The 103,162-nt window shown below is 59.1% G+C and carries 101 protein-coding genes and 2 pseudogenes; 42 read left to right on the forward strand and 61 right to left on the reverse strand.

From position 1 onward, the window contains the following. Positions 1-142 precede the first annotated feature (142 nt). The 3 genes from tag to ACIQU2_RS20620 all read left to right on the forward strand — a co-directional run bounded on the left by tag (position 143) and on the right by ACIQU2_RS20620 (position 1,975). Positions 143-700 carry a DNA-3-methyladenine glycosylase I gene (gene tag / locus ACIQU2_RS20610; protein WP_347805236.1) on the forward strand — a complete coding sequence of 186 codons (558 nt, stop codon included), beginning with the start codon at positions 143-145 and terminating at the stop codon, positions 698-700. Positions 701-740: 40 nt separating this feature from the next. Then, complete coding sequence (locus ACIQU2_RS20615) at positions 741-1,628, forward strand: lysophospholipid acyltransferase (protein ID WP_347805237.1); 888 nt, start codon at positions 741-743, stop codon at positions 1,626-1,628. A gap of 107 nt (positions 1,629-1,735) precedes the next feature. Next, positions 1,736-1,975, forward strand: a complete 240-nt coding sequence (locus ACIQU2_RS20620) for a PilZ domain-containing protein (protein ID WP_347805238.1) — start codon at positions 1,736-1,738, stop codon at positions 1,973-1,975. Here the strand turns inward: ACIQU2_RS20620 and ACIQU2_RS20625 are convergent, their stop codons facing one another. The 5 genes from ACIQU2_RS20625 to def form a co-directional block, all read right to left on the reverse strand. Next, positions 1,976-2,290, reverse strand: coding sequence for a tetratricopeptide repeat protein (locus tag ACIQU2_RS20625; protein ID WP_056738491.1), 315 nt, complete (start codon positions 2,288-2,290; stop codon positions 1,976-1,978). It abuts the gene before it with no gap. 174 nt (positions 2,291-2,464) lie between these two features. Further along, positions 2,465-3,838 carry a Trk system potassium transporter TrkA gene (gene trkA, locus ACIQU2_RS20630; RefSeq protein WP_347805239.1) on the reverse strand — a complete coding sequence of 458 codons (1,374 nt, stop codon included), beginning with the start codon at positions 3,836-3,838 and terminating at the stop codon, positions 2,465-2,467. Positions 3,839-3,860: 22 nt separating this feature from the next. Continuing rightward, a complete protein-coding gene (gene rsmB, locus ACIQU2_RS20635) occupies positions 3,861-5,171 on the reverse strand; it encodes a 16S rRNA (cytosine(967)-C(5))-methyltransferase RsmB (protein ID WP_347805240.1) in 1,311 nt (436 codons plus the stop codon). Beyond that, complete coding sequence (fmt, locus tag ACIQU2_RS20640) at positions 5,168-6,127, reverse strand: methionyl-tRNA formyltransferase (RefSeq protein WP_403143652.1); 960 nt, start codon at positions 6,125-6,127, stop codon at positions 5,168-5,170. Before fmt ends, rsmB begins: the two co-directional genes overlap by 4 nt. A gap of 57 nt (positions 6,128-6,184) precedes the next feature. Continuing rightward, positions 6,185-6,691: a peptide deformylase gene (gene def / locus ACIQU2_RS20645; protein WP_027926190.1), complete on the reverse strand. Its 507-nt coding sequence runs from the start codon at positions 6,689-6,691 to the stop codon at positions 6,185-6,187. A 172-nt stretch (positions 6,692-6,863) separates the two neighbouring features. Between def and ACIQU2_RS20650 the strand changes: the two genes are divergently transcribed. The 3 genes from ACIQU2_RS20650 to ACIQU2_RS20660 all read left to right on the forward strand — a co-directional run bounded on the left by ACIQU2_RS20650 (position 6,864) and on the right by ACIQU2_RS20660 (position 9,682). Further along, positions 6,864-7,889 (forward strand): LysM peptidoglycan-binding domain-containing protein, encoded by a 1,026-nt coding sequence (locus ACIQU2_RS20650; RefSeq protein ID WP_403143654.1) that lies wholly within the window; start codon positions 6,864-6,866, stop codon positions 7,887-7,889. A gap of 79 nt (positions 7,890-7,968) precedes the next feature. Beyond that, positions 7,969-9,069, forward strand: coding sequence for a DNA-processing protein DprA (dprA, locus tag ACIQU2_RS20655; protein ID WP_403143656.1), 1,101 nt, complete (start codon positions 7,969-7,971; stop codon positions 9,067-9,069). A 55-nt stretch (positions 9,070-9,124) separates the two neighbouring features. Beyond that, positions 9,125-9,682 (forward strand): L-threonylcarbamoyladenylate synthase, encoded by a 558-nt coding sequence (locus ACIQU2_RS20660; RefSeq protein WP_056738480.1) that lies wholly within the window; start codon positions 9,125-9,127, stop codon positions 9,680-9,682. 98 nt (positions 9,683-9,780) lie between these two features. On the opposite strand, the gene ACIQU2_RS20665 is transcribed toward ACIQU2_RS20660, so the two are convergent. Further along, positions 9,781-10,758: an NADPH:quinone reductase gene (locus ACIQU2_RS20665; RefSeq protein WP_347806158.1), complete on the reverse strand. Its 978-nt coding sequence runs from the start codon at positions 10,756-10,758 to the stop codon at positions 9,781-9,783. A 178-nt stretch (positions 10,759-10,936) separates the two neighbouring features. Here ACIQU2_RS20665 and hemF point away from each other — a divergent pair, with 178 nt between their 5' ends. Then, positions 10,937-11,851, forward strand: a complete 915-nt coding sequence (gene hemF / locus ACIQU2_RS20670) for an oxygen-dependent coproporphyrinogen oxidase (RefSeq protein WP_149628589.1) — start codon at positions 10,937-10,939, stop codon at positions 11,849-11,851. Positions 11,852-11,864: 13 nt separating this feature from the next. Further along, positions 11,865-12,686, forward strand: a complete 822-nt coding sequence (aroE, locus tag ACIQU2_RS20675; protein WP_403143660.1) for a shikimate dehydrogenase — start codon at positions 11,865-11,867, stop codon at positions 12,684-12,686. A gap of 81 nt (positions 12,687-12,767) precedes the next feature. Here the strand turns inward: aroE and ACIQU2_RS20680 are convergent, their stop codons facing one another. The 3 genes from ACIQU2_RS20680 to betC all read right to left on the reverse strand — a co-directional run bounded on the left by ACIQU2_RS20680 (position 12,768) and on the right by betC (position 16,929). After that, a complete protein-coding gene (locus ACIQU2_RS20680; protein WP_403143662.1) occupies positions 12,768-14,336 on the reverse strand; it encodes a SulP family inorganic anion transporter in 1,569 nt (522 codons plus the stop codon). 141 nt (positions 14,337-14,477) lie between these two features. Continuing rightward, positions 14,478-15,398, reverse strand: a complete 921-nt coding sequence (choX, locus tag ACIQU2_RS20685; RefSeq protein WP_403143664.1) for a choline ABC transporter substrate-binding protein — start codon at positions 15,396-15,398, stop codon at positions 14,478-14,480. A gap of 16 nt (positions 15,399-15,414) precedes the next feature. Beyond that, positions 15,415-16,929, reverse strand: a complete 1,515-nt coding sequence (gene betC / locus ACIQU2_RS20690) for a choline-sulfatase (protein ID WP_403143666.1) — start codon at positions 16,927-16,929, stop codon at positions 15,415-15,417. Between the two features lie 114 nt (positions 16,930-17,043). Between betC and ACIQU2_RS20695 the strand changes: the two genes are divergently transcribed. After that, positions 17,044-17,994, forward strand: coding sequence for a choline sulfate utilization transcriptional regulator (locus ACIQU2_RS20695; protein ID WP_095126794.1), 951 nt, complete (start codon positions 17,044-17,046; stop codon positions 17,992-17,994). A 78-nt stretch (positions 17,995-18,072) separates the two neighbouring features. Here ACIQU2_RS20695 and ACIQU2_RS20700 read toward each other — a convergent pair whose 3' ends face one another. Then, positions 18,073-18,738, reverse strand: a complete 666-nt coding sequence (locus ACIQU2_RS20700) for an NAD(P)-dependent oxidoreductase (protein ID WP_403143669.1) — start codon at positions 18,736-18,738, stop codon at positions 18,073-18,075. Between the two features lie 82 nt (positions 18,739-18,820). On the opposite strand from ACIQU2_RS20700, the gene ACIQU2_RS20705 reads away from it, so the two are divergent. Next, on the forward strand, positions 18,821-19,147 hold the full coding sequence (locus ACIQU2_RS20705; RefSeq protein WP_347803934.1) for a DOPA 4,5-dioxygenase family protein: 327 nt from the start codon (positions 18,821-18,823) through the stop codon (positions 19,145-19,147). A 5-nt stretch (positions 19,148-19,152) separates the two neighbouring features. Here ACIQU2_RS20705 and ACIQU2_RS20710 read toward each other — a convergent pair whose 3' ends face one another. Then, positions 19,153-19,554, reverse strand: coding sequence for a GFA family protein (locus ACIQU2_RS20710; protein WP_403143671.1), 402 nt, complete (start codon positions 19,552-19,554; stop codon positions 19,153-19,155). Positions 19,555-19,873: 319 nt separating this feature from the next. Between ACIQU2_RS20710 and ACIQU2_RS20715 the strand changes: the two genes are divergently transcribed. The 7 genes and pseudogenes from ACIQU2_RS20715 (at position 19,874) to ACIQU2_RS20745 (ending at position 27,702) form a co-directional block, all read left to right on the forward strand. Beyond that, on the forward strand, positions 19,874-21,181 hold the full coding sequence (locus ACIQU2_RS20715; RefSeq protein WP_403143672.1) for a CitMHS family transporter: 1,308 nt from the start codon (positions 19,874-19,876) through the stop codon (positions 21,179-21,181). Positions 21,182-21,266: 85 nt separating this feature from the next. Further along, positions 21,267-22,034, forward strand: a complete 768-nt coding sequence (locus tag ACIQU2_RS20720) for a TerC family protein (protein WP_403143674.1) — start codon at positions 21,267-21,269, stop codon at positions 22,032-22,034. A 213-nt stretch (positions 22,035-22,247) separates the two neighbouring features. Beyond that, positions 22,248-23,906, forward strand: coding sequence for a Na/Pi cotransporter family protein (locus ACIQU2_RS20725; protein ID WP_403143676.1), 1,659 nt, complete (start codon positions 22,248-22,250; stop codon positions 23,904-23,906). 56 nt (positions 23,907-23,962) lie between these two features. Next, positions 23,963-25,351 carry a M16 family metallopeptidase gene (locus ACIQU2_RS20730; RefSeq protein ID WP_403143678.1) on the forward strand — a complete coding sequence of 463 codons (1,389 nt, stop codon included), beginning with the start codon at positions 23,963-23,965 and terminating at the stop codon, positions 25,349-25,351. Positions 25,352-25,572: 221 nt separating this feature from the next. Beyond that, on the forward strand, positions 25,573-26,604 hold the full coding sequence (locus ACIQU2_RS20735) for a DUF5924 family protein (protein ID WP_347803940.1): 1,032 nt from the start codon (positions 25,573-25,575) through the stop codon (positions 26,602-26,604). A gap of 53 nt (positions 26,605-26,657) precedes the next feature. Then, positions 26,658-27,194: pseudogene (locus tag ACIQU2_RS20740) on the forward strand (ABC transporter permease); the annotation flags it as partial. A gap of 1 nt (position 27,195) precedes the next feature. Next, the gene (locus ACIQU2_RS20745) at positions 27,196-27,702 is read left to right on the forward strand and encodes an ABC-type transport auxiliary lipoprotein family protein (protein ID WP_403143755.1); all 507 of its coding nucleotides are present in this window, start codon (positions 27,196-27,198) and stop codon (positions 27,700-27,702) included. A gap of 137 nt (positions 27,703-27,839) precedes the next feature. On the opposite strand, the gene ACIQU2_RS20750 is transcribed toward ACIQU2_RS20745, so the two are convergent. The 5 genes from ACIQU2_RS20750 to ACIQU2_RS20770 all read right to left on the reverse strand — a co-directional run bounded on the left by ACIQU2_RS20750 (position 27,840) and on the right by ACIQU2_RS20770 (position 32,307). Next, complete coding sequence (locus tag ACIQU2_RS20750; RefSeq protein WP_347803943.1) at positions 27,840-29,069, reverse strand: nucleoside recognition domain-containing protein; 1,230 nt, start codon at positions 29,067-29,069, stop codon at positions 27,840-27,842. 200 nt (positions 29,070-29,269) lie between these two features. After that, positions 29,270-30,601, reverse strand: coding sequence for a glutamate/aspartate:proton symporter GltP (gene gltP / locus ACIQU2_RS20755; protein WP_403143680.1), 1,332 nt, complete (start codon positions 30,599-30,601; stop codon positions 29,270-29,272). Positions 30,602-31,307: 706 nt separating this feature from the next. Further along, entirely contained in the window at positions 31,308-31,772 is a 465-nt protein-coding gene (locus tag ACIQU2_RS20760; protein WP_403143682.1) for an inhibitor of vertebrate lysozyme family protein, read from the reverse strand. A 2-nt stretch (positions 31,773-31,774) separates the two neighbouring features. Then, positions 31,775-31,939, reverse strand: a complete 165-nt coding sequence (locus tag ACIQU2_RS20765) for a DUF1328 domain-containing protein (protein WP_003177151.1) — start codon at positions 31,937-31,939, stop codon at positions 31,775-31,777. An 80-nt stretch (positions 31,940-32,019) separates the two neighbouring features. After that, on the reverse strand, positions 32,020-32,307 hold the full coding sequence (locus tag ACIQU2_RS20770) for a hypothetical protein (RefSeq protein ID WP_403143684.1): 288 nt from the start codon (positions 32,305-32,307) through the stop codon (positions 32,020-32,022). Between the two features lie 434 nt (positions 32,308-32,741). On the opposite strand from ACIQU2_RS20770, the gene algB reads away from it, so the two are divergent. Together algB and ACIQU2_RS20780 are read left to right on the forward strand one after the other, a co-directional pair. Then, the gene (algB, locus tag ACIQU2_RS20775; RefSeq protein WP_046044888.1) at positions 32,742-34,088 is read left to right on the forward strand and encodes a sigma-54-dependent response regulator transcription factor AlgB; all 1,347 of its coding nucleotides are present in this window, start codon (positions 32,742-32,744) and stop codon (positions 34,086-34,088) included. A gap of 10 nt (positions 34,089-34,098) precedes the next feature. Beyond that, complete coding sequence (locus tag ACIQU2_RS20780) at positions 34,099-35,889, forward strand: ATP-binding protein (RefSeq protein WP_403143686.1); 1,791 nt, start codon at positions 34,099-34,101, stop codon at positions 35,887-35,889. 12 nt (positions 35,890-35,901) lie between these two features. Here ACIQU2_RS20780 and ACIQU2_RS20785 read toward each other — a convergent pair whose 3' ends face one another. The 7 genes from ACIQU2_RS20785 to ACIQU2_RS20815 form a co-directional block, all read right to left on the reverse strand. Beyond that, positions 35,902-37,515 carry an EAL domain-containing protein gene (locus ACIQU2_RS20785; RefSeq protein ID WP_403143688.1) on the reverse strand — a complete coding sequence of 538 codons (1,614 nt, stop codon included), beginning with the start codon at positions 37,513-37,515 and terminating at the stop codon, positions 35,902-35,904. 76 nt (positions 37,516-37,591) lie between these two features. Next, entirely contained in the window at positions 37,592-38,371 is a 780-nt protein-coding gene (locus tag ACIQU2_RS20790) for an N-acetylmuramoyl-L-alanine amidase (protein WP_403143690.1), read from the reverse strand. A 103-nt stretch (positions 38,372-38,474) separates the two neighbouring features. Then, positions 38,475-40,442: a GGDEF domain-containing protein gene (locus tag ACIQU2_RS20795; protein ID WP_403143692.1), complete on the reverse strand. Its 1,968-nt coding sequence runs from the start codon at positions 40,440-40,442 to the stop codon at positions 38,475-38,477. Then, positions 40,439-41,317, reverse strand: coding sequence for an endonuclease/exonuclease/phosphatase family protein (locus tag ACIQU2_RS20800; RefSeq protein WP_347803951.1), 879 nt, complete (start codon positions 41,315-41,317; stop codon positions 40,439-40,441). Before ACIQU2_RS20800 ends, ACIQU2_RS20795 begins: the two co-directional genes overlap by 4 nt. Positions 41,318-41,331: 14 nt before the next feature. Continuing rightward, a complete protein-coding gene (locus ACIQU2_RS20805) occupies positions 41,332-41,973 on the reverse strand; it encodes a thiol:disulfide interchange protein DsbA/DsbL (protein ID WP_403143695.1) in 642 nt (213 codons plus the stop codon). Positions 41,974-42,173: 200 nt separating this feature from the next. Continuing rightward, a complete protein-coding gene (locus ACIQU2_RS20810; protein ID WP_283182376.1) occupies positions 42,174-42,785 on the reverse strand; it encodes a cytochrome c4 in 612 nt (203 codons plus the stop codon). A gap of 46 nt (positions 42,786-42,831) precedes the next feature. Then, entirely contained in the window at positions 42,832-43,122 is a 291-nt protein-coding gene (locus ACIQU2_RS20815; RefSeq protein WP_008156007.1) for a cytochrome c5 family protein, read from the reverse strand. Between the two features lie 191 nt (positions 43,123-43,313). Between ACIQU2_RS20815 and yihA the strand changes: the two genes are divergently transcribed. Continuing rightward, positions 43,314-43,955 (forward strand): ribosome biogenesis GTP-binding protein YihA/YsxC, encoded by a 642-nt coding sequence (yihA, locus tag ACIQU2_RS20820; protein ID WP_046044882.1) that lies wholly within the window; start codon positions 43,314-43,316, stop codon positions 43,953-43,955. Positions 43,956-44,256: 301 nt separating this feature from the next. Here yihA and polA read toward each other — a convergent pair whose 3' ends face one another. Further along, positions 44,257-47,028 (reverse strand): DNA polymerase I, encoded by a 2,772-nt coding sequence (gene polA / locus ACIQU2_RS20825; RefSeq protein WP_403143698.1) that lies wholly within the window; start codon positions 47,026-47,028, stop codon positions 44,257-44,259. Between the two features lie 74 nt (positions 47,029-47,102). On the opposite strand from polA, the gene ACIQU2_RS20830 reads away from it, so the two are divergent. Together ACIQU2_RS20830 and ACIQU2_RS20835 are read left to right on the forward strand one after the other, a co-directional pair. Next, positions 47,103-47,393, forward strand: coding sequence for a DUF2782 domain-containing protein (locus ACIQU2_RS20830; RefSeq protein WP_347803954.1), 291 nt, complete (start codon positions 47,103-47,105; stop codon positions 47,391-47,393). A gap of 58 nt (positions 47,394-47,451) precedes the next feature. Further along, positions 47,452-48,402, forward strand: a complete 951-nt coding sequence (locus ACIQU2_RS20835) for a homoserine kinase (protein ID WP_403143700.1) — start codon at positions 47,452-47,454, stop codon at positions 48,400-48,402. A 108-nt stretch (positions 48,403-48,510) separates the two neighbouring features. On the opposite strand, the gene ACIQU2_RS20840 is transcribed toward ACIQU2_RS20835, so the two are convergent. Next, entirely contained in the window at positions 48,511-49,431 is a 921-nt protein-coding gene (locus ACIQU2_RS20840) for a zinc ABC transporter substrate-binding protein (protein WP_403143701.1), read from the reverse strand. Positions 49,432-49,497: 66 nt separating this feature from the next. On the opposite strand from ACIQU2_RS20840, the gene zur reads away from it, so the two are divergent. Genes zur through ACIQU2_RS20860 form a run of 4 tightly spaced genes read left to right on the forward strand, consistent with a single transcriptional unit; the run spans position 49,498 to position 52,300 of the window. Next, positions 49,498-49,980: a zinc uptake transcriptional repressor Zur gene (gene zur, locus ACIQU2_RS20845; RefSeq protein ID WP_074872304.1), complete on the forward strand. Its 483-nt coding sequence runs from the start codon at positions 49,498-49,500 to the stop codon at positions 49,978-49,980. Continuing rightward, the gene (znuC, locus tag ACIQU2_RS20850) at positions 49,980-50,765 is read left to right on the forward strand and encodes a zinc ABC transporter ATP-binding protein ZnuC (protein ID WP_347803957.1); all 786 of its coding nucleotides are present in this window, start codon (positions 49,980-49,982) and stop codon (positions 50,763-50,765) included. The genes zur and znuC overlap by 1 nt, the downstream gene beginning before the upstream one ends. Then, on the forward strand, positions 50,758-51,546 hold the full coding sequence (gene znuB / locus ACIQU2_RS20855; RefSeq protein ID WP_347803958.1) for a zinc ABC transporter permease subunit ZnuB: 789 nt from the start codon (positions 50,758-50,760) through the stop codon (positions 51,544-51,546). Before znuC ends, znuB begins: the two co-directional genes overlap by 8 nt. 37 nt (positions 51,547-51,583) lie before the next feature. Further along, positions 51,584-52,300 carry a PA5502 family lipoprotein gene (locus ACIQU2_RS20860; RefSeq protein WP_347803959.1) on the forward strand — a complete coding sequence of 239 codons (717 nt, stop codon included), beginning with the start codon at positions 51,584-51,586 and terminating at the stop codon, positions 52,298-52,300. Positions 52,301-52,421: 121 nt separating this feature from the next. Here ACIQU2_RS20860 and katE read toward each other — a convergent pair whose 3' ends face one another. Next, a complete protein-coding gene (gene katE, locus ACIQU2_RS20865; protein ID WP_403143704.1) occupies positions 52,422-54,560 on the reverse strand; it encodes a catalase HPII in 2,139 nt (712 codons plus the stop codon). Positions 54,561-54,823: 263 nt separating this feature from the next. Between katE and ACIQU2_RS20870 the strand changes: the two genes are divergently transcribed. The 3 genes from ACIQU2_RS20870 to ACIQU2_RS20880 all read left to right on the forward strand — a co-directional run bounded on the left by ACIQU2_RS20870 (position 54,824) and on the right by ACIQU2_RS20880 (position 57,357). Next, a complete protein-coding gene (locus ACIQU2_RS20870; RefSeq protein ID WP_347803961.1) occupies positions 54,824-55,831 on the forward strand; it encodes a methionine ABC transporter ATP-binding protein in 1,008 nt (335 codons plus the stop codon). Next, entirely contained in the window at positions 55,831-56,505 is a 675-nt protein-coding gene (locus tag ACIQU2_RS20875) for a methionine ABC transporter permease (RefSeq protein ID WP_095126765.1), read from the forward strand. The genes ACIQU2_RS20870 and ACIQU2_RS20875 overlap by 1 nt, the downstream gene beginning before the upstream one ends. A 78-nt stretch (positions 56,506-56,583) precedes the next feature. Further along, positions 56,584-57,357 (forward strand): MetQ/NlpA family ABC transporter substrate-binding protein, encoded by a 774-nt coding sequence (locus ACIQU2_RS20880; protein ID WP_347803962.1) that lies wholly within the window; start codon positions 56,584-56,586, stop codon positions 57,355-57,357. 173 nt (positions 57,358-57,530) lie between these two features. Here ACIQU2_RS20880 and ACIQU2_RS20885 read toward each other — a convergent pair whose 3' ends face one another. The 5 genes from ACIQU2_RS20885 to ACIQU2_RS20905 are packed head-to-tail and all read right to left on the reverse strand — an operon-like array spanning position 57,531 to position 61,439. Continuing rightward, positions 57,531-58,166, reverse strand: coding sequence for an SCO family protein (locus ACIQU2_RS20885; protein WP_403143707.1), 636 nt, complete (start codon positions 58,164-58,166; stop codon positions 57,531-57,533). Further along, on the reverse strand, positions 58,163-59,062 hold the full coding sequence (gene cyoE, locus ACIQU2_RS20890; RefSeq protein WP_403143709.1) for a heme o synthase: 900 nt from the start codon (positions 59,060-59,062) through the stop codon (positions 58,163-58,165). Before cyoE ends, ACIQU2_RS20885 begins: the two co-directional genes overlap by 4 nt. Further along, on the reverse strand, positions 59,050-60,129 hold the full coding sequence (locus ACIQU2_RS20895; protein ID WP_403143711.1) for a heme A synthase: 1,080 nt from the start codon (positions 60,127-60,129) through the stop codon (positions 59,050-59,052). Before ACIQU2_RS20895 ends, cyoE begins: the two co-directional genes overlap by 13 nt. A 10-nt stretch (positions 60,130-60,139) precedes the next feature. Beyond that, positions 60,140-60,733, reverse strand: a complete 594-nt coding sequence (locus ACIQU2_RS20900; RefSeq protein ID WP_403143713.1) for a hypothetical protein — start codon at positions 60,731-60,733, stop codon at positions 60,140-60,142. Next, the gene (locus tag ACIQU2_RS20905; RefSeq protein ID WP_403143714.1) at positions 60,699-61,439 is read right to left on the reverse strand and encodes an SURF1 family protein; all 741 of its coding nucleotides are present in this window, start codon (positions 61,437-61,439) and stop codon (positions 60,699-60,701) included. The genes ACIQU2_RS20900 and ACIQU2_RS20905 overlap by 35 nt, the downstream gene beginning before the upstream one ends. 70 nt (positions 61,440-61,509) lie before the next feature. On the opposite strand from ACIQU2_RS20905, the gene ACIQU2_RS20910 reads away from it, so the two are divergent. Then, positions 61,510-61,713, forward strand: coding sequence for a twin transmembrane helix small protein (locus ACIQU2_RS20910; RefSeq protein ID WP_008152470.1), 204 nt, complete (start codon positions 61,510-61,512; stop codon positions 61,711-61,713). Positions 61,714-61,716: 3 nt separating this feature from the next. On the opposite strand, the gene ACIQU2_RS20915 is transcribed toward ACIQU2_RS20910, so the two are convergent. The 4 genes from ACIQU2_RS20915 to coxB all read right to left on the reverse strand — a co-directional run bounded on the left by ACIQU2_RS20915 (position 61,717) and on the right by coxB (position 66,121). Next, positions 61,717-62,604, reverse strand: a complete 888-nt coding sequence (locus ACIQU2_RS20915; protein ID WP_403143716.1) for a cytochrome c oxidase subunit 3 — start codon at positions 62,602-62,604, stop codon at positions 61,717-61,719. 33 nt (positions 62,605-62,637) lie between these two features. Next, the gene (locus ACIQU2_RS20920) at positions 62,638-63,195 is read right to left on the reverse strand and encodes a cytochrome c oxidase assembly protein (RefSeq protein ID WP_403143718.1); all 558 of its coding nucleotides are present in this window, start codon (positions 63,193-63,195) and stop codon (positions 62,638-62,640) included. 117 nt (positions 63,196-63,312) lie between these two features. After that, positions 63,313-64,911: a cytochrome c oxidase subunit I gene (ctaD, locus tag ACIQU2_RS20925; RefSeq protein ID WP_347804249.1), complete on the reverse strand. Its 1,599-nt coding sequence runs from the start codon at positions 64,909-64,911 to the stop codon at positions 63,313-63,315. Positions 64,912-64,993: 82 nt separating this feature from the next. Then, positions 64,994-66,121 carry a cytochrome c oxidase subunit II gene (coxB, locus tag ACIQU2_RS20930; RefSeq protein WP_403143721.1) on the reverse strand — a complete coding sequence of 376 codons (1,128 nt, stop codon included), beginning with the start codon at positions 66,119-66,121 and terminating at the stop codon, positions 64,994-64,996. A 369-nt stretch (positions 66,122-66,490) separates the two neighbouring features. Between coxB and ACIQU2_RS20935 the strand changes: the two genes are divergently transcribed. Next, a complete protein-coding gene (locus ACIQU2_RS20935; protein ID WP_347804247.1) occupies positions 66,491-67,141 on the forward strand; it encodes a hypothetical protein in 651 nt (216 codons plus the stop codon). A 45-nt stretch (positions 67,142-67,186) separates the two neighbouring features. On the opposite strand, the gene ACIQU2_RS20940 is transcribed toward ACIQU2_RS20935, so the two are convergent. The 6 genes from ACIQU2_RS20940 to ACIQU2_RS20965 all read right to left on the reverse strand — a co-directional run bounded on the left by ACIQU2_RS20940 (position 67,187) and on the right by ACIQU2_RS20965 (position 74,755). Then, positions 67,187-68,716 carry a SulP family inorganic anion transporter gene (locus tag ACIQU2_RS20940; protein ID WP_403143723.1) on the reverse strand — a complete coding sequence of 510 codons (1,530 nt, stop codon included), beginning with the start codon at positions 68,714-68,716 and terminating at the stop codon, positions 67,187-67,189. Between the two features lie 90 nt (positions 68,717-68,806). After that, entirely contained in the window at positions 68,807-69,538 is a 732-nt protein-coding gene (locus ACIQU2_RS20945) for a carbonic anhydrase (RefSeq protein ID WP_347804245.1), read from the reverse strand. A gap of 243 nt (positions 69,539-69,781) precedes the next feature. Next, on the reverse strand, positions 69,782-70,840 hold the full coding sequence (locus ACIQU2_RS20950) for a PA0069 family radical SAM protein (protein ID WP_008152485.1): 1,059 nt from the start codon (positions 70,838-70,840) through the stop codon (positions 69,782-69,784). Positions 70,841-70,910: 70 nt separating this feature from the next. Then, positions 70,911-72,215, reverse strand: coding sequence for a c-type cytochrome (locus ACIQU2_RS20955; protein WP_403143726.1), 1,305 nt, complete (start codon positions 72,213-72,215; stop codon positions 70,911-70,913). Between the two features lie 12 nt (positions 72,216-72,227). Then, the gene (locus ACIQU2_RS20960; protein ID WP_403143728.1) at positions 72,228-74,012 is read right to left on the reverse strand and encodes a GMC family oxidoreductase; all 1,785 of its coding nucleotides are present in this window, start codon (positions 74,010-74,012) and stop codon (positions 72,228-72,230) included. A 2-nt stretch (positions 74,013-74,014) separates the two neighbouring features. Then, complete coding sequence (locus ACIQU2_RS20965) at positions 74,015-74,755, reverse strand: gluconate 2-dehydrogenase subunit 3 family protein (protein WP_403143729.1); 741 nt, start codon at positions 74,753-74,755, stop codon at positions 74,015-74,017. 299 nt (positions 74,756-75,054) lie between these two features. Between ACIQU2_RS20965 and ACIQU2_RS20970 the strand changes: the two genes are divergently transcribed. After that, complete coding sequence (locus tag ACIQU2_RS20970) at positions 75,055-75,699, forward strand: tyrosine-protein phosphatase (RefSeq protein ID WP_403143731.1); 645 nt, start codon at positions 75,055-75,057, stop codon at positions 75,697-75,699. A gap of 9 nt (positions 75,700-75,708) precedes the next feature. On the opposite strand, the gene ACIQU2_RS20975 is transcribed toward ACIQU2_RS20970, so the two are convergent. From ACIQU2_RS20975 to prlC, 3 genes are all read right to left on the reverse strand, one after another. Next, the gene (locus ACIQU2_RS20975; protein WP_403143733.1) at positions 75,709-77,751 is read right to left on the reverse strand and encodes a M3 family metallopeptidase; all 2,043 of its coding nucleotides are present in this window, start codon (positions 77,749-77,751) and stop codon (positions 75,709-75,711) included. A gap of 111 nt (positions 77,752-77,862) precedes the next feature. Then, on the reverse strand, positions 77,863-78,150 hold the full coding sequence (locus ACIQU2_RS20980) for a YheV family putative zinc ribbon protein (protein WP_008152496.1): 288 nt from the start codon (positions 78,148-78,150) through the stop codon (positions 77,863-77,865). Next, a complete protein-coding gene (gene prlC, locus ACIQU2_RS20985; protein ID WP_403143735.1) occupies positions 78,147-80,198 on the reverse strand; it encodes an oligopeptidase A in 2,052 nt (683 codons plus the stop codon). The genes ACIQU2_RS20980 and prlC overlap by 4 nt, the downstream gene beginning before the upstream one ends. Positions 80,199-80,287: 89 nt before the next feature. Between prlC and ACIQU2_RS20990 the strand changes: the two genes are divergently transcribed. Both ACIQU2_RS20990 and ACIQU2_RS20995 read left to right on the forward strand, forming a co-directional pair. Beyond that, positions 80,288-80,833 (forward strand): gamma carbonic anhydrase family protein, encoded by a 546-nt coding sequence (locus tag ACIQU2_RS20990; RefSeq protein WP_347804238.1) that lies wholly within the window; start codon positions 80,288-80,290, stop codon positions 80,831-80,833. A gap of 44 nt (positions 80,834-80,877) precedes the next feature. After that, a pseudogene (locus ACIQU2_RS20995) lies at positions 80,878-81,527 on the forward strand (HAD family hydrolase). Between the two features lie 106 nt (positions 81,528-81,633). Here the strand turns inward: ACIQU2_RS20995 and ACIQU2_RS21000 are convergent. Further along, complete coding sequence (locus tag ACIQU2_RS21000) at positions 81,634-82,710, reverse strand: aminopeptidase (protein ID WP_403143737.1); 1,077 nt, start codon at positions 82,708-82,710, stop codon at positions 81,634-81,636. A gap of 59 nt (positions 82,711-82,769) precedes the next feature. Here ACIQU2_RS21000 and ACIQU2_RS21005 point away from each other — a divergent pair, with 59 nt between their 5' ends. Further along, complete coding sequence (locus ACIQU2_RS21005; protein WP_403143739.1) at positions 82,770-83,192, forward strand: hypothetical protein; 423 nt, start codon at positions 82,770-82,772, stop codon at positions 83,190-83,192. 40 nt (positions 83,193-83,232) lie between these two features. Continuing rightward, complete coding sequence (locus ACIQU2_RS21010; protein WP_403143741.1) at positions 83,233-83,655, forward strand: hypothetical protein; 423 nt, start codon at positions 83,233-83,235, stop codon at positions 83,653-83,655. 6 nt (positions 83,656-83,661) lie between these two features. On the opposite strand, the gene ACIQU2_RS21015 is transcribed toward ACIQU2_RS21010, so the two are convergent. Further along, entirely contained in the window at positions 83,662-83,895 is a 234-nt protein-coding gene (locus ACIQU2_RS21015; protein WP_403143742.1) for a DUF1161 domain-containing protein, read from the reverse strand. A gap of 187 nt (positions 83,896-84,082) precedes the next feature. Continuing rightward, positions 84,083-84,514 (reverse strand): OsmC family protein, encoded by a 432-nt coding sequence (locus ACIQU2_RS21020; RefSeq protein ID WP_008152515.1) that lies wholly within the window; start codon positions 84,512-84,514, stop codon positions 84,083-84,085. Between the two features lie 241 nt (positions 84,515-84,755). Here ACIQU2_RS21020 and ACIQU2_RS21025 point away from each other — a divergent pair, with 241 nt between their 5' ends. Further along, positions 84,756-85,757 (forward strand): LLM class flavin-dependent oxidoreductase, encoded by a 1,002-nt coding sequence (locus ACIQU2_RS21025; RefSeq protein ID WP_095126740.1) that lies wholly within the window; start codon positions 84,756-84,758, stop codon positions 85,755-85,757. A 64-nt stretch (positions 85,758-85,821) separates the two neighbouring features. Here the strand turns inward: ACIQU2_RS21025 and ACIQU2_RS21030 are convergent, their stop codons facing one another. Next, positions 85,822-86,046, reverse strand: a complete 225-nt coding sequence (locus ACIQU2_RS21030; protein ID WP_347804233.1) for a DUF1161 domain-containing protein — start codon at positions 86,044-86,046, stop codon at positions 85,822-85,824. Between the two features lie 122 nt (positions 86,047-86,168). Beyond that, entirely contained in the window at positions 86,169-86,384 is a 216-nt protein-coding gene (locus ACIQU2_RS21035) for a dodecin (protein WP_008027736.1), read from the reverse strand. 155 nt (positions 86,385-86,539) lie between these two features. Between ACIQU2_RS21035 and ACIQU2_RS21040 the strand changes: the two genes are divergently transcribed. After that, entirely contained in the window at positions 86,540-86,866 is a 327-nt protein-coding gene (locus ACIQU2_RS21040) for a YqjD family protein (RefSeq protein WP_008152522.1), read from the forward strand. Here the strand turns inward: ACIQU2_RS21040 and ACIQU2_RS21045 are convergent. Beyond that, positions 86,863-87,756: a LysR family transcriptional regulator gene (locus ACIQU2_RS21045; RefSeq protein ID WP_403143745.1), complete on the reverse strand. Its 894-nt coding sequence runs from the start codon at positions 87,754-87,756 to the stop codon at positions 86,863-86,865. The two genes, ACIQU2_RS21040 and ACIQU2_RS21045, sit on opposite strands and share 4 nt — an antisense overlap. Positions 87,757-87,882: 126 nt before the next feature. Between ACIQU2_RS21045 and trpB the strand changes: the two genes are divergently transcribed. Then, the gene (trpB, locus tag ACIQU2_RS21050; protein WP_134421205.1) at positions 87,883-89,118 is read left to right on the forward strand and encodes a tryptophan synthase subunit beta; all 1,236 of its coding nucleotides are present in this window, start codon (positions 87,883-87,885) and stop codon (positions 89,116-89,118) included. Continuing rightward, positions 89,118-89,930, forward strand: coding sequence for a tryptophan synthase subunit alpha (trpA, locus tag ACIQU2_RS21055; RefSeq protein ID WP_008152530.1), 813 nt, complete (start codon positions 89,118-89,120; stop codon positions 89,928-89,930). The genes trpB and trpA overlap by 1 nt, the downstream gene beginning before the upstream one ends. 302 nt (positions 89,931-90,232) lie before the next feature. On the opposite strand, the gene ACIQU2_RS21060 is transcribed toward trpA, so the two are convergent. The 11 genes from ACIQU2_RS21060 to ACIQU2_RS21110 form a co-directional block, all read right to left on the reverse strand. Continuing rightward, complete coding sequence (locus ACIQU2_RS21060) at positions 90,233-92,194, reverse strand: DUF4105 domain-containing protein (RefSeq protein ID WP_403143747.1); 1,962 nt, start codon at positions 92,192-92,194, stop codon at positions 90,233-90,235. Further along, on the reverse strand, positions 92,191-92,511 hold the full coding sequence (locus ACIQU2_RS21065; protein ID WP_347804230.1) for a DUF2388 domain-containing protein: 321 nt from the start codon (positions 92,509-92,511) through the stop codon (positions 92,191-92,193). The genes ACIQU2_RS21060 and ACIQU2_RS21065 overlap by 4 nt, the downstream gene beginning before the upstream one ends. A gap of 27 nt (positions 92,512-92,538) precedes the next feature. Continuing rightward, complete coding sequence (locus tag ACIQU2_RS21070) at positions 92,539-92,856, reverse strand: DUF2388 domain-containing protein (RefSeq protein WP_347804229.1); 318 nt, start codon at positions 92,854-92,856, stop codon at positions 92,539-92,541. 107 nt (positions 92,857-92,963) lie between these two features. Continuing rightward, positions 92,964-93,281, reverse strand: coding sequence for a DUF2388 domain-containing protein (locus ACIQU2_RS21075; RefSeq protein ID WP_008044656.1), 318 nt, complete (start codon positions 93,279-93,281; stop codon positions 92,964-92,966). A gap of 144 nt (positions 93,282-93,425) precedes the next feature. After that, positions 93,426-93,635, reverse strand: coding sequence for a DUF1127 domain-containing protein (locus ACIQU2_RS21080; RefSeq protein ID WP_403143749.1), 210 nt, complete (start codon positions 93,633-93,635; stop codon positions 93,426-93,428). 258 nt (positions 93,636-93,893) lie between these two features. After that, complete coding sequence (locus tag ACIQU2_RS21085) at positions 93,894-94,109, reverse strand: DUF1127 domain-containing protein (protein ID WP_008154465.1); 216 nt, start codon at positions 94,107-94,109, stop codon at positions 93,894-93,896. Positions 94,110-94,428: 319 nt separating this feature from the next. Then, positions 94,429-95,922: an acetyl-CoA hydrolase/transferase family protein gene (locus ACIQU2_RS21090; protein ID WP_347804227.1), complete on the reverse strand. Its 1,494-nt coding sequence runs from the start codon at positions 95,920-95,922 to the stop codon at positions 94,429-94,431. Positions 95,923-96,102: 180 nt separating this feature from the next. After that, positions 96,103-97,539, reverse strand: coding sequence for an NAD(P)(+) transhydrogenase (Re/Si-specific) subunit beta (locus tag ACIQU2_RS21095; protein ID WP_403143751.1), 1,437 nt, complete (start codon positions 97,537-97,539; stop codon positions 96,103-96,105). Then, positions 97,539-97,862, reverse strand: a complete 324-nt coding sequence (locus ACIQU2_RS21100) for an NAD(P) transhydrogenase subunit alpha (RefSeq protein ID WP_003187010.1) — start codon at positions 97,860-97,862, stop codon at positions 97,539-97,541. The genes ACIQU2_RS21095 and ACIQU2_RS21100 overlap by 1 nt, the downstream gene beginning before the upstream one ends. Positions 97,863-97,877: 15 nt before the next feature. After that, the gene (locus tag ACIQU2_RS21105; protein WP_403143752.1) at positions 97,878-98,999 is read right to left on the reverse strand and encodes a Re/Si-specific NAD(P)(+) transhydrogenase subunit alpha; all 1,122 of its coding nucleotides are present in this window, start codon (positions 98,997-98,999) and stop codon (positions 97,878-97,880) included. Positions 99,000-99,434: 435 nt separating this feature from the next. Continuing rightward, positions 99,435-100,334: a LysR family transcriptional regulator gene (locus ACIQU2_RS21110; protein WP_347804225.1), complete on the reverse strand. Its 900-nt coding sequence runs from the start codon at positions 100,332-100,334 to the stop codon at positions 99,435-99,437. A gap of 157 nt (positions 100,335-100,491) precedes the next feature. Here ACIQU2_RS21110 and ACIQU2_RS21115 point away from each other — a divergent pair, with 157 nt between their 5' ends. Together ACIQU2_RS21115 and ACIQU2_RS21120 are read left to right on the forward strand one after the other, a co-directional pair. Beyond that, on the forward strand, positions 100,492-101,673 hold the full coding sequence (locus ACIQU2_RS21115) for an acyl-CoA dehydrogenase (RefSeq protein ID WP_123369330.1): 1,182 nt from the start codon (positions 100,492-100,494) through the stop codon (positions 101,671-101,673). Between the two features lie 13 nt (positions 101,674-101,686). Next, a complete protein-coding gene (locus ACIQU2_RS21120; RefSeq protein WP_123369329.1) occupies positions 101,687-102,907 on the forward strand; it encodes a CaiB/BaiF CoA-transferase family protein in 1,221 nt (406 codons plus the stop codon). Positions 102,908-103,162 lie beyond the last annotated feature (255 nt).

The following is a 103,162-nucleotide window of genomic DNA, read 5'->3' on the forward strand; positions in this document are numbered from 1 at the left end:
AGTGCGGGAGGGCGAGGATCAAGTCTTGGAAGGTACGCACGGCTGGCGTAGGCTGGCTCACGAAATTCACCTGTTTCTTGGGCTGCGATTTAAAGAGCGGGAGTATACCCGATTCGGTCCTGCGCACGCCCCCTGGAGCCTTATGCCACGCTGCTTTTGGTGTTCCGAAGATCCGCTGTACATGGCTTATCACGATCAGGAGTGGGGCACGCCGCTACACGATGCGCAGGGATTGTTCGAGTTGCTTTTGCTCGAAGGGTTCCAGGCCGGCCTTTCCTGGATCACCGTGCTGCGTAAACGTGAACGTTATCGCGAGGTGCTGTTCGGCTTTGACGTACAGCGCGTGGCGCAAATGAGCGACGCGGAAATCGATGAATTAATGCTCGATCCGGGCATCATTCGCAATCGCCTCAAACTCAATGCGGCCCGGCGCAATGCCCAGGCCTGGCTGGCGCTGGAGGATCCGGTGGAATTTCTCTGGTCCTTCGTCGACGGCATGCCTGTGATCAACCATTTCAAGGACCGCAGCGAAGTGCCGGCCGTGACGCCGACCGCCGTGGAGATGAGCAAAGGCCTGAAAAAGGCTGGTTTTACCTTCGTCGGCCCAACCATTTGCTACGCGCTGATGCAGGCCTCGGGCATGGTCATGGACCACACTCAGGATTGCGATCGCTACGCGGCGCTGGCGAATGGCGGTTAGAATAGCCGCCTCGCGCACAGCACAAGATCAGGAGTGACCTGTGGATAAGTTGAAAGGCGCCTTGCTGGTAGGCGCTCTGCGGCTGTTTGCCCTGCTCCCGTGGCGGGCAGTGCAGGCAGTGGGCTCGGCCATCGGCTGGGTGATGTGGAAAACCCCCAACCGTTCCCGCGATGTCGTGCGGATCAACCTCGCCAAGTGCTTCCCTGACATGGACGCGGCTGAACGGGAGCGACTGGTAGGCCAGAGCCTTAAAGACATCGGCAAGTCCCTGACCGAAAGTGCCTGCGCCTGGATCTGGCCGGCCCAGCGCTCCATCGACCTGGTGCGTGAAGTCGAAGGTCTCGACGTATTAAAGGACGCCCTCGCCTCCGGCAAAGGTGTCGTCGGCATCACCAGTCACCTGGGCAACTGGGAAGTGTTGAACCACTTCTATTGCAACCAGTGCAAACCGATCATCTTTTATCGTCCGCCAAAGCTGAAGGCTGTGGATGATTTGCTGCGCAAGCAACGGGTGCAATTGGGCAATCGGGTTGCCGCCTCCACCAAGGAAGGCATCCTCAGTGTTATCAAGGAAGTGCGCAAAGGTGGTGCAGTGGGCATTCCCGCTGACCCGGAACCGTCCGAATCCGCCGGGATTTTCGTGCCGTTCTTCGCCACTCAGGCCCTGACCAGCAAATTCGTACCGAACATGCTCGCGGGCGGCAAAGCGGTCGGCGTGTTCCTGCATGCCCTGCGGTTGCCGGACGGTTCGGGTTACAAAGTGATCCTGGAAGCCGCGCCAGAGGCCATGTACAGCACCGATACCGAAACGTCCTGCGCAGCCATGAGCCAGGTGGTCGAGCGCTATGTGCGGGCGTATCCGAGCCAGTACATGTGGAGCATGAAGCGCTTCAAGAAGCGTCCGCCGGGTGAAGAACGCTGGTACTGAGTTGATTGGCATGATCTGTGGTTAATTTGTAGGAGCTGCCGAAGGCTGCGATATTTTGATCTTGCGCTTCAGGTTATCCACAACCCGTTCACCCAAGGACGCAAAAGATGTCCGAACAGCGCAAATCGTTTCGCATCAAGATCATTCACGAAAGCTTCGGCGAATGCTTCGGTCAGACCCGTAACCTTTCGACCACGGGCGTCTACGTCAAGCATCCGGCCTTGTCGGCGCTGCCCAAGGGCGCGGTGGTTTACGGTCAGGTGCAGGACTTACCCACAGGCGCGCCACGGGTGCGCATGGAAGTGGTGTTGGTGGATGCCGAGGGCATTGGCCTGCGATACCTCTGATCAGTGAGCCTGACGCTCAAGCTTCTTCAGAAACACGGTCATTTCCTTTTCGGCCTGCTTGTCGCCATGGGCGCGAGCGGCCTCCAGGCCCTGTTCCCACGCCTGACGTGCGGATGCGAAATCCTTCAGCCCCAGATGGGCCTTGCCCAATAGCTTCCAGGCCGCTGAATACTTCGGATCAAATTCGACGCAACGCTGGAAATGCTCGGCGGCCTTGGCGTTTTCCCCAAGATCCAGATAACCCTTGCCCAGCCCGAAGCGCAGCAACGAGTTATCCACACCCTTGGCGAGCATTTTTTCCAGGGATTCGATCATGGTGGATTCCTTATTGAAGATATTCAGGGATGCCTGTGTGTTTTTGAGATCGCTTCGCGGGCAAGCCCGCTCCCACAGGAATCTCGGCCGTACACAAGATATGTGTTCACTGCAAAATACTGTGGGAGCGGGCTTGCCCGCGAAGAGGCCAGTCCAGGCGCCACAAATCATGGATCAGAAGAAGCTGAGTCCCACATGGAACAGCTTTTCCACATCCCGAATATGCTTTTTATCCACAAGGAACAGAATCACATGGTCGCCGGCCGCGATCACCGTGTCGTCGTGGGCAATGATCACCTCTTCGTCGCGGATGATTGCGCCGATGGTGGTGCCCGGCGGCAGGCCAATGTTCTCAATGGACTTGCCGATGACCTTACTCGACTTCTCATCACCGTGGGCAATTGCCTCGATGGCCTCCGCCGCGCCCCGGCGCAATGAGTGCACGCTGACGATATCGCCGCGACGCACGTGCGCCAGCAAGGTGCCGATGGTCGCCAATTGCGGGCTGATCGCGATGTCGATGTCGCCGCCCTGAATCAAGTCGACGTAGGCCGGGTTGTTGATGATCGTCATCACCTTCTTCGCACCCAGGCGCTTGGCCAGCAGCGACGACATGATGTTGGCTTCGTCGTCGTTGGTCAGGGCCAGGAAAAGGTCGGCGTCGGCGATGTTCTCTTCCAGCAGCAGATCCCGATCCGAAGCGCTGCCCTGCAGTACCACGGTGCTGTCGAGGGTGTCCGAAAGATGACGGCAGCGCGCCGGGTTCATCTCGATGATCTTCACTTGGTAACGGCTTTCGATGGCCTCGGCGAGACGCTCACCGATCTGCCCGCCGCCAGCGATGACGATGCGTTTGTAGCTCTCATCGAGGCGGCGCATTTCGCTCATCACCGCGCGAATATTCGCCTTGGCGGCGATGAAAAAGACTTCGTCATCTGCCTCGATCACTGTATCGCCCTGCGGCAGGATCGGCCGATCACGACGGAAAATCGCCGCGACGCGGGTTTCGACATTCGGCATGTGCTCACGCAACTGACGCAGTTGCTGACCCACCAGCGGGCCGCCGTAGTACGCCTTGACCGCCACCAATTGGGCTTTGCCTTCGGCGAAGTCGATCACCTGCAAGGCGCCCGGATGCTGGATCAGGCGTTTGATGTAATTGGTGACCACTTGTTCCGGGCTGATCAGCACGTCCACCGGAATCGCTTCGTTGTCGAACAACTCGGAGCGAGTCAGGTACGCGGCTTCGCGAACCCGGGCGATCTTGGTCGGGGTGTGAAACAGGGTGTGGGCAACCTGGCAGGCCACCATGTTGGTTTCATCGCTGTTGGTCACCGCCACCAGCATGTCGGCGTCGTCCGCGCCGGCCTGGCGCAGCACCGTCGGCAGTGAGCCGCGCCCCTGCACGGTGCGGATGTCCAGCCGATCGCCAAGGTCGCGCAGGCGTTCGCCGTTGGTGTCGACCACAGTGATGTCATTGGCCTCGCTGGCCAAGTGTTCTGCCAGCGAACCGCCGACCTGCCCTGCGCCGAGGATGATGATTTTCATCCAGTCACTCCCTTAAAACCCATTAACCGCGCGCGGCGGCGATCTTGATCAGCTTGGCGTAGTAGAACCCGTCGTGGCCGCCGTCCTGGGCCAGCAATTGGCGACCGTGAGGTTGCTTGATGCCGGCTTGAGTCGCGAGGTCCAGTTCACGGGCGCCCGGCGTGCGAGCGAGGAAGGCTTCGATTACTTCGGTGTTTTCGGTTGGCAGCGTGGAGCAGGTTGCGTAAAGCAGGATGCCGCCGACCTCCAAAGTTATCCACATGGCGTCGAGTAGCTCACCTTGCAGCACCGCTAGAGCAGCGATGTCGTCCGGTTGGCGGGTCAGCTTGATGTCGGGATGACGACGAATCACACCGGTGGCCGAGCATGGCGCGTCCAGCAGAATGCGCTGGAACGGCTTGCCGTCCCACCAGGTGGTGGTGTCGCGGCCGTCGGCGGCGATCAGTTCGGCGCTCAGGCCCAGGCGTGCGAGGTTTTCCCGCACTCGCACCAAACGCTTGGCTTCCAGGTCCACCGCTACCACGCCGGCGAGTGCCGGCTCGGCTTCAAGGATGTGGCAGGTCTTGCCGCCCGGTGCGCAGCAGGCGTCCAGCACCCGTTGGCCCGGTGCCAGGTCGAGCAGATCGGCGGCCAGTTGCGCGGCTTCGTCCTGCACGCTGATCCAGCCTTCGGCGAAACCCGGCAAGCTGCGCACGTCGGCAGCGGCTTCGAGAATGATGCCGTCCTGACTGTAAACACACGGCGTGGCGGCGATGCCGGCGTCGGTCAGCAACCCGAGATAAGCATCACGGCTGTGATGACGACGGTTGACCCGCAGGATCATCGGCGGATGCGCGTTGTTCGCCGCACAAATGGCTTCCCACTGCTCAGGCCAGAAAGCCTTCAGGGATTTTTGCAGCCAGCGTGGGTGGGCAGTGCGCACCACAGGATCGTGTTCCAGTTCGGCCAGCAGTGCTTCGCTTTCACGCTGGGCGCGGCGCAGCACGGCGTTGAGCAAGGCCTTGGCCCAGGGCTTTTTCAGCTTGTCGGCGCAACCCACGGTTTCACCGATGGCGGCATGGGCGGGAACCCGTGTGTAGAGCAACTGGTAGAGACCGACCAGCAACAGCGCTTCGACATCGGCGTCGGCTGCCTTGAACGGCTTCTGCAGCAACTTGGCCGCCAACGCCGACAAACGCGGCTGCCAGCGAGCGGTGCCGAACGCCAGGTCCTGAGTGAAGCCGCGGTCACGGTCTTCGACCTTGTCCATCTGTGTCGGCAGGGAACTGTTGAGTGAGGCTTTTCCGTTAAGAACAGCAGCCAGTGCCTTGGCGGCGGCCAGACGTGGATTCATTGAGCGTCCGCCGCTTGACCGAGGACGGTGCCGACAGCGAATTTCTCACGACGGCTGTTGAACAAGTCGATGAAGTTCAGCGCCTTGCCACCGGGCAATTGCAGACGAGTCAGACACAGGGCTTGCTCACCGCAGGCGACGATCAAACCATCCTTGCTGGCGCTGAGGATTTCACCGGGAACACCCTGCCCTTCAGCGAGGCTGGCGGCCAGCACCTTCAATGCTTCGCCATTCAGCGTGCTGTGGCAGATCGGCCATGGATTGAAGGCGCGGACCAGACGTTCCAGCTCAACCGCCGGGCGGCTCCAGTCAATGCGCGCTTCATCTTTGTTCAATTTGTGAGCATAAGTGGCGAGGCTGTCGTCCTGCACTTCGCCTTCCAAAGTGCCCGCAGCGAGGCCGGCAATCGCCTGAATCACGGCTGGCGGGCCCATTTCGGCCAGACGGTCGTGGAGGCTGCCGCCGGTGTCTTCACCGGTTATCGGCGTGGTGACTTTCAGCAGCATCGGTCCGGTGTCGAGGCCCAGTTCCATGCGCATGACGGTCACACCGCTTTCGCTGTCGCCCGCTTCGACGGCGCGCTGGATCGGCGCCGCACCGCGCCAGCGTGGCAGCAAGGAGGCGTGGCTGTTGATGCAGCCCAAACGCGGAATATCCAGCACCACTTGCGGCAGGATCAGGCCGTAGGCGACCACCACCAGCAAGTCCGGCTTGAGCGCGGCCAGTTCAGCCTGAGCGTCTTCGTTGCGCAGCGTCGGCGGTTGCAACACAGGAATGTTGTTTTCCAGAGCCAACTGCTTGACCGGACTTGGCATCAACTTTTGCCCGCGACCCGCCGGACGGTCCGGTTGGGTGTAGACGGCGACGATCTCGTAAGGGCTGTCGAGCAGGGCCCTGAGGTGTTCGGCGGCGAATTCCGGGGTGCCGGCAAAGACGATGCGCAGTGGCTCAGTCATTCAAAAGGTCTCGCAAAAGAAAAAGGCTTGCCGCAGCAAGCCTTTGAAAGGAGGGCATCAAGCGTTCTGGCGATGGAGCTTTTCCAGTTTCTTCTTGATTCGGTCGCGTTTGAGACTGGACAGGTAGTCGACGAACAATTTGCCGTTCAGGTGGTCGCATTCATGCTGGATGCACACGGCGAGCAGGCCTTCGGCGATCAGTTCGTAAGGCTGGCCGTCGCGGTCCAGGGCCTTGATTTTGACCTTCTGTGGGCGATCGACGTTTTCGTAGAAGCCCGGCACCGAGAGGCAGCCTTCCTGATATTGCTCCATCTCGTCGGTCAGGGTTTCGAACTCGGGGTTGATGAACACCCGTGGTTCGCTGCGGTCTTCGGAGAGGTCCATCACGACGATACGTTTGTGCACGTTGACCTGGGTCGCGGCGAGGCCGATGCCTGGCGCTTCATACATTGTTTCAAACATGTCATCGACCAACTGACGCACTTCGTCGTCCACTACGGCCACTGGTTTGGCGATAGTGCGCAGGCGCGAATCGGGGAATTCGAGGATGTCTAAAATGGCCATAAGCTTAATTGCTGCACATGTGAGGTAATGTCGGGTCGATGGCCTGGCGGGTCCGAAGATGCAGGCTACCGTTGTAAAACGTAGCTTCCTTCTCTTTTTGGTAAAGAGTCGGGAGCGAGCCACGAGGGCTCTGGCGTTCTACGCGAATGCACATAATAAAGGGATTCACCGCATGAGGAAATCACTACTCGCCTTGCTCCTTCTGGCCTCGGCCGGTTTGGCGCACGGGCAAGTGCAACTCAGGGAAGGTTTTCCACAGCAATACACCGTGGTATCGGGTGACACACTCTGGGACATATCGGGGAAATTCCTTCGTGATCCGTGGAAATGGCCGGAACTCTGGCAGGCCAATCCACAGATCGAAAACCCCAATCTCATCTACCCCGGCGACTCGCTGTCGCTGGTCTACGTCAATGGGCAGCCACGCCTGACCCTCAACCGTGGCGCTTCCCGGGGCACCATCAAGCTGTCGCCACGCATCCGCAGCAGCCCGGTCGCCGATGCGATCCCGAGCATTCCGCTGCAATCGATCAACAGCTTTCTGCTGAGCAACCGCATCGTCGACAAGGTCGAGGACTTCGACAAGGCGCCTTATATCGTCGCCGGCGATGCCGAACGCGTGCTCAGTGGCACCGGTGACCGAATCTTTGCTCGCGGCCACTTCGACCCGGCCCAGCCGGTTTACGGCATCTTCCGTCAGGGCAAGGTCTACACCGATCCGGTCAGTAAAGAATTTTTGGGGATCAATGCCGACGACATCGGCAGCGGCGAGATTGTGGCCACCGAAGGCGACGTCGCCACCCTGGCACTGCAACGCACCACTCAGGAAGTCCGCCTCGGCGACCGCTTGTTCAGCGGTGAAGAGCGCTCCATCAACTCGACCTTCATGCCCAGTGCGCCAAAAACCGAGATCAACGGGTTGATCATCGACGTGCCGCGCGGGGTTACCCAAATTGGCGCGCTGGATGTGGTCACGCTGAACAAAGGCCAGCGCGATGGCTTGGCCGAAGGCAACGTGTTGGTGGTGATGAAAACCGGCGAAACCGTGCGTGACCGGATTACCGGTCAGCCATTGAAAATCCCGGATGAACGCGCCGGTTTGCTGATGGTTTTCCGCACCTACGACAAGCTCAGCTACGGGTTGGTGCTCAATGCATCACGCTCCCTGGCGGTGCTGGACAAGGTGCGAAATCCTTAACAGGCTCTACAAGTTACCAACAGAGTTATCCACAGCTTATTCCCGTTTGAACGGGGCTCATAACGATCAAGGATGATCCATGTCGCTGTCTGCTTTTGCACCGGTTTCCCCTGCGGAACTGGAAGCTCGTTTACGTTTGCATCGCCTGCCGGAACTCGGTCCTGCGCGTTTCAAGAAATTGCTTGAGGCCTTCGGCTCGGCGTCCAAGGCTATCAGCGCGCCGGCCAGTGCCTGGCGTTCACTGGGTTTGCCACTCGCTTGCGCGGAGGCCAGGCGCTCCAGTGAAATCCGTGATGGCGCGAGCCATGCATTGGCCTGGTTAGAGCGTCCGGGCCAGCATTTACTGATGTGGGACCAATCTGACTACCCGGCACTGCTGGCGGAAATCAGTGATGCGCCGCCATTGTTATTCGTGGCGGGCAATCCTGGCATTCTGGAAAAACCGCAGCTGGCGATGGTCGGCAGCCGTCGCGCTTCGCGGCCGGGCATGGACACTGCAGCCGCCTTTTCCCGCAGTCTGGCCGGCGCCGGTTTTGTCATTACCAGCGGTTTGGCGCTGGGCATTGATGCCGCCGCCCATCAAGCCGCTTTGGACGTGGGCGGGCGAACGGTCGGTGTACTTGGCACGGGACTTGAAAAGTTTTATCCACAGCGTAATCGACGACTGGCAGACGCGATGATCGCCTCGGGTAGCGCAGTGCTTTCGGAGTTCCCGCTGGACACCGGGCCGACCGCCAGTAACTTCCCCCGGCGCAATCGGATCATCAGCGGTTTATCCCTGGGCGTGCTGGTGGTTGAGGCGAGTGTCGCCAGCGGTTCGTTGATCACCGCGAGGCTGGCGGCGGAACAAGGGCGCGAGGTGTATGCGATTCCAGGGTCGATCCACCACCCTGGTGCAAAGGGTTGTCATCAACTGATCCGCGACGGCGCAGTGCTGGTGGAAACCATCGAGCATATCCTCGAAGCGTTGCGCGGCTGGCAGCAGTTGCCGTTATCCACAGCGACACCATCGGTGACACATCCGTTGCTCATGCTGCTGCATGCCGCGCCCCACACCAGTGAAGCGTTGTCCGTCACCAGCGGTTGGGCCTTGCCCAAAGTGCTGGCAGCGCTGACGGAACTGGAAATGGACGGCCGTGCGGTCTGCGAAAGCGGGCGCTGGTTTGCGCGGGTGAGCTAGGTTTTATAAGGAAGATCGGTAAACTGCGCAGAGCCTTATTCCGGAGTGTTTTTTCATGGTCAACAGTTGGCGTGTGCAACAAGCCGCACGAGCCATTCGCGCAGGCGCGGTGATTGCCTACCCAACCGAAGCGGTCTGGGGCCTGGGTTGCGACCCGTGGGACGAAGAGGCGGTCTATCGTCTGCTGGCGATCAAGGGTCGGTCGGTGGAAAAAGGGTTGATTCTGGTGGCCGACAACATTCGCCAGTTCGACTTCCTCTTCGAAGACTTTCCTGAATTGTGGATGGATCGCATGGCCAGCACCTGGCCAGGGCCGAACACCTGGCTGGTGCCGCATCAGAATATGTTGCCGCAGTGGATTACCGGCGTGCATGAAACGGTGGCGCTGCGGGTCAGCGATCACCCGTTGGTGCGGGATTTGTGCGCGGTGGTCGGGCCGTTGGTTTCAACGTCGGCCAACCCGCAGGGCCAACCGGCGGCGCGGACGCGGATTCGCGTCGAGCAGTATTTCCGTGGGCAGGTGGATTACGTGTTGGGTGGGAATCTGGGTGGGCGCAAGAATCCGAGCGTGATTCGCGATCTCGCCACCGGCCACGTTGTGCGCCCGGACTAGGACCGCGTCATCGTTCATCGCGAGCAAGCTCGCTCCCACATTGGTTAGGTGTCGATCACAAATACCCTGTGGGAGCGAGCCTGCTCGCGAAGAGGCCCTTAAGGCAACAACACTGTCGAACCCGTCGTGCGTCGCGCCGACAACTCGGTCTGCGCCTTCGCCGCTTCGGCCAATGGATACTTCTGGCTGATGTCCACCTTCAGCTTGCCGCTGATGATCATCTCGAACAATTCATCCGCCATGCGTTGCAGGTTTTCAGCATTGTTGGCGTAAGTCGCGAGGGTAGGCCGGGTCACGTACAACGAACCCTTCGCCGACAGAATTCCCAGGTTCACCCCGTCTACCGCACCCGACGCATTGCCGAAGCTCACCACCAGACCGCGAGGCGCCGCGCTATCAAGCGAAGTCAGCCAAGTATCCTTGCCCACGCCGTCGTACACCACCGGGACTTTTTTGCCGTCGGTCAATTCCAGTACGCGCTGTGCGACGTTTTCATGACTGTAATCGATGGTCGCCCAAGCGCCGTTGGCCTTTGCCAGTGCGGCTTTCTCCGGTGAGCTGACCGTGCCGATCAACTTCACACCCAAGGCCTTGGCCCACTGGCAGGCCAGGGAACCGACGCCACCCGCGGCAGCGTGGAACAGGATGGTTTCGCCACCTTTGAGTTCATAAGTCTGACGCAACAGGTACTGCACGGTCAGGCCCTTGAGCATTACGCCGGCGGCCTGTTCGAAGCTGATCGCGTCCGGCAGAAGGACCAGGTTGGCTTCCGGCAGCGCGTGAACGTCGCTGTAGGCGCCCAATGGACCGCTGCCATACGCCACGCGATCACCGACCTTGAACCGGGTCACTTCACTGCCCACCGCCTCGACCACGCCCGCGCCTTCCGAGCCCACGCCCGATGGCAGGGCTGGCGGCGCATAGAGACCGCTGCGGTAATAGGTGTCGATGAAATTCAGGCCGATGGCCTTGTTGGTGACGCGAACCTGCTGCGGGCCGGGTTCGGCGGGTTGGTAATCGACATACTCGAGTACTTCAGGGCCGCCATGGGCGCGGAACTGGATACGCTTTGCCATCAGAACTCTCCTTAGGTCTTAGTTACTAGAGTTGTAGCGCGAAGCTCCCTATCGGACTCCGAAGCTTGATCTTCGTCAACTGCGGCAGGCCCATCTGCGATGTTATGCTACGCGCCCATTTGCGCCGGCCCCGCTCCCATGGAGCGCCGCGTAGCTTTGCCCGATTCAAGGTGATGACATGACGACCCGCACCGAGGCCGTAAAAGCCTACCTGCTCGACCTGCAAGACCGCATTTGCGCGGCCCTCGAAGCTGAAGACGGCGGCACGCAGTTCGTCGAAGACGCCTGGACCCGGCCTGCCGGCGGTGGCGGTCGCACCCGGGTGATCGAAAACGGCGCGGTCATCGAAAAGGGTGGCGTCAACTTTTCCCACGTCTTCGGCAGCGGTCTCCCACCGTCCGCCAGCGCTCATCGGCCAGAGCTGGCCGGTCGTGGCTTCGAAGCCCTCGGCGTGTCGCTGGTCATTCACCCGCACAACCCGCATGTGCCGACGTCCCACGCCAACGTGCGCTTTTTCATCGCTGAAAAAGAAGGCGAAGAACCGGTCTGGTGGTTCGGCGGTGGTTTTGATCTGACGCCTTATTACGGCAATGAAGAAGATTGTGTGCACTGGCACCGCGTCGCCGAACAGGCCTGCGCGCCGTTCGGTCCGGATGTTTACTCGCGTTACAAGGCCTGGTGCGACAGCTACTTCCACATCAAGCATCGCCACGAGCCGCGCGGCATCGGTGGCCTGTTCTTTGATGACTTGAACGAATGGGACTTCGACACCAGTTTCGCCTTCATGCGTGCCATCGGTGACGCGTTCATCGACGCCTACCTACCGATCGTGCAGCGCCGCAAAAATGATGCGTTTACTGCCAAACAGCGTGAGTTCCAGGAATTCCGCCGTGGGCGCTACGTTGAATTCAACCTGGTCTACGACCGCGGTACGCTGTTCGGTCTGCAATCGGGCGGGCGTACCGAGTCGATCCTGATGTCCCTGCCACCGCAAGTACGCTGGGGCTACGACTGGAAAGCCGAGCCGGGCAGCGAAGAAGCACGGCTGACCGAGTACTTCCTGCAAGACCGCGATTGGTTGGCCAAGGCCTGAACGAGGAATTCTGATGGACCGTTACGTCGTATTCGGTAACCCGATTGGCCACAGCAAGTCGCCGCTGATCCACCGTCTGTTCGCTGAGCAGACGGCTCAAAAACTTGACTACAGCACGTTGCTGGCGCCCCTCGACGATTTTTCCACCTGCGCCCGGACGTTTTTCCTCGAAGGTCGGGGGGCGAATGTGACGGTGCCGTTCAAGGAGGAGGCCTATCGTCTGGCGAACAGTCTGACGGCGCGGGCGCAGCGGGCTGGTGCGGTGAACACCCTGAGCAAACTGGCCGATGGCAGCCTGTTGGGCGACAACACCGATGGCGCCGGTCTGGTGCGGGACCTGACGGTCAACGCCGGTTTCAGCCTCAAGGGCAAACGCATCCTGTTGCTCGGTGCTGGCGGCGCGGTGCGCGGTGCGCTGGAGCCGTTGCTGGCTGAGCAACCCGCTTCGGTAGTCATCGCCAACCGCACGGTGGAAAAAGCCGAACTGTTGGCTGAGTTGTTCGCGGATCTGGGGCCGGTGTCGGCCAGTGGTTTCGATTGGTTGAAGGAATCGGTGGACCTGATCATCAACGCGACGTCCGCCAGTCTGTCAGGGGATGTACCGCCGATTGCCAGCAGTTTGATCGAGTCGGGCAAAACGGTGTGCTACGACATGATGTACGGCAAGGAGCCGACCTCGTTCTGTCGTTGGGCCACTGAACATGGCGCGGCGGTGTCGATGGATGGTTTGGGGATGCTGGCTGAACAGGCAGCCGAAGCCTTCTATCTGTGGCGCGGTGTGCGTCCGGATACGGCGCCAGTGTTGGCCGAACTTCGCCGACAGTTGGCCCTTTAAAGTCAAAAGATCGCAGCCTGCGGCAGCTCCTACATGGGATAGGCGTTCACTCTGTAGGAGCTGCCGCAGGCTGCGATCTTTTTAGTCTTCGAAACGGATCGGGCATTTCTCCGCGCCTTCAAGCTTGCGCAACTCTTCCACCACCTGCGGCCGCGCGCGCCGCAGGGTCAGGCTGCGATCTTGCCGCAGCAGCCGCCGCGCTTCCTGGTGCAGCATTTCCACGCCTGAATAGTCAATGAAGTTGATCTGCTGCGCTTCGATCACCACGCGCGCGCCGTGCATCCGTTGCAGGCTTACTTGCAGGTAATGGCTGGCGCCGAAAAAGATCGAACCACCAACCCGCAGAATGTCTTCATCCCCATCCCGCCAATGCTGAACCCGCGGTTGCGAGGTGCGTTTGAGGTAGAAGAACAGCGAAGCCAGCACCCCAGCGTAAATCGCGGTCTGCAATTCCAGCAGCAGCGTGGCGACACAGGTCAGCGCCATGACCAGGAACTCGGCGCGGCTGACCCGCAACAACGCTCGAATACCGCGATGATCCACCAGCCCCCAGGCGATCAACAGAATGCTGCCGGCCATGGCCGGGATCGGAATGTGCGCGATCAAATTCGCGCCGAAGATAGCGAACAGCGCCACCCACACCGCCGAAAAAACACCGGCCATCGGCGAGCAGGCACCCGCTTCGTAGCTCAGGCCCGAGCGGGTGAATGAGCCGGCTGACAGCGATCCGGAAAAAAACGCACCGACCATGTTCGATAAACCCTGGGCGCGGACCTCTTGGTTGGCGTCGAGCAACTGCTGGGAGCGGGCCGACAAGGATCGGGCAATCGACAGACTGGTGACCAGCCCGAGCATGCCCACCGCTACCGCGCTGGGTAGCAAGCGCAGAATCAGATCAAGATCCAGCGGCAGCGGGCTGAAGGGCGGCAGCCGCCCGACAAACGCGCTGACCAACTTCACATGGCCGAACATCGATGGCCAAAGCCAGACCAGCAATCCGCTCAGCGCCAGGGCGATCAACAGCGTCGGCCAGCGCGGCAGGAGCAATTTGAGGATCACGCCCACGACGACCGTCGCCAGGCCCAGCATTAGCGACGGTTTATCCACAGCGCCGAGATGACTCAACAGCATCATCAAGCTGTTCAGCGCCGTCGCTTGGTTGGGCAATTCCAGCCCCAACAGATTCGGCAGTTGACCAATGGCAATCACCACCGCCGCGCCGAGGGTGAAACCCAGCACTACCGAGTGCGAGACGAAATTCACCAGGGCGCCGAAGCGCAGCAAACCGAGCAGCCACTGGAAAATGCCGGCAAGCAGCGTCAGCAACAGGATCAGGGTGACGTAGTCCTCTGACGCAGGAACGGCCAGGGGACTGACGCTGGCGTACAAGACAATAGAAATCGCCGCCGTAGGACCGCAGATCAAGTGCCACGAAGAACCCCAGAGACACGCGATCAGCACCGGAATAATCGCCGCGTACAGACCGTATTCAGGTGGGAGACCGGCGATCAGTGCGTAGGCAATGGATTGCGGCAGCGCGAGAATCGCGCCGCTGAGGCCGACGATCAGATCGCGACCGACGCTGGCGCGGGTTTGCCGGGGCATCCAGCTGAGAAAGGGGAAGAGCGAATGGCGGCTTGGGAAGGCCATGGGTCCTCTCGGGTGGGATTTTGGCGCAAGAGTAGCAGGACAGACACCTGTGGGAGCGAGCTTGCTCGCGATGTGGGCCTGTCAGTCACTCTAATGTTGAATGACACGCCGCTATCGCGAGCAAGCTCGCTCCCACAGGGTTCAGAGTTTGGCTTTTACTGCCGGTAACGCATCTTTCCCATCCACGGTCTTCACCCCGTCCAGCCACTTATCCAGCACAGCCGGATTAGCCTTGATCCATGCCTTGGCCGCATCAGCATTGCTGACCTTCTTGTTCACCACCTCGGCCATGATGCTGTTCTCCATTTCCTGGGTGAAACTCAGGTTGGTGAGCAGTTTGCCGACGTTCGGACAGGCCTGTGCATAACCTTTGCGGGTCAGGGTGTGAACACTGCCGGTGTCGCCGAAGTACTTCTCGCCGCCCTTCAGGTAATGCATTTTCAGTTGCACGTTCATCGGGTGCGGGGTCCAGCCGAGGAACGTCACGAACTTCTGTTTTTTCACCGCGCGAGACACTTCCGCCAGCATTGCCTGCTCGCTGGACTCGACCAGTTTCCACTGGCCCATGTCGAAGTCGTTCTTCTTGATGATTTCCTGCAACGAGATGTTGGCGGGAGCGCCGGAGCCGATGCCGTAGATCTTCTTGTCGAACTTGTCGGCGTATTTGTTCAGGTCGGCAAAGTTATGCACACCCGCGTCCCAGACGTAATCCGGGACGGCGAGCGTGAATTCGGTGCCATCCAGGTTCTTCGCCAGTTGAGTGACATCGCCGGTGGCCACGAACTTGTCGTAGAAGCCCTGTTGTGCCGGCATCCAGTTACCGAGAAACACATCGACCTGGCCATCTTTCAAGCCGCCAAAGGTGATCGGCACTGCAAGCGTGTCGACCTTGGCCTTGTAGCCCATGCCGTCCAGCAGAAACCCGGTGATGGCGTTGGTCGCGGCAATGTCGCTCCAGCCAGGGTCGGCCATTTTCACCGTCTCGCAACTCTGATCGGCATACGCCGACGCACTGCCCAGAGCCAGAAGCCCGACCGTCATTGCTGTGGATAACCTACGCATGGCATTCCCCTTAACATTATTGGTTTTGGCAGGGTTGTGGATAACGTGCTTTACGCTCCAGATCGTCGAGGTCGATGTGGTTGCGCATGTACTGCTGACTGGCGTCCACCAGTGGCTGGTGATCCCAGCTCTTCAGCTTGCCGATGGTTAATGTCTCGGCGACAAAACGTCGGCGTCGCTGGCTGGCGAGCACTTGTTGGTGGATCGCCGGGATATCCCATTTGGCCCGGGCTTCGGCGATAAATTCATCGAAAAGCGAACTATGTTGCGGCGATTGGCTGAGTTCTTCCAGTTCGCGCGGGTCGTTGTGTACGTCGAAGAGTAGGCAAGGGTCGTCCTCGCTGTAGATGAATTTGTAGTCGCCGCGGCGAATCATCATCAGCGGGCTGATGGTGCCTTCGGCCATGTACTCGCCGAAGACCTCGTCATGACCGCCCTGCCCTTGCAGGTGCGAAACCAGCGAGCGGCCATCCAGCGGCAGCCCCGGCTCCAGCGAACCCCCGGCCAGTTCCACGAAGGTCGGCAACAGATCAGCAGTGGAGACCGCCGCGCTGACCCGGCCAGCCCCGAATTGCCCCGGCGCACTGATCAACAGCGGCACGCGGGCGGCCATTTCGTACCAGTGCATTTTGTACCAGAGACCCCGCTCGCCGAGCATGTCGCCGTGGTCGCCAGAGAACACGATGATGGTGTCGTCGATCAGGCCGGTTTCCTCGAGTGTTTGCAGGAGTTTGCCGACGTTGCTGTCGATATAGCTGCACGCACCGAAATATGCACGACGCGCATCGCGGATCTTATCCACAGGCAGCGGTTTGTCCCACAGGTCGTAAACCTTGAGCAAACGCTGGGAGTGCGGATCAAGTTCGGTCTGCGCCGGAGTTTCGGGTAACGGGATGTCGGCGTCGTTGTACATATCCCAGAAAGCCTTGGGAATGGTGTACGGGTCGTGTGGGTGGGTCATCGAAACGGTCAGGCAAAACGGCTGATCTCCCTCCTCGCGGATGTGATCGAACAAATACTGCTGAGCCTTGAACACCACCTCTTCGTCGAAATCCAGCTGATTGGTGCGCACGCACGGCCCGGCTTGCAACACTGAAGACATGTTGTGAAACCAGGTCGGACGCACGTCTGGTTCGTCCCAGTTCACAGACCAGCCGTAATCGGCCGGGTAGATATCGCTGGTCAGGCGTTCTTCATAGCCGTGCAGCTGATCCGGTCCGCAGAAATGCATCTTGCCCGACAGCGCGGTGCGGTAGCCGAGTCGACGCAGGTAGTGGGCATAAGTCGGTACGTCGGCGGGGAAATCGGCTGCGTTGTCGTAGGCGCCGATCTTGCTCGGCAACTGACCGCTGACCAGGGTAAAACGCGACGGCGCGCACAGTGGGCTGTTGCAATAAGCGGCGTCGAACACCACGCCTTCGGCGGCGAGGCGGCTGAGATTAGGCAGTTTGATGGGCGAAGGGCCGTAAAACGGCAACATTGGCGCGGCCATCTGATCGGCCATGATGAAAAGAATATTCTTGCGCTTCATGTGATCGCGGCATTCCATAGTGAATATTTATGCGGGAGTGCTGCGATCGAGCATGTAGCCCATGCAATTTGTGGTAAAGCCCATGCGCGGCAATGACTAGGATAAGCACAGCTTATGTATGACGCCCTTGGTGATTTGTCTCTGGATTTGCTTCGCGCCTTTGAAGCGGCGGCCCGTCAACGCAGCTTTACGGCGGCCGCAGTGGAGCTTGGCACCACGCAACCGGCCATCAGCCAGCAGATCAAACGGTTGGAAGAGCAACTCGGGACGCGGCTGTTCGACCGAATCTATCGCGGCATCGAACTGACCGAAGCCGGGACGATCCTGTTTGAGCAGGTTCAGCTTGGATTGCAGAACATCGACGCAGGATTGAGCGCGATCAGCGCACAGCACCAACATGAAGTGCTGCAGGTCGCCACCGATTTCGCCTTCGCCGCGTATTGGCTGATGCCGCGCTTGCACCGCTTTCATGCCGCCAATCCTCAAGTGGATGTCAGCCTGGTCACCAGCGAACGCAGCCTCAATATGCTGCGCACCGATATTGATGTGGCGGTGTTGTTTGGTGATGGCCGATTCAAGCAGGGCGAAAGCCATTGGCTGTTCAGCGAAGAAGTCTTTCCGGTGTGCAGCCCGCTGCTGTTGAAGGATCGTCCCCTGCCCTTGCCATCCCAGTCATTGCTCGAGTTCCCGCTGCTGCACCTTCGAGGCGAAAACAGCAGCAACTGGTTCGACTGGAGCGGCGTGTTTCGAGAGCTCGGGATCGCTTCGGCACCCGCGCCGGGACAATTACGCTTCGACAATTACACGCTGTTGATTCAAGCGGCGATTGGCGGCCAAGGGGTGGCGATTGGGTGGCGGCACCTTGTGGATAACTTGCTGGCGCAAGGTTTGTTGTGCCGACCGATTGCGGAAACGGTGATTTCCAGGCTCGGCTATTACGTGGTCCTGCCCCAGCGAAAACGGCGTGGAGCGCTGATTCAACAGTTTGTGGACTGGCTGATGGCTGAGCAGGCCAGCAGTGCGCAATCGCTCAATGGACTGCCTTTGCCCTCGATTGCGGTGTGAAAGCTAAAAGATCGCAGCCTTCGGCAGCTCTTACCTTGGAATGCGTTCCTCTGTAGGAGCTGCCGCAGGCTGCGATCTTTACGATTCTGAAGTCGCGACGAAGGTTACGTGTTCGCCGACATGCAGGTTCAACCGCAACTCATCGGCAATCCCGACCGCCACCCGGCTTAACCGTTCAAGCGGTTCGGCGAGGCCCGGTTCCAGGCTGCTGCTGACGTGGCTGAAATGTTCGATGGTCAGCCCGGGCACCCCGCGCGGCGCATTCACCAGCGTCCAGTGCAAGGTGCTGCTTTGCAGGGCCTCGCGGATTTCTTCGGCGGCGTGGCGTTGCAGTCGATCTTCTATCTCCGGATCATCCAGTGCCTCGAAATCTCCGACCAGAAACAACCGGGCAATTCCCGAGGCCTGCATGCCATCAATCAGAGCATCCACCGCCAGCACTTGCTCGACCGGGCCGGGCACGATGGATTTTTCCACGTGCTCGCTGTTCATCGGCAATCCGGGTGCATCCAGCAGACAGATCACCGCCGAACACCCGGCGACGCTCTGCTTGACCCGCTTGGCGTCGAACAAATCACCGGTCTTGGTCCGCAATCCCGGGCGCGGCGCGAGCGCCGTCAAATCATCGAGAATCGCGATCACTTCATGTTGGCGCCGCAGCATTTCAGCCATCAGCGCACTGCCCAGGCTACTCATGGCACCATAAAGCACCACTTTCACCACCGGGGTTTCGGCATTTTTCATGGCCGTGCTCCGTTCTTCCTGTCTATATGGCGTGTGACCTTTGGGAAACAACGCCGGTTCGACTCGGTTCAGAGGGTTTCAAATGCAGCGGATCAAGGGCTACCACGCCCATGTCTACTTCGACGCCAGCACCCTTCCTCAGGCGCGAGCCTTGTGTGAGCAGGCGGCGCAACTGTTTCCACTGAAGATGGGGCGCGTCCATGAACGCCCGGTGGGCCCGCACCCGGACTGGAGCTGCCAGTTGGCTTTCGAGCCGCAATACATCGGCGACGTGCTGCCCTGGCTTGCGCTGAACCGCAAGGGTTTGGTGGTGTTCCTGCACCCCGACACCGGCGACGATCTGCTCGACCACACCGAGCATGCCATCTGGATGGGCGCGATTCGGCCACTGGATCTGTCTATTTTTTGATCAGTTTACAACTGTTCCTCGGCTTCGCCGGGCAAATGTTCGTCCAGATGCAGCCAAGGCAGTCGGTTGTCAGTCCAGATATGCCTTTCGGCGGGTGCGTGCTCGGGATGATCGAGGGTGGCGATGGTCACGTCGATGCTGTCCGGGCTCAGGCGCGTGACCAGCGCCAGCTGCGCCCCACAGCTTGAGCAGAAATACCGCACGCAGGTTGTTGAAGAGTCGTACTGCGCCGGCGTGCCTTTCACCCATTCAAAGGCTGACGCGGGCACGGTGATCCAGGTGGTCACGATCCCGCCGCTGACCCGTCGGCAAATCGAACAATGACAGTGGGCGATATCGTGCAAAGGCCCGCTGAATTGATAGCGCAGATGTCCGCAGTGGCAGCCGCCCGTATGAATTTCGGCCATGTTTTGTCCTCCTGCCCTGTTTTCAGGGACTTCAAACCCGTCCGACGACCGGTTGCACATCTGGTCAATGCTTTCATCCGCGAAAGCTGGGTGAAAGCTTCCCCGATTAGGATCGCCCCCACTACCGGCAACAGACCGGTCGGCCAATGCCAGTGTTTTATCGCTCGCACAGCCCATTTAACAACAACAATGGTGATCCTGATGTCCTCTTCTACCCGCCGCTTCGCTGTCACTCCGCCCATACGCCTCGTGCTTCCCGTTCTGCGCTGACCCACCCGGTTCGCCCATTCCCTAGCCGCGCTATGCCTGGAGTATTCCCATGCTGACTTTCCTTGGCTTTGCCATGGTCATCACGTTCATGTTCCTGATCATGACCAAGCGCCTGTCCGCGCTGATCGCTCTGATCATCATTCCGATCCTGTTCGCGCTGTTCGGTGGCTTTGCGCCGAAGATCGGCCCGATGATGCTCGAAGGCATCACCAAGCTCGCACCGACCGGTGTGATGCTGATGTTCGCCATTCTGTACTTCGCCTTGATGATCGATTCCGGCCTGTTCGACCCGGCCGTGCGCAAGATCCTCAAACTGGTCAAGGGCGACCCGTTGAAAGTTTCGGTCGGCACCGCCGTACTGGCGCTCGTCGTCTCCCTCGATGGTGACGGCGCGACCACTTACATGATCTGCGTGGCCGCCATGTTGCCGCTCTACAGCCGCATCGGCATGAGCCCGCGGATCATGGCCGGCCTGATCATCCTCGCTGGTGGCGTGATGAACATGACACCTTGGGGCGGCCCGACCGCACGTGCGGCCAGTGCGCTGCATGTGGACCCGTCGGATATCTTCGTACCGATGATTCCGGCGATGGCTGCCGGGGTGCTGGCAATTCTCGTGATCGCCTACTTCTACGGCAAGCGTGAGCGTGCGCGTCTAGGTGAGCTGCACCTGGTGGGCGATGAAATCGACCACAGTGAAATCAGCGTTTCGCAATTCCCGGATGCCCGTCGTCCGAAGTTGATCTGGTTCAACGGCGCCCTGACCCTGGGCCTGATGTGCACCCTGGTCGCCGGTCTGTTGCCGCTGCCGGTGTTGTTCATGGTGGCGTTCAGTATTGCCATGATCGTCAACTACCCGTGCCTGCAACAGCAGAAGGACCGCGTCGCGGCCCACGCCGGTAGCGTGCTGGCGGTGGTCGGGTTGATCTTTGCCGCGGGCATCTTCACCGGTATCCTGACGGGCACCGGTATGGTCGACGCGATGTCGAAAAGCCTGCTGGCGGTCATCCCGGATTTTCTCGGCCCGTATCTGGCCGTGATCACTGCGCTGGTAAGCATGCCGTTCACGTTCTTCATGTCGAACGATGCATTTTATTACGGCGTGTTACCGGTACTTGCGGAAGCCGCCAGTCATTACGGTATAACCGCGGTTGAAATGGCACGTGCCTCGATCGTCGGTCAGCCCGTCCACTTGTTGAGCCCGCTGGTACCATCGACCTACTTGTTGGTGGCCCTGGCCGGTATCGACTTCGGTGACCATCAGCGCTTCACCCTGAAATGGGCAGTGCTGGTGTGCATGTGCATACTGGTTGCCGCGTTGCTGATGGGGATTTTTCCGCTGTTCAGCACTCTATAAGCCCAAGACTCACCATGACGGGTCCAGGCTTTGCTGTTTGAAGCCCGGGCCCTTCGTGGTTTAACAATCGCTCAAAGGAATACACATGGAATGGCTGACCAACCCTGAAATCTGGGTTGCCTTCTTCACCCTGACCGCCCTGGAAATCGTCCTGGGTATCGATAACATCATCATGATTTCGATCCTGGTCAGCCGCATGCCCAAGCACATGCAACAGCGCACCCGGATTTTCGGCCTGGCACTGGCCATGGTCACGCGGATCCTGTTGCTGCTGTCGATCACCTGGGTCATGCGCCTTACCGCCGACTTGTTCGAAGTGTTCGGCCAAGGCATTTCCGGGCGAGACCTGATCCTGTTCTTCGGTGGTCTGTTCCTGCTGTGGAAGAGTTCGCAAGAGATGTACCACGCACTGGAAGGTGAAGACGAAACCCATGAGGAACCGACCGGCAAGGGCGGCAACTTCCTCTACACCATCATCCAGATTGCGATCATCGACATCGTGTTCTCCCTGGATTCGGTGATTACCGCTGTCGGTATGGTTTCCCATGTCCCAGTCATGGTCGCGGCGATCATCGTTGCCGTTCTGGTGATGATGCTGGCGGCTGGCACCATCAGTGAATTCATCGACAAGCACCCGTCGCTGAAAATGCTGGCACTGTCGTTCCTGTTGCTGGTCGGTACCGTGCTGATTGCCGAGTCCTTCGAAGTGCACTTGCCAAAAGGCTACGTTTACTTCGCCATGGCGTTCTCGCTGGCGGTGGAAGCGATCAACATCAAGATGCGCAGCGCGATGATGAAAAAGAAGAAGCAGCAGGACCCAGTGAAACTGCGCAAGGATGTTCCGGGTCAGTAACCCGAATGCCATGTGATGACAAAGGGGCCTTCGGGCCCCTTTTTCATATCTGCATCAACCTGTTTTCATGACAGTTTTGTTTCAATCGCTTCTTTAGCTGTGCGATGCTGGCGCGCAGACCGTTAGCCAACTACAGCTTAAGTACAGAACGTAGAAGAACGCGCGGCACCGTCAACTTGCCCCTTTGGGGCGCTACCGCCACAGGGGGCCTGCATGCTCACCCTGCTCAATTTGTTATCTGCCGTGGCCTTGTTGATTTGGGGCACGCACATCGTCCGAACCGGCATCCTGCGGGTCTACGGTTCCAACCTGCGCCATGTGATTGGCCGGAACATGTCCAAGCGCTGGCTGGCGTTCATCTCGGGGATCGTCGTGACAGCGATGGTCCAGAGCAGCAACGCCACCGCCATGCTCGTCACCTCCTTTGTCGGTCAGGGCCTGATGGCGCTGACCCCGGCCCTGGCGACGATGCTCGGGGCCGACGTCGGTACCGCGCTGATGGCGCGGGTGCTGACCCTCGACCTGTCATGGCTGTCGCCGCTGCTGATCTTTCTTGGGGTGATTTTCTTCCTGTCGCGCAAACAGACCCGGGTCGGACAGATGGGCCGGGTCAGTATCGGACTGGGGCTGATCATTCTGGCGCTGCAACTGATCGTCGAGGCTGCCGCGCCGATCACCCAGGCCCAAGGCGTGAAGGTTATTTTTGCCTCGCTGACCGGCGACATCCTGCTGGATGCCTTGGTCGGCGCGCTGTTCGCAATGGTTTCCTACTCCAGCCTGGCCGCCGTCCTGCTGACGGCGACCCTGGCCGGTGCCGCAGTGATCAGCCTGCCCGTGGCTATCGGCCTGGTGATCGGCGCCAACATCGGCAGCGGCATCCTCGCCTTCCTCAGCACCAGCATGCAGAACGCCGCTGGTCGTCAGGTGGCGTTGGGCAGCCTGCTCTACAAACTGATCGGCCTGTTACTGATCATTCCGGTGCTCGACCCGTTGGTGCACTGGATCGACAGTCTGGACTTCAGCCCACAGGAAATGGTCATTGGCTTTCACCTGCTCTACAACACCGCGCGCTGCCTGTTTTTGCTGCCGAGTGTCGGACCGATGGCCAGGTTCTGTGCGTGGGTGCTGCCGGAGCGCCCACAAGTCAATGGCACCGCCAAACCGCGACATCTTGATCAAACAGCGCTGGTCACGCCCAGCCTGGCGCTGGCCAATGCCGCCCGGGAAACCCTGCGCATCGGTGACCTGATCGACAACATGCTCGAGGCCATGCTCGACGTGCTGAACGGCAAGCAAACCGCCATTACCCAGGAAATGCGGCGCCTGACCGATGATGTGGAATCGCTCTACGGCGCCATCAAACTGTATCTGGCACAAATGCCCCGTGAAGACCTCAGCGAGCAGGACAGCCGGCGCTGGGCGGAAATCATCGAGCTGGCGATCAACCTTAAACTCGCCAGCGACCTCATCGAACGCATGCTGCGCAAGGTTCAGCAGCAGAAAACCTCACAGCGTCGGTCTTTTTCCGAGGTCGGCCTGGAAGAGTTGGCGGGGCTGCACAGTCAGTTGATATCCAACCTGCGCCTGGGATTGTCGGTGTTCCTCAGTGCCGATAAGGAAAGTGCCCGCCAGTTATTGCGTGAGAAACGTCGCTTTCGCGCACAGGAACGGCGCCTGGCCCATGCTCACGTCAGCCGTTTGCAACGTAAGATCGTGCAGAGTATCGAAACCAGCTCGTTGCACCTTGAGTTGATTGCCGACATGAAGCGTCTGAATTCGCTGTTTTGCAGCAGCGCCTATGTGGTGCTGGAAACTGCCGACATCGGCGCCCTGGCGGTCGACGATTTCGCTGACATCACTCATTCACCCTGAACGTCCACAGTTGCCTGAAGTCTGTTGAACTTACGCTAGCCGTATGGAAACTCGTTATGCGTTGTCTGTTGTTCGCCTGTCTGTTGCTTGGCTCATTCCCTTCATTTGCCCTGGATCGCTTTCAGGTCGAGGGTTACACGCTGCCCAACGGCCTGCAATTGTTGCTCAAACCCGGCACCGAGCGCGGGCATGTCGCGATTCGTCTGGTGGTCGGCGTCGGCATCGATGATTTCAGTTGTGCCGACAAAGAGCTGCCGCACCTGCTTGAGCACTTGCTGTTCAGCGGCATCGACGCCACGGGCGAAGGCGGGCTGGAAGAACGCATGCAGGCCCTGGGTGGCGAGTGGAACGCTTACACCAGCAATGCCGACACGACGTTCGTCATCGAAGCCCCGGCGAAAAATCAGCGCAAGGTCCTCGACCTGCTGCTGGCGCTGCTGACCCAGACCCGAATCGACGACAACGCCATCAACGCCGCCAAACAAGTGGTCGAGCGCGAAGACGGCGGCCATTACTCGCACCTGCAACGCTGGCTGGATCGCCAGGATCTTGGCCACACGGCGAGTAATCAGCTGGCGGTGGAACTGGGCCTCAAATGCCCCGAGCGGCCTGAGGTCGATCACCTGACCCGCGATCAGGTGGAAAAGGTACGCAAGGCCTGGTACGCGCCCAACAACATGACCCTGATCGTGGTCGGCGACCTCGACCGGTTGCTGCCGGCCTATCTGGAACGGTCTTATGGCGCGCTTGAAGCGGTCGACCCGACCGAACACCCGCCCCTGCCGGCTATCCAGGCCAGTGCTGACCATGAGCGCACCCTGAGTCACGGTTTTGTCGGCGGCAGTGCCAAGTTGCATTGGCTGGTGCCAGAGCCGGTGCTGGAAGATCAGCACGACGAAACCTTCGACTTGCTCAAGGACTATCTGGACTGGGCGCTCTACCGCCAAATGCGCCTGGCCCATGGCTTGTCCTACGGGCCTTCGGCCGGGCGCGAGGTGTTTGGCGGCGTGGGCTTCATGAGCCTGAACGCGGACCTTGAGCGCGACGACGTGCCCGAGGCCGAACGGGTGCTGGATGATCTGAAGGCCGGGTTGCTCAGGGACGGTCTCAATGCCGACAGCTTCAACCGCCTCAAACAGGCCGCCATCGCCCGCCAGGCCTGGGCTGTGCAAGGCAACAGCGCGTTGGCCGATTATTACTGGAGTGCCCTTGGGGACTACGAGGACGGCCGTTTCGCCAACCCGGCCAAGGAACTGCAAGGGGTGACGCTGGCGGAAGCGAACAAGGCCATGCGTGAATTGCTCATGCAGCCGGGCTACCTGCGGATCGAACAGCCGTTGATCAGTGATGACCAGTTGATGTGGGCGATTGCCGGGGTGCTGGGGCTCATCGTATTGATGCTGCTGAGTTGGCGCTTGCATCGAAGGGCACCGCGAACCGTGTAGCAGCTGCCGAAGGCTGCGTTCGGCTGCGCAGCAGTCGCAAATCCGTTACGTCAGATATACCTGATGTATCGCGTTGAATGGTTTACGACTGCTTCGCAGCCGAACGCAGGCTACGCTAGCTGCTACAAGGGTTTTGTGATCGGACCGTAGCCCCTCGCCACGCCGCCCTCTCGGCGGTTACCCTGTCGGGGATTTTCCCCACGACTATTGCGAACCGCCGAATGCCTACTCTGACCCTATACGTCCAGCGCATCCTGGCACTGATGAAGCGCTACCCAGGGGTCATTGCGCTCGGCGGTTTCATTTCCGGGGTCGGCAGCTTCATTCTGGTCGATCGTCAGCAAGGCCTGGCGACCTGGATCACCATCATCATGGTGCTCAGCTGGATCTGGCTGATGCTGGAAAACAGCCTCACCAAGTTGTTCGCCAGGCTCTTCAAACGCGAAATTCCCCAGCCTTTGCTGCGTTACGCCACGCAGATGATCCACCAGGAAAGCCTGTTCTTCGTCCTGCCGTTCTTTTTCATCACCACCACCTGGAACAGCAGCCAGTTGTTCTTCACCGGGTTACTGTGTGTGGCTGCGCTGATTTCCATCATCGACCCGCTCTACTACAAATGGCTGGCCCCCCGGCGCTGGGCGTTCCTGGCGCTGCATACCCTGACGCTGTTCGCTGCACTGCTGACCGCCCTGCCCGTCATCCTGCACCTGACCACCGCTCAGAGCTTCAAACTGGCCCTGGGCACCGCCGTCGTGCTGTCGTTCCCGAGCCTGGCGTCGATCTTCCCGATTCGTACCGTGCGCAACGCGCTGGCGATTCTCAGTATCACGCTGGGCATCGGCGCGCTCGGTTGGGTGCTGCGATCCTGGGTGCCGCCGGCGACACTGTGGATGACTGACGTGGCGATCAGCACCCAAATGCAGGACCGCACCCCCGGCAAGAGCCTGGAAGAAGTCAGCGCCGAGCAGATTCGCGGAGGTGGGCTGTACGCGTACACCGCGATCAATGCCCCGCGAGGTCTGGCCGAACGGATTTATCACGTCTGGATGTTCAACGGCAAAGAGGTCGACCGCATTCCCCTGGACATCCACGGCGGGCGCAAGGAAGGCTATCGGGCCTGGACCCACAAACAGAATTTCCCCGGCAACCCCGCGGGTAAATGGCAGGTTCGGGTGCTGACCGAAGATGGCCAGGTCATCGGTGTGTTGCGCTTCGTGATAAAGGACAGCAAGCCTGCGACTGCCGCAAAGTAACCCGTTCGTGCTATTACGTAGATCTGCGTAATAGCCGATAAAGCACGGAGCTTATGACCAGCAGCACAATGGCCGGCAGTGCCCGACTGGACACCTCCCACTCCCCTGCTCAGTTGCGGGTCACGGGTGACTGGACGCTTGCCCATTACGCCGATCTCAAGCACCTGAGCGAAAAGCTTCACGGCCAATACGACGACAGCACTCACATCGACCTCAACGGCCTCGGCGCGCTCGACACCGCCGGTGCGTCGCTGCTGGTGGAGTTGCTCGGTTCCGAGCGTTTGGGCCGATCCGCCGAACACCCCGATTGCGAAATCGACGCTATTGCACCTTGGGTCTCGACCCGATGGAGCTGCTGGTGGTGCCGCGCGTGTTGGCCCTACTGGTCGCGCTGCCGATGCTGACCTTTCTGGCGATGCTTTCGGGGATCGTCGGCGGCGGTGTGGTGCGCGGTGTCGCTGGATATCTCGCCGGCGATGTTTCTGTCGCTGCTGCAATCGGACATCGGCGTTCAGCACTTTCTGGTTGGGATCGTCAAAGCGCCGATCTTCGCGTTCCTGATCGCCGCCATCGGCTGTCTTGAGGGCTTCGATCCTGCCCAAGTCCGAGCCGTCCGATGTCTATCGGTTGCCTTCGGACCAGAGCAGCCCGAAGATCGCCGTGATCCCTCAAGGTGATCTGATCAGCATCTACAAGGCTTCGCGTTGGAGCGACCCGGCACCGGTGTTGCTGCGCAATCGTCTGTTGGATGGTTTCCAGCGTGATGGTCGGGTGCCATTGCTGAGCACCGACGACAGCAATTTCCAGGCGGATCTTGAACTGGGCGGTAGCCTGCAGGCATTCCAGACTGAATACCAAGGAACGCACGCGAGCGTCGTCGTGCGTCTGGATGCGTTGCTGGTGCGCGGTTATGACCAGCGAATCCTCGCCAGCCGACGCTTCGAAGTGCGCCAGCCGTTGAGCGATGCGAAGGTGCCGGCGGTGGTGGCCGGGTTTGGCCAGGCCAGTGACCTGTTAACGGCGCAGGTGGTGGCTTGGGCAGTGGAGCAAGGTCAAAAGCTCGCGCCTGCCGCCAGAAACGCCGCGAATCCCTTGTAGCAGCTGGCGCAGCCTGCGTTCGGCTGCGAAGCAGTCGCAAAACCAGACACCGCGATCCACCTGATAGATGCGGGATAACGGATTGACGACTGCTTCGCAGCCGAACGCAGGCTGCGCCAGCTGCTACAGGTTTTTGGTTAGCCGAAGAACCAGTAACAAACGCCGATCGCGCCGAGAACGCCGGCAAGCTCCGCCAGCAACGCACACCCCACCGCATGCCGCGCCCGCTGGATCCCCACCGCGCCGAAGTACACCGCCAATACATAGAAGGTCGTTTCGGTACTGCCCTGAATCGTCGCCGCCACCAGCGCCGGGAAGCTGTCCACGCCAGACGTTTTCATGGTTTCGATCAGCATCGCCCGGGCGGCACTGCCGGAGAACGGCTTGACCATGGCGGTCGGCAGCGCATCGACGAAGCGCGTGTCCCAACCGGCCCACTCCACCAGATGCCGAATCCCGTCCAGGCCAAAGTCCAGCGCTCCGGATGCCCGCAGCACGCCGACGGCACAGAGCATGGCCACTAGATACGGCAGCAGGTTCTTGGCCACGTCGAAGCCTTCTTTGGCGCCTTCGACGAACGCTTCGTACACCTTCACCTTACGTAACGCGCCGATCACCAGAAACAACATGATCAGCCCGAACAGCGTCACGTTGCCGAGGATAGAAGACAAACTCGCCAGAGCGGTCGCCGAGAGCGTCGCCAGCAACGCCATGAAGCTACCCAGTATCAGGGCGCCGGGAATCAAGTACGCGAGCACCACCGGGTCCCACAGGCGCAGACGCTGCATGAACGCCACCGACAGCAGACCGACCAATGTCGAGCAACTGGTGGCGAGCAGGATCGGCAGGAACACCAGGGTCGGATCGGGCGCACCTTGCTGGGCGCGGTACATGAAGATCGTCACCGGCAGCAGGGTCAGGGAGGAGGCGTTGAGCACCAGGAACAGGATCTGCGCGTTGCTGGCGATGGTGTCGCTGGGGTTGAGCTCTTGCAGCGCCTTCATGGCTTTAAGGCCGATCGGCGTGGCGGCGTTGTCCAGGCCCAGGCCGTTGGCGGCGAAGTTCAGCGTGATCAGGCCGATGGCTGGGTGCCCGGCCGGCACTCCCGGCATCAGACGCAGGAACAACGGGCCCAGCGCTCTGGCCAGCCACTCGACGATCCCGGCCTTCTCGGCAATCCGCAGAAAGCCCAGCCAGAGCGTCAGGGTGCCGAACAACAGGACCATGACTTCGACCGACAACTTGGCCATGGCGAAAATGCTTTCCACCATCGCCGCGAAGATCCCGGCGTTACCGCCGATCAGCCATTGCGCCAGTGCCGAAACGGCAGCCACGATGAAGAAGCTTAGCCACAGGCCATTTAGCATCAGTCAAATCCCCCAAAGAATGGCGAATGATAGCGGGGTAGCCAGAAACGACAAACCCCGGATTTCTCCGGGGTTTGTTTGTGCGATATACGCGGACCAGTGTGGGAGCGAGCTTGCTCGCGAATACGGAGTGTCAGTCGACCTATTTGCTGAATGACACACCGCTTTCGCGAGCAAGCCCGCTCCCACAAGGGACCTGCTTAATTGCTGGGAATCTCGCCAGCCGGCAATTTTTCCTTGCTGCGCCAGTGCGGCAAGGAGTTCCAGTAGCGCTGGCCCTTGGCATCGTCGTACATGCCTTCCCAGCGGGAGATGACCAGCACGGCCAAGGCATTGCCGATCACGTTCAGTGCGGTACGGGCCATGTCCATGATGCGGTCGACACCGGCGATGAACGCCAGGCCTTCGAGCGGAATACCCACGCTGCCCAGGGTGGCCAACAGCACCACAAAGGACACACCCGGTACGCCGGCGATGCCTTTGGAGGTGACCATCAGGGTCAGCACCAGCAGCAATTGCTGACTGATCGACAGATCAATGCCGTAGAGCTGGGCAATGAAAATTGCCGCAATGCTCTGGTACAGGGTCGAACCGTCGAGGTTGAACGAGTAGCCGGTCGGTACCACGAAGCTGCAAATGGCTTTCGGCGCGCCGTAGGCTTCCATTTTCTCGATCACGCGTGGCAGCACGGTTTCGGAACTGGCGGTGGAGTAGGCCAGCACCAGCTCATCCTTGAAGATGCGCATCAGCTTGATCACCGAGAAGCCGAACAGGCGAGCGATCAGGCCCAGCACCACGAAGGCGAAGAAGGCGATGGCGACGTAAACCAGGATCACCAGTTTGGCCAGCGGCACCAGAGAGGCGAAGCCGAAGTTGGCCACGGTCACCGCGATCAGTGCGAAAACGCCGATCGGGGCGTAGTTCATGATCATGTGAGTGACTTTGAACATGCTTTCCGACACGCCCTGGAACATCTTCACCAGCGGCTCGCGCAGGTCCGATTGCAGGCTCGACAGACCGAGGCCGAACAATACGGAGAAGAAGATGATCGGCAGCATCTCGCCGCGGGCCATGGCCGCGAAGATGTTCGACGGGATCAGGTTGAGGATGGTTTCGATGAACGCATGTTCATGCTGAACCTCGGCGGCAGTGGCCTGGTACTTGGAAATATCTACGGTACCCAGGGTGCTCATGTCGATGCCTGTGCCCGGATGGAACACGTTGGCCAGCATCAGACCGACCACGATGGCAATGGTGGTGACGATCTCGAAGTAAATGATGGTCTTCAGACCGATACGCCCGAGCTTCTTCGCGTCGCCGACGCCTGCAATACCGACGATCAGCGAAGAGATTACGATCGGGATCACAATCATCTTGATCAGACGGATAAAGATATCGCCTGCTGGTTGCAGGACGTTGCTGATCCACCAGGCTTTTTCGGCACTGAAATGGTTGAGCAGCGCACCGATTGCAATCCCCAATACCAGACCGATGAGGATCTGCCAGGCGAGGCTAAGCTTTGCCTTCTTCATATCTTTACCCTTACTTGCGTTTGACTCAGACAGATGCAAGAACTGGAACGCTTGTGGCGAAAAAGTCTTGTACATCTACCCCCGTATAAGGTGCCCCGGAGCGCTTGTTATCGGCTCTCTGGCAGGCGAAAAAAGGCGCAACTATTCAGATGCAAGGAAGCGACGTCTAATGCCGTAAACGCCTACCCTATGCCGAATCGGCATGAGCTTTTTGATCTGAAACTCGCGTCCCAACCGGTTCGAATACGACATTTCGGCAGGCATAAGTGCCGTGAACCGGCCATCGCAGAGGAGGTTGGTTGTTTTTTGAACAAGGGGGTGTGGGCTAAAATTTGGGAAAAAGCCTACGTTTAAGCGCGAAAATTCTCGGTCTTCGAGTCGCAGTTTTCTCGATATACGGTCACCAAAGAAACACCGCGAAATGGTTTTGCGAGGGAGCAACGGAGGCGAAGCGAGGATGCGAGCAGAGCGCTCTAAGACAACGCTTTGCGCTGAGGAAGCTCTTCGCAAGTCCGTCGATCCATGAGTGACCGGCGAACTTGCGTCGCAGCTTCTGCCTGACCCGGCCCTTGCGCAGGCACTCCCTGTACCCGTAGGTCACTCCGCCCCTGAAACAGGCAGAACGTCCCGGCCCCTTGATCATGCGTCTACCGTCCTCGGGCGGCGCAGTGGAAAGAAGCCATGCTGCTTCTTTCATGTTACGAATTCAGTACCAGTGTGGATCTTTCTTCAGCTGTTCCATCAACAAGTCCTGCATACCCTGGACCGGCTTTCCAAGAAAGCGGTAGTCGGCATGTCGCGTGGGCGACTTGTCGGCCGGCAGCCCCGCAGGCACTTCGACCAGCATGGCGTAGGCATCCTTCTTGTCGAAGCTGACGGCAACGATCAAGCGCTTGTTGAGGCATGTCGCCTGCGATTCGCACAACGGCCCAACCAGATACTTTTCGCCATCTTCTTCAACCGCATTCATTTGCTCGGCGTCGCCGGACAGGTTCATGACCCATTCCGGCAGGCGTTCTTCCTTCTTCACCACGCCTTGCCAGGTTTCACGGTACTGCGGGTCTGCATTTAGCAACTCATTGACCCGCGCCTGGCCGTCATTGGCCGCTGTTGCCATGGCACTGCCGCCCAGAAGCAGGGCGGCTGCCAGTGTCTTTAACAAAACGCTCATATTCACCCTCGACCGCGACGGCCAAAGAAGAAGGAAGCAATGAACATCACCAGGAACACGACAAAGAGAATCTTGGCGATACCCGTGGCGGTGCCCGCGATACCACCGAAGCCCAGTACCGCAGCGATGATGGCAATGATCAAGAATGTGATTGCCCAGCTCAACATGGTGATTCTCCTTACGCTTCTATTAGAGATGTTGCTTGTGGTGCTTTTCCCGGCGCATCGAACGCGCCAAGTTCATGTGTTTAGAACACCCAACGTTCCTGGCGAGGCATCTCATCCGCAGGCTGAGCCTGGTCGACGTCCATCATTCGCATTGGGGGGCTGTCAGCCTGGTGACTGCTGGCCGCGCTGAAATGGGTTTGGGTCGGGTGCTGCATCGACAAGCGTGGCGCTTCTTGCTGCTGGCTCTGCTCCCAGCGCTGAAACTGCTGGCCGCCGATCAAGGTGATTAATAGCGCCAGAACAGCAAACAGACCTTGCTGGAGATGCAGTGGCGAGATACGCAACTGGGCGGCACGTTGGCGACTCATCCTGAAGCTCCTCCCACACTGTGGTGATCTTGTGAGGGCGACTTTTTAAATGCCCTGGTTCATCACGCTATTGCAGCCTGCATGCCAGCTTTTCACGAGAACAAAATCCAATAAAATCAGATGGTTATGAATGATGTGGAAATCGGTTCGGACGCATCTTGCACGATGGTCCATTTGAAGTCGTGCGTAATGCACGATGGACTCGTAGGAACTTTCAATATTTTTGAATTGCGAGGAGGGCGTGGATGTCACAAGGGGACACTGGCAATCGCCTGCGAACCGGCTATCTGATAAAAAAACAACAAAATCAGGCGATTAGCCGTAGGGTGAGGAGAGAGCTACGCTGCTGTGGCTGGAATCGACCAGAATCAACCATGCAACTTGCCCGATTATTCCGGGACTAACCAAGATCATTCATGAAGGAGCGTAGGAAAATGGAGTCAGCCACTGAGCATCAAGGCCGCATTTTGCTGGTGGACGATGAGTCCGCCATCCTGCGTACTTTCCGTTATTGCCTCGAAGATGAAGGCTACAGCGTCGCTACCGCCAACAGCGCTGCCCAGGCTGATGCACTGCTTCAGCGCCAAGTCTTCGACCTGTGCTTCCTCGATTTGCGTCTGGGTGAAGACAATGGCCTCGATGTGCTGGCCCAAATGCGCATTCAGGCGCCGTGGATGAGGGTGGTGATCGTCACCGCTCATTCGGCCGTGGACACGGCGGTCGATGCCATTCAGGCCGGGGCCGCCGACTATCTGGTCAAGCCTTGCAGCCCCGACCAATTGCGACTGGCCACCGCCAAGCAGCTGGAAGTGCGGCAACTGTCAGCACGTCTGGAAGCCCTTGAAGGCGAAGTGCGCAAACCCAAGGATGGCCTGGACTCTCACAGCCCGGCGATGAAAGTCGTGCTCGAAACCGCCCGCCAGGTGGCCAGCACCGATGCCAATATTTTGATTCTCGGCGAGTCCGGTACCGGTAAAGGCGAACTGTCCCAAGCCATTCACGGCTGGAGCAAGCGCGCGAAGAAATCCTGCATCACGATCAACTGCCCGTCCCTGACCGCCGAACTGATGGAAAGCGAGCTCTTCGGCCACAGCCGTGGCGCGTTCACCGGGGCCAGCGAAAGTACTCTGGGTCGTGTCAATCAGGCCGACGGTGGGACGCTGTTTCTTGACGAGATCGGCGATTTTCCGTTGGTTTTGCAACCAAAACTACTGCGTTTCATCCAGGATAAAGAATACGAACGGGTGGGCGACCCGGTCACCCGCCGCGCCGATGTGCGCATCCTCGCGGCCACTAACCAGAACCTCGAAGACATGGTCCGCGATGGCCGTTTCCGCGAAGACCTGCTCTACCGCCTGAACGTCATCACCTTGCACCTGCCACCACTGCGCGAACGCAGGGAAGATATTCTGAACCTGGCCGATCGTTTTCTGGCCCGTTTTGTCAAGGAATACGCGCGTCCGGCTCGGGGCTTCAGCGACGAAGCCCGTGAAGCGCTGCTCGGCTACCGCTGGCCGGGGAACATTCGCGAACTGCGCAACGTTGTGGAGCGGGCAAGCATCATTTGTCCCCAGGAACGGGTGGAGATCAGTCACTTGGGCATGGCTGAAACCCCGGTCAACAACGCTCCTCGCATCGGCGCTGCGCTGAGTCTGGATGAATTGGAAAAAGCCCACATCGGAGCGGTACTCGCCACTGCAGATACGCTGGACCAGGCCGCCAAGACCCTGGGTATCGATGCCTCGACGTTGTACCGAAAACGCAAGCAGTACAACTTGTGAGCTGTCTCCGATGAGACTGGCGATGAAGTTGCGCACGCGGCTGTTTCTGAGTATTTCAGCACTGATCACCGTTGCGCTGCTTGGGCTGTTGCTCGGGCTGGTCAGCGTGATGCAGATGGCGAGTTCCCAGGAAGCGCTGATTCGCAATAATTTCGTCACGCTCGACCTGGGACTGAAATTGCGTCAGACCTTGGGCGATCAGCTGATGATCATGCTCAGCGAGAAGCCGGATCCTGCAGCGTTCGAGGCGTCCAAGCAGCATTACTTTCAGTTGCTTGATGACGGCATTGTCCATGCCCAGGCTGGCGATGAGCGCCAGCACGGTTTTGAACAGGCCAAGGCTGACTACCTGAGCTTTCTACAGGCATACGACCTGTCACGTGACTCGATGCAGGTGTTGAGTGGCAACAAAGAACTCACCGAAAAATTCAATGCGCTGCGCAATGGTTTGATCGTCGAGCAACAGCGTGCGCTGGATAACATCAATGCCACCGAGCGCCAGGCTCGGGAGAGGGCGCTGCTGGTTGCCGGCCTGCTCGGGTTGGTGGGGTTGGCGGTGCTGATCATCGGTTTCGTCACTGCCCACGCTATTGCTCAACGTTTTGGTGCACCGATCGAGGCCCTGGTCCAGGCGGCGGACAACATCGGCAAAGGCAATTTCGAAGTGACGCTGCCGATTTCCTCGGGCGTGGAAATGAACCAGCTGACCAAGCGCTTCGGGATCATGGCCGAGGCCCTGCGCGAGCATCAGGCCACCAATGTCGATGAGCTGCTCGCAGGCCAGCAGCGTTTGCAGGCCGTGCTCGACAGCATCGACGATGGGTTGCTGATGATCGACCGCGAGGGACATCTGGAACACCTCAACCCAGTGGCGCAGCGTCAGTTGGGTTGGGACACCGATCGTGTCGGTCAAGGTCTGGGTACGGCGCTTGAGCGTCCCGAGCTCGATGAACAGCTGCAACTGGTGCTGCGCGGCGGCACCCTGGAGCGGGCGCCGGAGGACTTGAGTATCGAAGTCGACGGTGAATCGCGGTTGCTGACCTTTAGCCTGACGCCGGTCAGCCATACACAGGGCCATATTCTTGGCGCCGTGATGGTGCTGCATGACGTCACCGAACAGCGTGCATTTGAACGTGTGCGCAGTGAGTTCGTGCTGCGCGCCTCCCATGAATTGCGAACCCCGGTCACCGGGATGCACATGGCGTTCGGCCTGTTCCGCGAGCGCGCGCACTTTGCCAAGGACTCGCGTGAAGCTGATCTGCTGGACACCGTGAATGAAGAGATGCAGCGCTTGATGCAGTTGATCAACGACCTGCTGAACTTCTCCCGCTACCAGAACGGATTGCAGAAACTCACGTTGGCGCCGTGCTCCATCGAGGATTTGCTGGAGCAGGCCCGGGCACGTTTTGCCGGCCCCGCAAAAGAGCAGGGCATCGACCTGCTAGTGGAAGTGCAAGGGCCATTACCGCGATTGCAGGCCGATCAGCCGCAGCTCGACCGGGTGCTCGATAACCTGATCGACAACGCGTTGCGCCACACCGCTTCCGGCGGGCAAATACGTTTGCAGGCTCGACGCCATGGGGAGCGAGTGATTATCAGCGTCGAGGACAACGGCGAAGGCATTGCCTATGGTCAGCAGGGGCGGATTTTCGAACCCTTTGTACAGGTGGGTCGCAAGAAGGGCGGTGCCGGGCTCGGTCTGGCACTGTGTAAGGAAATCGTGCAGTTGCACGGCGGTCGGATGGGTGTTTATTCGCGGCCAGGGCAGGGTACTCAGTTCTATATGGCGCTGTCGGTATAAGCCGCAGCCTCTTCAGGCTTCGTCATCGAGACGTCGGGCTGCCAATCGGCGACCACGGGTAATCAGCTCGATGAACTGCACCGCACTCAATGCATGGGCGAATAGCCAACCCTGACCGAACTTCACGCCTTCACTGCTCAGAAGCGCCGCCTGGGATTCAAGTTCGATGCCCTCGGCAATCACCTTGAGTTGCAGGGCCTGGGCCATGTGAATGATGTGCGGGGCGACACCGCTACTTGCAGCGTCATGACCCAGCGCATCGATAAACGCCTTGTCGATTTTCAGGCAATCGACTGGCAGGGTTTGGAGATAGGCGAGGCTGCAATAGCCGGTGCCAAAGTCATCAATCAGCACTTGATGCCCGACATCCCGCAAGGCTTGCAGGTTTTCCCGGGCTACCACGACATCGATCAATCCCCGCTCGGTGACCTCAAAGGCAATTTGCTTTGCCGCGACGCGGTGCAAGGTCAGCAGTCGCGCCATTACCTGACCGATACGCGGCACCATGACGTCGCAGGCCGCCAGGTTGACCGATATGTACAGTTGCGGATTGGCCCGCAACAATTGACCCAGCTGTTCAAGCAGGCGTTGCAGGACGAAGTCGGTCATCTGGCGGATCTGGCCGGTGTTCTCCGCCATCGGAATAAACAGGTCGGGGCTGGTCAAGGTGCCGTCCGGCCTTCGCCAGCGCAGCAAGGCTTCTGCCCCGACACAGTTGCGGCTGTCGAGGTCGAAGATCGGTTGATACAGCACCTGCAATTCGCCTCGTCGTATGGCGCCACTCAGTTCGGCGTCCAGCGACTGTCTTTGGCGCACCAGCAGAAGCACCAGAAAACCCACGCATAAGGCGAGTGCCAGGCTGGCCGGCAGCAACCACCACCAGACTGCGGGTACATTAATGCCGGTGCGTGGGCTGATCAGCACCAATTGGTATTCCGGATTGTTGGTGGGCATGCGGTAAATCAAGCGGGAATGCGTCACTTGTAGCGCGTCGAGGCTTTTCGGGGGCCAGGGTTCGGTGGGTGGCCAGACCTGCGAGACACCCAGTACCGGAATCGCCCGCGTACCGCGATCGAGCACCACCAGCAGGCTGCTTCCCGGTGGCAAGTCGACCATGTCGGTCAAATGCCCGCGAGACGTCGCGACACGAAAATTGCCACGTCCGAGCATCAGCGCGGCGCGGTTTTCATCGGGTTCGGTGGTGGTGTTCAGCCAGTAGCTGTAGGTCGGCCCCTTGATGTCTGGCGGCCTTATCATCGACAGCCCTTCCTGGCGGGGGCGGTTGGAACAGATCCGCGTGGCGTCCATATAAGCGGCTTCGTAAACGAAACGATAATTGAAGCTGACCTGTTGCAAGGTCGCGATCATTTCGTCATCGCAGCCGCGTAACGGCTGGGCTTCCAGGTCGTCGAGGCTTTCCCGCAACTGCCCGAACAGCTGCTCCAGACGAGCAAGGAAGCGCTCGCCCTGGGCATTCATTTCTTCGCTTTCGCTCTGCTCGACTTGATGCATGGCCACGTACAGGCTGCCGGCCATCAGGAGTGTCGCGCTCAAGGCAGCAGCCAGTATCGCCAAAAACCAAGGGCGAAAGAACCAACTACGTAGCGTCTCTCGAGCAGCAGGCATAGGGAATATCCGAAGAATTACCAATGAGTTATAGCTGCTGATTGGAAAAAAAGCCCTGACCGTCGGGCGGCCGTCGTTATTTTGTCTGGTTCAAGACTTGTAGAAGTGCCGCGGTTTGCGCATCCGGTGTGCCATCGAAACGTGACGGTCGGAAATGCATCTGGAAGGCCGCAATCACATGACGTGTCGCAACATCCAGTTCGCCGGTTTGCGGCGTGGGATAACCCGCGCGGGCCAGCTGTGCCTGAAACCAGCTGATGGTTGGCAGTTGTAGTTCGAACTGTGCCTGCTGGCGCGTTACCGCCTGCTCATTCGGCCAGATTCCCAGGCCTTCGGCAGCCAGACGCTTCCAGGGGAACAGCGGCCCTGGATCAAGCTTGCGCAGCGGGGCGATGTCGCTATGGCCGATGATGCTGCGGGGATTGATGGCGTAACGCTTGCTGATGTCCTTGAGCAGGACGATCAGGGACTGGACCTGATCTTCGCTGTAGGGGTACCAAAGGCGCCCGGCAGGGGTGTCTTTAAAACCCGGATTGACGATTTCGATGCCAATGGAGCTGGAGTTCAACCAGGTCCGGCCTTGCCACTCGCTTTCCCCAGCGTGCCAGGCTCGGAGGTTTTCATCCATCAGCTTGTAGATGGTGGCGCCCTTGTCATCGCCAATCAGGTAATGGCTGCTGACGTCGCCATGGGTCAGCAGTTGCAGCGAGCGCTCCAGTGATGCGGAGGTGTAGTGCACCACCACGAACTGAATGCGGCTGTCGTAATTGGCTGAAGGGTGACGGGTGTCGAACCGGGGGCCGCTGGCACAACCGGCCAACAGAATCAGCGACACGATGAGAGATAGATATTTCATGGCAGAAGGCAATACACGCAAGACAGTAATGCAACAGTGTAACGTACTGCCTGGCGGGCAGACGGCCAACGCGAAGTTTTAAATAAAATGGAACAATTGACCGTCAGCCCAGTGCCACTTGGTTACGGCCGGCATGTTTCGCGCGATATAGGGCCTGATCGGCTCTTTTAAGGACAAGATCGCTATGTTCGCCGGGCTTGAAGGCAGTTAGACCCATGGAAATGGTGATGGTTACCGGCTCACCCTTGAAGTGGAAAGGACAGGCTTCGATCGAGGCGCGCAGCTTTTCCAGCAGTTTCGCACCAGCAGTTGGCACTGTGTCTGGCATCAACAGGACAAACTCCTCACCGCCGAACCGTGCAATGAAATCCGTCCCGCGCAGGCGCTTGCGTAGCACGCTGGCGATGATTTTCAGTACTTTGTCGCCCGCCAGGTGACCATAGTTATCGTTAATGCGTTTGAAATGGTCGAGGTCGAGCATTGCCAGCAACAGGGTGTTGCCGTGTTGCTGCCATTGGTTGATTTCGTGATCCAGCCGTTCGCTCCAGGCTGCCCGGTTAGGCAGGCCAGTCAGTGGGTCGATCAAGGCTTTCTGACGCTGCTCTTCAAGATGCTCGCGGTAGCCCAGGGCTTCCTGCTCCATGTGCGCAACGCGTTCGGCCAGACCATGAAGGCGGGCTGCAACTTCCTGCTCACGCTCGTCACGCTGCTTCTGGTGCTGGTCCATGGTGCCGAGCAGCCCTTCCAGATGGTTTTCCAGAACGTGCTTGAGATCGTCCAGGTCGGCGGCTTCCTGCATGCTGCTCTGCAAGCCGTCGACTTGCTCGCGGATCTGCGTGTCCATCTCGCGTGCGGCGGAACGGTTGTCGGCATGGCCTTCGCTGGCGGCTTGCAAGTTGCTTTGGAACGACTCGAGGCGTTCGTTTAGCTGTTGCAAGTAGGCTTCGAATTCATGCTGGCCACTGTCGGTGATTGCCAGCATCAAGGTTGCCAGATCGTCGAGGATTGGCAGCAGTTCGTACCAATTCAAACCGTTTTGCAGGCGATCACGCATCGCTTCGGCTTGAGGACGATGACGCTCGGGCAGCGTCAGGTCGTCGAGCAGGCCCAGTAGCGTGTCTTCGATATGCTTGGCCACCGAGCTGTAGGACGGCTCGGGTGAGTCCGGCAGGGCGTAGAGAACATCCGGCTCGGATTGTTCAGTGTCTACGGCGGCCAACACCTCGGCCAAGGCCGGGGGCAACGGCAGGCTGTCGAGATAGACCAACGGGGTCAGTTCGTCGGGATTAATAGCTGGTTGAGCCTGTATTTCCGGCTCGATGATTGATGGAGCGGGTTCTTCTGGATGTTCTATGTCCGGTTGCGGGTGCGGTTGCGTCTCTGGAGTCTGGGCGCGTGCTCGCTCCGGCTCAAGCACCGGCGGGACAAACGCTACAACTGCAGGAGAAGGCGCTGCTGCGGGCGGAGCCTCGATCATCGGTGGCTCGGATGCAGTAGCGGGCGTCGGGAAGGTGCCGGAGGCAATCTGTGATGCCGCTTCATCCGCTTCACGGCTACCAAACAGTCGCTGCAGCAAACCAGGGCGGCCGGGTTCTGCCGGGTTTTCGAGCTGATTCAGGGCTTTGCCTTGCAGACCGCTCAGTTCGCTGAGCAGCAGCGGAATTTCGCGCGCCTGCCCGACTCTTGCATCCAGATGTTTGGCGAAGTTTTTCAGCGGCCGGCTTACTTCGCGGGGCAGCGGTAATGTTTGCAGCTGCGAGACCAGCGCGGTCAATGCAGCGCTGGTCTGGTTAACCCGGGTTTCCCGGCGTTGTTCGGAGTCGAGCACGGCTTTTTCCAGCCGCGGAAGCAGGGCGGCCAGGCCGGCGTCCATGTCGTCGGTGCGCACGACCTCACGCATTTCCTTCATGCATTGGTCAACGACGCGGTCGGTGCCCTCGGCTGCCAGCGTGCTGCGCACCAGGCCACGACGCAACAGGTCGAGTCGGGCGTCCCATCGACGTTCGAGCTTTTCCTGTTGTTCGATACTTTTGAGGTATTTCTCTTTCCAGCGCTGTGCTTCGTCGCTCATTCATGGGATCCGCGAGGGGCAGGACTCAACGCGGGCAATGCATCGGCCGTGAGCGAACCCGGCAGACGAATCTCTACCGCGACCGGCAAGTGATCGGAAATGGGGTGTGCCAGCACCTCGACCTTTTCAAGGGTCAGGGTGGGGCTCAGCAGAATATGGTCCAGACAGCGCTGCGGGCGCCAGCTAGGGAACGTCGCTTCCAGTTGCGGCGCGAGCAGGCCGAGGTCACGCAACGGGGAGTTTTGCAGCAAGTCACTGGCATGGGTATTCATGTCGCCCATCAGCACTTGGTGTTTATAGCCGCCAATCAGCTCGCGGATGTAAGCCAGTTGCATGCTGCGGGCGCGAGCGCCCAGCGCCAGGTGCATCATGACCACCACCAGCGCCTCAGGACCTTCGCCAAAGCGCACCAGAATAGCTCCGCGACCCTTGGGCCCCGGTAGCGGATGATCTTCAATCGCCCACGGGCGCAGGCGGCTGAGCACACCATTGCTGTGCTGGCCGAGGCGTCCGAGATTGCGATTGAGTTGTTGATACCAGTAGGGGAATGCGCCGAGCTGGGCCAGGTGTTCGACCTGATTGACGTAGCCTGATCGCAAGCTGCCGCCATCGGCTTCCTGCAAGGCGACCAGATCGAAGTCGCCCAGCAGATTGCCGATCTTTTGCAGATTGTCGGCACGCCCGGTGTGCGGCAACAGATGCTGCCAGCCTCGGGTCAGGTAATGCCGATAGCGCTCGGTACTGATGCCGACCTGGATATTGAAACTGAGCAGACGCAGACGACTGTCTGCGGGCAGGCCCGTCGATTCCAGATGATGTTCGTTGACCCGCGGATCATGCAGGCCAACGACGCGTTCAGTGCCCCAGCGGCGCATGGCAGTCGCCGCGCTTAGTTGGCAGCAGCCTTGTTAGCCGCTCGCTCTTTGTCGATCAGCTTGTCGGCCAGTTGCAATGCTTGCTCGGCGCCGCCGGCAGAGCCCACGTCGAAGCGATACTTGCCGTTGACGACCATGGTCGGAACGCCGGAGATTTCATATTTCTTGGCCAGTTCGCGGGCTTTGTTGATTTGGCCCTTGATTGCGAAGGAGTTGTAGGTGGCCAGGAACTTGTCCTTGTCGATGCCCTGGGTGGTGACGAACTCGGCCATCTCTTCAGGCGTGGTCAGGCGCTTTTTTTCGACCTGGATCGCTTCGAATACCGCTGAGTGAACCTTGCTTTCGACGCCCATGGCTTCGAGAGTCAGGAACAATTGACCGTGAATGTCCCAGGCACCGCCGAACATCGCTGGAATGCGCACGAAGTTCACATCCGATGGCAGCTTTTCAGCCCAAGGATTGACTTTTGGTTCGAAAGCGTAGCAGTGCGGGCAGCCGTACCAGAACAGCTCCACCACTTCGATCTTGCCAGGCACAGCTACCGGGACGGGATTGGTCAGTTCGACATAAGGTGCTGCGGGTGCTTCAGCAGCTTGGGCGGTCATGCCGAACAGGCTGGCAGCGACGAGTGCGGCGCTGATGATCAGATTACGCATGCTTTACTCCTGGACAATTTTGGTCGCCTCGCGCGACCTGTTTTCAGACAGGTCCTGGCGGGCTTGAGTTCTGTAGTGTAACGGCAGTGGCCACAAAAAAGGGCGGCCAAAGCCACCCTTTTTATGCTTGCATCGACGGATTAATCGAGCGTTAACGTTGCAGGAGATGTACACCTCGCGCAACGCCCGATTCGCCGGACTTAGTGCAGGCCTTGAATATAGCTGGACACCGCTGCGATATCTTCGTCGCTCAGCTTTTTGGAGATGCTCTGCATCGGCTTGGTGTCGCCATCGTTGGTGCGGCCGGCCTCTTCCTTGCGGAAGTCGGTCAGTTGCTTGGCGATGTATTGAGCGTGTTGGCCGCCCAGGTGCGGGAAGCCGGCAGCTGCGTTGCCTGTACCATTCGGCGAGTGGCAACCGGTGCAGGCTGGCAGGCCCTTGGCCAGATCGCCGCCGCGGAACAGTGCTTCACCGCGAGAAACGACTTTCGGGTCGGCGGCGCCAACGCTACCTTTCTGACTGGCGAAGTAGGCGGAGATATCGGCCAGATCCTGATCGCTCAGGTTGGTCAGCAGGCCGGTCATTTCCAGTACCGTGCGTTTACCGGACTTGATGTCGTGTAGCTGCTTGTTCAGATAACGCTCGCCCTGGCCTGCCAGTTTCGGAAAGTTAGGCGCCATACTGTTGCCATCCGGGCCATGACAGGCGCCACATACTGCGGCTTTCGCCTGACCAGCAGTCGCATCACCTGCAGCATGGGCAATGCCGGAGATCCCCACGGTCAACAGCAGACTCACGATCAATTTGTTCATCAGCTAATCCAACTACGGCTAAGGGTTAAAGAGTTATGGACCGGGATCACTCGCTCATCCACTGGATGATTGCTTGGTAATCCTCGGCACTGCAGTCCATGCACAAACCACGCGGCGGCATCGCCTTGAAACCCTGGGTCACGTGTTGCACCAGCGTCTCCATACCTTTCGCCAACCTCGGCGTCCAAGCTTCCTGATCGCCCTTTTTCGGCGCCATGGGTAGTTGGCCGGAATGACAGGCACCACAAACACGGTTGTACACAGCTTCCGGATCCTGTGTAGCCTGAGCGCTGTAAAGCGGCATCAAGACACCGGCAGCTAGCAGCCATTTCGTCATAAAACGACCTTTTCAGGGTTGAGAGCGTTCTGCGTTCTAGTGCGCAATCAAGGTCAATCGCTCTCGTGAACTTCATCCTACGCTGGGACAAAGCGCACACAAAATCTGCGGCATTATATACTGGCGTCACTGAAACGGAAACGACACTGCTCGCCGCGTCCATTCCCGGCGCCGCCCACATCGGAAATCCCATGCAACTCAAGAACCCCATCCTCGGCCTGTGCCAACAGTCCACCTTCATGCTCAGCGCTGCCAAAGTCGATCAATGTCCCGACGACGAAGGCTTTGAAGTGGCCTTCGCCGGGCGTTCCAACGCCGGCAAGTCCAGTGCGCTGAACACCTTGACGCACGCCAGCCTTGCGCGGACCTCGAAAACTCCGGGTCGCACACAGCTCTTGAACTTCTTCAAGCTAGACGATGATCGTCGTCTGGTCGACCTGCCGGGGTACGGTTACGCGAAAGTGCCTATCCCGTTGAAGCTGCACTGGCAGCGTCACCTGGAAGCCTATCTGGGAGGTCGTGAGAGTTTGAAGGGGCTGATTTTGATGATGGACATCCGTCATCCAATGACCGACTTCGACCTGCTGATGCTCGACTGGGCTGTCGCCAGCGGCATGCCAATGCACATTTTGCTGACCAAAGCCGACAAGCTGACCTACGGCGCGGCTAAAAACGTCCTGCTCAAGGTTCAGGCAGACATCCGCAAGGGTTGGGGAGATGCGATCAGCATCCAGTTGTTCTCGGCGCCAAAACGCATGGGCCTGGAAGACGCCTACACTGTACTGGCGGGTTGGATGGAACTGGCGGACAAGGGCGCCGAGCTCGCGGAGTAAGCTCATTTACAAAAACTGCGGGCAAAAAAAACCCCGGACTTCTTATGGGGAGGGGGAAGTTCCGGGGTTCAAGTTCCGGACCGCTAGGGCGGGGTCCAGATATCTGCCAACACTTAACACAACATTAGGAGCATCGAAGGGCTTCACCACCCATTCAGTAACTCTGAGTGGCGATTCAGGAGATTAGTTCAGAATTTATTAAAAAGCCTTTGGAATAGGGCATCGAATTTTCCGAACTAAGAGCCCTTCGGTCTTTCTGCCGCGGCACTATGCCGCAGCGGAAAACGCCTTTTCAGACGGTTCAGTGAGCCTCATCCCAGTTATTTCCTACACCAACCTCTACCAACAGCGGCACATCAAGCTTCGCTGCGTCGCTCATGTGCACGCGAATTTCATCACGGACTTGGTCGGCCAAATCTTCCCGCACTTCCAGAACCAATTCATCGTGCACCTGCAGGATGACTTTGGCGTCCAGGCCTGATGCTGTCAGCCAGCTATCCACGGCAATCATGGCTTTCTTGATGATGTCCGCCGCGGTGCCTTGCATCGGGGCGTTGATCGCTGTGCGTTCGGCACCTTTGCGCAGGGCCGGGTTTTTCGCGTTGATTTCCGGCAGGTACAGGCGACGACCGAAGATGGTTTCAACGAAACCTTGTTCGGCGGCCTGGGCGCGGGTGCGTTCCATGTATTCCAGCACGCCTGGGTAACGGGCGAAGTAACGGTCGATGTAGGCCTGGGATTGCTTGCGATCAACACCAATCTGCTTGGCCAGGCCGAACGCGCTCATTCCGTAGATCAAACCGAAGTTGATCGCCTTGGCGCTGCGCCGTTGGTCGGTGGTGACGTCTGCCAGTTCAACCCCGAAGACTTCCGCCGCGGTGGCTTTGTGCACGTCCAGGTCATTGCGGAACGCGTGCAGCAAACCTTCGTCCTTGGCCAGGTGAGCCATGATTCGCAGTTCGATTTGCGAATAGTCCGCTGCCAGCAGCTTGTAGCCTTTTGGTGCGACGAACGCCTGACGAATCCGACGCCCTTCGGCGGTGCGAATCGGAATGTTCTGCAGGTTTGGATCGCTGGACGACAAACGTCCGGTTGCCGCTACGGCTTGGTGGTAAGAGGTGTGAATCCGTCCGGTGCGCGGGTTGATCTGCTCTGGCAGGCGATCGGTGTAGGTGCTTTTCAGCTTGCTCATCGAGCGGTACTGCATCAGCACTTTGGGTAGCGGGAAATCCTGTTCAGCCAGTTCCGCCAGCACGGCTTCGGCGGTGGACGCCTGGCCCTTGGCGGTTTTGCTGAGGATTGGCAGGCCGAGTTTTTCGTACAGGATCACGCCCAATTGCTTCGGCGAGCCGAGGTTGAATTCTTCCCCGGCAATGGCGAACGCCTCACGCTCGAGGGCGACCATTTTCTCGCCCAGCTCAACGCTCTGAATGCCCAGCAGGTTGGCGTCGACCAGCGCGCCTTGGCGTTCGATCCGTGCCAGCACCGGCACCAACGGCATTTCGATTTCGCTCAGAACCTTGCTCAGGCTCGGGATGGCGTTGAGTTTTTCCAGCAGGGTTTGATGCAGGCGCAACGTCACGTCGGCGTCTTCGGCAGCGTAAGGCCCCGCCAGCTCCAGAGATATCTGGTCAAACGTCAGCTGCTTGGCACCCTTGCCGGCGATGTCCTGAAAACTGGTGGTGGTGTGATTCAGGTACTTGAGCGCCAGGCTGTCCATGTCGTGGCGGGTCGCGGTGGAGTCCAGCACGTAGGATTCGAGCATCGTGTCGAAGGCGATGCCTTGGACGGTGATGCCGCAACTCTGATCGCCACCGATGGCACAGTTGGCCAGGATGTTCATGTCGAATTTGGCGTGCTGGCCGACCTTAAGTTTGTTCGGATCTTCCAGGATCGGCTTCAGCGCGCGCAGCACGGTGTCGCGATCGAGCTGATCCGGTACGCCCATGTAGGAATGGGTCAGCGGGATGTAGGCCGCTTCGTTGGCTTGTACAGCGAAAGACAGGCCCACCAGTTGCGCCTGTTGAGCATCGATGCCAGTGGTTTCGGTATCGAAGGCGATCAACTTGGCGTCGTTGAGCTTCTTCAGCCACAGGTCGAAATCAGCCTGGGTGAGGATCGTTGTGTACTTGAGTTCGGTATCGACGGCCGCTTCTTCAGCCACCGGAGCGGCGACTTCCTGACCGGAACGCTTGGCGTCGCGCTGGTTCTCTTCGAACCAGCTCTTGAATTCCAGCAAGGTGTAGAGCTCGGCGAGCTTGTCGTGATCGGGCTTGCCCATTTGCAGGTCGTCGAGGCCGATATCCAGCGGCACGTCGATCTTGATGGTCGCCAGTTGATAGGAGAGGAACGCCATCTCCTTGTGTTCTTCGAGCTTGGCCGGCAGGGTTTTCGCACCACGAATCGGCAGGGTCGGGACGATGTCGAGCTGCGCATAGAGCTCGGTCAGGCCGCCGTTCACACCGACCAACAGGCCGGAAGCGGTCTTCGGGCCAATGCCCGGAACGCCCGGAATGTTGTCGGAAGAATCGCCCATGAGTGCCAGGTAATCGATGATCTGCTCGGGAGCGACGCCGAATTTCTCCTTCACGCCCTCCACGTCCAGCGCGCTTCCGGTCATGGTATTGACCAAGGTAATGTGGCCGTCGACCAGCTGCGCCATGTCCTTGTCGCCGGTGGAGATCACCACCGGGCGGTCGGCCGCCGCGCTGCTGCGGGCCAGGGTGCCGATCACGTCATCGGCTTCGACGCCTTCGACGCACAACAGTGGAAAACCCAGGGCGATCACGCTTTGGTGCAGCGGCTCGATCTGAACACGCATATCGTCGGGCATGCTTGGGCGGTTGGCCTTGTACTCAGCAAACATTTCGTCCCGGAATGTCCCGCCCTTGGCGTCGAACACCACGGCGAACGGGCTTTCCGGGTACTGCTTGCGCAGACTCTTGAGCATGTTCAATACGCCCTTGACCGCACCGGTCGGCAGGCCTTTGGACGTGGTCAGCGGTGGGAGGGCGTGAAAGGCGCGGTACAGGTAAGAAGAACCGTCCACCAGGACGAGGGGGGCTTGGCTCATGAGCAGGATCAACCTTTTCGGCGGGTCCGGCGCTAGAATAGCGGGACCGTTGACGACAAAGGGACAAGGTTATCATGCGCACACTAAATCGCCTGTTGCTGGCTGGGTTGTTTGCATCCGTTCCGGTGGCCGTCATGGCGGCGGACGATGCGCCGACACCGGAGCCGGAAGTCACTATCCGCACGGAAGGGGATAAAACCATCCAGGAGTACCGTCAAAACGGTTTCCTGTATGCGATCAAGGTCACACCGAAGGGTGCACCGCCGTATTTTCTGGTGCGCGCGGACGGGACAGATGCAAACTTCATTCGCTCGGATCAGCCGGATATGCTGATTCCGTCGTGGAAGATCTTTGAGTGGAAGTAGTTTCTTAATTTCAATCGGCGCTGGCTCAAGCAGCGGCGCCCGTACTGGCAGTTCAAACATGTCTGTGTTCACCCCGCTGGCTCGGCCCGAGCTGGAAACCTTTCTCGCCCCTTACGGGCTCGGCCGCCTGCTTGATTTCCAGGGGATTGCCGCTGGTAGCGAAAACACCAATTTCTTCATCAGCCTGGAGCAGGGCGAATTTGTCCTGACCCTGGTTGAGCGCGGTCCGGTTCAGGAGATGCCGTTCTTCATTGAACTGCTCGACGTGCTGCATGACGCCGACCTGCCAGTGCCTTATGCCTTGCGCACCACCGACGGCGTCGCCTTGCGCGAACTGGCCGGCAAACCTGCGCTGTTGCAGCCACGTCTGGCCGGCAAGCACATCAAGGTAGCCAATGCGCAGCATTGCGCTCAGGTGGGCGAGTTGCTCGGCCATCTGCACCTTGCGACCCAGGCCAACATGATCAAGCGCAAGACCGATCGGGGCCTGGACTGGATGCTGGAAGAGGGCACGCAGTTGCTGTCGCACCTCAATGCCGAGCAAAGCGATCTGCTGCAACGGGCTCTGGACGAAATCACACAGCAGAAGACGAAAATTCTGGCGCTGCCGCGAGCCAATATCCACGCCGATCTGTTCCGCGATAACGCGATGTTCGAAGGCACGCACCTGACCGGGTTGATCGACTTCTATAACGCGTGTTCGGGGCCGATGCTCTACGACGTGGCGATCGCCTTGAACGACTGGTGTTCGGACGAGAGCGGGTTGATCGACGGGCCACGGGCGAGGGCGTTGCTTGGCGCTTATGCAGCGCTGCGACCGTTCACGGCGTCCGAGGCGGAGTTGTGGCCGACCATGCTGCGGGTAGCGTGTGTGCGGTTCTGGTTGTCGCGGTTGATCGCCGCCGAGTCGTTTGCCGGGCAGGACGTGCTGATTCACGATCCGATGGAGTTTCAGCAGCGTTTGGCGCAGCGCCAGCACGTCAGTACTCATTTGCCTTTCGCGCTTTAAAGTCAAAAGATCGTCCGAACGCAGCCCGAACCTTCGGCAGCTCCTACACCGATCTTTGTAGGAACTGCCGAAGGTTCGGGCCGCGTTCGGACGATCTTTTTTATGGGGTTACAACGACTCCAGACACCCCGCCAAATCATTCCCCAACTTCTCCAGCACCTGCTCATACCCCTGAGCGGTCGCCGGCGTGTACCCGCCCAGCGCGTCCAGTTCCGCCAGCTTCACCGGCAGACCCGCCACCAGGGTTTCCGCCAGGCGCGGACGCAGAGGCGGTTCGCTGAACACGCAAGTTTTGCCGACTTCCTGCAATCGAGTGCGCATCGCCGCGACGTGCTGGGCGCCGGGCTGGACCTCGGCGGCGACGCTGAATACGCCGGCGTGCTTGAGACCGTAGGCGTCTTCAAAGTAGTCGAAGGCCTCGTGGAATACGAAGTACGGTTTGCCCGCGATGCCGGCCAGGCGCGCCTTCAAGCGAAGATCCATTGCATCCAGACGCTCATCGAACGCCTTGAGGTTGCTCTGATAACGCGCGGCATTGGCCGGATCGGCTGCACTCAAGTCAGCAACCATTTTTGTGGCAATGACACGGGCGTTGACCGGCGAAAGCCACAAGTGCGCGTCCAGACTGCCTGGACGGTGATCGTGATCATGTTCGTCGGCTTCTTCAGCGTGGGAGTGGCTATCTTCGGCGAAATGTCGCAGTTTCAGGCCCGGCAAATCCTGCACGGCGACACTGGGTAGCGTACGACCATGAAGCACGCGTGGCAGGAAACCTTCCATGCTCGGACCGATCCAGTAAACCAGATCCACTGATTGCACCTTCCGTACGTCGGATGGGCGCAAGGCATAGTTATGAGGCGAGGCACCAGGCGGCAGCAAGACTTCCGGAATCGCCACGCCGTCCTGCACCGCCGCGGCGATCAGCTGTAGAGGCTTGATACTGGTGAGAACTTTGACTTCGGCGTGAGCTGAACCCATCAGCAGAAAACTGGCGACAAATGCGACAAAGATAGAAAAAAGTCGGGACACGATGACCACTCGAAGAGGCGAGAACGGGTAACATAATAACGTCTCTCACAAAACTCGTCGCCGCTCATGCCTAAAACACCGATTGCCAGCCGTCCCCACGACCACTCTCATTGCGTCCATAGCGCATTGTCTGAGGCCGATGTTCTGTGCGCACGTCAAGGCCTGCGCCTGACCGCCTTGCGCCGGCGGGTGCTGGAACTGGTCTGGCAAAGCCATAAACCGTTGGGTGCCTACGACATTCTCGCGGTACTCAGCGAGCAGGACGGCCGCCGTGCTGCGCCGCCGACCGTCTACCGTGCGCTGGACTTTCTGCTGGAAAACGGCCTCGTACATCGCATCTCCTCGCTGAACGCCTTCGTCGGCTGCAATCACCCGGGGCACGCCCACCAGGGCCAGTTCCTGATTTGCCGCGAATGCCACGCCGCCATCGAGCTCGAACAGAAATCCATCAGTGACGCGATCATCAGTAGCGCCAAGGATGTCGGATTTGTCGTCGAGGGCCAGACCGTTGAAGTGGTCGGCCTCTGCTCGGGTTGCCAGGGGGTTTGATGAGCAATGCGCTGATCCGCCTCGAGCAGGTTGCTGTCACCTTTGCCGGGCAAAACGTACTGGATAACATCGAGCTGAGCGTCGAGCCCGGACAGATCGTCACCCTGATCGGCCCTAACGGCGCCGGCAAGACCACGCTGGTGCGCGCTGTACTCGGTCTGTTGAAACCGGACAGCGGCAGCGTGTGGCGCAAGCCGAAACTGCGGGTCGGTTACATGCCGCAAAAACTTCACGTCGATCCGACGCTGCCGCTGTCGGTGCTGCGCTTCTTGCGTCTGGTGCCGGGCGTGGACCGCGCCATGGCCTTGGCGGCACTCAAGGAAGTCGGCGCCGAACAGGTGATCGACAGCCCGGTGCAAAGTGTTTCCGGTGGCGAAATGCAGCGGGTGCTGCTGGCCCGGGCATTGCTGCGCGAGCCGGAACTGCTGGTGCTCGACGAACCTGTGCAAGGCGTTGACGTGGCCGGTCAGGCCGAGCTCTACAGCCTGATCACACGATTGCGCGACCGCCACGGCTGCGGCGTGTTGATGGTGTCCCACGATCTGCACCTGGTGATGAGCACCACCGACCAGGTGGTCTGCCTCAACCGTCACGTCTGCTGCTCCGGGCATCCCGAGCAGGTCAGCGGTGATCCGGCTTTCGTCGAGCTGTTCGGAAAGAACGCACAAAGCCTGGCGATTTATCACCACCATCACGACCACGCCCATGACTTGCATGGCTCGGTGGTCAGCGCGGCCCCGTCGGCCCCTACCCACGTTCACGGAGATAACTGCAAGCATGGCTGATTTTCTGCTCTACGCCCTGCTTGCAGGCCTGGCCCTGGCGTTGGTCGCGGGCCCGTTGGGTTCGTTCGTGGTCTGGCGGCGCATGGCCTATTTCGGCGACACCCTTTCCCATGCCGCGCTGCTCGGCGTGGCGCTGGGTTTTCTGCTGGATGTCAGCCCGACCGTTGCGGTCACCGTAGGCTGCCTGCTGTTGGCGGTGTTGCTGGTGACCTTGCAACAGCGTCAACCGCTGGCGTCCGACACGCTTTTGGGAATTCTCGCACCGAGCACGCTCTCTTTGGGCCTGGTCGTACTAAGCTTCATGCACGAAGTGCGGATCGACCTGATGGCTTATCTGTTCGGCGACTTGCTGGCGATCAGCCCGACCGATCTGGCCTGGATACTCGGCGGCAGCGCGGTCGTTCTGGCTTTGCTGGTGACGTTGTGGCGGCCATTGCTGGCAATTACGGTGCATGAAGAACTGGCCAGGGTTGAAGGTCTGCCGGTGGCGGCGTTGCGCTTGACCCTGATGTTGCTGATCGCTGTGGTGATCGCGGTGGCGATGAAAATCGTCGGTGTGTTGCTGATTACGTCCTTGCTGATCATCCCGGCGGCTGCGGCACAACGTCACGCCCGGTCACCGGAGCAGATGGCACTGGGCGCGAGCCTGCTGGGTATGCTCGCGGTCTGTGGCGGGCTGGCGCTGTCGTGGTTCAAGGACACCCCGGCGGGCCCATCGATTGTTGTGACGGCCGCCGCACTGTTTCTGCTGAGTTTTGTCCTGCCCCGTCGAGGGGTGTAGACTTGCTCGTTTTTTGCGCAAATAGAGAGTCGCAGGAATGAAGCCGTTCGCCTCCCGTTATCTGCTCCTTGTCGCATTTTCGCTGCTACTGGGCGCTTGTCAAAGCACGCCACCGGCGGCCACCGAGGCTACCGGTGCACGGGCCACGGCCATCGCGCAGCTGCAACAAAGCCTAGCCAGCAGCGAACTGGCGACTGCCGAAGATCAACTGGCTACCTTGCAGGCTGAGTCGCCCAACGATCAATCCCTTGAGCAATACCAGCGGCAACTGGCCGAAGCCTATCTGCGCCGCAGCCAGATCGTGCTGCAAAAAGGCGATGTGAATGCCGCTGCCACTGCGCTGAGCCGCGCTCGGTCGTTGATGCCCAAGGCTCCGGCGCTGACCGGTGGGCTCAACAACGCCATCGTCGATGCCCGCAAAGCCGAACTGGATAGAGCCGAAGCTGCGCTCATGGCTGCCGAAGCCAAGCCACAGGCCAAGGTCATTGATCCAACGGCTGAAAGCACCACAGTTGCGTTGAACCTGACTGATATGACGAAACTTCGTCGTCAACTGGATGCGATCGCCGCCGATGTGGTGAATTACCAGTGTGATGTGAGTATTCAGGCGCCACGCACCCAGGACTTCCCATGGTTGACCACGTTGCTGACCAAACGCGTGAAGAAACTCGATTCGGATTTTGATCTGAATCTGGAGAAGCAGATTCTGCGCAACGTTCCTGCGCAGATGGTTCTGAGCCCGCGTAAACCCTAAAAGCTTCGCGAGCAGGCTCGCTCCCACAATGGATCGGCGGTGATCAAAAGTCTGTGATCAACCACATACCCTGTGGGAGCGGGCTTGCCTGCGATGGCGTCCTGACTACCGATACAAAACCTTAAGCCGGAATCGCCTTGGCTTTAGGCTCCCTGTCCCACACCCGATGCTGCCCGATCGCGGCAAAAAACGGTTTGATCAACTTCGCATCCGTGCCCACGATCAACCCCGCGTCAGCCTCGAGCTTCAACACATCCAGCAACTGTTTGGCCTCGCCCTGCAGCGCAATCGCCTTCAAGTGCTTGTACGCCTCCAGCACGTAATGCAGCGCCACACCGTCAGTGCTCAACGCCTTGATCGACGCCGCGCCACCGGGTACAAACACCGCATCGAACGCCACCGAAGGCAAGCCTTCCATCGACGCATCGACCGGCAACGCCTTGCCATCGGCGGTGGTCACAGGAGCAGAAGTCGGGCCGAGCAGTTTGGCGTGCGCACCTTCTGCCTTCAGCGCTTTCTTCATGGCATCAATCGCTGCACCATCGACGCCATTGGCTGCCAGGATTGCCACTTTGCGGGTTTTGATATCCGCCGGCAGCAAGTTGGCCTGACTCAGGGCCGGCGAGTGATCCAGTGAGGTTTTGCGTACTTCGACCGTCCCGGCTTTGGGCGCTGGCAACCCCAGGTTCTGCGCCACGCGTTTAGCCAGTTCCAGATCGATGTTGGCCAGAATCTCATTCACCTGACGCGCGCGGATGAACTCCCGCTCAACCTTGCCCAACTCGAAGCTGTAAGCCGAGATGATGTGCTCCTGCTCGTGCTTGCTCATGCTGTGGAAAAACAGCCGCGCCTGGGAGAAGTGGTCGCTGAATGATTCGCTGCGCTGACGGATCTTGTTGGCGTCAACGCGCTCTGGATAACTTTCGAAGCCGCCATCCTGGGCTGCCGGCGGTGTTTCTTTGGGCCAACCGCTATCAATGGAGTTCGGCTCGTAGGACGCGCGGCCCTTGTCGATGGTGGAGCGATGCAACGCATCCCGTTGACCATTGTGGAACGGTGCCACCGGACGGTTGATCGGGATCTCGTGAAAGTTCGGCCCACCGAGTCGGCTGATTTGCGTATCGGTGTAGGAAAACAATCGACCCTGCAGCAATGGATCGTTGGAAAAGTCGATCCCCGGCACGATATGCCCTGGGCAGAAGGCAACCTGCTCGGTTTCGGCGAAAAAGTTGTCGGGGTTACGGTTGAGGGTCATTTTGCCTAGCGGGGTGATGGGCACCAGTTCTTCCGGGATCAGCTTGGTCGGGTCGAGGATGTCGAAGTCGAATTTATGTTCGTTTTCCTCCTCGATAATCTGTACGCCCAGTTCCCATTCCGGGTAGTCGCCCATCTCGATCGACTCCCAGAGATCGCGACGGTGGTAGTCGGTGTCTTTACCGGCGAGTTTCTGCGCTTCATCCCACACCAGCGAACAGGTCCCGGCCGTGGGGCGCCAGTGGAATTTGACGAAGCGCGATTTACCTTCGGCGTTGATCAGGCGGAAGGTATGCACGCCGAAGCCTTGCATGCTGCGTAGGCTTTTCGGGATCGCCCGGTCGGACATGGTCCAGATCACCATGTGCGCCGACTCCGGTACCAGAGAGACAAAATCCCAAAAGGTATCGTGAGCTGAGCCACCGGTGGGTATCTCATTGTGCGGCTCGGGTTTCACCGCATGCACGAAGTCAGGAAACTTGATCGCATCCTGAATGAAAAACACCGGCATGTTGTTGCCCACCAGGTCGAAGTTGCCTTCGTCGGTGAAAAACTTCACCGCGAAACCTCGTACGTCCCGCACGGTATCGCCCGACCCGCGAGGGCCCTGCACCGTGGAGAAGCGGACGAAGACCGGGGTTTTTTGGCTTGGGTCTTGTAGGAACCCGGCCTTGGTCAGCACGGAATGGGTTTCATAGCTCTGGAAGTAGCCGTGAGCACCGGTGCCGCGGGCGTGGACGATGCGCTCGGGAATGCGTTCATGGTCAAAGTGCGTGATCTTTTCACGCATGATGAAATCTTCCAGCAACGATGGCCCGCGGGCGCCGGCCTTCAACGTGTTCTGGTTGTCCGCGACTTTCACGCCCTGGTTGGTGCGCAGGGCCTGTTCAGTGGCGTCGGAGCGAAATTGCTCCAGGCTGTCGAGCTTGGCATTGGTGTTACCGCGGTCCGGGGTATCGGTCCCGGCCAGTGCGCTTTTGGTTGCGGCAGGTTTTTTAGTACTCATCAGACAAAACTCCTCGTTGCGATTCCCGCCGTAGCCAGGACTGTTGAGCAATACCCCAGGCACGGACCGGGGGCGTTTTCGAGTTGCCTAATTAGTGACTGATGACGTTTTGCGCCGTTCCTTTTTTCTAACCTTTGATCGCGTTATTGCCAAATGGAAGGTTGAATGCGGAATAAATGCTAATAACCTCTATACGGACAGGCTAAAATGCGCGCCCGGCTAACCGCTGATCCTTTTCCAACGCGCCCCACAAGGTTCGCTACGTGATCGAGTTTCAAAACGTCCACAAAACCTACCGCGTCGCCGGTAAGGATATTCCCGCCCTGCATCCGACCAGTCTGACGATTGAGAACGGTCAGGTCTTCGGTCTGATCGGCCATTCCGGCGCGGGAAAAAGTACTTTGCTGCGTCTGATCAATCGCCTGGAAAACTCCAGTGGCGGCAAGATCATCGTCGACGGCGAAGAAGTCACTGCGCTCGACGCCAACAGCCTGCGGCGCTTCCGCCAGCAGGTCGGGATGATTTTCCAGCACTTCAACTTGCTGGCGTCCAAGACTGTGGCCGACAACGTCGCGCTGCCACTGACCCTGGCCGGTGAGCTGTCCCGCAGTGAGATTGACCGGCGTGTGGCCGAATTGCTGAAGCGGGTCGGCCTGTCCGACCACGCCAAAAAGTACCCGGCGCAGTTGTCCGGTGGCCAGAAGCAGCGCGTCGGCATCGCCCGCGCCCTAGCAACCAAGCCGAAAATCCTGCTGTGCGACGAAGCCACCAGCGCACTGGACCCGCAGACCACTGCGTCGGTCCTGCAATTGCTGGCCGAGATCAATCGCGAACTGAAACTGACCATCGTGTTGATTACCCATGAGATGGACGTGATCCGCCGGGTCTGCGACCAGGTCGCGGTGATGGACGCTGGCGTGATCGTCGAGCAAGGTTCGGTAGCCGAGGTGTTCCTGCATCCGAAGCACCCGACCACCAAGCGCTTCGTGCAAGAAGACGAGCAGATCGACGAAAGCGAGCAGCGCGACGACTTCGCCCACGTTCCAGGTCGCATCGTGCGTCTGACCTTCCAGGGCGAAGCGACCTACGCACCGCTACTGGGCACTGTCGCTCGTGAAACGGGTGTGGACTACAGCATCCTGGCCGGTCGTATCGACCGCATCAAAGACGTGCCCTACGGGCAGTTGACCCTGGCCGTTACCGGTGGCGACATGGAAGCGGCGTTCGCCCACTTCACCGCAGCTGACGTCCACATGGAGGTGCTGCGCTGATGGAAGTCCTGGCAAGTTTCTTCGTCAATATCGACTGGTTCGAAATCTGGCTGGCCACCGGCGATACCTTTCTGATGCTCTTCGGTTCGCTGTTGTTCACCGTTTTGCTCGGCCTGCCCCTGGGCGTGCTGTTATTCCTCTGCAGCCCGCGTCAGTTGCTGGAAGCCAAAGGCGTCTACGCAATGCTGTCGCTGATGGTGAACATCCTGCGTTCGCTGCCGTTCATCATTCTGCTGATTGTGATGATTCCGTTCACGGTGTTGATCACCGGTACGTCCCTCGGTGTCGCCGGTGCGATTCCACCGCTGGTGGTGGGCGCTACGCCATTCTTCGCGCGGCTGGTGGAAACCGCCCTGCGTGAAGTGGATCGCGGCATCATCGAGGCAACCCAGGCCATGGGCGCGACGACGCGGCAGATCATCACCAATGCCTTGCTGCCGGAAGCCCGCCCGGGCATCTTCGCCGCGATTACGGTGACAGCCATTACACTGGTGTCCTACACGGCGATGGCGGGTGTGGTCGGCGCGGGTGGTTTGGGCGACCTGGCGATCCGTTTCGGTTACCAGCGTTTCCAGCCTGATGTGATGGTCGTGACGGTGATGTTGCTGCTGGTGATCGTTCAGGTTCTGCAAACCGTTGGCGACAAGTTGGTTGTCCACTTCTCCAGGAAATAAAGAGTCCCGTAAATGACAAATGAGCCGGCCATTCGCTGGCAGGCGCCGAATTCAGGCGCCGCACAAGGAGTTAGCTGAATGAAAAAACTACTCGTCGCGTTCGCTGCCGTTGCAGCCTTTTCCGCTCACGCTGCCGACACCCTGACCGTCGCAGCCACCCCGGTCCCGCACGCAGAAATCCTCGAATTCGTGAAACCGGCCCTGGCCAAAGAAGGCGTGGACCTGAAGGTCAAAGTCTTCACCGACTACATCCAGCCGAACGTGCAGGTGGCCGAAAAACGTCTGGACGCCAACTTCTTCCAGCACCAGCCGTACCTCGATGAATTCAACAAGGCCAAGGGCACCAACCTGGTGGCCGTTGCCGGTGTGCACCTTGAGCCACTGGGCGCTTACTCCAGCAAATACAAAGCACTGACCGAGCTGCCAGGCGGCGCCAACGTGGTGATCCCGAACGACGCCACCAACGGCGGCCGTGCGCTGTTGCTGCTGGCCAAGGCTGGCCTGATCAAGTTGAAGGATTCGAACAACATCCTCGCGACCGTCAAGGACATCACCGAGAACTCCAAGGACCTGAAATTCCGTGAGTTGGAAGCCGCGACCATCCCGCGCGTGCTGACCCAGGTCGACCTGGCACTGATCAACACCAACTACGCGCTGGAAGCCAAGCTTGATCCGTCCAAGGATGCGCTGGTCATCGAAGGCAACGACTCGCCTTACGTGAACATCCTCGTTGCCCGTCCAGACGACAAGGACAGTGAAGCGATGAAGAAGCTGATTGCTGCCCTGCACAGCCCGGAAGTGAAAGCCTTCATCCTCGAGAAGTACAAAGGCGCGGTATTGCCGGCGTTCTGATCCGACAGCAATAAAAAAACGGGGACGCATTGATTGCGTCCCCGTTTTTTTATGCCTGGAATACGGACCCTGTGGGAGCGGGCTTGCCCGCGAAAGCGATGTGTCAGTCACTATGGATGTTGAATGGACTGGCCCTTTCGCGGGCAAGCCCGCTCCCACAGGTTCTGCGTCGTTTACGGACGCTTGAGCATCACCGGCAACTGTGTCACCAATTTCACGTTGTTCAACGGCGCCCGAATGAACCCACGTTGCGTCCCGTCCGGCCCGATCACCGCCAGGTTGCCGCTGTGGTCAACGGTGTAATTCGGCTTGCTGGTGTCCGCCGGAATGAACGGAATACTCACCGCGTTGGCCAGTTTCTGGATGTCTTCCACCGACGAAGCCGTCAGCCCTTTGAACTGAGGATCGAAGTAGCCCAGGTACTGCTTGAGCTGCTGGGGTGTGTCGCGATTCGGGTCGACGCTGACCAGAATGATCTGCAACTTATCCACAGCCTCTGGCGGCAGTTCGCTCTTGATCTGACGCAGCTGGGCGAGGGTGGTCGGGCAGATGTCCGGGCAGAAGGTGTAGCCGAAGAACAGCAGCGACCATTTGTCTTTCAGCTCGTTGACCGCCACCGGTTTGCCGTCCTGGTCGGTCATTGTCACGTTCGGCAGGTTGCGGCTTTGCGGCAGCAGAATGATCCCGGCATCAATCAGCGCCGTCGGGTCGCCCTGGCCTTTGCCGGTCAGCACTTTGTTGATGGTCAGGCCCAGGACCAGCGCGATCAGGGCAACGAGGATGAAGACGGTTTTCTGGGTTCGAGTCATAGGTTCAACAGTAAGTAGTGGTCTACGAGCAGCGCGATAAACAGCAGGAACAAGTAGTAAATAGAGTACTTGAACGTGTTGATCGCCGCGTGCGGCCGAGTGCCACGGTACAGCACCACGGCCCATTGCAGAAACCTCGCGCCCAGTCCCAGCGCGCAAATCAGGTAGAGCACACCGCTCATGTGGATCACGTACGGCATCAAGCTCACGGCCAGCAGCGCGAAGGTATAAAGCAGGATGTGGACCTTGGTGTAGTGCTCGCCATGGGTCACCGGCAGCATCGGGATGTCGGCCTTGGCGTATTCCTCTTTGCGGTGAATGGCCAGGGCCCAGAAGTGCGGCGGGGTCCAGGCGAAGATGATCAGCACCAGCAACAGTGGTTCGGCGCTGACGTGGCCGGTGGCGGCGGTCCAGCCGAGCAGCGGCGGGGCGGCGCCGGCAAGTCCGCCGATGACGATGTTTTGCGGCGTCGCGCGTTTCAGGAAACCGGTGTAGACCACCGCATAGCCGAGCAGCGAGGCCAGGGTCAGCCACGCCGTCAACGGATTGGTGAAGGCCAGCAGTATGGCTTGCCCAAGCACCGCCAATATCAAGGCAAACGTCAGCGCGGCCGCCGGCGACACCCGGCCTTCGGCCAAGGGACGTTTGTGCGTGCGGGCCATGACCGCATCGATGCGTCGGTCCACCACATGATTAACGGCTGCCGCACCACCGGCACACAAGGCGATCCCCAGATTGCCGAACACCAGCACCGTCCACGGTACCCCGGCACGGGTCGCGAGGAACATGCCGACCAGCGAGGTGATGAGCATCAGCACCACCACTTTCGGCTTGGTCAGCTCCAGGTAGTCACGCCAGATCGCCTGACTGTGACGTGCGCCGATCAGAGTCGCCATGGCATCTCTCCTTTTATTGTTATGGGCCCGGCTGAGTGTTTACGCGGGCTGAACCGCCAGCGCGCAGGGGGTTGCTGCTTGACCCGAACCAGACTGGTTCGCGCGTGATAATTGACCAGCACTATCGTCAGCAACAGTGCCGCGCCGCCCGCGTTATGCGCGACGGCGACTGGCAGTGGCAGGTGAAACAGCACATTGCTGATGCCGAGGGTGATTTGCGCGGCGAGTGCGATCAGCACCAGCCCGGCCAGGCGCGTCATGCCGACCACCTTCAGTTGCCAGGCCAGCCCCAGCAACACCAGGGTCACCAGCAAAGCGCCAATGCGGTGAGTCAGATGAATCGCCGTGCGGGCATCGCTGTCCAGTTGCCCGCCGAGGTAATTGGGGCCGATGTGTTGAGTCAGGTGAAAGCCGTTTGCGAAGTCCGCGGGCGGCAGCCACTGACCGTGACAGGTCGGGAAGTCGATACAGGCCACCGCCGCGTAGTTGGAACTGACCCATCCACCCAAGGCAATTTGCAGGATCACCAGCAGCAACCCGGCGGTCGCCCAGTACTGCAAACGCCGTGGCACGGTCAGCGCCGGCAACACGCCGGACAATCGCAACGTCAGCAAAAACAGCAGGCTCAACGTCGCAAAACCACCGAGTAAATGCCCGGTGACCACTTGTGGCCAGAGCTTGAGCGTCACCGTCCACATGCCGAATGCCGCTTGGGCAATCACCACTGCCAGCAAAAACAACGGCAACTTCACCGGCTGCCCTGGGTGACGACGATGGACCCAAGCGCGGCCGGCCAATACCGAGATCAGCAGCCCCAGCGTGCCCGCGAAGTAGCGGTGAACCATCTCGTTCCAGCCCTTATGGGCTTCGACGGGAGCGTCGGGAAAATGCAGTTCGGCATGGGCCAATTGAACTTCGCTTTTCGGCACGCTGATAAAGCCATAGCAACCCGGCCAGTCCGGGCAGCCGAGGCCGGCGTGGGTCAGGCGGGTGTAGGCGCCGAGCAACACCACAATCAGTGCCAGCAAGGTGGCAAACAGCGCGAGGCGAAATCCAGGTTTGGCCATGACGATGCCCTTATCCGATGTTCGACAGTTTCAGCAGATGACGCAGGTCGTTGAGCAAGTCCTTACCCTTCACCGTCGGGTCGTAGCGCAGCACCAGATTACCGTGAGGGTCGATGATCCACAGCTGCGGCACAGCCTTGTCGCCGGCAGTTTTATTGAAGTCGGTCAGGCTCAGTGGATACCGCTGCAATTGAGGATACTCGCGCGTCAGCTTGGCGTCGTATTCACTGCTCAGCGGTTGTGCCGCGGCCAAGGCATGACTGGCGCGCCCGGCATCACGGCCGAGGCCGATCTGGATCTGCCGCGCCAGGTACACCAGTTGCTGGCAGTCCACCGAGCAATCCTTGGGCGCGGTCACGAGTATCTGCCAACGATCCTCCTGCGCCTGCACGCCGAGGTCGGCGCGGGTCTGGCCGTTGCCGATCAGTTCGCCGTGATAGCTGCGACCTTCCGGCACCCAGAACTGCAGTTTGTACATGCCGGTGGCGAGGATCATCGGACCGATCACCCCAAGCAGGATCAGCAGTAACTGCAAGCGACCTTTACGCCGACTCGCCGGCGTTTTCGCCTCAGACATGCTGGGTGGATTCATGGCCGCTCCCATGGTGTTTCTCCTTTGCGTTGTGCCAACCGAGATAGAGATAGAGGCCGAACAGGGCGATCGACATGGCGAACCACTGCACGGCATAAGCCAAGTGCTTTTCCGGCCCCATGGCCACCACCGGCCAATCGGCCTGGTAGGACGCGGGGCCGTTTTCTGCGCGTAATTCGTAAGCAAAACCTTCACGATCCAACGCCGTCCAGAGCTTGGCTGGTTCAACTGCGGTAACCAGTTGTGGCCACGTGGTGGTATTCGGATCAGCGTGCAATTGGAAGGTGGCGCCGGGGGAGACGTAGACCCAGGCAACGAGACTCAAGGCCTGAGTCGGTGTGGTGAATTGCGGTGGGGTGCGGCGATCCGGCCACGGCAGCCAGCCACGATTGACCAGCAACCAGAGCCCGGTCGCCTGATCCTGAAACGGTTGCAGCAGTTCGACGCCAACCTTGCCGCCGCGCTGACGGTTATCCAGCAACAGGCTGTGGGCGGCATCGAACTGGCCGTGCAGGTGAACCCGGCGAAAGGCCGGATCTGCGGTGTGTTGCAGCTCGGTGCTGGCCATCGGTTCAGCTGCGCGGCGCTCGGTGTAGCTTTGCAGCAGCGCGCTTTTCTCTGCGCCCCGGCTCAATTGCCAGAACCCGAGTGACACCAGCATGGGCAACAACACCGCGACCACCAGGGTCGGTACGATGCCCGGCCGGAAACGCTTCATGGCGTCGCCAGAAAGTCGGTAGTTGCGATAGCTATACTCAAGTGCATCGCCTTTCCCCCGGAGTCTCACCATGCTCAAAGCAGCCATCGTCCTGATGCTGATTGCCACGGTTGTCAGCCTGTTCAGCGGCCTGTTTTTTCTGGTCAAGGACGACAGCAGCTCGAACCGCCTCGTCATTGCCTTGAGTGTTCGTGTCGCGCTGGCCGCCATTACCGTCGGCTTGATTGCCTGGGGTTTTTTCAGCGGTCAGTTGGTGTCGCATGTACCTTGGTAAGCCTCAGAGCACGTAGACGAAAACGAAAAGACCGATCCACACCACGTCCACGAAGTGCCAGTACCAACTCGCCGCTTCAAACGCGAACTGATGATCGGCGTCGAAGTGCCCGCGCATGACCCGCATCAACATCACAAACAGGATGATGGTGCCGATGGTCACGTGGGCACCGTGGAAACCGGTGAGCATGAAGAAGGTCGCGCCGTAGATGCCCGAACCGAGTGTCAGGCCCAGTTCGTGGTAGGCATGCATGTATTCTTCGGCCTGAAAACCAAGGAACGCGCAGCCCAGTAACACGGTGAGCGCCAGCCATATTTTCAGCGCGCCGCGATGGCCCTTTTTCAAGGCGTGGTGAGCGATGGTCACGGTGACGCTGGAACTCACCAGCAGCACGGTATTGAGCAACGGCAGGCCCCAGGGGCTGATGACTTCCTTGGGGGCCGGGAAGAGTTTCGGGTCAGGGTTGTTCAGCAGCGGCCAAGTGAACTCGAACGTCGGCCAGAGCATGTGGGCAATGCCGTTGGCGCCTTCACCGCTCAGCGTCGGGCCGGTGATGTTGCGCACATAAAACAGCGCACCGAAGAAGGCGATGAAGAACATCACCTCCGAGAAGATGAACCAGCTCATGCCCCAGCGGAACGAGCGATCCATCTGTGCGCTGTACAACCCCTGGCGGCTTTCCTTGATCACCGTACCGAACCAGCCGAACAGCATGTAGGCCACCAGCAGGCCACCGACGAAAAAGATCAGCGGGCCGTGGGACTCCGGCCGCGCCGCCTTCAGGTCGTTGAACCAGGTGGCCAGGCCGAACACGGTGACGAACATACCGACCGTGGCAATGATCGGCCATTTGCTCTGGGCCGGAACGTAATAATGTTCATGAGTTGCCATTTATTGTTCTCCTTATCGGGCACGCTTTAACGCCTAGCCACCGGTGTTTGCAGCAACAGCCGCGGGTGGATGACGTGCGGTGATATCGAACAGCGTGTAGGAAAGCGTCAGGTGCTTCACATCCTTGGGCATGTCACGGTCAACGATGAAACGTACCGGCATCTCGATCCGTTGACCGGGCTGCAGCACTTGCTGGGTAAAGCAGAAACATTCGGTCTTGTGGAAGTACGCCGCCGCGGCGCTGGGCGCGATGCTTGGAACTGCCTGGGCGCTCATCGGCCGATCGGTCGGGTTATGGGCGATGAAGATCATCTCGTTCACCGCCCCCGGGTTGGCGGTCAGTTCGTCACTTTTAGGATAAAAATCCCAGGACATGTTGGCGGCATTGGTCGACAGAAACTGCACGCGAACCTGCCGCGAGGTGTCGACCGTTTGTTCGCCCTCATACTGCCCGCCGGTCTTGCCGTTGATGCCGAACGCCTTGCACATCACGTCGTAGATCGGCACCAGGGCAAACCCGAAGACAAACATCGCCACCACCACCAGCAGCAGGCGCGTGACCAGCTTCTTCAACGAAATCGAATCAGCCATGGTGCAAGCCCTCCACACAAAACCCTGTGGGAGCGAGCTTGCTCGCGATAGCGGTGTATCTGACACACCGCGCCGCCTTCATCGCGAGCAAGCTCGCTCCCACGAAGGCAAGGCTGTTCATTTCACTTCCGGCGGCGTGGTGAAGGTGTGATACGGCGCCGGTGACGGGATGCTCCATTCCAGGCCTTCGGCCCCATCCCACGGTTTGGCCGGGGCTGGCGCGCCGCCGCGAATGGTCTTGATCACGATGAACAGGAAGAAGATCTGCGTGGCGCCGAACATGAACGCACCGATCGACGACACCATGTTGAAGTCGGCGAACTGCAGGTTGTAGTCGGGAATCCGCCGCGGCATGCCCGCCAGCCCCACGAAATGCATCGGGAAGAAAGCCATGTTCATGCCGATGAACGACAGCCAGAAGTGCAGCTTGCCGAGGGTTTCGTCGTACATGTGGCCGGTCCATTTCGGCAGCCAGTAGTAGGCCGAGGCGAAGATCCCGAAGATCGCCCCCGGTACCAGTACATAGTGGAAGTGCGCGACCACAAAGTAGGTGTCCTGGTACTGGAAGTCCGCCGGGGCGATGGCCAGCATCAACCCGGAGAAACCGCCGATGGAAAACAGGATCACGAACGCCACGGCAAACAGCATCGGTGTCTCGAAGGTCAGCGACCCTTGCCACATGGTGCTGGCCCAGTTGAACACCTTCACTCCGGTCGGCACCGCGATCAGCAGCGTGGCGTACATGAAGAACAACTCGCCCACCAACGGAATGCCGACCACGAACATGTGGTGCGCCCAGACGATGAACGACAGGAACGCGATACTCGCCGTCGCATAGACCATCGAGGTGTAGCCGAACAGCGGCTTGCGTGAGAAGGCCGGAATGATCGAGCTGACGGCACCGAAGGCCGGCAGGATCATGATGTACACCTCGGGGTGACCGAAGAACCAGAACACGTGCTGGAACAACACCGGGTCGCCGCCACCGGCGGCACTAAAGAAGCTGGTGCCGAAGTGGATGTCCATCAGCATCATCGTCACGCAACCGGCCAGTACCGGCATCACCGCGATCAGCAAGAACGCGGTAATCAGCCAGGTCCAGACGAACAGCGGCATTTTCATCAGCGTCATGCCGGGGGCACGCAGGTTGAGGATGGTGGCGATCACGTTGATCGCGCCCATGATCGAACTGATCCCCATCAAATGGATGGCGAAGATGAAGAAGGTCACGCTTTCTGGCGCGTAGGTCGTCGACAGCGGGGCGTAGAAGGTCCAGCCGAAGTTCGGTCCACCGCCGGGGGTGAACAGGGTCGATACCAGCAGGATGAACGCCGCCGGCAATAGCCAAAAGCTGAAGTTGTTCATCCGTGGCAGGGCCATGTCCGGCGCGCCGATCATCAGCGGGATCATCCAGTTGGCGAGGCCGACAAACGCCGGCATCACCGCACCGAAGACCATCACCAGGCCGTGCATGGTGGTCATCTGGTTGAAGAATTCCGGCTGGACGATTTGCAGTCCCGGTTGGAACAACTCGGCGCGAATCACCATCGCGAACGAGCCGCCAAGCAAGAACATGGAGAACGCGAACCACAGGTACAGCGTGCCGATGTCTTTGTGGTTGGTGGTCAGCACCCAGCGCATCAGGCCTTTGGCGGGACCGTGGGCGTGGGCGTGGGCGGTGCCGGTATGAACATGGTCATCGACTACAGCAGTCATGTCCTGTCTCCTGCAAACAGATGGGCTGGGCAGGCCGGGGCGCGATGCCCCGACCGGTTCCTTACGTGCGCAATAGACCGGGTCATTTGCTTTCCGCCTGTTTCAGCTCCAGCACTTCTTTAGGGGTGACCATGTCGCCCTTGTTGTTGCCCCAGGCGTTACGTTCGTAGGTCACGACCGCTGCGATATCGACTTCCGAGAGCTGCTTGCCGAACGCGGCCATGGAGGTGCCGGGCTTGCCGTGGAAGACAATGCCCAAGTGATCCTTGATCGGTCCGGTAGCGATTTTCGAGCCCTTGAGCGCCGGGAACATCGGCGGCAGGCCCTGACCTTCGGCCTGGTGACAGGCAACGCAGGCGGTGTGATAGACCTTGTCGCCGCGCTCCTTGAGCTCGTCGAGGGTCCATTCCTTGCTGGTCAGCTCTTTGAGCTGCAGGGCTTCAGCCTTGCGCTCGCCCAGCCATTTTTCGTAATCGGCCTTTTCCTTGACCTCGACCACGATTGGCATGAAGCCGTGGTCCTTGCCGCACAATTCGGCGCATTGACCGCGGTAGATGCCAGGCTTGTCGACGCGGGTCCAGGCTTCGTTGACGAACCCCGGAATCGCATCGCGCTTGACCGCAAAGGCCGGCACCCACCAGGAGTGGATGACGTCGGCGGAAGTCACCAGGAAGCGCACCTTGGCGCCGATCGGCAGCACCAATGGCTTGTCGACCTCAAGCAGGTAATGCTCGCCCTTGGTTTCCTTGTTGTGGATCTGATCGGCGGGCGTGGTCAGGTTGCTGAAGAACTCAACGTCCTGGCCCAGGTATTTGTAGTGCCACTTCCACTGATAGCCGGTGACCTGGATATCGATATCCGGCTCACTGGCGTCATACATCTTGATCAGGGTTGCGGTCGCAGGGACCGCCATGGCCACCAGAATCAGGAAGGGCACGATGGTCCAGAGGATTTCAACGGTGGTGCTTTCATGAAATTTTGCGGCCACCTGCCCGGTCGAGCGGCGGTGGAGAATCATCGACCAGAACATGGCGCCGAAGACGATGATGCCGATTACTACACAGATCCAGAAAATGGTCATGTGCAGGTCAAATACTGCGTGACTGATTTCAGTCGCTCCCGGCGCCATATTCACAGCCCATTCGGCGTGTGCCGGACTGAAAATCGACCACAACAGGAGGCCCATCCAGACGTGTGGATGTCGCATCATTGCGGGTTCCCCTTATCGTTCTTTTTATCCCGCCGGCTTTCACCTGCGGCAAGGGAGCGGCTTTCAGACTACGAACTTGAATCGCCGAGCCTTGCTGCGTGTGCAGTCGGGCGTCATCAGCTAACTCCATTCCCACCCGAGTATAGACAGCGACTGCCACCTCGCAATGTGATGGCGTAAATCACCTGAAACAGCTGGGACTTGCGTTCCAGGGCACGAATGGAGAAGGATGCAGACGAGTGGCGGCAAACCGATATAACTTTGATGTCTCAAGGATGAAATAATTATGACAAATGCGTCTTAGCATTTTTCGTATGCCAGCTAAGTTATGTCTTCCCTATTTCATTGCCTTTGTTTCCTGGAGTTTTCATGAACACCGCCGCATTGCGCGAGCAGATCCAAAAAGCCCAACAACACGAAGCCGAAACCGGCCTGCTGACTCGTCAGCTGGAATCCCAACTGCCACACCTTCACTCCGCCATCCAATTGCCGGATGTCGACGCCAACGGCGTGATGACGCGTTTTGTGGCCGCGTATATAGAGCAAGTGCCGGACCTGCTGGACGCAGCCAATGAAGTCGCCAGGGAAGCGGGTATCGAATCACAGATCAAACCGGTGCTGAAAATCGCCGAGCAGTTCTTCCTTCAGCCGCCGGCGATCATGGCCGGCCACGTCGGTCTGGACAGCCTGCTGGACGAAGCCTATCTGGCGCACCGCCTGGTCGAAGAGGTCAATGACCTGTACATCAAGCATTTTGGCCAGCCACTGATCCCCTTGGACATGACTGTTGCCAACCTGATTGCCCACCAACTGATCGGCGAGGAGTTCGCCAATCAACTGGATGAGGCGGTGCATCACGCCGTGGACGAGATGCTCAATGAAGACAGTTTCGCGCTGGAGTCCGTCGAGGTCTACCGCGAGAAGCTCAACAGCCCGGACACCGGCGCTGCGTGGAAACGCTGGCCGTGCCTGTCGCGCCAACTGGGTGTAGGCCTGGAGCTGGATCAGCCAGCCGCTTGATACGTTGCCCATAAAAAAATCGCAGCCTATTGGCTGCGATCTTTTTTAAGCGGCTGCGGAACCGACGCCCGTCGTGGTTCGCAATCGCCCTTCCAACCTGCGCTTCAACCCCCGCGCTTCAATCAACAGTTTTGATCCCTTGGCCGCATTGGCCCGACCCCATTCCTCCAGCAACTCCAGACACGAGTGATCGATGTAGCTCAGGTTATTGAGTGGCACATGCACCGTCGCGCCTGCGGGAATGGTCCCTAGCACCTGGGTCAGTGCCGGCACTTTGAGAAAAGTCGCTGCGCCTATCAATCGCAGTTCCATTTCGCCGTCCTTGGGCAGATCGATCAGGCTGATTTTCAGCCGCGAAGCCTTCCAGGCCAGTTTGGCCAAGGTCAGGCCGAAGCCGATCAGCACGCCGGTCAGCAGGTCGGTGAAGATGATCGCCAGGGCTGTTGCCGCGTAGGTGAACATCGGCATCCGCCCATAACGGCCCAGACCGCGGAAGGCCTTGAGGTCGACCAGTTTGAAACCGGTGTAAACCAGAACGCCCGCCAGGCTCGCCACCGGAATGCTTTGCAGCACGCTGGACAGCAGCAACACGAAAGCCAGCAGCCACAGGCCATGGAAGATCGCCGACAGTCGCGTGGTGGCGCCCGCTTGGACGTTGGCCGAACTGCGCACGATCACGCCGGTCATTGGTAGCGCGCCGAGTAAACCGCAGAGCATGTTGCCTACGCCTTGAGCCGACAATTCCCGGTCGAAGTCTGAGCGCTGGCCGCTGTGCATGCGGTCCACCGCGGCGGCCGAGAGCAGGGTTTCGGCGCTGGCGATAAACGCCACGGCAAATGCGGCAATGAGCAGCGTCGGGTCAGCCAGGTTGAGTAAATCTGCGGGTTTCAGCCAGTCGATGGCTTCCGCCAGGTTGTCTGGGACTTCTACTCGTTTGACCTGCAACGCGAGCACCAGGCTGGCGACGGTCGCCAGGCCTACACCCAGCAGTGCGCCGGGAATGAAGCGCAGGGAATGGGGGCGTAATTTCTCCCACAACCACATCACCGCAATCGTCGACAGCCCGAGCAACCCGGCTTGCCAACCGAAGGAGGGCAAGGCCTGCACGACGGCAGCCGGGAAGGCTGCCAGATTATCCAGCCCCGAGGGCTTGGGCACGGAGTCGAGCATCACATGCACCTGTGACAACACGATCAGCACGCCAATCCCGGCGAGCATGCCGTAGACCACGGCCGGCGCCGTCACCCGAAACCAGCAGCCCAGCTTTAAACGCCCTGCCACCAGTTGCAGAAAACCGGCCAGCAGCAGGATTGGCCCGAGCATGTCGACGCCGTGCTGGCGTACCAGTTCGAACACCAGAACCGCCAAACCGGCCGCCGGGCCGCTGACTTGCAGTGGCGAACCGGCAATCCAGCCCACCACCAGGCCACCGATGATCCCGGTGATCAAGCCTTTGGACGGCGGCAGCCCCGAGGCGATGGCGATGCCCATGCACAAGGGCAGGGCGACGAGAAACACAACCACGGACGCCAGCAGCTCCCGTGGCAGAACAGCTTTAAGTTGAGCAGCACGCATGGTGACTCTCCCGAAGTTTTCTTCAGGCGTGGCGAAGCCAGGCTGCTTGATCAGCAGCCTTGGCTAAACCACACAATAATTTAGGAAGATTTAGAAGCGCGCTTTGGGCGTCGCCACCGGAATCGGATGGCTGCCATCGAGCGGCAGGAAACAGCCCTTGTCCGCATCGTAGGCTCTGATTTCGCTGGTTTCGATGTTGTAGATCCAACCATGGATAAACAGCTGCCCATTGGCCATGCGCGAGGCTACCGACGGGTGCGTGCGCAAATGTTGCAGCTGGGCGATCACATTCTCCTCGGTGAGGACGTGCATGCTTTCGTTTTCGTCAGCGCAATGGCAGTTGTCCTGGACCATGGTTTTTGCCACTTCCGCATGACGCAGCCAGGCTTTGACCGTCGGCATTTTTTCCAGGCTTTGCGGGTTGAGCACTGCGCGCATCGCGCCACAGTCAGAGTGCCCGCAGATGATGATGTGTTGCACGCCGAGGGCCAGTACCGCGTATTCGATTGCCGTGGAAACACCGCCGTTCATTTGCCCATAAGGCGGCACAACGTTGCCCACGTTACGGGTGACGAACAGGTCGCCGGGGGCGCTTTGGGTGATCAGCTCAGGAACGATGCGCGAATCGGCGCAGGCGATGAACATCGCTCTGGGGCTCTGGGCCGTGGCAAGTTTTTTGAAGAGTTCTTCCTGCTGTGGAAAAACCTCGTGATGAAAATGCAAAAAGCCGTCAACGATATGCTGCAGCGCTGCATCGGCGGTTTCCGCCTCCGGTTGGGCTGAAGCCGACGCAGCCAACGGCTGTTTATCCTTGTCACTCATGATTCATCCTCTTTGGCGGAGTCAGGGAATTTTCCCGTTTTTTCCGGTGTGAAGCCAGTGGCTGTTTAAAAAACATCCAGGTTGAGAATCTAGACCTGTCAGTCACTCGATGAACAAGGTAGCGGTCGAAACTTAACTCAAACTGAATAAAACGCTCTAGAACGCGTGTTCCATGTCACAAAAAACGTGACCGGTGTAGTGGCAAAGTGCATTTCACCCTACTCAACCATAGACCAATTGTCCTCAAATCAACGACATCTGGCGACCCGGCGGACAGAAGGCTTCGCAGTCCAGATTGAAACCTTCCCGACGATTGAGCCCCAGGCGTTTGATGGTTTTGGCAAAGCGTTGCGCCAGCAGATCGGCAAACGGCCCTTCGCCACGCATCCTGGCACCGAAGCGACTGTCGTAGAGCTCGCCACCACGGCTCTGACGAATCAGGCTCAACACATGAGCGGCACGCTGAGGATAGTGGGCCGCCAGCCATTCTTCGAACAGCGGCGCAACTTCCAGCGGCAGGCGCAGCATCATGTAGGCCGCACTTTGCGCCCCCGCGGCATGAGCTTCGGTGAGCAGGCTTTCGAGTTCGCTGTCGTTGATCATCGGAATCATCGGCGAGCACAGAACGCCCACCGGAATTCCCGCTTCACGCATCACGCGGATCGCCCGCAACCGAGCCTTGGGTGCCGCGGCGCGCGGTTCGAGGATGCGTTTGAGCTCATCGTCCAGGGTGGTGAGGCTGATCATCACCGCCACCAGCCTTTGCTCGGCGAGTTCGGCCAGCAGGTCCAGATCCCGAAGAATCAGCGAGCCCTTGGTAATGATGGTCACGGGATGGCGATAGCGCAGCAGCACTTCGAGGGTTTTGCGGGTGATTTTGTGTTCGCGTTCAATCGGTTGATAAGGGTCCGTATTGGAGCCCAGATTGATCGGCGCACATTGATAGCCGCGCTTGGACAGTTGTTCTTCCAGCACATCGGCGGCGTTGGTCTTGGCGATCAGTTTGGTTTCGAAATCCAGCCCTGGCGACATGTCCCAATAAGCGTGGCTGGGCCGCGCGTAGCAATAGATGCAGCCGTGCTCGCAGCCGCGATAGGGATTGATCGAACGATCGAAGGGCAAGTCCGGCGAGTTGTTGCGAGTGATGATGGTTTTCGCCGTTTCGATGCGCACCTCGGTGCCCTGGGTGATCGGCGCTTCCTGATACCAGCCGTCATCCTCGGCCACCGAGCGATTCGGCGCGAAGCGGTTGTGCGGGTTGGTCGCGGTACCGCGGCCGCGCGGGGGAAGAGGGGTGGACATGAAAACGCCTCTGTACTGTTTTTATATACAGTATAGGGGCGTTATTCATCTGGCTAGTGCCGCTGGGCAGTCAGTTTTTCTGGGTGACTTGCCCTAGATCGTCTGCCGACGTGGTCTTCATATCATTCGTGCGCAGGTCTGCTACTTCGCTCGCCTTGACCGGCGAGCCGCCGTTGCCCCAGCTGCTGCGGATAAAACTGACCACATCCGCCACTTCCTGATCCGACAGGCGCCAGGCGAACCCCGGCATCGTGAAGGTCGAAGGCGCCATGTGGGTCGCCGGCAGCGTACCGCCCTTGAGCACGATGTGAATCAGCGACGTCGGATCCTCCGACTGCAACACCGGGTTGCCTGCCAGCGCCGGGAACACTTTGGTGTAGCCATGGCCATCGGTACGGTGACAGGCCGCGCAGTTGTCGATGTACACCGAAGCGCCGCGCTTGCTGTCGTCCCCGTTCCACAGTGCCTGTGCGATCTGTTTGTCGTACTGGTGCGGTTGGTCGTCTGGATCATTTGCCGGCAAGGACTTGAGGTAACGGGCAATCGCGGTGAGATCGTTGTTGGTCATGTATTGCATGCTGTGCGTCACCACATCACTCATGCCACCAAACACTGCGCTGCGATCACTGCGACCGGTCTTGAGGAACTGCACCAGTTGTTCTTCGCTCCAGCTGCCGAGGCCGTCCTTGTGATCGCCCCGCAGACTTTTCGCGATCCAGCCTTCCAATGGCGCACTGCCTGACAGAAATGCGCTGCCTTCGCCTGCATTCAGGGCTTTTTCCTGCATGGTCAGGGCACGCGGCGTATGGCACGCGCCACAATGTCCGAGGCCTTCCACCAGATAAGCCCCACGACTGACCGCGGCATCTTCGCCGGGTGCCGCTTTGTAGTCCGCCACAGCCGGGGAAAACATCCAGCGCCAGCCCGCAAGCGGCCAGCGCATGCTCAAAGGCCAGGGGATGTCGCTGTCCTTGTTCTCCTGAGCGACCGGCGCTACGCCGTGCATAAAGTAGGCGTACAAGGCTTTCATGTCGGTTTCGTTGACGCTGGCGTAGGACGGATACGGCATGGCCGGGTACAACGTACTACCGTTTTTGGCGACGCCATGGCGCACGGCTTTGTCGAAATCCTCAAAGCTATAGTCAGCCAGGCCGGTTTTATCCGGTGTGATATTGGTGGAGTAGATCGTCCCGATCGGCGTTTCCATCGGCAGGCCGCCAGCGAACGGCTTGCCGTCCTTGGCGGTGTGGCAGGCCACGCAGTCACCCGCTCGGGCGAGGTACTCGCCTTGTTTGATCAGGTTTTGATCGATTTCTTCGGCGTTGATCGAGCTACAACCGAGCAGCGCCAGAGTCGCGATAACAAGTGCTTTCATGGTCATCGCTCCTTAAGCCTGAACCAGCGGGCCGGGATTTTTCAGGTACTGCTCGCGGATCGCCCGGGCCGACCAGTAGGTCAAAGCTGCCACCAGGCCGGTAGGGTTGTAGCCCAGACCTTGTGGGAAAGCTGACGCTCCTGGGACGAAAACGTTGTGTACGTCCCAGCTCTGCAAGTAACGGTTCAGGGCGCTGGTTTTCGGATGGGTGCCCATGATCGCGCCACCGTTGAGGTGGGTGGTCTGGTAAGACGCGGTGTTGAAGTGATCGCCAACCTTCTTGCCAATCACGGCGATGGCTTTGGGGCCCATCGCTTCGGCGATCTTGCCCATTTTTTCGACCATGAAGCGGTTCATCTTGATGTCGTTTTCCTGCCAGTCGAAGGTCATCCGCAACAGCGGCAAGCCGTAGGCATCGCGGTACACCGGGTCCAGATCGAGGTAGTTGCCGCGGTAGGATTGATGCGCGCCGTGGGCATCCATCGACACTTGATGGGTGTAGTAATCGGCGGTGGCACGTTTCCAGGCACTGCCCCAGGCCGGGGTGCCCGGCGGGTTGGATGTGCCTGCGATCGGTCGGCTGCCGGCCTGGTTGACCCACATCGGCGAGCCGCCGACAAAACCATGGGGCCCGTGATCGAAGTTGTCGGCGTTGAAGTCGTCCACCGCCACGCCGTTACCGCCGGCACCCATAAAGTTATTGGTGTGGGTGTCTTTGTCGAAGTAGGCCTTGATGGTGGCCATGTTCTGGTAAGCGAAGTTCTTGCCGACAACGCCTTCGCCGCTGATCGGGTCGTACGGCTTGCCGATACCCGAAAGCAACATCAGCCGCACATTGTGGAACTGGAAGGCACCGAGGATCACCAGGTCCGCGGGCTGCTCGATCTCCCGGCCCTGGCCATCGATGTAGGTGACGCCTGTCGCCTTGCTCTTGGTGCTGTCGAGATTGACCCGCAATACGTGGGAGTTGGGCCGCAGCTCGAAATTGGGCAGCGGTTTGAGCGCCGGCAGAATGTTTACGTTCGGCGATGCCTTGGAATACATGTAGCAGACATAGCCGCTGCAAAAACCGCAGAAGTTGCACGGGCCCATCTGTGCGCCGTAGGGGTTGGTGTAGGGGCCTGACGTATTGGCAGAGGGCAGGTTGTAGGGTTTGTAACCCACTGCGGTGGCCGCTTTCTGAAACAGCTGTGCGGAAACAGTGTTCTTCTGCGATTCCAGCGGGAAATGATTCGAACGATCCGGCGCGTACGGGTTGCCGCCCTTGCCTTCGCCGACCAACTGACCGTTCACCGTCCAGGCCTGACCCGACGTGCCAAAGACCTTCTCGGCGTAATCGAAAAACGGTTCCAGCTCTTCATAGCTGACGCCGAAGTCCTGGATGGTCATGTCCTTGGGGATGAAGCTTTTGCCGTAGCGTTCTTCGTAGTGGCTGCGCATGCGCAACTCGATCGGGTCGACCCGAAAGTGCACGCCGGACCAGTGCAAACCGGCGCCGCCGACACCATTGCCGGGCAGGAAAGCGCCCAGTTGGCGGTTCGGCAACGCGATGTCATTCACGCTATGGCGAATGGTCACGGTCTCTTTGGAAATGTCCTGGAAGAGTTTTTTACGCACGCTGTAGGTGAGTTCGTCGATCACCTGTGGATAGTTGCCATCGGGATAAGTGTCCTGCATCGGCCCGCGCTCCAGCGCCAGCACATTCAGGCCGGCTTCTGTCAGCTCCTTGGCCATGATTGCGCCCGTCCAGCCAAAACCGACGATCACTGCGTCGACCTTCTTCATTACCGTTGCCATGCTTACGCCCTCTCGCCGCGAATCGAAACTGCCGGGAAGGGGTATTGCTCGTTGCGTTCCACCCAATCCATGAAATCGGCGCGGGCGCCGGGGAAGCCGATCATGGTCCAGCCGACCATGCCTTTGTTGCCGCCGTGAATCGGGTCGCAGAAGAACCCTTCTTTGGTGTTTTGCAGCAGCAGGTTGAAGAAAACCTTCGCTGGAACACTGTCGAACTGAGGTTTTCCGGCCTCGAGTTGTTTGAGTAAATAGTCTCGGGTAGCGCTGTCTTGCTCAGCAAATACTTTACCGTTGAACGTTTTCGACCAAGCATCCGTCGCGGCGATGCCCAGGCGATAAATCTCTTTGGGCACCAGTTTGCTCTGCCAGCCCATTTCCGGAGCAGCGTCTGCGTTGAATGGTCCCTGCATGAACCACAGCGCGCCGGCCGCGTAAGGCGTATTCATCTGGCGGTCGATGTATTCGGGCACACCGGCTTCCAGGGCGCCTGGCCCTTGGGCATCGCTCGGAATCAGCTGGGCGACAGCCGCCTGGATGAACGTCCATTCTTCGGTGGTGAAGTAGCTGGGTTCATAGGTGCTGGTGCTGACCGGCTCTTTGCCGGAACTGGCCGGGGCTGCTTCGGGCGCGGCCATCAGGACCGTGCTACCCAGACCGGTGCTGGCAACGGTGACCACCGGGATCAAGGTCAGGGATTTGCGCAAAAACTCACGCCGCGGGTTGTCTCGATCTTGATCGGACATAGGAGGGCACCTCATCAGGCATAGCGGTTTTTCAGCCGTCTCGCAGGACGGCTTTTCGTTTTGGCACCGATGCAGATCGCCAACAAGCGGAGAGCAATAGGGCGCATCGGTAATATGGAGAAACAAATGGTAGCAGGCTAAGCATAAAGATGAACCGATTCAGCTAAAAAACCTCGGTTTTGCGACGAAAGCGATCGGCTGATTCACGATTCTTTGACAGAGGGGTCACAGGCCTTTGACCGCTCGGGGTTGAAGCTGGGCGTCATCTTCCCGATTCTTCCTGAACGGTCACTCCCAGCATGTCTCTACTGCGTTGTGTCTTAGCGATTTACCTGTCGCTGGCCGCACTTTTGAACCTGCCGCTGGCCCTTGCCGACGACAGTGCGTTGCCCCGACCTGCGGAGTGGGCTCAATCGGTCGAGGTGCAATACAACCTTTTCAAAATGTCCCCGACGCTCTATCGCAGTGCATTGCCCGACAGAGGCTCAGTGCCGTTACTGGAAAAACTCAAGGTCGGGACGGTAATCACGTTCCTGCCCGAGTCGGATTCAAGCTGGTTGTCGACGCCAGGTATCGCACAGGTACAGCTGCCCTATCGCACCAACCATGTGGATGATGCGGATGTACTCAAAGCCCTTCGCGCGATCCAGACTGCCGAAGCCAAGGGACCGGTGCTGATGCACTGCAAGCATGGTTCGGACCGCACGGGCCTGATGGTGGCCATGTACCGGGTCGTGGTGCAGGGCTGGAGCAAGGAAGACGCCCTGAGCGAAATGACCCAGGGCGGCTTTGGTGACAGCACTCATTTCAAGGACGGCGTCCGTTACATGATGCAGGTCGATGTCGACAAGCTCCGCACCGCGTTGGCCAACGGCGATTGCAGCACGAGTCCGTTCGCCAGTTGTTCGATGAAGAGCTGGTTCAAATCGGCCCACGTCGAGTAAACCGTTGCCTCAGCGGGTAACGGCCTCTGACGAAAGCGCGAACAGATCTTCGGCGATCGGCCGTTCAAGAAACGCTTCCAGGGCGGTCAGCAAGGAGCGCGAATCGCCCGGAGAAAAAAACGCCTCGCGAAAGACTCGCCCTGTTTGCGCATTGAAGACCCCGTCCTGACGGAATCGCTTGAAGGCTTCGTTGGCCAGTACGCCTGACCACGTGTAGGCGTAAACGGAGGCGGCGTAACCGGTCACCATGTAGTCAAAGCCGTTTGCGAACCGACAATAAGACGGCAGTTGCACGTGGGGAATCTCCTGCTGAACGTCTTCGAATACTTGCTGGGTGCTACGACCATCGCCTTGGCTGCGGTGCAATTCGAAATCGCACATTGCACCCATCAGCAAGAGTGCGGTTTGCCGGCTGGTCCGGGTTTCGAGGGCTGCCAGTACCGCGTCTACCCGCGCCTCGGTCAAGCGTTCACCGCTTTGGTGGTGGGCACCGAGCCATAATAGAAACTCCCGTGACAGGCACCACTGCTCGAATACTTGCCCTGCGAACTCCACCGTATCGCGCCCCAGTTGGGAAATGCCGGAAAGGTTGTGATGCGGCGAACTCGTCAGCACGTGTTGCAGACAGTGACCGAATTCATGAAAAAGCGTCCGCAGATCCTTGTGCTCAAGCAGGCACGGATGGCCGTCGACCCCAGGCGTGAAGTTGCAGTGAAGATCGGCAATCGGTAGCGCTGCGCGGCCTTCGGCGTTTCTTCGTCGGTTTCGCAGCGTGCCGGTCCAGGCGTAATCCGGAGCTTCTTTGCGGTGGAACGGGTCAAGATAAATATGCCCGATGGTCTGACCATGCTCGCTGATCTCAAACAGGCGCACGTCGTTATGCCAGCGACTGAATTCAGCCTGCTCAAGGATCCGGATCCCGAACAGCCGTTCGCAGAACAGGCAGAGTCGTCGCAAGGTGCCGTCCAGAGGGAAATAGTCGCGCAGATTCTTCAGGGCTTCAGGGAAACGATGGTGGCGCAGTTGTTCAGCGAGAAATTCGTGGTCCCAGGCGTGTACTTCAGAGATGCCCCGTTCGAGCGCAAACTCTTGTAGCTCCTTTGAATCCCGTGCAAGGGTCGGTGTGTTCAATGTCACTTGCCGACGCAGGAAACTACGAACTTGATCGGTGGACTCGGCCGCTGCGGTGGCCAGACGCAGTTGCGCGAAATTATCGAAACCTAGCAGTTTGGCTTTCTGGTGGCGCAGCGAAAGCAGCAACGTCAGTACAGGATCATTATCGAACTCGTCGGCATGCGGGCCTTGATCGGACGCGCGCGTGGAGTACGCCACGAAATATTCTTCTCGCAATGCCCGATTTTCGGCGTACCTCATGATTTGCTGGTAGGTGTTTTCATCCAGGGGAATCAGCCAGCCTTCATGTCCTGCTTCTTTGGCCAGGTGTCTCAGACGATTTTTTACGGTGGGGTATAAACCTTCCAGTACCGCAACGTCATCGACGTGCTTGGTCCATGCAGCGTTGGCGCTTTTCAGATGGATGAGAAACAGCTCTTCGAGCCGATCAATGTCGAGGTTCAATCGGGCCAGCTTTTCCCGCTGCTTCAGGGGCAAGCCGATTCCCGACAATTGAAACTTGCGCAGAATCTTGGCCAGCGCTGCCTTGCGCGGTTCATCGAAGTTGAGGGCGATTGAACTGTTCGCCAACCGCTGGTATGCGTCAAACAACGCACGATTGCTCATTCTTTCGGATCGGTACTGCGCCCCAGCGTCGCTGCACGCAGCAGCTGCCGTGTTCCAGGCGGTATCGTTGTGTTTCGCCATCGACAGGATCTGGATGATGCCCAAAGCCTCGCCCAGGCGCGCATCGATTTCATCGATGGCCAGAACCAGGTCATCCCAATTGGGGAATACGGATTGGCTGGTGATGGTTTCGGCAATGACCTGCCGGTTGTCGGTAATGATGGCTGTGATTGCCGGCACGAGGTGTTCGGTGCGGACCTCCGACCAGGGCGGCAGGTCCCAGGCCTGTAAAAGCGGATTGGTATCGGGCATGGCGTCTTCCTTGAGCAGAGGCTGAATGTGGTCAGCCTATAAAGGAAGCGCAGGGGAAAGGTGGTAGATAGTTACCACCCCCACACCGCAAGGTGTGGTGGTGGCGGTGACTCAGTGTTGCTCGTCAGGCTTTTTCTTCAGCTTCGGGTTCGGGAAAAACTGCACGGCCTGAACCTTGGCGTCCGGTACTTTCAGCGCTGAAGTGTTGACTCGCGTGCCCAATTCCTTGGGCACAGACAGGCCTTGTTCATTCAGCGTGTCGGAATAACCGCAGGCCACGCACTCGCGGTGCGGGACTTCGTCTTCGTTCCACATCATCAACTTGTCCGGCTCGCTGCAGGCCGGGCAGACCGCCCCGGCGATAAAGCGTTTTTTGGTAATCACAGGCCCCTCACTCATGCTGCAGCGACCTCACTCAGGCCGCTGTGGCGCAAGAGTGCGTCAATCGACGGCGGGCGTCCGCGGAAGTCGACGAACAGCACCATCGGCTCCTGGGAACCACCGCGCGCCAGGATCGCTTCGCGGAAGGCGCGGCCGGTCTCGGCGTTGAGCACGCCTTCTTCTTCGAATTTCGAGAAGGCATCTGCCGACAGCACTTCAGCCCATTTGTAGCTGTAGTAGCCCGCCGCATAACCGCCGGCGAAGATGTGCGCAAAGCTGTTCGGGAAACGGTTGTAGGCCGGTGGACGCATGACCGACACCTCGTCGCGCACACCTTCAAGTACCTGCGCCACGCTACGGCCGTCACCGTGGGTGGCGTGCAGGTCGAAGTCGAATAGCGAGAACTCCAGCTGACGAACCATCATCAGCCCGGACTGGAAGTTCTTCGCCGCGAGCATTTTCTCCAGCAGGTCCTGAGGCAGCGGTTCGCCGGTTTCGTAGTGGCCGGAAATCAGCGCCAGACCTTCCGGCTCCCAGCACCAGTTTTCCATGAACTGGCTTGGCAGCTCGACCGCATCCCAGGCCACGCCGTTGATGCCGGATACGCCGGCGTGTTCAACGCGGGTCAACAGGTGATGCAGGCCGTGACCGAATTCGTGGAACAGGGTGGTCACTTCATCGTGGGTCAGCAGCGCTGGTTTGCCGCTGTCGGCCGGGGTGAAGTTGCACACCAGGTTCGCCACCGGACTTTGCAATACGCCGCTGATCGTGCGGCGACGGTCACGGGCGCCGTCCATCCAGGCACCGCCACGCTTGTTGGCGCGGGCGTAGAGGTCGAAGAAGAAGCGGCCGACGTGCTGGCCGTTTTCCTTGATTTCAAACAGGCGAACATCCGGGTGCCAGGTGTCGAAGCCTTTCTGCTCGGCGATTTCAATGCCGTACAGACGCTGGACAATAGCGAACAGACCGCCCAGCACTTTATCGATCGGGAAGTAAGCGCGAAGGGCTTCCTGGGCCACGCTGTAGCGCTGCTCGCGAAGCTTTTCACCGTAAAAACCGCTGTCCCAGCTTTGCAGGTCCGGGCAGCCTTGTTCGGCGGCGTACGCCTTGAGCTGTTCCAGATCCAGGGTGGCGAACGGCTTGCTGCGCGTGGCCAGATCGCGCAGGAAACTCAGCACTTGATCGCTCGATTCGGCCATTTTGGTGGCCAGGCTCAGCTCCGAGAAGCTGGCGAAACCGAGCAGCTTGGCCAGTTCCTGACGCAGACCGAGGATGTCTTCCATGACCGGGCCGTTATCATTCTGACCGGCATTCGGGCCTTGGTCCGACGCTCGGGTGCAGTAGGCGGCGTAGACTTCTTCGCGCAGGGCGCGGTCCTGGGCGTAGGTCATCACCGCGTAGTAGCTCGGGAATTCCAGGGTGATCAGGAAGCCGTCCAGGCCTTTGGCCTGTGCAGCCGCGGCCATTTGCGCCTTGGCCGAATCGGTCAGGCCGGCGAGGGCGGCTTCATCAGTGACGTGCTTGGTCCAGGCCTGAGTGGCGTCGAGCAGCTGGTTGGAGAAGCGGCTGCCCAGCTCCGACAATTTGCTCTGCACTTCGGCGTAACGCTTCTGTTCGGCTTCCGGCAGGTCGATACCCGACAAACGGAAGTCACGCAGGGAGTGTTCCAGGATAGTTTTCTGCGCCACGTCGAAACCGGCAGCTTCGGGACTGTTGGCCAGCGCTTCGAATGCTTCGAACAACTCGCGGTTCTGCCCCAGTTCGGTGGAATAGGCGCTCAGGGCCGGCAGGCATGATTCGTAGGCTTCGCGCAGTTCGGCGCTATTGCACACGGCATTCAGGTGGCTGACCGGGCTCCAGGCGGCGCCCAGTCGATCATTCAGTTCGTCCATCGCCAGCACCAACCCGGCCCAGGTCGGTTGTTTGCCCTGGGTTTTGAGGATCTCGATAATGGCGGTGCGGTTGTCAGCCAGGATCTGGTCAATGGCCGGTTGCACGTGTTCGGCACGGATCGCCGAGAACGGCGGCAGGTCGTAGGACTGCAAAAGAGGGTTGTTCACGCTCACGGTTGGCACCTTGGCTGGAAGAAACATTGCGCCATCTTAATTACAATCGACGCTCACCGCAGCTATCAGCAAAAGAGAGAGAGCCTATCGTGACCCTTCGCAAGTATCAGAACCACACGCCGCTACTGGGTAAAGGCGCCTTTGTCGATGGTTCGGCGGTGGTGATCGGCGACGTCGAAATCGGCGAAGACAGCTCCGTCTGGCCGCTGACGGTGATCCGCGGCGACATGCACCGCATCCGCATCGGTGCGCGCACCAGTGTTCAGGATGGCAGCGTGCTGCACATTACCCACGCCGGGCCGTTCAATCCCGATGGCTTTCCGTTGTTGATTGGCGACGACGTGACCATCGCGCATAAAGTGATGCTTCACGGTTGCAGCGTGGGCAGCCGGGTTTTGATCGGCATGGGCAGCATCGTCATGGACGGCGCGGTGGTCGAGGACGATGTGATCATCGGTGCTGGCAGCCTGGTGTCGCCGGGCAAGCGCCTGGAAAGCGGCTTCCTTTATGTGGGTAGCCCGGTGAGACAGGTTCGGCCGCTGACTGACAAGGAAAAAGCCTTTTTCACCTACAGCGCGGCGAATTACGTGAAGCTCAAGAATTTGCATCTGGCCGAAGGCTACGATCAGCTCTAAATCCCTAGTAACAAAAAGCGTCCGGCACTTGCTCAGGAATTTTCATGCATTACCAAACCGTATTGTTCGACCTCGATGGCACGCTGACGGATCCACGGGAAGGCATCACCCGTTCGATCCAGTTCGCCTTGAGCAAACTGGGCATCGATGAGCCCGACCTGACCAAACTTGAACACTTCATTGGCCCGCCGTTGTTGCAGGCGTTCATGCAGTTCTACGACTTCGACGAGCCCAAGGCCTGGGAAGCGGTCAACTTCTATCGCGAACGCTTCAAGGTCACCGGACTGTATGAGAACCGCGTATTCGACGGCGTCACACCACTGTTGGAAACCCTCGGCGGGCAGGGGCGACAGCTGTACATCGCGACGTCCAAACCTTGGATTTTGCCCGGGAAATTGCCCGGCACTTCGACTTCGCCAAGCACTTCAAAGTGATCTATGGCAGCGAACTGGATGGAACCCGGACCAACAAAGTCGAGCTGATCGCCCACTTGATGGCCGAAGAAGGCCTAGACCCGGCCAACACCCTGATGATCGGCGACCGTAAACACGACCTGATCGGTGCACGCAGCAACGGGCTGGATGCGGCGGCGGTGGGGTACGGTTTTGGCAGTCGGGAAGAGTTGAACGCTGAAGCACCGGTTTATCACTTCGAGACGCTGGAAGAGATGCATCAGGCGTTTTTGCAGCGATAGTTCAATCGCCTTCGCGAGCAGGCTCGCTCCCACATTGGACTTGTATTCGCAGATCTAATGTGGGAGCGAGCCTGCTCGCGAAGAGGCCCGCTCCGCCACTGAAGTTTTATGCTCCAACCAATGTCTTCAAAGCCGCCTTACGTTCTGCAACCGGCAACGCACCGAGCTTCTCGACCGATGCATAAAACTTCACCCAATCCCCACCCTCTTGCCTGAACAACGCCGCAAACGCCGGCACCCATTGGTCGTACAGCCCAAATGGCAACAGCCGGGCATTGTTCATCGGCGCATTGATCCACGCGTCATAGCGTTTGTCCCCAGCCCATTGGCTGTCGCGCAGCTGCCGGTATTCACTCCGCAATCGTTCGAACTCGTCGGCTTTGCGCTGGCGCATCTGGTCGGCGGGCAGGGGCAGGGTGTACAGCCGTTCAATTCGCGTGCGGGTATCCAGAACCAATTGAATGAACTGGTCCCGTTGCTGCACCTGCGCGCCGCTGTCTGGCGCCAGGCCGCGGAATGCACGCCATTGGCGGGTGCCTTCCTGTTCGACGAAGGTAGCGAAAGACTCATTGAACTCGGTGTCGTCCTTCACATAAAAACGTTGATGCGCCAGTTCATGGAAGATCAGCGTGGCCAATCGTTCGTCACCCCAGGCCATCATCGAACTGATAATCGGATCGTTGAACCAGCCGAGCGTCGAATAAGCCTCGACGCCGCCGATCGACACGTCCATACCTTGCAATCGTTGCAACGCAGCTTCACCGCGGGCCGCGCTCTGACTGTAATAACCGCGGTAGGCGACGCAACCGGCGATCGGGAAGCAATGGTTCTGTGGTGTCAGGGAAAATTCCGGCGTGGCAAACACGTTCCAGACTACGAACGGCCGGCCAATGTCGGCGTACAAACGGTAACTCTGGTTATCCGGCAGCTGCAGCTGTTGGCTGGCGAACGTGCGGGCCTTCTGCGATTGAGTCAGGTGCGCACGCAATAGTTGATCGCGACCGGGATCGGCAATCACTCTGGAAACCGGCTCGCGTGCCCGCAGCAATTGCAGCTGACCACTGGCCAATTGGCCGTAATAGCTGACGCCGGCGCAACCGTTGAGAAACAAAAACAACACACCCGGAAACAAAATGCGTAAAACGCGATCAAGTAACCCAAGGCTTGGAAGCGGCCTGATCAAAATGAATCATCCCTGGAGAGTCTGCCCGCAAGACTATCCCGCCTGACTGGAGCTCCGCTATGCGCACGTTGATGCTGACAGGAATCCTGCTGATGCTGGCAGGTTGTGCTGGATTCGGATTACCCCCCCATGATCCGGCTCAAGCGTGGATCGACCTGGATTCGAAGCAGGAAGACACCGCGCTGCAAGCGGTGGAAGTCGATGACAAGGCCGCCACCGACAAGCGCTATTTCGAGGTTCAGCCGGGCAGCCATGAGTTGACGGTTCGTTACCAGTTCCCGGTCGCACCAACCAACATCGGACCAGACGCCGAGCCGCTATGGCGTGACTGCCAGCTAAACGTGAAATTCAACGACTTCAATGCCGGCGAGCGGTATCAGCTGAAAGCAGGAAATATCGGCTTTCGGCCGTGGGCAAAGCTCTATGATCAGCAGCGAAAAGTGATTGGCCATGGTGTACCGGCAGGCTGCCAACGCACCTGATCGGCGTTACTCTAAAGGACTAGCCCTTGAGAAAATCATCATGCGCAGGTTAACGCTATTACTTGCTGCAAGCATCGTTGCTGGCTGTCAGAGCCCGTTGCCAGCGGTTAATCCGCAGATGGCCTGGGTCGAGTTTTCTACGCCATTCCCCAACGATAAATTGCTGATGGCCGAACGCCTGGACAATCAGCGGTTGCGCGACGGGCGTTTTTTCCAAGTCACCCCGGGTAGCCATGAGCTGATCGTTCGATTCGACTTTGAAGTGCCCGGTGGTGGGGGCCTGGGCATGATGAACGGCCCCTCGGAACGTTTATGCTACCTGACCATCAACTACGATCATTTCGAAGCCGGCCAGCGTTATGTGCTCGAAGGCCGTTCGATAGCGTTCATCCCCGGCGCCCGGTTGTACAACGCCAAGCGTGAAATCGTCGCGGAAGATCGAGAGTCCTATTGCCTCATATGAGGTGAATCAGCGGTCGTTCTTCTGGTAGATGATTTTCTTCGTACCCCCTTCGCACGAGCCAACGACCATATTCTGATCGTGTACTTCGTCGTTGGTAACGATTTCCAGCGTGTAGGACGAGACGTTATTGGCCTGGATCTTGGCTTCAATCTCGGCCTTGAGGTCTTCACAGGATTTCGTTGCCGCCAGGGCCGATGTGGCCAGCGCGCAACAGATAATCGCCAAGGCAAAACGTTTCATGGTTGAAGCTCCTTTGAGGCAGCGCGCACGTAGATGCGTTTCTGCTGCTGTCATTTATTCGACCACAGTTACGCCAGCCAGGTTTTGTTTTAGCGCAAAAAAGATCGCAGGCTGCGCCAGCTCCTACATGGATCGAGTGATCTGTAGGAGCTGCCGAAGGCTGCGATCTTTTCGTTTCAACGCGAATCTAGCTGACCAACGTTGCATCCAGGCTGATTTTCGCATTCAACACTTTGGAAACCGGGCAGCCTTCTTTGGCTTTATTGCTCAGTTCCTCAAATTGAGCCTGAGTCGCCCCAGGAATCTTCGCTTTGAGGATCAGTTTCACTGCCGTGATCGCGAATCCGCCGTCCACCTGGTCCAGGGTGACTTCGGCATTGGTATCGATGCTGTCAGCCTTGAGACCGGCATCGCCGAGAATCATCGAAAACGCCATGGAGAAGCAGCCCGCGTGCGCTGCGCCGATCAACTCTTCCGGATTGGTGCCCTTGCCGCCTTCGAAGCGCGCCTTGAAGCCGTAGGGCGCTTCTCTGAGGACACCGGTTTCCGTGGAAATCGAGCCGATGCCGGTTTTCAGATCACCTTCCCAATGAGCTGATGCTTTCTTTGTGATAGCCATGAATGCCTCCTCAAGATCCGGCGCGAAGGGTCGCGCCTTCGTGGTTTTCGGTTGCTAGGGTTCTGAGGATAGACCGTGGTGCAAAGTTCACCTCATCTGATCTTTCTTCAAATTCGGTAGGAATTTTGCCTCTGCCATTGAAACTCGGGTATATGCCCTCATTGCATGAAACACGCTTATAGATTCGGCAGGTTTTCGTTTGTAAGAAAAAACCTGCGCCCTCAACTGGAGAAGCAGGCTTATGAAACGACTGTCCGATATCAAGTTCTCGACCCTCGATCTGGTGCCCGTGCGGGAGAACGGCAGCGCGGCCCAGTCGCTGCGCAATTCCCTGGACCTGGCGCAACACGTCGAAAAATTCGGCTACAACCGCTTCTGGGTTGCCGAGCACCACAACATGGATGGCATTGCCAGTTCGGCGACCTCGGTACTGCTTGGCTACCTGGCTGGCGGCACCTCGACCATTCGTGTTGGCTCGGGCGGTGTGATGTTGCCCAACCACGCGCCGCTGGTGATCGCCGAGCAGTTCGGCACGCTCGAAAGTCTGTACCCGGGCCGGATCGACCTGGGCTTGGGCCGTGCACCCGGTTCCGACCAGATGACCGCCCGCGCCTTGCGTCGTGAACGCTCCGGCAGCGCCGACGAGTTTCCGGAAGATGTGGCCGAATTGATGCGTTACCTCGGCCCGCGAACCCCGGACCAGCGGATCATCGCAATGCCAGGCACCGGTACCAATGTCCCGGTCTGGCTGCTGGGCTCCAGCCTGTTCAGTGCACAACTGGCGGGTGAACGCGGTTTGCCCTACGCCTTCGCCTCACATTTCGCACCGCGCTTCATGCATGAGGCCATTCGCGTCTACCGCAATCACTTCAAGCCTTCAGCAATATTGGATAAGCCCTACGTAATGCTCGGTGTGCCCTTGGTGGCTGCCGACACCGACGAGCAGGCCGATTATCTGGCGACCTCGGTCTATCAGCGCATCCTGGCGTTGATGCGTGGCCAGAGCCTGGTGCAGCGTCCGCCGGTAAAAACCATGGACGGCCTGTGGCTGCCTCATGAGAAAGAGGCTGTCGGCGATTTCCTTGGTCTGGCGATGGTTGGCAGTCCGCAGAAAATCCGCGCCAAACTGGAGGTGCTGATCGAGCAGACCCAGGCGGACGAGCTGATTTTTACCTGCGACCTGTACGAGCATGCTGATCGTGTGCACTCCTATGAGCTGCTGGCCCAGGTCATGAAGGGCTGACGCTCAAATAGCGAGCACAAAAAAGCCGACGTCATTGCGTCGGTTTTTTTAATTTCGAGGGAGTTCAGCCCTGCTTGTAGACGATTTGCTTGGAACCTTTTTCACAGGTGCCGACGACTTTGCCGTCAGCGGCAGCGCCTTTATCGACGATTTCCAGTGAATAATTAGAAATGCCCTTGGCATCAAGTTTCGCGGTGATTTCGGCTTTCAGCTCTTCGCACGACTTGCCATGAGCCAGGGCTGTTCCCGCGAGACTCAACAAGCCTACTGCCAAAATAAAATTCTTCATCGGTCGCATTCCCTGGTCGGATCAATAGGGGCACCCAGCAATCAGCCGGATTTACATATGTAGCGCTTTGCCATTCCCTATGGCGCTCGGCCAGCGCGCAGGCTCAGAAGATTAGCTCAATCTCAGCTACTGGCAATCCGGAACCCGACTTTGAGCGTCACCTGAAAGTGCGCTGCCTTACCGTCCTTGATGTGCCCGCGGGTTTCGGTCACTTCAAACCATTCCATATATTTGAGGCTTTTGCTGGCCTCGGCCAGTGCGTTGTTGATGGCGTCTTCAATGCTGCTGGTGGACGAGCCGACGAGTTCGACTTTCTTGTAGGTGTGATGGTCAGTCATGGCGTTCTCCTCAGGGTGTGAAATACAGACTAGCAGTGATTTTTCGTATTACTTCTGTCGGCCAATCCGAAGTGGAAGTTCAGATTTACTGCACTTTCTCGAACCCCTGAAGTCCCAACCAACACACGCAACTCAATCAATGCAGGAGAGCCACCATGGCCAACACCTCTTTACGTAAAGCCTCATTGCAAAGCATGGAAGCCGAGATCGAGAGTCTGCTGAAGTCTTTGGAAAACCTGAAGGACGACGCCTCGGACGAGTCGCGTAAAACCCTTAAAGCCTTGAAAAGCAACGCCGAGAACGCGCTGAAGCATTCGCGCCATCTGCTCAGCGATGCGTACGAAGAAGTCAAAGTCAAAACCCGTGAAACCGGGATTGCCACGCGGGACTACGCCCAGGAACACCCTTGGACGACAGCGGGTGTGGCCGTCGGTGCATTGGGTCTGCTCGCGGCTTATCTGCTGTTCAAACGCGGTGACTAATCCGTCTGGCGCAGCTCGTTTTTGAGCCACTGCGCCAGTTGCCGAGCGCGCCCGTCCGCGGCGCGCTTGGGTAGCCACAACGCCAGTTGCGCCGGGGTTTCACTGAAGCCCCATGGCGCAATCAGGCGCCCGGCCTTCAAGTCCTCTGCCACCAGCGGCTCGGGCGCAATCGCCACACCCAGGCCGGCCACGGCTGCCTCCAGCAAATAATACAAATGCTCGAAACCCTGTCCGTACTTCAATGCTTTGGTGTCGAGGTCGCTTTGCTGTGCCCAGATTGGCCAGGCCTGCGGGCGTGAGGTGGTGTGCAGCAATGGCTCGCTTAGCAGCGCTGCGGGCGGTGCGTTTTGCAGTCGTTCGTAGCCCGCGAATCGCGGGCTCATGACCGGGCCGATTCGTTCGCTCGCCAACTCATAGACTTGCATGTCCGCTGGCCACGGTGGCTCGGCAAACACCAGCAAGGCGTCCAGTCCCGGGCGGCGTGGATCGAGATCACCCTCGCCAGCCGACAGGTGCAGGCGCAGGTCAGGCAGGTCGGAATTCAGCCGTCCCAACCTGGGAATAAACCAGCGTGCTAACAAGCTGCCCGAGCAACCCAGTACGAACGGTGCATCGGCGGTGCTTTGGGTCAGCTCTGCACACACAGTCCGCAAACGCTCGAACGCCTCGCCGCTGGCATCGCGCAAACGAATGCCGGCATCTGTGAGTTTCAGGCCGCGACCATCCTTGATAAACAGGCTTACGCCCAAGTGTTCTTCAAGCACCTTGAGTTGCCGGCTGACCGCACCATGGGTGACGTGCAGCTGTTCGGCTGCCTTGCTGACGCTGTTCAGGCGGGCAGTCGCTTCGAAGGCCCGAAGGGCGTTCAGCGGGGGAAGGTCATGACTCATGAGATCTGTGAGTTTTCCTGACAGGTTGCAGCGATCTTATCGGTTTTCAGCCTGAGGCGTCAGGGGTAGAGTGAAGCCCACTCTCTCTTCAAAAGCATCATCCCACGCATTCAACTGGAGCGACCCATGACCCAGACTAATCTGCGCAACGGCCCCGACGCCAACGGCCTGTTTGGCGCGTTCGGCGGCCGTTACGTCGCCGAAACCCTGATGCCGTTAATCCTCGATCTGGCCCGTGAATACGAATTGGCCAAGGATGATCCTGCATTCAAAGAAGAATTGGCCTACTTCCAGCGCGACTACGTGGGTCGTCCAAGCCCACTGTACTTTGCCGAACGTCTCACAGAGTTCTGCGGCGGCGCGAAGATTTACCTCAAGCGCGAAGAGCTGAACCACACCGGCGCGCACAAGATCAACAACTGCATCGGCCAGATACTGCTGGCGCGACGCATGGGCAAGAAACGCATCATTGCCGAGACCGGCGCTGGCATGCACGGTGTGGCGACCGCCACCGTGGCTGCGCGTTTTGGCCTCGATTGCGTGATCTACATGGGCACCACTGACATCGAACGTCAGCAGGCCAACGTATTTCGCATGAAGCTGCTGGGCGCCGAAGTGATCCCGGTCGTGGCCGGTACCGGCACCCTGAAAGACGCGATGAACGAAGCCCTGCGTGACTGGGTGACCAACGTCGACAGCACCTTCTACCTGATCGGCACTGTGGCCGGTCCGCACCCTTATCCAGCCATGGTTCGCGACTTCCAGGCTGTTATCGGCAAAGAAACCCGTACTCAACTGCAAGACCAGGAAGGTCGTCTGCCAGACAGCCTGGTGGCGTGCATCGGAGGCGGCTCCAACGCCATGGGCCTGTTTCACCCGTTCCTTGATGACAAGAGCGTCGAGATCATCGGCGTTGAAGCGGCCGGCTACGGCATCGAAACCGGCAAGCACGCGGCCAGCCTGAACGGCGGCGTACCGGGCGTACTGCACGGCAACCGTACCTTCCTGCTGCAGGACGACGATGGCCAGATCATCGACGCTCACTCGATCTCTGCCGGCCTCGACTATCCAGGCATTGGCCCGGAACACGCCTGGTTGCATGACATCGGCCGCGTACAGTACACCTCGGTAACCGACGACGAAGCCCTCGACGCGTTCCACAAATGCTGTCGCCTGGAAGGGATTATTCCTGCGCTGGAAAGCGCCCATGCCCTGGCCGAAGTGTTCAAGCGCGCACCGACGCTGCCGAAAGATCACCTGATGGTGGTCAACCTGTCCGGTCGTGGCGACAAAGACATGCAAACGGTAATGCACCACATGGAACACTCTCAACAAGAGCAATCCAAGCAGGAGAAACACTGATGAGCCGCCTGCAAACGCGTTTTGCCGAACTCAAGGAACAGAATCGCGCCGCCCTGGTGACCTTCGTGACCGCTGGCGACCCGAGCTATGACACCTCGCTGGCGATCCTCAAAGGCTTGCCCGGAGCGGGTGCCGACGTGATCGAGTTGGGCATGCCCTTCACCGATCCAATGGCCGATGGCCCGGCAATCCAGTTGGCAAACATCCGCGCCCTCGGCGCCAAGCAGAACCTGGCGAAAACCCTGCAAATGGTTCGCGAGTTCCGCGAAGGCAATACCGAGACGCCGCTGGTGCTGATGGGTTACTTCAACCCGATTCACATGTATGGCGTGCCGCGTTTCATCGCCGACGCCAAAGAGGCCGGCGTTGACGGTCTGATCGTGGTCGACTTGCCGCCCGAGCATAACGGCGAACTGTGCGACCCGGCTCAGGCAGCGGGTCTGGACTTTATCCGTCTGACCACCCCAACGACCGATGATGTACGCCTGCCGACCGTTCTGAACGGCAGCTCAGGCTTCGTCTATTACGTGTCTGTTGCCGGTGTGACGGGTGCGGGCGCGGCAACGCTGGAGCATGTCGAAGAAGCGGTTGCGCGTCTGCGTCGCCACACCGATCTGCCGATCAGCATCGGTTTCGGCATTCGTACACCGGAGCAAGCGGCGTCCATCGCGCGTCTGGCTGATGGCGTGGTGGTGGGTTCAGCGTTGATCGATCACATCGCCAATGCCTCGACGCCGGATCAGGCAGTTGATGGCGTGTTGAGCCTTTGCTCGGCTCTGGCAGACGGCGTGCGTAAAGCCCGCGTCAGCTGAAGGTAAAGTTCCTGATACAGAGGAATTAGAACCTCGCGGTACAGACTAAACAGCAAGGCCGAGGGCTTCAGGACTACGTTCTGAAGCCCTCTTTGCTGTATGTGCAGTGAGGAAAGACCCGATGAAAATGCCGAAACGTCTGATTGCCAGCCTGGGTGTGCTGATGCTCAGTGCCACCCCGTTGCTGAATGCGAGTGCTGATCAGCCGTAGGAACCGGGATCGTTTATGAAATTCTCGAAGGGGTGCTTTGAATAGCAGGTAGGCGTTGAAGGCTTCGCGGATTAGCCGCGAAGCCTGTTGTTTACGGCAACTCCAAGCCGCCCGCAGCCTTGTGCAACTTCCTCAGATGCTCGCCAACCTGCTTCAGGTTGGCTTCATTGGCGGCCATTTCGGCCGCACGGCTCGGTTCGAGCAGCGCTCTCACTTCTTTGTCCAGATCGCCTGTCAGCGCCTGGAGCTGCTTCTGCCGCAGACTGCTTTCCGATTCCAGACGCTGCCACTCACTCGGCTGCGGCAATCCATAACCACCGGTGCCGAGCAGCTCAGCCGGACGGCTGAGGAAGCCGCTGTTGGCAAGAATTTGCTGCAAAGTTGCGTTGGCCTTGTCCATGCCGCCGTTCTTCAATTCCCGGGCGCCCAGATAGCGCTGCTTTACTTCGTCCTGGGCCAGCACCAATTGTTGGCGGAAGGCTGCCTGCTCCAGTAACAGTAATGCTGCGCTGGTGCGCAAATCGGCTTGGTCGATCCATTGCCGACGCTCTTCAGCTTTCAGGGAGAGCCAGTCTTCGACCTTTTCCTGCTTGATCGGCAAGTGCTTCTTCAGCACTTCGAACATCGCTTGATAACGATCGCGGAAGGAGTCGAATCGATAGCCCAGGCGCAGCGCTTCGCGGGGATCATCCAGCACGCTGGTGTCCGCCAGCCCGCGGCCCTTGAGCACTTCCAGCAAACCGTTGGGCATGATGCTGTCCAACCCGACCAGTTTTGTATTGTTGGTGCTGCTACGCAGTAGCTTCAGGCCCTCTACAGCGCAGTTATTGGACAGGAAGAAGTAGTTGCCGTCGTAACTCCAGTGCATTTCGGCGGCGTGTTCCACCACGTCTTCGATCTCGCTGCGCGACAGGTTCAGCGGCACCGAGGCCAGGCTGCGCAGTTCGGTCTTGGTGTATTCGTCGATCACCTGCGCCAGCGGCAGGACAAACAGGCGCGACGGGTATTTGCCCACCAGTCCGTCCCAGCTCGACAGCTGCACGTCACCGACGAAGGCGCGGTAGGACAACACCAGATGCTGATCCAGATCCAGCCGACAATCCGGCCCACGGGGGCGGCCGGGTGCGCAGATCACCAACCGCAACATGCTGTGACCCCAGCGGCTGACCCAGTTCTGGTTGGCTTCAGCCAACAGATAGTCGACGGCGTAGACCCGTTCCGGATCGACCTGGCCCAGTGGTGTTTTGGCGAAATCGTTGCCGGCATTGAGAAAGGAGAAGGTTTTGCCGCAGGTGTCTTTAGCGGCGGGCGCCCAGCCGAAATGTTCTTTGTAGTAGCGGTACAACGCAGGTCGGCGACAGGCGTAGGCCGGGTCGAGAAGGAAATACTCCATGTTGACCGCGACGAACTCCTTGGGGCTGCTCGTCTCGTAAATATCCGGGCTGCGGGCAATTTGCCGGTTGTGCTGTTCGCGTTCGCCACGACGGCCGACATATTGTGGCCAGCCGGCGAGGTCGAGCAGGTGCGGGTCGTCGCTGAGCGTAAAGCGTCGGTCGGACTGGCCGCGGCATTGATCGGGAATGCCAATTAGCCCTGTGCTGCTGTTGCGCCGGGTGCAGCGCTGAATCAGCGTGCGCTCTGCGTCTGGCCACAGGCGCGAGCGGTCATAGATGTGGGTGAGTTCGTGCAACACCGTGGCAAGCATTTCGCGGCGCACGGTGCCATGGGGGCGATAAGTCTTTTTGGTCGCGGCGCTGCCGTCAGTGAGGCTGGCAAGCAGGTTGCGGTTCAGATCGAGCTCGGACACCAGCGACGCCTGGCCGTAAGCGTTGCTCGGCATGTCATCGGTCCAGCCGACGTCGATGCGTCGGTCGAGCTGCTCGATGAACCGCGGCGGCAGCGCCTGCATGGCTTCATTTAGCAACGCCTGACTGGCCTGTTGTTGAGCGGGGCTGAGGCCTTCGGTTTTAAGCCTTAATTGCAAGTCAGCCTGGGCCGTGTTGCCGAGCAGCAACATGACCCCAGCCAACAGCCAGGCGACTGGCGACCTCACAGTGCGAGGATGGCTTCGGCGAGAACCTGATCACTGGCGTCGCGAGCTTCCGGCACGCGGGTGCGCAACGTGTTGAAGGCCGCTTCCAGGTGCGCGCCACGAATCTCGCCATCGCTGGCGACGAAGCTGGCCGCATCGTCGTGGGCTTCACGAACGATCTTCGAGTCACGGATGGACGTCGTGGTATCGGAAGTGAAATCAAGCGTGCGTTGGGTGGCATTGATGATGATGTTACTGGTGGCGACCAGAGTGTGCGACTGGGCCACACCGGTCGATAACAGCAGGCCAAGGGCGGCAGCAATCAGAGGGTTACGCATGGAACGACTCCGTAAGAACAAGGATAACTATTGGACGAGAATTGCCTGCGCCAGTTCAAGGTCGCTGGCACGAAGTTTTGACTGGGTCCGGCGCAGATAAATCAGGGCGGATTCCAGTTGGGCTCCTCGCAGTTGGCCGTCGCTGGCGATGAACGCTGCAGCGTCATCGTGTGCCGCGACTAGCAGCTTACGGTCGAAGGGGGCGGAGGTCACCATGCTTGTGGCGTAGCCGGTGGCCACGATGCCTTGTGTAGACAGATTGAAGGCGTCATAGGCATGGACCGAGTCCACCCAGCAGGCTGCCACGAAAAGCGGAGAGATCAACAGATTTGAAAGAAAACGCATGAGACTCGAAAGCTGAAGGCGAGTCGCAAGGCTAGCGCAACGCCCGGTCTAGAGCCAGCGCCGAAACATTGGGACACGGCTGGCGTGTCCCACGTCAGTGGTGTCGCTTAGATTGTCAGTATGGCTTGCGCCAGTTGTGCGTCAGTCGCGTTCAGCTGAGGTGCCTGGTGGCGAATATGGTCGAGTGCGCTTTCCAGTTTCACGCCACGAATAGCGCCTTCGCTGGCCACGAAGCTGGCGGCGTCGTCACGGGCGGCGCGCACGATTTTGTCATCGCGAAAGGAAGAGGTGACATCTGAGGTCGCATCGGACGTGGCCTTGAGCGCACCGACGACGGCGTCGGTGGTCACGATAAAGCTGGTGGCGTGGGAATTGGCAGCCACGGCAAGCAGGGCTGCAGCGCTGAGCAGACGAAGACGGGACATGGTGAAACTCCTTTGGGAAAACCGATTGAGAGGTGGCGCAGTGTCTGTTGATTCAGACGCCAGTCGTGCAGCGTTCGCCACGTTCCATCTGAATATAGGCCTATGAGTATCGGTTCGCACAGTCCCGTCTGTTCAAGCAGGAAGCTAGCGCCAGAATGGTTTATCCAATTCGTTGAGACGATCCGCCTGGCTGATGTTCAGGTCTGAGAGTTGCCGGTCATTGAGTTGGCCCAACAAACGCCGGGTTCGAGCCCTTTCCAGGCTATTGGCGAGGCCCCTCAGCAATCTACGAACCCAGTGGGAGCGAGGCGTTGATTGAGGCGTGGAAACGGAAACATCCAGTAAGTGATTCATTGCGCGGTCCTTTTGCTGGCAGTTCGGGAATTCATGGTGATCCCGTCCTCTCTTCCGCAACAGACACACTGCATTGAAATTGTACTGGCTCAGTTTATGAATTATTAAAACTGTACCTATTAAGCGGTATCTATTCTGTATGACCCATGTAAAGGGTCCAAAACGACAAAGCCCGTCGTGGTTTCCCACGACGGGCTTTGTTTTTTCAATTAGAAGTGCTGGCGGTGGACCCGGTGGGTCAGAGCCAGCGACGCTAACTTAGCGCCAGAACGGCTTGCTCAGCTCTTCGTAGCGTTGTGCTTCGCTAATCCCTGCGTCAGCCAGCAGACGCGAATCCAGACGAGCCAGTTGATGGCGGCTGGAGATGCGGCGCTGCCACAGCATCAGGTTGGCGAGAACGCGAAGAGGCGTGGAAGCCTGGGTTTTTACAGCGTTGTCTTCGAAAAACAGCTCGGAACTGAGTGTACGTTCCATGGTTGACATCCTTCCGCTTATGGCGGGATTAGGTAGTGGTTTAACTGATGCCAATGATCCTCTCGTTTGGCCAGTCTCTCTAGATACAGTTCACCTGTATTGTGAGGGACCAGTTAACTGTTAAAGGGTGGTGTACTGGTCGAAATTGAGGCAACTGTACCTATCGGCACTCATATGGTGCGTTTTTGATGGATTGACTCGGAAATGTAGGCAATTACGGTAGGAAAAGACCGGTACAGCAGTACAGTTTTATTCCTGATTTGGTCTGGCAGCAGCAAGCTGACGAAACTGTGTTTGCGTCAGCTGCTATCTGTACCAATTACACCGCCAGCATTCGCCCGGTTTCTTCCAGGTTGATGTGCCAGCTCAGGGCATCGCGCAGGATGTGCGGTGTGTGACCGCCGAGAGCACAAGCGGCTGTGAAGTAGTCATCCAGGGCTTGGCGATAGTCCGGGTGCACGCAGTTGTCGATGATGACTCGAGCGCGTTCTCGTGGCGCCAGGCCACGCAAGTCCGCCAGACCGATCTCGGTGACAAGGATGTCGACGTCATGCTCAGTGTGATCAACGTGGCTGACCATCGGCACCACACTGGAAATTGCGCCGCCCTTGGCGATCGACTTGGTCACGAAGATCGCCAAATGCGCATTGCGCGCAAAGTCGCCCGAGCCGCCGATGCCGTTCATCATCCGCGTGCCGCAGATGTGGGTGGAGTTGACGTTGCCGTACAAGTCGAACTCAAGCGCCGTGTTGATGCCGATGATGCCGAGCCGCCGCACCACTTCCGGGTGGTTGGAAATTTCTTGCGGGCGCAGGACCAGTTTGTCCTTGTAGCGCTCAAGGTTGCCGAAAACATCGGTATTGCGACGGCTCGACAAGGTGATTGAACTGCCCGAAGCAAAGCTCAGCTTGCCGGCGTCGATCAGGTCGAAGGTCGAGTCCTGAAGCACTTCGGAGTACATCGTCAGGTCTTCGAATGGCGAGTCAATCAACCCGCACATCACCGAGTTGGCGATGTTGCCAATCCCGGCTTGCAGCGGGCCGAGCTTGTTGGTCATGCGCCCGGCAGCCACTTCCTGCTTGAAAAAGTCGATCAGGTGGTCGGCAATGGCCTGGGTGTCAACGTCCGGCGGCAGCACGGTGGACGGCGAATCGGACTGATTGGTGATCACGATAGCGACGATCTTTTCCGGCGGAATCGGGATGGCGGTGCTGCCAATGCGATCATCAACCTTGACCAGCGGAATCGGTGTACGGGTCGGCCGATAGGTCGGGATATAGATGTCGTGCAGACCTTCGAGATTCGGGTTGTGCGCGAGGTTGATCTCGACGATCACCTGTTTGGCGAAAATCGCGAAGCTGGCCGAGTTACCCACCGAAGTGGTTGGCACGATATGGCCCTGCTCGGTGATCGCCACGGCTTCAATCACTGCGATGTCGGGCAGTTTTAGCTGCTGGTTGCGCAACTGCTCAACGGTTTCCGAAAGATGCTGGTCAATGAACATCACTTCGCCGGCGTTAATGGCCTTGCGCAGGGTGCTGTCGACCTGGAACGGCATGCGTCGTGACAATACGCCAGCTTCGGTGAGCTGTTTATCGAGGTCGTTGCCCAGGCTCGCGCCGGTCATCAGGGTGATTTTCAGCGGGGTGATTTTGGCGCGTTCGGCCAGTGCGTGGGGCACGGCTTTGGCTTCGCCGGCGCGGGTGAAACCACTCATGCCGACGGTCATGCCGTCCTCAATCAGAGCGGCAGCGTCAGCGGCGCTCATCACCTTATCCAACAACGAAGGCAAGCGAATACGATCACGGTACATGGATAGTTATCTCGGGCAACGAAAGCAAGGTGTGCAGTCTAGTGATTTCAAAAAAATTCCTCCCGCTACCATGGTCGAATGCAGAGCCCCGATTTAGAGCCTTTGGTCGGTTTTTAGCGGGCAATAAAAAACCCCAGCCTACTAAAGGCTGAGGTTTTTGGTATTGCGCTGGAGCAGGTTTTACTCGATGGCTTTGACCATGTCTTCGATAACTTTCTTGGCGTCGCCGAAGACCATCATGGTTTTGTCCAGGTAGAACAGTTCGTTGTCCAGACCGGCATAGCCGCTGGCCATCGAGCGCTTGTTGACGATCACGGTCTTGGCTTTATAAGCCTCGAGGATCGGCATGCCGGCAATCGGCGATTTAGGATCGTTCTTCGCCGCAGGGTTGACCACGTCGTTGGCGCCGAGCACCAGCACCACGTCGGCCTGGCCGAACTCGGAGTTGATGTCATCCATCTCGAACACTTGCTCGTAAGGCACTTCGGCTTCGGCCAGCAGGACGTTCATGTGCCCTGGCATCCGACCGGCGACCGGGTGGATCGCAAACTTCACGGTGACTCCCCGGTGAGTCAGCTTCTCCGCCAGCTCCATCAGTGAGTGTTGGGCGCGTGCCACCGCCAGGCCATAACCCGGAACGATGATCACGGTATCGGCGTTGGTCAGCAGGAAGGTCGCATCGTCAGCCGAACCGGATTTAACCGGGCGGGCCTCTTTCGAGCCTGCCGGGCCGGCCGCGTCCGCCGTATTGCCGAAACCGCCGAGCAGCACATTAAAGAAGGAGCGGTTCATCGCTTTGCACATGATGTACGAGAGGATCGCACCGGACGAACCCACCAGCGAACCTGCGATGATCAACATCGAGTTGTTCAGCGAGAAGCCGATGCCCGCCGCTGCCCAGCCGGAGTAGCTGTTGAGCATCGACACAACTACCGGCATGTCCGCACCGCCGATCGGGATGATGATCAGCACGCCCAGCACGAAGGCCAGGGCCAGCATCAGCGCGAAGGCGTTCAGGTTACCGGTCAGCATGAAGGTCACGCCGAGGCCCAGCGTCGCCAGGCCCAGCATCAGGTTTAGCTTGTGCTGGCCACCGAACTGCACGGGTGCGCCCTGGAACAGGCGGAACTTGTACTTGCCCGAGAGCTTGCCGAACGCGATCACCGAACCGGAGAACGTGATTGCACCGATGGCGGCTCCGAGGAACAGCTCCAGGCGGTTACCGGCGGGGATCGCATCACCCAGTTGTTTGACGATACCCAGCGATTGCGGCTCAACCACAGCGGCGATGGCAATAAACACCGCGGCCATACCGATCATGCTGTGCATGAAGGCGACCAGTTCCGGCATTTTGGTCATTTCAACGCGCTTGGCCATGATCGACCCGGCGGTACCGCCGACCAACAGACCTACGATGACGTAACCGATACCGGCGGTGGCCAACTCGGCGCCCAGCTTATAGACGAGGCCCACTGTGGTGAGGATCGCCAGCGCCATGCCGAGCATGCCGTACACATTGCCGCGTCGGGATGTGGTCGGGTGCGACAGGCCTTTAAGCGCCTGGATGAAGCAGATCGACGCGATCAAGTAGAGCGTCGTTACAAGATTCATGCTCATTACTTAGGCGCCTCTTCTTTTACTGCTTTCGGGGCTTTTTTCTTGAACATCTCAAGCATCCTGCGGGTGACCAGGAAGCCACCAAATACGTTCACCGCTGCCAGAGCTACCGCCAGGGTGCCCATGGTTTTTCCCAGAGGTGTGACGGTCAACGCCGCGGCCAGCATGGCGCCGACGATCACGATCGCCGAGATCGCGTTGGTTACCGCCATCAAAGGCGTGTGAAGTGCAGGTGTAACGTTCCAGACCACGTGATAACCGACATAAATCGCCAGCACGAAGATGATCAGGTTGTAGATACCGGGGGAGATAAGCTCTTCCATCGTCTGAATCCCTGCTTAGGCGTTTTTGCGGATGACTTGGCCGTCGCGGCACATTAGGCACGCGGCGACGATGTCGTCTTCGAGGTTGATCTCGAACTGGCCTTCTTTGTTGAAGACCAGCTTCAGGAAGTCCAGTAGGTTGCGTGCGTACAGTGCCGAAGCGTCTGCCGCGACTGCGCCGGCCAGATTGGTCGGGCCGCAAATGATCACGCCATTCTCGACCACAACCTGGTCGGCCACGGTCAGCGGGCAGTTACCGCCCTGGGCTGCCGCGAGGTCGATGACCACCGAGCCCGGCTTCATCTGCGCCACGGTTTCCGCGCTCAACAGCGTCGGTGCCTTGCGGCCCGGGATCAGTGCAGTGGTGATGACAATGTCAGCCTGTTTGGCGCGTTCGTGCACGGCCAGGGCCTGACGTTGCATCCAGCTGGCGGGCATTGGTCGCGCGTAACCGCCGACACCAACGGCGCATTCGCGCTCTTCATCGGTTTCGTAAGGTACGTCGACGAACTTGGCGCCGAGGGACTCGATCTGCTCTTTTACCGCAGGACGTACGTCAGACGCTTCGATCACTGCACCCAGACGTTTCGCCGTAGCGATCGCCTGCAAACCGGCTACACCTGCGCCGAGAATCAGTACGCGCGCCGCTTTCACGGTACCCGCAGCAGTCATCAGCATCGGCATGAAGCGTGGATAGTGGTGAGCGGCCAGCAACACGGCTTTATAACCGGCGATGTTGGCTTGGGAGGACAGCACATCCAGGCTCTGAGCGCGGGAGGTACGCGGCGCGGCTTCCAGCGCAAACGCGGTAATGCCGCACTCAGCCAGCTTGGCAATGGTTTCATTGCTGAACGGGTTGAGCATGCCTACCACAACGGTGCCGCTCTTTATGAGCGTCAGCTCGCTGTCGCTGGGAGCGACCACCTTGAGAATCAGCTCGGCACCAAACGCATCGCTGGCGCTGCCAATAATCGCGCCTGCCGCTTCATAGGCACTGTCGACAACGCTGGCGTTAATACCGGCGCCGCTTTGCACAGTGACCTTATGACCCTGGCCGATCAGCTTCTTGATGGTTTCCGGGGTTGCAGCAACCCGTGTTTCACCCGTCTGGGTTTCGAGAGGAACACCAATGTGCACGTCAAATCTCCTGCGTGATCTTATTGAGTAAACCCAGGCACTTCGGATGGTGCGGCTGGGGCGGCCGATCAGCACGATCCCGCCAAATCAGGGCGGGGCGCGGCATTTTGCAGGCGAACTTAGTGCCCTTCAAGGGTTTATGACGGGTGACGGAAAATTAACTACAAGTCACCCCGTGACCGAATGTCGCAACTGACCGGTTCAATCCCTTGCAGACCGTGCCTTGTAAGGATTCTTGTAAAAATTGAAGAAGTTACACATCGGTCAGGTGAATGAGTCGTTATTGCTCCGCAATAGAGGCTCAAGGCCACGTCTTCAGGCCCTTGTGGGACGTTTGTGCTGCTTGTCGGTACAGTCTTCGAATATGCGACAAATACTTATATCTGTAGTGCTTTGATGTTGCTGACTACGGGGTCAGCTAATAGCGCAAAGCCTTTATCCTTCTAGGCTATAGCTCTGTGCCTGATTGACCAGCCAATCGCGAAATGCCCTTAAAGAGGCCGATTCGACCTTTCTCTCGGGAATCATCAAGTAATACGCCTTGATGCTTGATAACGCCTGCGCGTTGGCAATGACCAGGCGCTTCTCGGCCAGTTCACGTTGAATCAGGAACGGTGGAATCAACGCTATTCCCATATCGTGCATGGCCGCTTGGGCAAGCATGGAGAATAGCTCGTAGCGCGGCCCTGTCATGTCTCGAGGGATATTAAGGTTTTGGGAGTTGAACCACTGGCGCCAGGCATAAGGGCGAGTGGTCTGCTGCAACAGGGGTAATTCGGCGATGTCGCCGGGAGACAGGTTTGTCTTTTCCCCAAGGAGGTTGGGGCTGCACACCGGCATCGGATTTTCACCCATCAGCCTGTGGGATTCGGTACCCGACCAGTCCGCGTCGCCAAAATAGATCGCGGCATCGAAGTCGGTGTCGGCAAACAGGAAGGGCCGCGTTCGGTTGGTGAGGTTGACTGTCACTTCCGGGTGTTTTTGCTGGAAGTCTTTGAGTCGTGGCAGCAGCCATTGAGTGCCAAAGGTTGGAACCACTGCTAGCTCGATCACGTTGGCGCCTTGCTGGCCCATCACTGACAAGGTGTCCCGTTCAACGGCATCGAGTTGGGTGGCCACCCGGCGGCTGTAGGAAAGACCGGCCTCCGTCAGCTTGACCCCGCGTCGCGAGCGTCGGAACAGTTCTACGCCGAGGAACTCCTCAAGGCTGGCGATCTGTCGGCAAATGGCGCCTTGAGTGAGGGAAAGCTCCTGGGCTGCCTTGGTAAAACTTTCGTGGCGAGCGGCCGCTTCAAAGCTGATCAGGGCCGTTGTGCTGGGGATTTTCCTGCGCATGTACGTCAACCTCACTAATACATTGCATAAAAGCTACTTTGCGATGTTTCGGAGTGAGAAATTAGCACAACAGTATGCAAAATCCTCGTTTGCCGTAACGCCCAGCCCGGCCTAGGATCAGCCCACGTTATTTGACCCGATTCGAGAGGACACACTCATGGGCGGTAAAGCTAGCTTCAACTGGATCGATCCCCTGCTGCTGGATCAACAGCTCACCGAAGAAGAACGCATGATCCGCGACACCGCTGAGCAATTCGCTCAGCAGAAGCTCGCGCCGCGTGTTCTCGAAGCTTTCCGCCATGAAAAGACCGACCCGGCAATCTTCCGCGAGATGGGCGAAATAGGTCTGTTGGGCGCGACTATCCCTGAGCAGTATGGGGGAAGCGGCCTGAACTACGTCAGCTACGGCCTGATCGCCCGTGAGGTCGAGCGTGTCGACTCCGGCTATCGGTCGATGATGAGTGTGCAGTCCTCGCTGGTCATGGTGCCGATCAATGAATTTGGTACCGAAGCCCAGAAACAGAAGTACCTGCCGAAACTGGCTTCAGGCGAATGGATTGGTTGCTTCGGTCTGACCGAGCCCAACCACGGTTCCGACCCGGGCGCGATGATTACTCGTGCGCGCAAAGTGGAAGGCGGCTACAGCCTCACCGGCAACAAGATGTGGATCACCAACAGCCCGATCGCCGATGTGTTCGTGGTCTGGGGTAAGGACGATGCCGGCGACATCCGCGGCTTCGTTCTGGAGAAAGGCTGGAAGGGCCTGAGTGCTCCTGCGATTCACGGCAAGGTTGGCCTGCGTGCATCCATCACCGGCGAGATCGTCATGGACAACGTGTTTGTCCCTGAAGAGAACATCTTCCCGGATGTCCGTGGCTTGAAAGGCCCTTTTACTTGCCTCAACTCGGCACGTTACGGCATTTCCTGGGGCGCGCTGGGCGCGGCCGAGTTTTGCTGGCACACCGCTCGCCAATACACCCTGGATCGTCAGCAGTTCGGCCGTCCTTTGGCTGCCACTCAGCTGATCCAAAAGAAACTGGCCGACATGCAGACTGAAATCACCCTGGCACTGCAAGGTTGTCTGCGTCTGGGTCGTATGAAAGATGAAGGTACTGCAGCGGTCGAGATCACTTCGATGATGAAGCGCAACTCCTGCGGCAAGTCCCTGGACATTGCTCGCATGGCGCGCGACATGCTGGGGGGTAACGGTATTTCCGATGAGTTCGGTGTTGCTCGCCACTTGGTCAACCTGGAAGTGGTGAATACCTATGAAGGTACGCATGACGTCCATGCACTGATCCTCGGTCGTGCGCAGACTGGCATCCAGGCGTTCTATTAATAGGAGAACGGCCATGGGCGCGCTTTCGCATCTACGGGTACTGGATTTATCGCGGGTGCTGGCCGGGCCCTGGGCCGGGCAGATCCTTGCTGACCTTGGCGCCGAAGTGATCAAGGTTGAGCGCCCGGGTAATGGCGATGACACGCGCGCCTGGGGGCCTCCCTTCCTTAAAGACGCTTATGGCGAGAACACTAGCGAGGCCGCCTATTACTTGTCGGCCAATCGCAACAAGCAATCGGTCACCATCGACTTCACTCGGCCTGAAGGGCAGAAGCTGGTGCGTGATCTGGCGGCGAAGTCGGACATCCTGATCGAGAATTTCAAGGTCGGTGGGCTGGCGGCATATGGTTTGGACTATGAGTCTCTAAAGGCGATCAATCCGAATCTGATCTATTGCTCGATTACCGGGTTTGGCCAGACAGGCCCTTACGCCAAGCGCGCGGGTTATGACTTCATGATCCAGGGGCTCGGCGGTCTGATGAGTCTGACGGGGCGACCCGAAGGGGATGAGGGTGCCGGGCCGGTGAAAGTCGGCGTGGCGCTGACGGACATTTTGACCGGTCTCTATTCGACCGTGGCGATCCTTGCAGCGCTTGCGCATCGGGATCACGACGGTGGCGGTCAGCATATTGATATGGCGCTGTTGGATGTTCAGGTGGCTTGTCTGGCTAACCAGGCAATGAATTACCTGACTACGGGCAATGCTCCGAAGCGCCTGGGTAATGCTCATCCGAATATCGTGCCTTATCAGGACTTTCCTACGGCGGATGGAGACTTCATCCTCACCGTGGGTAATGACGGGCAGTTTCGCAAGTTTGCTGAAGTGGCTGGTCAGCCGCAGTGGGCAGATGATCCACGCTTTGCGACCAACAAGTTGCGGGTGGCGAATCGTGCGGTGTTGATTCCGCTTATTCGCCAGGCGACTGTGTTCAAGACGACTGCTGAGTGGGTGCTGCAGCTGGAGCAAGCAGGTGTGCCGTGTGGGCCGATCAATGATCTGGCTCAGATGTTTGCGGATCCTCAGGTTAAGGCGCGCGGGTTGGCGATCGAGCTGCCCCATGTGCTGGCCGGGATGGTGCCGCAGGTGGCGAGTCCGATTCGTCTGTCCGAAACGCCTGTGGAGTATCGCAATGCGCCTCCTTTATTGGGTGAGCACACGTTGGAGGTTCTGCAGCGGGTGTTGGGGCTGGATGCTGGCGCGGTGGCGGCTTTCAAAGAGGCTGGGGTGCTCTGAGGATTTCTTCTATATAGAGGGAGCGGTTTTGCTCCCCCTATATAGAGAGGAAACGGGCTGTTTTCCAGCTTTCTACAAGTGATTGATAGAAAAGCGTAATTAAGGGTTGACGGCAGATTCTGGAAGTCTATAATTCGCCCCACTTCCGGCGCAGTCGAAGCGGAAAACTCCTTGGTAAACAATGAGTTACGCAGTTTTCGACAGCGAGTTGCTTCAGGTCATCGAAGCCCAGAAGGAGTTGAAAGAGTGGTGTTG

Source organism: Pseudomonas sp. NPDC098740, from assembly GCF_044760065.1.
In the GTDB taxonomy this organism is placed as follows: Bacteria; Pseudomonadota; Gammaproteobacteria; order Pseudomonadales; family Pseudomonadaceae; genus Aquipseudomonas; species Aquipseudomonas rossensis.

Coding starts and splice junctions, on each gene's coding strand:
- tag (WP_347805236.1), top strand. CDS start 143: ATGCCACGCTGCTTTTGGTGTTCCGAAGATCCGCTGTACATGGCTTAT.
- ACIQU2_RS20620 (WP_347805238.1), top strand. CDS start 1,736: ATGTCCGAACAGCGCAAATCGTTTCGCATCAAGATCATTCACGAAAGC.
- ACIQU2_RS20625 (WP_056738491.1), bottom strand. CDS start 2,290: ATGATCGAATCCCTGGAAAAAATGCTCGCCAAGGGTGTGGATAACTCG.
- trkA (WP_347805239.1), bottom strand. CDS start 3,838: ATGAAAATCATCATCCTCGGCGCAGGGCAGGTCGGCGGTTCGCTGGCA.
- rsmB (WP_347805240.1), bottom strand. CDS start 5,171: ATGAATCCACGTCTGGCCGCCGCCAAGGCACTGGCTGCTGTTCTTAAC.
- fmt (WP_403143652.1), bottom strand. CDS start 6,127: ATGACTGAGCCACTGCGCATCGTCTTTGCCGGCACCCCGGAATTCGCC.
- def (WP_027926190.1), bottom strand. CDS start 6,691: ATGGCCATTTTAGACATCCTCGAATTCCCCGATTCGCGCCTGCGCACT.
- ACIQU2_RS20650 (WP_403143654.1), top strand. CDS start 6,864: ATGAGGAAATCACTACTCGCCTTGCTCCTTCTGGCCTCGGCCGGTTTG.
- dprA (WP_403143656.1), top strand. CDS start 7,969: ATGTCGCTGTCTGCTTTTGCACCGGTTTCCCCTGCGGAACTGGAAGCT.
- ACIQU2_RS20660 (WP_056738480.1), top strand. CDS start 9,125: ATGGTCAACAGTTGGCGTGTGCAACAAGCCGCACGAGCCATTCGCGCA.
- ACIQU2_RS20665 (WP_347806158.1), bottom strand. CDS start 10,758: ATGGCAAAGCGTATCCAGTTCCGCGCCCATGGCGGCCCTGAAGTACTC.
- hemF (WP_149628589.1), top strand. CDS start 10,937: ATGACGACCCGCACCGAGGCCGTAAAAGCCTACCTGCTCGACCTGCAA.
- aroE (WP_403143660.1), top strand. CDS start 11,865: ATGGACCGTTACGTCGTATTCGGTAACCCGATTGGCCACAGCAAGTCG.
- ACIQU2_RS20680 (WP_403143662.1), bottom strand. CDS start 14,336: ATGGCCTTCCCAAGCCGCCATTCGCTCTTCCCCTTTCTCAGCTGGATG.
- choX (WP_403143664.1), bottom strand. CDS start 15,398: ATGCGTAGGTTATCCACAGCAATGACGGTCGGGCTTCTGGCTCTGGGC.
- betC (WP_403143666.1), bottom strand. CDS start 16,929: ATGAAGCGCAAGAATATTCTTTTCATCATGGCCGATCAGATGGCCGCG.
- ACIQU2_RS20695 (WP_095126794.1), top strand. CDS start 17,044: ATGTATGACGCCCTTGGTGATTTGTCTCTGGATTTGCTTCGCGCCTTT.
- ACIQU2_RS20700 (WP_403143669.1), bottom strand. CDS start 18,738: ATGAAAAATGCCGAAACCCCGGTGGTGAAAGTGGTGCTTTATGGTGCC.
- ACIQU2_RS20705 (WP_347803934.1), top strand. CDS start 18,821: ATGCAGCGGATCAAGGGCTACCACGCCCATGTCTACTTCGACGCCAGC.
- ACIQU2_RS20710 (WP_403143671.1), bottom strand. CDS start 19,554: ATGGCCGAAATTCATACGGGCGGCTGCCACTGCGGACATCTGCGCTAT.
- ACIQU2_RS20715 (WP_403143672.1), top strand. CDS start 19,874: ATGCTGACTTTCCTTGGCTTTGCCATGGTCATCACGTTCATGTTCCTG.
- ACIQU2_RS20720 (WP_403143674.1), top strand. CDS start 21,267: ATGGAATGGCTGACCAACCCTGAAATCTGGGTTGCCTTCTTCACCCTG.
- ACIQU2_RS20725 (WP_403143676.1), top strand. CDS start 22,248: ATGCTCACCCTGCTCAATTTGTTATCTGCCGTGGCCTTGTTGATTTGG.
- ACIQU2_RS20730 (WP_403143678.1), top strand. CDS start 23,963: ATGCGTTGTCTGTTGTTCGCCTGTCTGTTGCTTGGCTCATTCCCTTCA.
- ACIQU2_RS20735 (WP_347803940.1), top strand. CDS start 25,573: ATGCCTACTCTGACCCTATACGTCCAGCGCATCCTGGCACTGATGAAG.
- ACIQU2_RS20750 (WP_347803943.1), bottom strand. CDS start 29,069: ATGCTAAATGGCCTGTGGCTAAGCTTCTTCATCGTGGCTGCCGTTTCG.
- gltP (WP_403143680.1), bottom strand. CDS start 30,601: ATGAAGAAGGCAAAGCTTAGCCTCGCCTGGCAGATCCTCATCGGTCTG.
- ACIQU2_RS20760 (WP_403143682.1), bottom strand. CDS start 31,772: ATGAGCGTTTTGTTAAAGACACTGGCAGCCGCCCTGCTTCTGGGCGGC.
- ACIQU2_RS20765 (WP_003177151.1), bottom strand. CDS start 31,939: ATGTTGAGCTGGGCAATCACATTCTTGATCATTGCCATCATCGCTGCG.
- ACIQU2_RS20770 (WP_403143684.1), bottom strand. CDS start 32,307: ATGAGTCGCCAACGTGCCGCCCAGTTGCGTATCTCGCCACTGCATCTC.
- algB (WP_046044888.1), top strand. CDS start 32,742: ATGGAGTCAGCCACTGAGCATCAAGGCCGCATTTTGCTGGTGGACGAT.
- ACIQU2_RS20780 (WP_403143686.1), top strand. CDS start 34,099: ATGAGACTGGCGATGAAGTTGCGCACGCGGCTGTTTCTGAGTATTTCA.
- ACIQU2_RS20785 (WP_403143688.1), bottom strand. CDS start 37,515: ATGCCTGCTGCTCGAGAGACGCTACGTAGTTGGTTCTTTCGCCCTTGG.
- ACIQU2_RS20790 (WP_403143690.1), bottom strand. CDS start 38,371: ATGAAATATCTATCTCTCATCGTGTCGCTGATTCTGTTGGCCGGTTGT.
- ACIQU2_RS20795 (WP_403143692.1), bottom strand. CDS start 40,442: ATGAGCGACGAAGCACAGCGCTGGAAAGAGAAATACCTCAAAAGTATC.
- ACIQU2_RS20800 (WP_347803951.1), bottom strand. CDS start 41,317: ATGCGCCGCTGGGGCACTGAACGCGTCGTTGGCCTGCATGATCCGCGG.
- ACIQU2_RS20805 (WP_403143695.1), bottom strand. CDS start 41,973: ATGCGTAATCTGATCATCAGCGCCGCACTCGTCGCTGCCAGCCTGTTC.
- ACIQU2_RS20810 (WP_283182376.1), bottom strand. CDS start 42,785: ATGAACAAATTGATCGTGAGTCTGCTGTTGACCGTGGGGATCTCCGGC.
- ACIQU2_RS20815 (WP_008156007.1), bottom strand. CDS start 43,122: ATGACGAAATGGCTGCTAGCTGCCGGTGTCTTGATGCCGCTTTACAGC.
- yihA (WP_046044882.1), top strand. CDS start 43,314: ATGCAACTCAAGAACCCCATCCTCGGCCTGTGCCAACAGTCCACCTTC.
- polA (WP_403143698.1), bottom strand. CDS start 47,028: ATGAGCCAAGCCCCCCTCGTCCTGGTGGACGGTTCTTCTTACCTGTAC.
- ACIQU2_RS20830 (WP_347803954.1), top strand. CDS start 47,103: ATGCGCACACTAAATCGCCTGTTGCTGGCTGGGTTGTTTGCATCCGTT.
- ACIQU2_RS20835 (WP_403143700.1), top strand. CDS start 47,452: ATGTCTGTGTTCACCCCGCTGGCTCGGCCCGAGCTGGAAACCTTTCTC.
- zur (WP_074872304.1), top strand. CDS start 49,498: ATGCCTAAAACACCGATTGCCAGCCGTCCCCACGACCACTCTCATTGC.
- znuC (WP_347803957.1), top strand. CDS start 49,980: ATGAGCAATGCGCTGATCCGCCTCGAGCAGGTTGCTGTCACCTTTGCC.
- znuB (WP_347803958.1), top strand. CDS start 50,758: ATGGCTGATTTTCTGCTCTACGCCCTGCTTGCAGGCCTGGCCCTGGCG.
- ACIQU2_RS20860 (WP_347803959.1), top strand. CDS start 51,584: ATGAAGCCGTTCGCCTCCCGTTATCTGCTCCTTGTCGCATTTTCGCTG.
- katE (WP_403143704.1), bottom strand. CDS start 54,560: ATGAGTACTAAAAAACCTGCCGCAACCAAAAGCGCACTGGCCGGGACC.
- ACIQU2_RS20875 (WP_095126765.1), top strand. CDS start 55,831: ATGGAAGTCCTGGCAAGTTTCTTCGTCAATATCGACTGGTTCGAAATC.
- ACIQU2_RS20880 (WP_347803962.1), top strand. CDS start 56,584: ATGAAAAAACTACTCGTCGCGTTCGCTGCCGTTGCAGCCTTTTCCGCT.
- ACIQU2_RS20885 (WP_403143707.1), bottom strand. CDS start 58,166: ATGACTCGAACCCAGAAAACCGTCTTCATCCTCGTTGCCCTGATCGCG.
- cyoE (WP_403143709.1), bottom strand. CDS start 59,062: ATGGCGACTCTGATCGGCGCACGTCACAGTCAGGCGATCTGGCGTGAC.
- ACIQU2_RS20895 (WP_403143711.1), bottom strand. CDS start 60,129: ATGGCCAAACCTGGATTTCGCCTCGCGCTGTTTGCCACCTTGCTGGCA.
- ACIQU2_RS20900 (WP_403143713.1), bottom strand. CDS start 60,733: ATGGGAGCGGCCATGAATCCACCCAGCATGTCTGAGGCGAAAACGCCG.
- ACIQU2_RS20905 (WP_403143714.1), bottom strand. CDS start 61,439: ATGAAGCGTTTCCGGCCGGGCATCGTACCGACCCTGGTGGTCGCGGTG.
- ACIQU2_RS20910 (WP_008152470.1), top strand. CDS start 61,510: ATGCTCAAAGCAGCCATCGTCCTGATGCTGATTGCCACGGTTGTCAGC.
- ACIQU2_RS20915 (WP_403143716.1), bottom strand. CDS start 62,604: ATGGCAACTCATGAACATTATTACGTTCCGGCCCAGAGCAAATGGCCG.
- ACIQU2_RS20920 (WP_403143718.1), bottom strand. CDS start 63,195: ATGGCTGATTCGATTTCGTTGAAGAAGCTGGTCACGCGCCTGCTGCTG.
- ctaD (WP_347804249.1), bottom strand. CDS start 64,911: ATGACTGCTGTAGTCGATGACCATGTTCATACCGGCACCGCCCACGCC.
- coxB (WP_403143721.1), bottom strand. CDS start 66,121: ATGATGCGACATCCACACGTCTGGATGGGCCTCCTGTTGTGGTCGATT.
- ACIQU2_RS20935 (WP_347804247.1), top strand. CDS start 66,491: ATGAACACCGCCGCATTGCGCGAGCAGATCCAAAAAGCCCAACAACAC.
- ACIQU2_RS20940 (WP_403143723.1), bottom strand. CDS start 68,716: ATGCGTGCTGCTCAACTTAAAGCTGTTCTGCCACGGGAGCTGCTGGCG.
- ACIQU2_RS20945 (WP_347804245.1), bottom strand. CDS start 69,538: ATGAGTGACAAGGATAAACAGCCGTTGGCTGCGTCGGCTTCAGCCCAA.
- ACIQU2_RS20950 (WP_008152485.1), bottom strand. CDS start 70,840: ATGTCCACCCCTCTTCCCCCGCGCGGCCGCGGTACCGCGACCAACCCG.
- ACIQU2_RS20955 (WP_403143726.1), bottom strand. CDS start 72,215: ATGAAAGCACTTGTTATCGCGACTCTGGCGCTGCTCGGTTGTAGCTCG.
- ACIQU2_RS20960 (WP_403143728.1), bottom strand. CDS start 74,012: ATGGCAACGGTAATGAAGAAGGTCGACGCAGTGATCGTCGGTTTTGGC.
- ACIQU2_RS20965 (WP_403143729.1), bottom strand. CDS start 74,755: ATGTCCGATCAAGATCGAGACAACCCGCGGCGTGAGTTTTTGCGCAAA.
- ACIQU2_RS20970 (WP_403143731.1), top strand. CDS start 75,055: ATGTCTCTACTGCGTTGTGTCTTAGCGATTTACCTGTCGCTGGCCGCA.
- ACIQU2_RS20975 (WP_403143733.1), bottom strand. CDS start 77,751: ATGCCCGATACCAATCCGCTTTTACAGGCCTGGGACCTGCCGCCCTGG.
- ACIQU2_RS20980 (WP_008152496.1), bottom strand. CDS start 78,150: ATGAGTGAGGGGCCTGTGATTACCAAAAAACGCTTTATCGCCGGGGCG.
- ACIQU2_RS21005 (WP_403143739.1), top strand. CDS start 82,770: ATGCGCACGTTGATGCTGACAGGAATCCTGCTGATGCTGGCAGGTTGT.
- ACIQU2_RS21010 (WP_403143741.1), top strand. CDS start 83,233: ATGCGCAGGTTAACGCTATTACTTGCTGCAAGCATCGTTGCTGGCTGT.
- ACIQU2_RS21015 (WP_403143742.1), bottom strand. CDS start 83,895: ATGAAACGTTTTGCCTTGGCGATTATCTGTTGCGCGCTGGCCACATCG.
- ACIQU2_RS21020 (WP_008152515.1), bottom strand. CDS start 84,514: ATGGCTATCACAAAGAAAGCATCAGCTCATTGGGAAGGTGATCTGAAA.
- ACIQU2_RS21025 (WP_095126740.1), top strand. CDS start 84,756: ATGAAACGACTGTCCGATATCAAGTTCTCGACCCTCGATCTGGTGCCC.
- ACIQU2_RS21030 (WP_347804233.1), bottom strand. CDS start 86,046: ATGAAGAATTTTATTTTGGCAGTAGGCTTGTTGAGTCTCGCGGGAACA.
- ACIQU2_RS21035 (WP_008027736.1), bottom strand. CDS start 86,384: ATGACTGACCATCACACCTACAAGAAAGTCGAACTCGTCGGCTCGTCC.
- ACIQU2_RS21040 (WP_008152522.1), top strand. CDS start 86,540: ATGGCCAACACCTCTTTACGTAAAGCCTCATTGCAAAGCATGGAAGCC.
- ACIQU2_RS21045 (WP_403143745.1), bottom strand. CDS start 87,756: ATGAGTCATGACCTTCCCCCGCTGAACGCCCTTCGGGCCTTCGAAGCG.
- trpB (WP_134421205.1), top strand. CDS start 87,883: ATGACCCAGACTAATCTGCGCAACGGCCCCGACGCCAACGGCCTGTTT.
- trpA (WP_008152530.1), top strand. CDS start 89,118: ATGAGCCGCCTGCAAACGCGTTTTGCCGAACTCAAGGAACAGAATCGC.
- ACIQU2_RS21065 (WP_347804230.1), bottom strand. CDS start 92,511: ATGCGTAACCCTCTGATTGCTGCCGCCCTTGGCCTGCTGTTATCGACC.
- ACIQU2_RS21070 (WP_347804229.1), bottom strand. CDS start 92,856: ATGCGTTTTCTTTCAAATCTGTTGATCTCTCCGCTTTTCGTGGCAGCC.
- ACIQU2_RS21075 (WP_008044656.1), bottom strand. CDS start 93,281: ATGTCCCGTCTTCGTCTGCTCAGCGCTGCAGCCCTGCTTGCCGTGGCT.
- ACIQU2_RS21080 (WP_403143749.1), bottom strand. CDS start 93,635: ATGAATCACTTACTGGATGTTTCCGTTTCCACGCCTCAATCAACGCCT.
- ACIQU2_RS21085 (WP_008154465.1), bottom strand. CDS start 94,109: ATGGAACGTACACTCAGTTCCGAGCTGTTTTTCGAAGACAACGCTGTA.
- ACIQU2_RS21090 (WP_347804227.1), bottom strand. CDS start 95,922: ATGTACCGTGATCGTATTCGCTTGCCTTCGTTGTTGGATAAGGTGATG.
- ACIQU2_RS21095 (WP_403143751.1), bottom strand. CDS start 97,539: ATGAGCATGAATCTTGTAACGACGCTCTACTTGATCGCGTCGATCTGC.
- ACIQU2_RS21100 (WP_003187010.1), bottom strand. CDS start 97,862: ATGGAAGAGCTTATCTCCCCCGGTATCTACAACCTGATCATCTTCGTG.
- ACIQU2_RS21110 (WP_347804225.1), bottom strand. CDS start 100,334: ATGCGCAGGAAAATCCCCAGCACAACGGCCCTGATCAGCTTTGAAGCG.
- ACIQU2_RS21115 (WP_123369330.1), top strand. CDS start 100,492: ATGGGCGGTAAAGCTAGCTTCAACTGGATCGATCCCCTGCTGCTGGAT.
- ACIQU2_RS21120 (WP_123369329.1), top strand. CDS start 101,687: ATGGGCGCGCTTTCGCATCTACGGGTACTGGATTTATCGCGGGTGCTG.